Source organism: Streptomyces sp. NPDC025638 (assembly GCF_055558775.1).
Genome location: NZ_JBVHLX010000017.1, coordinates 110,498 through 192,208, shown reverse-complemented (window position 1 = coordinate 192,208; position 81,711 = coordinate 110,498). Strand labels below are relative to the sequence as shown.

Sequence of the window (81,711 nt, the reverse complement as noted above, 5' to 3'; positions counted from 1 at the left end):
CGACGGCGTTCGCCCTCTCCCGCCTCGCCGACCCGGACAACCTGCACCACACCCCCATCGGGGTCTTCCGCTCCGTCGACCGGCCGGTCTACGACGCCGAGATGGCCGACCAGCTGGACACGGCGGTCGAGCAGAACGGCAAGGGAGACCTGGCCGCGCTGCTGGCCGGCGGGGACACCTGGACGGTGGTCGGCTGAGCCGGCCGACGCGCGTTCACGAGGCCCGGGACTGGATTTCCCGGGCCTCGTCGTATGCCCGGCGGGCCTTCTCCACGTCGTCCATCCGGCCCTCGGTCCACAGCGCCAGCGCCCGCACCTGTTCCGCGGCCTCGCGGCCCAGGTCGGTCAGGGAGTAGTCGACGCGGGGCGGGATGACCGGCTTGGCGTCACGATGGACCAGCCCGTCGCGCTCCAGGGTCTGGAGGGTCTGGGTGAGCATCTTCTCGCTGACCCGGCCGATCGCCCGGCGCAGCTCGCTGAAGCGGTACGACCGGTCGAGGAGCTCGATCAGGACCAGGACACCCCAGCGGCTGGTGACGTGCTCCAGGACCATGCGGTGAGGGCACATCGCCTCACCGACCACGTACTTGGACGGCCCGCCTGCGGCCGATGCCCCCTCAGCACTTACTCTCATGCCAGTACCTTACTTCAAAGTGGGTACTTTCATGCAGTTAGTGCACCTCCTAGGGTTAGTGACAGCCGCACCCCACAAGGAGATTGCAGACCATGAGCATCGTCGTCACCGGAGCCACCGGGCACCTCGGCCGCCACGTCGTGGAGCAGCTGCTGGAGAAGGTCCCGGCCGGGCAGATCACGGCCGTCGTGCGCGATGAGGCCAAGGCGGCCGACTTCGCGGCGCGCGGCGTGAAGATCGCCGTCGCGAACTACAACGAGCCCGAGACCTTCGACGGACTCTTCGCGTCCGGCGACAAGGTGCTGCTGATCTCCGGCAACGAGTTCGACAAGGGCCGTGTCCAGCAGCACCAGGTCGTCATCGACGCCGCCAAGGCGGCAGGCGTGGCGCTGCTGGCGTACACCAGCGCCCCCGGCAGCCTGACGGCCGCGCTCGCCGACGACCACCGGGCCACCGAAGAGCTGCTGCTCGCCTCGGGCCTGCCCTACACGCTGCTGCGCAACAGCTGGTACCACGAGAACTACACCGAGAACCTCGCCCCGGTGCTGGAGCACAACGCCGTCGTCGCGGCGGCCGGTGAGGGCCGCGTCTCCTCCGCCTCGCGCGCCGACTACGCGGCCGCCGCCGTCGCCGTGCTCACCGGCGAGGGCCACGAGAACCGGACGTACGAGCTGGGCGGCGACGAGGCCTGGAGCCTGGCCGAGTACGCGGCCGAGCTGAGCCGGCAGACCGGCAGGGAGATCGGCTACAACTCCGTGCCCGCCGAGGCCCTCCAGGGCATCCTCACCGGCGCCGGCATGCCCGAGCCGTTCGCCGTGATCCTGGTCGGCGTGGACGCGTCCATCGCGAAGGGCGAGCTGGTCATCTCCTCCGGCGACCTGTCCCGGCTGATCGGCCGCCCGACCAGCCCGTTCTCCGAGGCCATCACCGCCGCGCTCAAGGGCTGAGACTCCCCCGCCGGGCCCGGGCGCGCCCGCACCCCCCGCTGTCATGACCGTATAGCGATACGGGCATGACAGCAGGGGGTGCGCGGCGTTACCTTTCGTCCAGCGGACAGGACGCGTGGAGTGAGCAGGAGGGGCCCGTGGCCGACATATCGAAGGGCGAGCGGCGGACAGGTCTGCTGAACGGCTTCGCGGCCTATGGGATGTGGGGGCTCGTTCCCCTCTTCTGGCCGCTGCTGAAGCCCGCCGGATCGGTGGAGATCCTCGCCCACCGGATGGTGTGGTCCCTCGCGTTCGTCGCCGTCGCGCTCGTCTTCGTACGGCGCTGGGCCTGGGCCGGGGAGCTGCTGCGGCAGCCGCGCCGGCTGGCCCTGGTCGCGTTGGCGGCAGCGGTGATCACGGTCAACTGGGGTGTGTACATCTGGGCCGTGAACGCCGGTCACGTCGTGGAGGCCTCGCTCGGGTACTTCATCAATCCCCTGGTCACCATCGCCATGGGTGTGCTGCTCCTGAAGGAGCGGCTGCGGCCCGTGCAGTGGGTGGCGGTGGGCGTCGGGTTCGCCGCCGTGCTCGTCCTGACCATCGGGTACGGGCAGCCGCCGTGGATCTCCCTGTGTCTCGCGTTCTCCTTCGCCACGTACGGGCTGGTGAAGAAGAAGGTCAACCTCGGCGGCATCGAGTCGCTGGCCGCCGAGACCGCGATCCAGTTCCTGCCCGCGCTCGGCTATCTGCTGTGGCTCACCGCGCACGGCGACTCCACATTCAGCACCGGCAGCACCGGGCACTCCGCCCTGCTCGCCTCGACGGGAATCGTCACCGCGTTTCCGCTCGTCTGCTTCGGGGCGGCCGCGATCCGCGTGCCGCTGTCCACACTGGGGCTGCTCCAGTACCTGGCCCCCGTCTTCCAGTTCCTGCTCGGCATCCTCTACTTCCACGAGGCCATGCCGCCCGAGCGCTGGGCCGGCTTCGCGCTGGTCTGGCTCGCGCTGTCACTGCTCACCTGGGACGCCCTGCGCACCGCCCGCCGCAGCGCCCGCGCCCTCGCCGAACTCCGGGACAGCCGCATCCCCGCTTCCCGTGAGGAGGACACCCGCGTCGGCTATAAGTGAGCGGCATGACACAGACTCCGGACGCCACACCCGCCCCGCTGCACTGGAAGCTCGTCGTCGACGCCGCCGACCCGCATGCACAGGCCGACTTCTGGGCCGCCGCGCTGCACTACGAGGTCGAGGACAACAGCGCGCTCGTCGAGCGGCTGCTGGAACTCGGCGCGCTGCCGGGTGAGGCCACCGTCGAGTTCCACGGCCGCGCGGCCTTCCGGGACCTGATCGCCGTACGGCACCCCGACGACCCGTACGACAAGGAACGCGGCATCGGGCTGGGGCGGCGGCTGCTGTTCCAGCGCGTCCCCGAGGCCAAGACCGTCAAGAACCGGCTCCATCTCGACCTGCACCCGGGTGAGGGACGGCGGGCCGACGAGGTCGAGCGGCTGAAGAGGCTGGGGGCGCGCGTGCTGCGGGAGGTGCGGGAGCCCTCCGGGGAGTGGGTGGTGATGGCGGACCCGGAGGGGAACGAGTACTGCGTCGCCTAGGCGTTGCCGGGGTGCGCGGCCCTGCGGGCGCGTTCGGTCAGGCGGCCCATGCGGTTGTGCGCGGACTCCAGCTGCTCGATGTCGTCGGCGGCCGGGCCCTCCTCGGCGGTGAGCTCCGTCCACAGCTCGATCAGTTCCCGGCCCAGGCTCAGGCCCTGCTCGGGGTCGCGTACGGCGCGCCAGGCCGCGGCCGCGCTCTGCACGTTGCCGTACGCCCCCTCGGCGTCGCGGGCCTGGCGGCGCCGCCGGGCGAGGTCGAGCGAGAGCCGGAAGGCGCGGAGCGGGTCGCCGGCCAGGTAGGCGATGTAGGCGGTCAGCTCACGCAGGTGGAGCACCTCGAGGTGGTCCGGGCCGAGCAGGGCCGAGGCCTCCGCGACCGTGCGCTGCGCCAGCTCGGCCGCGGAATCGATCCGGCCCGCCTTGACGGCCTCGTTGATCCGCGTCATCGGCTCGGTGAGCAGCGCGGCACCCTCCTCGGTGGTGGTCACGGGACCGTCACCGAGCACCTCTTCGGCCACGGCGTCGAAGCCGCGGGCGGGGGTGGGCTTGGGGTCGGGGTCGGGTTCGGTGACGTAGTCGGGGGCGGGGGGCCTGGCGGCCGGGGATTCCGCGGCCGCCTTCGGCTCTGCGTCCGGCTCGGGTACGGCGATCGGCTCTGGTACGGCGACAGGCTCGGGTAGGGCAACAGGCTCCGGCCCGGCGGCCGGTCCCGGCTCGGTGCTCATGACGGGCGGCGGCCCGAACACCCCGGTCGGCATCTGGACGATCCCGGGGCCCACGGGCTCCCCGCTCGCCGCCGCCTCCGGCACCGCCCGCAGCGGAAACGTCGGCACGGCATCCCGCACCGGCTCATCGACCGACCGCAGCAGATGGGTGGGCTTGTCCGAAGCGACCCGCTTACGCAGCGACGCCACCCGCTCGGGCAGCGGAGCCACTCGCTCGGGCAGCGAAGCGACCCGCTCGGGCAGCGGTGCCACCCGCTCCGCCGGCGGAGCCATCCGCAGCGGTTCCCCCGCGAAACGGCTGGAACCGTCCGCCTCCACCTGGAGCGGGACGACGTAACCGATGCGGGCGTCGTGGACCGAGGCGAGTATGGGGCGGCCGGCCGCGAGGACCAGGCCGTGGAGGTGGTTCAGGACGGCCTGCTGGATCTCCTCGCCGGGCCCCGCCACGACCGGTACGCCGGCGACCGACGCGCCGCCCGTACCCGAAACGCGGACATCCACCGGTTCCGCCGGGAAGGCGGCCCGCTGCTGTTCCCGCTTCTTCTCGCGGCTGAGTCGAGACATCGGTCCCCTCACTCCCCCGGCGTCACGATCCGGTCGTACACCTGCGTACTGTCGAGTGTCTCCTGTCGCTACGGTTCCCACGTCACCGCGATGTCACAGACTCGCACCAGGCGCTGACACGCCATCGGAACAGGAGGAGCGCAAGAATGCAGCCAGGCGGGCAGCAGGGGCCGGAGATCTGGATCCGTGGACCGGTCGCCGTACCGGAGCGGGAGCGGCATCCGGAACCGGACCGGATGTGGGGGACGCCCGCGCACGGACCCTTTGCCGCCCGGCACTTCTCCTGGGTCGGCACGCACGGCGGCGCGGGCACCAGCACGCTCGCGGCGGTGTACGGCGGCCGGGACTGCGGGCGCGACTGGCCCGGGCCGGACGCCCCGCCGTCGGTACTGCTCGTGGCGCGGACCCACGCGACCGGGCTGGCCCGTGCCACGCAAGCCGTCGAAACGTTCCGGCAGGGCGCCGCACCGGCCGGTCTCGACCTGGACGCCGTGGTGCTCGTCGCGGACGCCCCGGGACGGCTGCCGCGCCAACTGGACCGGCAGGTCAAGGTGATCGAGTCGGCCGTCGACGTGTACCGCGTGCCCTGGGTGGACGACTGGCGCCTGGGCGATCTGAGCGGCGGGGCGCCGCGGGGGACCGATGCGCTGGTGCGGTTGACCGGGGCAGCGGGCGGCGGGCGGTAGTCGCGCGGGAGCCCCCTTCCCAAAATACTTGCGCATGCATATGATGCATGCGCTTGTATTGATCGCACGCCGTACGCCGATCCTCCTGGGGGGAACCATGACCCGCCGCTTCCTCTTCGTGCTGGGCAGCGCCCGCGCCGACGGGAACTCCGAGCTGCTGGCCCGCAAGGCCGCCGAGCAGCTGCCCGCCGAGGTGGAGCGGCGGTGGATCAGCCTCGCCGAGCACCCGTTGCCCGACTTCGTGGACCGGCGGCACGACAGCGACCACGTGCGGCCCGCCTCCGGCAGCACCACCGGCCTGTTCCTGGACGCCACGCTCGCGGCCACGGACATCGTGATCGTCTCGCCGCTGTACTGGTACTCGGTGTCCGCCCAGACCAAGCGCTACCTGGACCACTGGTCGGGCTGGCTGCGCACCCCCGGCCTGGACTTCAAGGCGGCCCTCGCCGGGCGCACGCTCTGGGGCGTCACCGCGCTCGCGCACGCGGAGCCGGAGGTGGCCGATCCGCTGGTCGGCCTGCTCAGCAACTCGGCCGCGTATCTGAGGATGCGCTTCGGCGGGGTGCTGCTGGGCAACGGCAGCGCGCCCGGGGACGTACTGCGGGACACGGAGGCGCTGACGCGCGCGAAGACGTTCTTCGCACGGGAGGCGCCACTCGCGCGGTTCCCCTACGAGACGGCCGCCTGAACCCCCTGCGGTGCCGGTACCGGCGCTGGTACCGCTAGGCGCTGATGTCCTTAGTCGTGAACCGCGCCCAGGCCGCCGAGCCGAACACCGCGGCGTACAGGGCCTGCAGGCCCAGGTTCTTGACCAGGTCGTCCCAGTAGACGGGGTCGCGCATCAGGTCGGCGAAGGACAGCCAGTAGTGGGAGAAGAAGTACGGCTGGAGCGAATGCAGTTGGGGTATCTGGTCGAGGATCTGGACGGTGATCAGCAGGCCCACCGTGGTCGCCATCGCCGCGATCCCGCTGTTGGTCAGCGTCGAGATGAACAGGCCGAGGGCCGCGATCCCGGTCAGTGACGCGGCGACGACCAGGGCGATCAGCAGGGCCCGGCCCAGGCCTTCGCCGAAGCCGATCCGGGTGCCGGAGATGGTCGTCAGGTCGCCGAGCGGGAAGAGCAGCGCGCCCACCGCCAGCGCGGAGACCGCGACCACCAGGGTGGCCAGCAGACAGAAGGCCATGGTGGTCGCGTACTTGGTGAGCAGGAGGCGGGTGCGGCCCGCGGGGGCGACCAGGAGGTAGCGCAGGGTGCCCGCGTTGGCCTCGCCCGCGATCGCGTCGCCCGCGACGACGCCGACCGCCATCGGCAGGAAGAACGGGAGTGTCGCCGCCAGTGCGGTGAACACGAGGAACAGGCCGTTGTTGGTGATCTGCGCGATGAAGGCGGGCCCTTCGCCGCCGCCGCGGCCGGCCCGCGCACCGCCCCTCGTCTCGATCTTCACCGCGATCCCGACCAGGATCGGCACTCCCGCCAGCACCCCCAGCAGAGCGAGCGTGCGCCAGCGGCGGAAGGTGGTGAGCAGTTCGCTGCGCAGCAGACCGAAGGTCCACAGCGGATTCGGGGCGCGTACGGCGGTCTTCTCCACCTGCGCCGGCACGAGTTCAGCCTGCGACATCGAAGCCCTCTCCGGTCAGTGCCACGAACGCGTCCTCCAACGAGGCCCGTTCGACCGCGAAGCCCCGCACGCGCACCCCGGCCGTCACCAACGCGGCCGTGAGGTAGGCAAGTTCACCGGACGGCGGCTCTCCGGTCACCCGGTCCTCGGCCATGACGACATCGGCGACCCCCCGCTCCTTCAGCACCCGGGCCGCGTCCTCGGTGTCCGGCGTGGTGACCACCAGCCGGCCGCGCGCGCCCGCCGCCAGGTCCGCCACCGCGCCCTGGGTGATGAGCCTGCCCTGCGCCATGACCGCCGCGTGCGTGCACACCTGCTCGATCTCGTCGAGGAGGTGGGAGGAGAGGAAGACGGTGGTGCCGTCGGAGGCCAGTTCCCTCACCAGGGAACGGATTTCGCGCATGCCCTGGGGGTCGAGCCCATTGGTCGGCTCGTCGAGGACGAGGAGTCTGCGGGGCTGGAGCAGCGCGGCCGCGAGTCCCAGGCGCTGCTTCATGCCCAGGGAGTACGCCTTCGCCTTCTTGGCGGCGGCGGCCGTCAGGCCCACCCGGTCCAGTGCCGCCGCGACGCGGGTGCGCCGGGTGCGCGGGTCGGCAGTCGGGTCGGCGGCGTCGTACCGCAGGAGGTTGTCCCGGCCGGAGAGGAAGCCGTACAGGGCGGGCCCCTCGATGAGCGCGCCGACGTGCGGCAGCACGGCGCGTGCGGACCGGGGCATGGGACGCCCGAGTACCCGCGCCGTGCCGGAGGTGGGCTCTATGAGCCCCATCAGCATGCGGATGGTGGTGGTCTTGCCGGAGCCGTTCGGACCGAGGAAGCCGAAGACGCTGCCCGCCGGGACGGTCAGGTCGAGACCGTCCACGGCGAGCTGTCCGCCGCGGTAGCGCTTGGTGAGGCCGCGGGTTTCGATGACGCACGGTTCCGCGTCCCCCGCGTCGCTCTCCTGCTCCGTGGCGGACGGTTCGTCCATCGGCTCCCTCGATTCGTCGTGCCCGCAGGGTACCTACTTCGCCGTGTTCGCCGCCTGCACCAGGGCGTCCTTGGTCACGGCACCGACGTAGACCTTGCCGTCGTCCGTGATCAGGGCGTTGATCAGGCGGGTGGAGAAGACCGTGCCCTTGCCGAACTTGCCGTGCACCTGGTCGCCGAGCGAGCCGAGGAAGCCGCCCAGGTCGCCGCCGCCGCCGGCGGAGCCGGACGGTACGCCGCCCTTGCTGCCGGTGTCGAAGGTGGCGATGGAGTTCCAGCCCTTGCCGAGGACGTCGAAGCCCTCGTCACCCTTGAAGCCCTCGTGCCCCTTGAAGCCCTCGGCTCCCTTGGTGAAGTCGTCGCCCGGCTTCAGGGAACCCTTCCCGGGCGCCTTCGCTGCCTGGTCCTCCTCGGTGACCTTCGCGCCCTTGGGCGGGGTGAAGTCGAAGGTCGAGGCGGCCGGCTTGGCGAAGCTGACCTGGGTGAAGCCGGCGTCGACGACGGCCGCGCCGCCGCTGTTCGGGGTGAGGGTGAACTTCAGCGGAAGCCCGGTCTTCGCGTCGACGGCGATGCTGATCGCGCCGACGGTGGTGCCGGACTGCTTGGGCTTGACGAGCAGCTTGTAGGCATCCCGTCCGGCCACCTGCACGGTGCCGTCGACGGTCACCGACGTGGTGTCGTCCACCGACTTGAGGGCCTCGTCGGCGAAGTCCTTGGGCGTGGCGGGCGGTTCGCTCCCCTTGTCCTTGCCCTGCTCGTCCGCCTTGCCGTGGTAGACCTCGTTGGACTTGCTGTCGTAGCCCCACACGTCCTTGCCGTTGTGGATGAGGCTGTACTCGGCGGCGCTCTCGATCAGCGAGAGCTTCTGCCGGTCCGGGCCGTCGGCGGCGACGCGCAGGGTGTGCGTGCCGCTGACGAGTTCGGTCAGCTTGGACGTCGGGTCGGCGGACGAACCGTCACCCGACGGGCTCGCGCCGGAGAGCAGACCGCTCTCCAGGCCGCCGAGGTCGGGGAGCCCGAGGTCCGTGCTGACCTTCACCGTGCCGGACAACTGCTGCACGTCCGACTTGGCGATCTTCTCGATGAGCTGCTGCGCGGTGATCTTCGGCAGATCGGGGTCACCGGAGTCGGCGAGCGCCGGGACCAGCCCGATGGTCGCCGCCGCCACCCCCACCACCGCGACCGGTACGACGTACCGGGCGGCCTTGCGACGTCCCGAGCGCAGGTCGTCGACCTGCGTCGCGCCCGTGGTGCCGTCGGATTCGTACGGTGCCATGTGTGCCTTACCTCCGTCGTCGGCGGCGGCTGTCCTCGCACTCTGTCCCACCCTGAGCCGCCATTCTCACCCGAATCGGTGAGGAGTGGTGATTTCCGTGGTTTCCAGTTGACCAAATCGGCCGTGCGGAAGCGTCAGCCCGCGGGCTCAACTCCGTGTACGACTGGGGTATGACACACGGAGGCGGCGCCTCCCCCGACCCGTAGGGGTCGGTCGCGTGGGAGACGCCGCTGTCGGCTCAGTGCGTGCGCACGAACACGTAGTCCGCCTGGTAGGGCACACCGACGATCCTGCCCGGGGTGCAGGAGCCGGCCGGGGCGAGCCCGCCGACGGTGTTCAGCCGCAGGATCTCACCGGTGCCGACGAGCAGTCCGTGGTGCTTGCCGGACCTGGTGGCCTTGAGGTCCAGCTCGGGGATGTTGCCGTCGCCGTTGGGCGTCTTGGCGATCAGGGCGCCCGTGACGGCGCTCCCGTCCGGCGCGGTCCACTGCGGTGTGCCGGAGTTGGGCTTCACGAAGGAGTGCCGGATGTGGCCGCCGAGCCGGGCACTGACGTCACGCTGCCCGAAGGCGTATCCGCCGCCCTCGGCCGCCTTGCACTCGTAGATCTGCTTCCCCTTGACGACGGAGGCCTGGAAGCTGCCGAGAACGTGCCGGAAGTCGGTGGTGGTGGTGACCTTGTGGAGCTGTCCGCGGACGGCTCCGCCCGGGAACTCGGCGGTGTGGAGATTGGCGTAGAAGGAACCGGGGTCCTCGGTGAGCTGCTTGAGCAGGGCGGGGTCGTTCACCTTGACGGTGCCGGTGAGGCTGTGCCGCCCCTGGGGAGCCTTGCCGAGCAGCTTCCCGAAGTCGATCCTGACGCCGCCGTTGGTGCCCTTGGCGCCCTGGTGGATGTGGAGATCGGTGGGCCTGCCGGTGCCGCGCCAGGCCACGGCGACGGACACCTTGTCCCCCTTGACCTCGATGAACTCCAGCGCCGCGCCGTCCTTGTCCCCCACGGCGGGGCCGCCCTCGACCGGCACCTCGTTGGCGCCCCGGAGGCTTGCGGCGAGGATGGTCGTTCCCTTGCCGGTGTGGCTCTCGGTGGCGGCGGCCGGGATCGCCGCGGCGGCGACACCGGCGGACGCGGCGATCGCGACGGCGGTGGCGACGAGGCCCTTGCGGCGCGCGAAGAACGTTCCGTTCATACCCATGATTCGGTTTTCTCCCCGTATGCGGCTGACGCCCCCTGCGTCAGCTTCTGGGCATGGGTACGGAAGGGATCTTAGATTGGACTCAGTCCATAAATGCGACGTGCGTCACACCGCTCGGCGGGAACTACCCGGCCCGGTGCACCACCGCGTCGCACAGTTCGAGCAGGGCGGCCTTGGCGTCGCACTCCGGCAGCGGGGCCAGCGCCGCCCGCGCGTCCTCCGCGTAGCGCACGGTGTCGCGCCGGGCCTGCTCCAGCGCCGGATGGTCACGGAGGGCGGCCAGCGCCTCGGCGTGGCGCGCGTCGTCGGTCAGGTCGGAGTCGAGGAGCTCGCACAGCGCGATGTCCTCGGCCAGCCCCAGCCGCTGCGCCCGCTCACGCAGCCGCAGCACCGGAAGGGTCGGGATGCCCTCACGCAGATCGGTGCCCGGCGTCTTGCCGGACTCGTGCGAGTCGGACGCGATGTCGAGCACGTCGTCCGCCAGCTGGAAGGCGACACCGAGCCGCTCGCCGTACTGGGTGAGCACGTCGACGACCGTCTCGTCGGCCCCCGACATCATCGCCCCGAACCGGCAGGACACCGCCACCAGCGAGCCCGTCTTGCCGCCCAGCACGTCCAGGTAGTGCTCGACCGGGTCCCGGCCGTCCGAGGGCCCCGCGGTCTCCAGGATCTGCCCGGTGACCAGCCGCTCGAACGCGAGGGCCTGGACCCGCACCGCCTCGGGACCGAGGTCGGCGAGGATCTGCGAGGCACGGGCGAACAGGAAGTCACCCGTGAGGACGGCGACCGAGTTGCCCCAGCGGGTGTTCGCGCTCTCGACACCGCGGCGCACCGCGGCCTCGTCCATCACGTCGTCGTGGTACAGCGTCGCGAGGTGCGTCAGCTCGACGACGACGGCCGAGGGCACGACACCCGGCGCGTACGGGTCGCCGAACTGGGCCGCGAGCATCACGAGCAGCGGCCGGAACCGCTTCCCGCCCGCCCTCACCAGGTGCTGGGCGGCCTCCGTGATGAACGGGACCTCACTCTTGGTGGCTTCGAGCAAGCCTTCCTCGACAGCCGCCAATCCGGCCTGGACATCGGCTTCCAGAGCCTGGTCCCGCACGCTCAGCCCGAACGGCCCGACGACGGTCACGTGGGGTCTCCTGTCTGCTGGTGTCTGCTGGCGATTACACGGTTTGTCGATAGGTCGCTGCCATCACTCAAGTCAGCGTATCCGGTCAGGTTTCGATCACCGATAGCGCCCACCGTTACAGCCCAGGCGGTATCGGATCACGACCGGTATGTTTTTAATCAGTTGATAAGGATTGATTTTTATCTACTCATCATGATGTGACACTGTTTGTCCCTATATACCCGCATGTACCCGGTCCGCCGGCACCACGGGTACCACCCATGAACATCCGTACGTCCTCCCCCTACGAGACCACGCACGACGACATCCGCATCCCCCAGCCCGACGGGACACGGCTGCACGCGCGCGTATGGCGGCCCCTGACGGACGAACCCTGACAAGCGGGCCACGGCCACGCCTCCGTCCGGGTCGACGCCCGCGGGCGCGGGAACAGCAGGGGCCGGCCGGCGGACGGGTGTACGGGGCCGGAGGCGGCCGGCACGACCCGTACCACGACACGGTCCTCCGTCCGGTCGAACACCCCCGCGCGACCGCGGCCGGCCGCCCGGCCCGGCAATCGGCTTCCTCCAGGAGACCCTGCGCCGGTGGGACCACTGACCCAGGGACGGCACCCCGCCCGACGGCGCCTCCGCCCCGGCGGACCCCCTGGGCCGGCCGCTCCTGCGCGCGTACGTCCTCGACTCCCGTCCCCCGGCCACGGCCTACGACACCCCCCGGCCCGCCGAGTCGGCGAGCCGCACTGACCCTCACCCCACGTGACGGGCGTCACACACCGGCTCCAGGGCGCTCCCGTTGTCGTGCGGTCCCCGATGCACACCGGCGTCGACGACGGCCGCCTCGTCCCGATCGGGAACGACGCCGACCTGCCGCCCGGCCGGCGGGAGGAGGACGCCCGTTCGGCCCGCTTCGAGTTCGCGGTGCCGGAGGAGACCTGGATGCCGGGGCGGCCCGGGGTGCGCTCAATCCCGTCCGCGCGCCACGGAGGACACGCCTTTCGAGCTGAGCGGCATCGGCCATGCGTTCCCGCCCGGCGCGGGCATCACCTGTGACACGGAACACTTCCCGGTCTTCGACGAAGCCATCTGCACGGGGGGGCGGCGAGGTGGTCTTCGACCGGACGTGGGAGAAGCGCGTCCCGCGGACCCCCGCGAACCCCCTGTGACCTGCATGTCTGATTTGCCTTGAATGTTATTCCGTGAGTTGGGTCACGCCACCTCATGTCGCGCCACATCCACCCAAACACCCGTTTGCCCTTTTCCCGTCGGCCAGTTGAGGCTGTGCAACCGCAAAGGATCAAGTACCCCATACGCCTCAACCCAAGGTCAATTGGTGCGTTCTGTGAATCAGGTACTTGTTCCCGACATGTGCTCTCGCATAGCTTCCGGCCAGTCAGGCGGACGCCGAATCCTGCCGCCGCCGGACGTAACCCATCGACGAACTCATTCGCGTAGGCAGGAGCGGGGGACCCAGGTAGGCCGCCGGACCGGACGACACATGTCGCACGGAACGGCTCGGGGTGAAGTCGCGCAGCCTCAGGGCGGCACGGCCGGGCACCTCCCCGTCCGAACCCGACAGCTCACCTCGCAGGCGACGGAGAGGAAATCCCCCATGGCCGCTGCCGCTCAGCCCCGCCGCACCACCCGCCTCGTCCGCAAGCTCGCCGTCGCCGGCACCGGCGCCGCGGTGCTCGCTCTCCCGCTCATCGGCGCGACCACGGCCTCGGCCGCCCCCGCCACCACGCCCGCCGCGGCCGACACGACCCTGGCCGGCTACCCGAACAACCTCGACGGCTGGATCCGCGAGTCCCTCGCCATCATGAAGGAAAGGCACATTCCGGGCACGTACAACGGCATCTACCGCAACATCATGCGTGAGTCGTCGGGCAACCCGCGGGCCATCAACCTGTGGGACTCCAACGCGGCCAAGGGCATCCCGTCCAAGGGCCTGCTCCAGGTCATCGACCCGACGTTCAACGCGTACCACGTGGTCGGAACGTCGTTCGACATCTACGACCCGGTCGCGAACATCACCGCCGCCTGCAACTACGCGGCCGCGCGGTACGGCTCGATGGACAACGTCTTCGGCGCGTACTGACGGACGCTACGGGGCGCGTGCTGACGGATCTCCCCGCAACGGGAGAGCTAGGCAAAGAGTCTTTCGAGGACGACGGCGATGCCGTCGTCCTCGTTCGACAAGGTGATCTCGTCGGCCACCGCCTTGAGTTCGGGGTGGGCGTTGGCCATCGCCACACCGCGGGCGGCCCAGTCGAACATCGGGATGTCGTTGGGCATGTCCCCGAAGGCGATGGCATGCCGGGCACTCACCCCCAGGTGTTCGGCGGCCAGCGCCAGACCGGTCGCCTTCGTGATACCGCACGGCTGGAGCTCGACGGTCCCCGGCCCGGACATGGTGACCGTCGCCAGCGAACCCACGACGTCACGGGCAGTCGCCGCCAACTCGTCGTCGGACAGGGCGTGATGGCGCAGCAGGACCTTGCTGATGGGTTCGCACCACAGATCGTCGCGCCGCGGGACCCGTACGGCGGGCAGGGTCGGGTGCGGCATCAGATACCCCGGCTCGATGAGCGTGAGCCCGTCCACCCCGTCCTGGTCGACGGCCGCGTACACCTGACCCACCTCGGCCTCGATCTTGCCGAGAGCGGTCTCGGCCAACTCCCGGTCCAGGGTGACCGACCACAGCAGTCGGTCCGCGCCGGCCTCGTACAACTGCGCGCCCTGTCCGCACACCGCGAGCCCCCTGCTGCCGAGTTCATCGAGCAGCGGCCGCACTCTCGGCGCCGGGCGCCCCGTCACCACGAGATGCTGCGCACCGGCCTCCACCGTCCGCGCGAGGGCCGCGCGGGAGCGGTCGGAGAGGGTGTCGTCGCCGCGGAGCAGCGTTCCGTCCAGGTCGGTGGCGACGAGTGAATACGCGGGGGGAGCGGCCATGATCAGAGAATACGGACAACATGCCGCTGCGGCTCACCCCCGTCCCAGCCGTTGTTCTCAACCCCACGGGGTCCGGGCGGAGATGCTGCCACCGCCCGTCGTCAGTGGTGCGCGTTAGGTTGCTGTCACTGCGCCGAGGGAGCTGAGGAAACGGGGGCGGATGTGGTGACGGACCAGCGGGACGTTTTCCGGAGGTATCTGCGCAAGGCGGCGCCCGCCGTTCTCGCGCGCTTCCCCGAGGAGTTGAGGCCCGAGATCTACGCCCTCTCCTTCCGCATCTGGCGCATCGACTACGACGAGCGCCACCCCTATGTGGCCATCGGCTACAACACCGAGACCCAGTACGAGCTGGAGAAGCACCACGGGGACCCCGGCGAGGCCCGCTGGCACTACGCCTGCTGGCTCCTGGACGGCTTCGAGATGCTCGGCAACGTCCCCGAGGACCCGGCCGGCGCACCGCTCTACGTCGAGGAGGTCAAGGAACTCGGCCTCTGGTTCGACGAAGACCGGGACGACGACGAGGGAGACCGGGACGACGACGAGGCGGGCGAGATCGAGGCCAAGCGCGATCTGCTCGGCCTGCATTTCGCCGACGCCTGTATCGATCTCGCCCGCCATCTGCACGAAAGCGGGGAGATCGAGCGGCTCTTCGGCCGTCGGCTGCCCGTCGTCGTCTTCGACATGGACTGCCCCGAGTGGGAGATCGAGGCCACCGAGGCGGCCAACCCCCCGGAGCTGATCGAGGAGTTCCTGGCGTGGCAGCGGGCGGCCGAGGAGGGGTAGCCGCCCGCCCTGCCGTCAACTCCTGCCGTCAACTCCTGCTCTCGGCCCCCGCGTTCAGCCGTGCGCCGCCGCCAGGTGCTTGGCCAGCCGCGGGGAGGCGAACTCGGTGCCGCAGACGAAGCGCATCACCGGGCCGTAGGACCCGGCGGCCGGGAGGCCGGTGAAGTAGAGGCCGGGGACCGAGGAGACAAAGCCGGCGCCGAGCTTCGGGGTGCCGCGGCTGACCGCGAGCCGGGTGCGCAGCTCATGGCCGAGGAAGTCCATGGCCGCGATGTTCACGCGGTAGCCGGTGGCCGCGACGACATGGTCGGCGCTGAGCCCGCGGGTGGCGCCGGCGAGGGTGCGGACCGTGAGGAGCGGGCTGCCGTCGGAGACGTCCGCGCCGACCAGCCGCTCGACCTCCTGGACCTGCACCTTGCCCTCGAAGCGGTCGCGCAGCCACCACGCGCCGAGCGGGCCGAGGACCCGGCGGACCAGATAGTGGCGGGCCTGGGCCGGGAGGTAGCGGTAGGGGTGGGGGTAGTAGCTGAGGGCCCACAGGGACCAGGCCCGGCCGAAGGGGGACTCCGGGCGCAGCTTCGGCTGCTTCCAGGGCGGGGCGCCGAAGGCCACCTTGCCGTGGCCGCGCGCGACCACGCGCACCTGTGCGCCCGCCTCCGCCGCCAGGGCGGCCGTCTCCAGCGCGGACTGGCCGGCGCCTATGACGATCAGCTCCTTGCCCTTGAAGGTGCTCAGGTCGTGGTGCTGTGAGCTGTGGGACACCGGGCCCGTGGGGGTGGGTCCGTCCGCCGCCGCCTTCGCCAGCTCCGCCGGGAGGTGGGCCAGGCCGGACAGCCCGGTCGCGACCACGACCGCGCGGGCCGTGAACAACTCCCCCGAGTCCAGCTTGAGTTCGAAGCCACCGCCCGTACGGCGGTCCACGGAGACCACCCGCACCCGCTCCAGTTCGGGCAGGAGGTTCCGCTGGAACCACTCGCCGTAGGAGATGAAGGTCTCGACCGGGATGAGGTCCTCGTCGGTCACCAGCCGGCGGATGCCCGCCGCGTCGCAGTAGTCGGCGAGGGTGTGGCCCCGCTGCGGGCAGTCGATGCTGGAGGCCGCCGGGGTCGACTTGAGGATCATTCCGGCGGGCATGTGGTCGCGCCAGCTCACCATGGGATCGCCGAAGACGCGCACGGGGATGCCGCGCGCCCGCAGATGGGCGGCGGTGGACAGGCCGAATGGTCCGGCACCGAGGACTGCTACCGGTTGAATCACGAAGTCCCTCCCCAGGACGTCATTTCGTCACTTCGTGGTCCGGTACGGACGGTCGGGACGTGGAACGTCTAGCTGCCCGAACCGGTCGTACTGCCACGGCGGTTGGTGCGCCACAGCTGGTACAGATGCTTCGCGCCCGGTCGCACGAAGCGCGCGAGCATCGTGAAGAAGGGCAGCGGATCGTCACCCGCGAGCCAGGCCAGCTCCGTCCCGCTCGCCCGCGCCGGTGCGTGCGGCGTCGTATAGCCGCTGCGGCGGTAGGCGAGGAGGGCGGGGAGGTCGATGTTCTCCACGATGTACCGGTGGCCGGCGCGCTGTTCCCCCTCCGGAACGGTGCGCCCGGTCAGATTCAGATGCATGGCGCGTACGACGTCCACCCCCGATTCGTTCTCGAAGAGGCGGAACTGGGCGCCCATGCGCGGGTTGAAGTCGAGGAGTTTGTACTGTCCGTCGCGGCGGTCGAAGCGCAGGTCGAGGTCGATGATGCCGCTGAAGCCAATCTGCTTGATGAAACGTGCGGCGAGGTCCGCGAGTTCCGGGTTGTCGACGACATAGGCGTTCGCCGTCATGCCCGCGTGCGGCGGCCATGAGCGGACCTTGACGCCGGTGAACATGGCGAGCGGGGCCGAGTCGGTGTCGAAGCAGGCGTGCACGATCCAGTCCTCGGCCTCCTCCCTCGGCAGGTATTCCTGGAGGATCACTCCGGGGTGCTCACCCCAGTCGCGGGCGAGCGTGAGCAGGCCCTCGCGGGTGGCGATCCGCGTGGTGCCGTTCACGGCGGGCCGTTTGCGCCGTACGAACGCCTCGCGGTTCTTGGCCACCACCGGGAAGCGGGCCTTCTCGGCGAAGTCCACGATCTCGTCGTACGACTGCGGGAAGGACGCCGTCGGGCTGGGGATGCCGTGTTCCATGCACAGTTCGTGCAGGCCCTGCTTGCTGGCCAGGCGGCGCGGCAGGCCGGGGTCGACGGGCGGAAAGAGGAACGTGTCCTTGAGCGCGTCCTGGTGCTCGGCGATCAGGACGGCGGCCTCTTCGTCGGTGGGGACGAGCACGGTGGGGCGGCCGATGCGGGCGCCGATGCGGAGCAGCCCCGCCACGAGGTACTCCGGCTCCTCGGCACCGCTCGTCGGCCAGACGAACGCGCGTTTGAGATACCGGGAGGAGGCCGCGGGGGTGTAGCGGTCCTCGGTGATCGCGTACATGGGGACACCCAGACGGCCCAGGCTGCGGATCGCGCCGACGCCACCGTGGTGCAGCGGGTAGTCGCCGAACTTGACGATCAGGCCCGGCACAGCACGGTCCGCCTCGAAAGGCACGCTGACGGCATTCCTGGCCACGGGTCCCCCCACGCGTCCCCCTACGGACCGGATCGACCCCGTCCGTGTCCCCCAAAGGACGCTAAGCCGGAATTGGCCCCTCCGACAAGGCCTATTCGGACATTGCGAACTCTTTAGACACTGCCGAAGAGGGGCACACCCCCGTAACGTGTGGCGCGACCACATGGAACGTATGGCCATGCACGGCACGGATGAGAGCGAGGCAGAACCCCATGCCCCCCTTCGACGTCCCCGAGGGCGACCCCTTCGGTCCGCACAACCTTCCGTATGGCGTGTTCTCGCCCACCGGCAGCCAGGAGCGGACCGTCGGAGTCCGGCTCGGCGACCACGTACTCGACGCCGGCGCGGCGGCGCACGCCCTCGGTTCCCCGTACGCCTCCCTGCTCGCGCAGCCGACCCTCAACCCGCTGCTGGCCGCCGGCCGCACGGCGTGGTCGGACGTCCGGCGCGCGCTGACGGCATGGGTCACGGTGCCCTCGCACCGCGAGACGATCGAACCGCTGTTCCACCCCCTGTCGTCGGTGACGCTGCATCTGCCCTTCCAGGTCGCCGACTACGTCGACTTCTACGCCTCCGAGAACCACGCCCGGAACGTGGGGCAGATCTTCCGCCCCGACGCCGAGGACTCGCTGACCCCCAACTGGAAGCATCTGCCGATCGGCTACCACGGCCGTTCCGGCACGGTCGTGGTGTCGGGAACGGATGTCGTACGGCCGTCCGGGCAGCGCAAGGGTCCGAACGACCCGGCGCCCGTCTTCGGTCCGTCCGTCCGGCTGGACATCGAGGCCGAGGTCGGCTTCGTGGTGGGCGTGCCGTCGGAGAGGGGCGGGCCGGTGGCGCTGGGCGACTTCCGGGAGCACGTCTTCGGACTGTGCCTGCTGAACGACTGGTCGGCGCGGGACATCCAGGCCTGGGAGTACGTCCCCCTCGGGCCGTTCCTCGGCAAGTCCTTCGCCACGTCGGTGTCGGCGTGGATCACCCCGCTGGAGGCGCTGGACGAGGCACGGGTGGCACCGCCCGAGCGGACGTACCCGCTGCTGCCGTATCTGGACGACTCCACCGAAGCGGTGGAGCCCGGCGGCTACGACCTGCGGATCTCCGTCGCGATCAACGGTCACGTGGTGTCCGAGCCGCCGTTCTCCACCATGTACTGGACCGCCGCGCAGCAGCTGGCGCACATGACGGTGAACGGGGCCTCGCTGCGGACCGGGGACCTGTACGGCTCGGGGACCGTGAGCGGTCCGGTGGAGGGCGAGCGCGGCTCGCTGCTGGAACTGACCTGGAACGGGCGGGACCCGCTCGAACTGCCGGACGGAAAGCGGACGTTCCTGGAGGACGGGGACGTGGTGACGCTGTCGGCGTGGGCCCCGGGCGCGGGCGGGGTCCGGGTGGGCCTGGGCGAGGTCACCGGGCGAGTTGTAGCAAGCAGTTGACACAAGCCCCCTGGGGATCGCATCTTGTACTCACCGCTTGATACAAGCGGTGAGTACAAGACGTGCTTCTTTTCCGGGGGAACTCTCATGACCGAAGTCGATGCCACCGCATCGGCGTCACGCAGGTTCGTCGACCGCTACGCCCGCTGGACGGGCCTGTTGGCGGGGGCGCTCGTGGCGTACTTGCTCATCCCGTTCGACCACGGGGACGGAATCCTGTACGCCATACCGGCGTTCGGGCTGTGCGCGGTGGCCGGGGTACTGGTCGGCGACGCGCTGACGCAGCCGGCCCGCGGTGCCGTGCGCACGGCCGGGCTGGACCCGCGCCGGGTGCGCGACTACGTGCCGCCCCGGATGACCTGGGCGCTGATCGCGATGGCGGTCGTACTGGTGCTGCTGCTGGGCGTGGCCGCCGCGGTGGCCTCGCCGGACGACGTGGGGCGGGCGGGCCGCGCGCTGACGATGACCTGCCGGGGCGGGACCGCGTCGTTCAGCCCCTGGCCCGGACTCCACTACGGCGTGCCGATACTGGCCTGCCTCGGCGTCGCCACCGGCGCCTGCGGCTGGTCCCTGCGGCGGATCGCGACCCGGCCCGGCGACGAGCAGTCCCGCCGCGACCGCAGCCTGGCGATCGTCGCGGCCTGGGGACTGGTGGTCTCGTTCTCCCTGTTCGGGACCACCACGGTGGCGGCGGGCGTGCTGATGGACTCCGGCTGCGGCGCGGCGGTGGGGGTCGTGGCCCGCTGGGTGCTGTGGCCGCTGTCCCTGGTCACCTTCGTGACCGTGGCGCTGATGCTGTCCATGGTCTGCGCGCCCCGGGCGACCTGGCGACGCCGGAGCGAACAGCGGGTGCGCCGGTGAGTGGCGCGGCCGTACGGGTCGACACCAACAGCCCGGTCCCGCCGTACGAGCAGATCCGCGCCCAGCTCGCGGTCCTGATCACCACCGGCCGCCTGCCGGAGGGCGAACGCCTGCCGACGGTACGGCAGTTGGCGGCCGACCTGGGCCTGGCGGCGGGAACGGTGGCCCGCGCCTACCGCGAGCTGGAGTCGGCGTCGCTGATCCGCACCCACCGGGGCGCCGGAACTCGGGTGGCGCCGCTCCCGACCCCGCTCCAACGCCCCGACCCGGCCGAACTCGCCTCGCTGACCAGGAGGTTCATTGCGGAGGCGCGGGCCATGGGGGCGGGCGAGGAGGCGGTTCTGAGCGCTGTGCGAGGGGCGTTGCGGGAGTAGGTGACGGCTGGGCGGCGGCGGGCGGAAGCCCGGGTGCGGCGGCGCGGAAATCCGGGGTGGCGGATAGCCCTCGACTCCTGACTCCGGGGGTCCGTCACCGTCATACTGACGGGGCACAGCACAACCCGGCGTACGACAGCGGTAGCACCGCCGTGTGCCTGTTGCACCACCCGCCGCATCACCGACGTACGGCCGCGCCCTGCGCCGTACGAGCCGCCGTACCACCCCGGCCACCCGCCCCTGTCTCCGACCAGGAACCGGAGCCCCCGGCATGACCGTCTGCCTGCTCCTGCTGAGTGTCGTCGCCCTGTTGGCCGCCGTGCCGGCGCCGCGCGCGCTGACCCGGGCCGTGTGGCCCGAGCGGGAACCCGTGGTCGGGCTGTGGGTGTGGCAGTGCCTGGTCGCCACCGTGCTGCTGTGCTGCCTGGCCGCGCTGGTGCTGGGGACCGCCACCGTCTTCCACACCGTGCGCGACCGGGTCTTCGCACCCGCGCCGCCCGCCGTCACCGCCGCGTACGACCTCTCCGTCGCCCCGGTCTGGGCCGTAGCGCTCACCGTGCTGCTGGCCTGCGGCGCCGCGTGGACGACGGCGATGCTCGCCCGTGAGCTCGCCGACGCACGCAGGCGGCGCGGACTGGCCCGGGCGCACCTGCGCGAACGCGCCCCCGACCTGCCCGCGGGGCTGCCGGCCACGCGCGGGCCCATGCTGGTGCTGGAGGACGAGTACCCGGACGCCTGGTGGATGCCCGGACACCCGCCCCAACTGGTCGTCACCACCGGGGCCCTGCACCGGCTCACCGACCATCAGCTGGACGCCGTCCTGACCCATGAGCGCGGTCACGCCCGCGCCCATCACGACTGGCTGCTGCACCTCTCCACCGCGCTGGCCACCGGCTTCCCGCGCGTCCCGCTCTTCGCCCACTTCTGCGACCAGACCCACCGCCTGGTCGAACTGGCCGCCGACGACACGGCGTCCCGCCGCTGCGGCCACCTCACCACGGCCCTGGCCCTGATCGAGCTGAATCAGCACCGCGGCGTCCTGTCCTGCGCCTCCAGCCACCGTCTGCTGGGCGAGCGCGTCGACCGCCTCCTGGAGCCCCCACCGCGGCTGCTCCGCCGTCAGCGGGCGCTCACGACGACGCTGGCCGCGCTGGTCCCGCTCCTCCCGCTGCTGATCACGTTCGCTCCGGGCCTCACGGCGCTGTCCTGACCCGTCGGGCTATATCCAGTCCTCCGGCTCCGGCTCCATGTCCATCTCGGGCCAGTCGTCGTCCGGGGCGGCGGCGGTCGCCGGTGCGGCCGCGGCCGGGGATGCGGCAGTGGCTGAGGCTTCGGCCGGACCGTCCATGGAGGCCAGCACCCCGAGCACGCCCTCCCCGTACGTCGCCAGCTTCTTCTCCCCCACGCCACTGACCGTGCCCAGCTCGGCCACCGAGCCGGGCCGGCTGCTGACGATCTCCCGGAGCGTGGCGTCGTGGAAGATGACGTACGCCGGAACGCCCTGCTCACGAGCCTGTTCGGCGCGCCAGGCACGCAGGGCCTCGAAGGCGGGGAGCAGGTCGTCGGGCAGCTCGGCCACGGCGGCCTTGGGCTTGCGGTCGCCCCGGCCGGACGAGGACGACGTGGTGCGCGCGGCCGCCGGCTTCTTGGGCTCCTTGCGCAGCGGCACCTCTCGCTCCCGCCGCAGCACCGCTCCGCTCGCCTCGGTGAGGACCAGCGTGCCGTACTCCCCTTCGACCGCAAGCAGCCCCTGAGCCAGCAACTGCCGGACGACGCCCCGCCATTCGCCCTCGGCCAGGTCCTCGCCGATGCCGAACACGGACAGCTGGTCGTGGTCGAACTGGATCACCTTGCCGGTGCGCTTCCCGAGCAGGATGTCCACGATCTGCACGGCGCCGAACTTCTGCCCCCGCTCCCGCTGGAGTCTGACCACCGTCGACAGCACCTTCTGCGCGGCGATCGTGCCGTCCCAGGTCTCCGGAGGAGTGAGGCAGGTGTCGCAGTTGCCGCAGCCCGCGGGTTCGGGGTCCTGGCCGAAGTAGGCGAGCAGCTGGCCGCGACGGCAGCGGGCCGTCTCGCAGAGCGCGAGCATCGAGTCGAGGTGGGCGGCCGCCCGGCGACGGAAGGCCTCGTCGCCCTCGCCGGACTGGATCAGCTTGCGCTGCTGTATGACGTCGTTCAGGCCGTAGGCCATCCAGGCCGTGGAGGGCAGTCCGTCACGGCCCGCACGGCCCGTCTCCTGGTAGTAGCCCTCGATCGACTTGGGCAGGTCGAGGTGGGCGACGAACCGTACGTCCGGCTTGTCGATGCCCATGCCGAAGGCGATGGTCGCCACCACGACCAGGCCGTCCTCGCGCAGGAACCGGGACTGGTGCGCCGCGCGTGTCCCCGCGTCCAGGCCGGCGTGGTAGGGCACCGCCTCCACGCCGTTGCGGCTCAGATACTCGGCGGTCTTCTCCACCGAGTTCCGCGAGAGGCAGTACACGATGCCCGCGTCGCCCGCGTGCTCCTCCCGCAGGAAGGCGAGCAGCTGCTTCTTGGGGTCGGCCTTGGGCACGATGCGGTACTGGATGTTGGGCCGGTCGAAGCTCGCCACGAAGTGGCGTGCCGTCGGGATGTGCAGCCGCTGTGTGATCTCCTCGTGCGTCGCCCGGGTGGCCGTCGCCGTGAGCGCGATCCGCGGGACGTCCGGCCAGCGCTCGCCCAGGACGGACAGGGCCAGATAGTCGGGGCGGAAGTCATGGCCCCACTGGGAGACGCAGTGCGCCTCGTCGATCGCGAACACGGCGACCTTGCCCCGGGACAGCAGGTCCAGGGTGGAGTCCAGGCGCAGCCGCTCGGGCGCCAGGTACAGCAGGTCCAGCTCGCCCGCCAGGAACTCCGCCTCGACCACGCGCCGCTCGTCGAAGTCCTGGGTGGAGTTGATGAACCCGGCGTTCACACCTAGCGCCCGCAGCGCGTCGACCTGGTCCTGCATCAGCGCGATCAGCGGGGAAACCACGACTCCCGTACCCGGTCTGACCAGCGCGGGGATCTGGTAGCACAGCGACTTTCCGCCGCCGGTCGGCATGAGGACGACGGCGTCGCCACCGGCCACCACATGCTCGATGACCGCTTCCTGCTCACCACGGAAGGCCTCGTACCCGAAGACTCGGTGCAGTGTGGCCAGCGCCTCGCTGTCGGTCGCCCCTGGCATCTCGCTGATCCCGCCCGTCCCACCCATCGTCGTGCCCCCCGTACGTCGTCCCTCGACCACTGCAACCACGATAGGGCTCCGCACCGACAGCACCGGAGTTATCCACAGGTTCCGTCCGCTCCGTTGTGTGGTCGCCCGCTGGCACGGGGTGATCGCAGAGCGCGGCAAACGGCCCGGCACCCGTGAGGGGGTGCCGGGCCGCTGCTGTTCCGACCGGGGCTGCTCAGCGCACGAACACGCTCGCCTGGCTCGCCAGGTTCAGGAAGTACTGCGGTGCCACACCGAGGACCAGGGTCACCGCCACGCCCACGCCGATCGCCGCCATGGTCAGCGGGGACGGCACGGCGACCGTCGGCCCCTCCGGCCTCGGCTCGCTGAAGAACATCAGCACGATCACGCGGATGTAGAAGAACGCCGCGATCGCCGAGGAGATCACACCGATCACGACGAGCGGCGCGGCACCGCCCTCCGCCGCCGCCTTGAACACCGCGAACTTACCGGCGAAGCCAGAGGTCAGCGGGATACCGGCGAAGGCCAGCAGGAACACCGCGAACACGGCCGCGACCAGCGGCGAGCGCCGGCCGAGACCGGCCCACTTCGACAGGTGCGTCGCCTCGCCGCCCGCGTCGCGCACCAGCGTGACCACCGCGAACGCGCCGATCGTCACGAAGGAGTACGCGGCCAGGTAGAAGAGGACGGACGAGACGCCGTTCTGCGAGGTCGCGATGACACCCGCGAGGATGAATCCCGCGTGCGCGATCGACGAGTAGGCCAGCAGCCGCTTGATGTCGGTCTGGGTGATCGCGACGATCGCGCCGCCCAGCATGGTCAGAACCGCGATGGCCCACATGACCGGCCGCCAGTCCCAGCGCAGACCGGGCAGGACGACGTACAGCAGCCGCAGCAGGGCGCCGAACGCCGCCACCTTCGTCGCCGCCGCCATGAAGCCGGTCACCGGCGTCGGGGCGCCCTGGTAGACGTCGGGCGTCCACATGTGGAACGGCACCGCGCCCACCTTGAACAGCAGGCCCATCACCACCAGGCCGGTACCGATCAGCAGCAGCGCGTCGTTGCCCATGGTGTTGGCGAGCGCCGGGTCGACATTGGTGACCGTGCCGTCCACGACCTGCGCGATCCTCGCGTACGACACCGAGCCCGCGTAGCCGTACAGCAGCGCGATGCCGAACAGCGTGAACGCCGAGGCGAACGCGCCGAGCAGGAAGTACTTGACCGCGGCCTCCTGCGACATCAGCCGCTTGCGGCGGGCCAGCGCGCACATCAGGTACAGCGGGAGGGAGAAGACCTCCAGGGCCACGAACAGCGTCAGCAGGTCGTTGGCCGAGGGGAACACCAGCATGCCGGCGACGGCGAAGAGGAGGAGCGGGAAGACCTCGGTGGTGGTGAAGCCCGCCTTGACCGCCGCCTGCTCGCTGTCGCTGCCCGGCACGGACGCGGCCTGTGCCGCGAACGAGTCGACCCGGTTGCCGTGCGCCGCCGGGTCCAGGCGCCGTTCGGCGAAGGTGAACAGCGCCACCAGAGCGGCCAGCAGGATCGTGCCCTGCAGGAACAGGGACGGCCCGTCGACCGCGATCGCCCCCATGGCGGCGATGTGCGCCTTGGTCGTGCCGTATCCGTCGGACGCGAGCGCGACGACCGCCGCGAAGGCGGCGCACAGCGCGACGACGGACACGAACACCTGGGCGTAGTACCGGGACTTGCGCGGTACGAACGCCTCGATGAGCACCCCGACGACGGCTGCGCCGACGACGATCAGGGTGGGCGACAATTGCCCATATTCGATCTTCGGCGTCTCGATCTTCGAGATCGGTTCGGCCGCGGTTGTCCACAGGCTGTGGACGGCTGCTGCGCTCACTTGGCCGCCTCCACCTCGGGCTTGGGGTCGGTCTTGTGTACGTCCGACAGGGTCTGCTTGACCGCCGGGTTGACGATGTCCGTGACGGGCTTCGGGTAGACGCCCAGGAAGATCAGCAGCACCACCAGCGGAGCCACGACCAGGAGTTCACGTGCCCTGAGGTCGGGCATCGCGGAGACCGCCGGCTTCACCGGGCCCGTCATCGTCCGCTGGTAGAGGACGAGGGTGTAGAGCGCCGCGAGGACGATGCCGAAGGTGGCGATGATGCCGATCACCGGGTAGCGGGTGAAGGTGCCGACCAGGACCAGGAACTCGCTCACGAACGGCGCCAGCCCCGGCAGGGACAGCGTCGCCAGGCTGCCGATCAGGAACGTGCCGGCGAGCACCGGAGCGACCTTCTGCACGCCGCCGTAGTCGGCGATGAGCCGCGAGCCGCGCCGGGAGATCAGGAATCCGGCGACCAGCATCAGCGCGGCCGTCGAGATCCCGTGGTTGACCATGTAGAGCGTGGCGCCGGACTGGCCCTGGCTGGTCATCGCGAAGATGCCCATGATGATGAAGCCGAAGTGCGAGATCGACGCGTACGCCACCAGCCGCTTGATGTCCCGCTGGCCGACCGCGAGCAGTGCCCCGTAGATGATGCTGATCAGCGCCAGTACGAGGATCGCGGGCGTCGCCCACTTGCTCGCCTCCGGGAACAGCTGGAGGCAGAAGCGGAGCATCGCGAAGGTGCCCACCTTGTCGACGACCGCCGTGATGAGGACGGCGACCGGGGCGGTGGCCTCCTGCATCGCGTTGGGCAGCCAGGTGTGCAGCGGCCACAGGGGCGCCTTCACCGCGAAGGCGAAGAAGAAGCCCAGGAACAGCCAGCGTTCGGTGTTCGTCGCCATGTGCAGCGAGCCGTTGGCCCGCGCCTGCGCGATCTCCGGGAGGCTGAAGTTCCCGGCGACCACGTACAGGCCGATCACCGCGGCCAGCATGATCAGACCGCCGACCAGGTTGTACAGCAGGAACTTCACGGCCGCGTACGACCGCTGCGTCGAGGCCACCTCCTCGCCGTGCTCATGGGCACGGTCCCCGAAGCCGCCGATGAGGAAGTACATCGGGATGAGCATGGCTTCGAAGAAGATGTAGAAGAGGAAGACGTCGGTGGCCTCGAAGGAGATGATCACCATCGCCTCGACGGCCAGGATCAGCGCGAAGAAGCCCTGCGTCGGCCGCCAGCGGCGGCTTCCGGTCTCCATCGGGTCGGCGTCGTACCAGCCCGCGAGGACGATGAACGGGATCAGCAGGGCGGTCAGCGCGACGAGGGCGACCCCGATGCCGTCCACCCCCAGCTCGTACCTGACCCCGAAGTCCTTGATCCAGGCATGGGATTCGGTGAGCTGGTAGCGGGCGCCGTCCGGGTCGAAGCGGACCAGGACGACGATCGCGAGGACGAGGGTGGCGAGCGAGACCAGCAGCGCCAGCCACTTGGCGGCGGTGCGCTGCGCTGCCGGTACGGCCGCCGTGGCGACCGCCCCGACGGCCGGGAGCGCCGCCGTCACTGTCAGCAGAGGAAAGGACATCGGTATCAGACCGCCCTCATCAGCAGGGTCGCGGCGACCAGGAGTGCCGCACCGCCGAACATCGAGACCGCGTAGGACCGCGCGAAGCCGTTCTGGACCTTGCGCAGCCGTCCGGACAGGCCGCCGAAACCGGCCGCCGTGCCGTTGACGACCCCGTCGACCAGGGTGTGGTCGACGTACACCAGGGAGCGGGTGAGGTGCTCACCGCCGCGGACCAGGACGACATGGTTGAAGTCGTCCTGGAGCAGGTCGCGCCGGGCGGCCCGGGTGAGCAGCGAGCCACGCGGGGCGACGGCCGGAACGGGCTTGCGGCCGTACTGCGCGTAGGCGATGCCGGCACCGACGACCAGGCACACCAGGGTGGCGGCGGTGACCGTCATGGCGCTGACCGGCGAGTTCCCCTCGCTGTGTCCGGTGACCGGCTCCAGCCAGTTCAGGAAGCGGTCGCCGAGGTTGAAGTAGAAACCGCCGAAGACCGAGCCGACGGCCAGCACGATCATCGGGATCGTCATGACCTTCGGCGACTCGTGCGGGTGCGGCTCGTGGCCGTTCTCATCGGGCTGCCAGCGCTGCTCGCCGAAGAACGTCATCAGCATCACGCGCGTCATGTAGAACGCGGTGATGGCCGCGCCCAGCAGGGCCACACTGCCCAGGATCCAGCCCTGGGTGCCGCCCTTGGCGAAGGCCGCCTCGATGATCGCGTCCTTGGAGTAGAAGCCGGACAGGAACGGGAAGCCGATGATGGCGAGGTAGCCGAGGCCGAAGGTGACGAAGGTGACCGGCATGTACTTGCGCAGGCCGCCGTACTTCCTCATGTCGACCTCGTCGTTCATGCCGTGCATGACCGAACCGGCGCCGAGGAACAGCCCGGCCTTGAAGAAGCCGTGCGTCACCAGGTGCATGATCGCGAAGACGTAGCCGATGGGGCCGAGGCCCGCGGCCAGCACCATGTAGCCGATCTGCGACATGGTCGAGCCGGCCAGGGCCTTCTTGATGTCGTCCTTCGCGCAACCGACGATCGCACCGAACAGCAGCGTGACCGCGCCGACCACGGTGACCGCGAGCTGCGCGTCGGGGGCTGCGTTGAAGATCGCTGCGGAACGGACGATCAGGTAGACACCCGCGGTCACCATCGTCGCGGCGTGGATGAGGGCCGAGACCGGGGTCGGGCCCTCCATCGCGTCCCCGAGCCAGGACTGCAGCGGCACCTGGGCGGACTTGCCGCAGGCGGCCAGCAGCAGCATCAGGCCGATGGCGGTGAGCTTGCCCTCGGAGGCGTCACCGACGTGGCTGAAGACCGGTCCGAAGGCGAAGGACCCGAACGTCGTGAACATCAGCATGATCGCGATCGACAGGCCCATGTCGCCGACGCGGTTGACCAGGAAGGCCTTCTTCGCGGCCGTCGCGGCACTCGGCTTGTGCTGCCAGAAGCCGATCAGCAGGTACGAGGCGAGACCGACGCCCTCCCAGCCGACGTACAGCAACAGGTAGTTGTCGGCGAGGACGAGCAGCAGCATCGCCGCGAGGAACAGGTTCAGATAGCCGAAGAAGCGGCGGCGCCGCTCGTCGTGCTCCATATACCCGACCGAGTACAGGTGGATCAGCGAGCCCACACCGGTGATCAGCAGGACGAATGTCATCGACAGCTGGTCGAGGCGGAAGGTGACGTCCGCCTGGAAGCTGCCGACGGAGATCCACGTCCACAGGTGCTGGGTGAGCGTGCGGTGCTCGGCGCCCTTGCCCAGCAGATCGGCGAAGAGGATCACGCCGAACGCGAAGGAGGTGAAGGACAGGAGCGTGCCGATCCAGTGGCCGACGGCGTCCAGGCGCCGGCCACCGACCAGCAGGACGGCCGCTCCGAGCAGGGGCGCCGCGATCAGCAGCGCAATCAGGTTCTCCACGATTCAGCGACCCCCTACAGCTTCATCAGGCTGGCGTCGTCGACCGAGGCCGAGTGGCGGGTACGGAACAGCGACACGATGATCGCGAGCCCGACCACGACCTCCGCGGCGGCGACGACCATCGTGAAGAAGGCGATGATCTGGCCGTCGAGATTGCCGTGCATCCGGGAGAAGACGACGAACGCGAGGTTGCAGGCGTTGAGCATCAGCTCGATGCACATGAACACGACGATCGCGTTGCGTCTGATCAGCACGCCCGTGGCGCCGATCGTGAACAACAGGGCGGACAGATAGAGGTAGTTGACGGGGTTCACTTCGACGCCTCCTCGGCCCGCTTGAAGTTCGCCGGCTCGATCTCGGTCCGCTCCAGCCGCTCCTCGGCGCGCTGCTCCAGGGCCCGCAGGTCGTTGAGCGCCTCCACCGACACATCACGGATCTGGCCGCGCTCGCGCAGCGTCTTGCTGACCGTGAGCTCGGAGGGGGTGCCGTCGGGCAGCAGGCCCGCGATGTCCACGGCGTTGTGCCGGGCGTACACACCGGGGGCGGGCAGCGGCGGCACGTTCTTGCCCTCGCGGACGCGCTGCTCGGACAGCTCGCGCTGTGTCTTGGCCCGCTCGGTGCGCTCGCGGTGCGTGAGCACCATGGCGCCGACGGCCGCCGTGATGAGCAGGGCGCCGGTGATTTCGAAGGCGAAGACGTACTTGGTGAAGATCAGGGCCGCGAGGCCCTCCACGTTGCCGTTCGCGTTCGCCTTGCCGGTGCCGTCGAACTCCTTCAGGGAGGCGTTGCCGATGCCCGCGAAGAGCAGGACACCGAAGCCGACCCCACACGCAAGGGCCAGCCAGCGCTGACCCTTGATGGTCTCCTTCAGCGAGTCCGCCGCGGTGACACCGACGAGCATCACCACGAACAGGAAGAGCATCATGATCGCGCCTGTGTAGACGACGATCTGCACGATGCCCAGGAAATAGGCGCCGTTGGCGAGGTAGAACACCGCCAGGACGATCATGGTCCCGGCGAGGCAGAGCGCGCTGTGTACGGCCTTCTTCATGAAGACGGTGCACAGGGCGCCGATCGCGGCGACGCTGCCGAGGACCCAGAACTGGAAGGCCTCTCCGGTGGAGGTGGTGTAGGCGGCGAGCTGCGCGCTCATGTGTCGGCCCCCTGTTCTTCCGGCTGCTCACCCTTGGAGACGGCGACCTGACGCACCGTCCCGGGCGCCGCCTCGGTGACAAGACCCCGGTAGTAGTCCTGCTCGTCCATCCCGGGGAAGATCGCGTGGGGCGTGTCGACCATGTTCTCGTCGAGACCGGCGAGCAGCTGCTCCTTGGTGTAGATGAGGTTGGCGCGGCTGGAGTCCGCCAGCTCGAACTCGTTGGTCATCGTGAGCGCGCGCGTGGGGCACGCCTCGATGCACAGGCCGCACAGGATGCAGCGGGCGTAGTTGATCTGGTAGACGCGGCCGTACCGCTCGCCGGGCGAGTAGCGTTCCTCGTCCGTGTTGTCGGCGCCCTCCACATAGATGGCGTCGGCGGGGCAGGCCCAGGCGCACAGCTCACAGCCGACGCACTTCTCCAGGCCGTCCGGATGGCGGTTGAGCTGGTGCCGTCCGTGGAACCGCGGAGCCGTGGTCTTCTTCTGTTCCGGGTACTGCTCGGTCAGCCGCTTCTTGAACATGGCCTTGAAGGTCACGCCGAAGCCGGCCACGGGGTTCAGGAAACCGGGCTTTGTCTGCCCGGTCTCCTTCGGCTCCTCAGCCATCGGACGCCTCCTTTCCATCCGAAGATCCGTCACTGACAGTGTCCGACCCACCACTGACAATCAGCTCTCGCTCGCGGCGCGGGCGGCGCCGGGGCACCGGCGGCAGCTGCTGTCCGGGCAGCGGCGGTACGGGGAATCCGCCGGCCGCCGGGTCGAACCCGGCCTGCTCCTCGGCGGGTGCCTCGGCCGTCTTCGCCTTCTCGCGGAACATGTCGGCGACGAAGGTCAGAAGCAGCAGGGTCAGGACACCCCCGCCGACGTAGAGCGCGATGTCGGCGAAGTCGTAGTGCTCGTTGCGCAGGGTCCGCACGGTCGCGACGAGCATCAGCCAGGTCACGGAGACCGGGATGAGGACCTTCCAGCCGAGCTTCATCAGCTGGTCGTAGCGGACGCGGGGAAGCGTGCCGCGCAGCCAGATGAAGAAGAAGAGCAGCAGCTGGACCTTGATGACGAACCAGAGCAGCGGCCACCAGCCGTGGTTCGCGCCCTCCCAGAAGCTGCTGATCGGCCAGGGGGCCCGCCAGCCGCCGAGGAAGAGCGTGGTCGACACGGCCGACACCGTCACCATGTTCACGTACTCGGCGAGCATGAACATCGCGAACTTGATGGACGAGTACTCGGTGTTGAAGCCGCCGACCAGGTCGCCCTCGGACTCCGGCATGTCGAAGGGGGCGCGGTTGGTCTCGCCGACCATCGTGATGATGTAGAGGACGAAGGAGACCGGCAGCAGCACGATGTACCAGCGGTTCTGCTGCTGTTCGACGATCGTCGACGTCGACATCGACCCCGAGTAGAGGAACACGGAGGCGAACGCGGCGCCCATGGCGATCTCGTACGAGATCATCTGCGCGCAGGAGCGGAGGCCGCCGAGCAGCGGATAGGTGGATCCGGAACTCCAACCCGCCAGCACGATGCCGTAGATGCCGACCGAGGCGACCGCGAGGATGTAGAGCATCGCGATCGGCAGGTCGGTGAGCTGCATCGTGGTGCGCGTACCGAAGATCGAGATCTCGTTGTCGGCCGGTCCGAAGGGGATCACCGCGATCGCCATGAAGGCCGGGATGGCCGCGACGATCGGCGCAAGGACGTAGACCACCTTGTCCGCGCGCTTGACGATGAGGTCTTCCTTGAGCATCAGCTTGATGCCGTCGGCGAGCGACTGGAGCATGCCCCAGGGGCCGTGCCGGTTGGGGCCGATGCGCAGCTGCATCCAGGCGACGACCTTGCGCTCCCAGACGATGGAGAACAGCACGGTCACCATCAGGAAGGCGAAGCAGAAGACAGCCTTGACGACGACCAGCCACCAGGGGTCGCGGCCGAACATCGAGAGGTCTTCAGCGGCGAGGTACGGGCTCATGCCTCCACCTCCTCGGGGGCCTCACCGGCGGTGGCCGCCGGGCCGATGCGGACGAGGGCGCCGGGCAGCGCCCCGGTGTCGGAGGCGACGCCCCCACCCGCGGAGTTCAGCGGGAGCCAGACCACGCGGTCGGGCATCTGAGTGATCTGCAGCGGGAGTTCGACCGCACCCGAAAGTCCGGTCACGACCAGGACGTCGCCGTCCGCGACACCCGCCTCGGCGGCCGTCGCCGCCGACAGGCGCGCGCGTGCCGCGTGCCGGGTGCCGGCGAGCGCCTCGTCGCCCTCCTGGAGGGCGCCCTGGTCGAGCAGCAGCCGGTGCCCGGCGAGCACGGCCTCTCCGGCGGCCGGACGCGGCAGCGCGACTCCCGTCTCCAGCGGGTCCGAGGCCCGCGGTCCGTCCCAGGCGCCGAGCCGGTCCAGCTCCGCGCGCGCGGTGCGCAGGTCCGGCAGCCCCAGGTGGACGTCCATGGCGTCGGCCAGCATCTGCAGGACACGCGCGTCGGTCGGCGACAGCCGTTTGGTCATCTGCTCGGGCTTGAGCGCGGCCTCGAAGAAGCGGGCCCGGCCCTCCCAGTTGAGGAAGGTGCCCGCCTTCTCGGCGACCGCGGCGACCGGGAACACGACGTCGGCGAGCTCGGTGACCTCGCCGGGCCGCAGCTCCAGCGACACGACGAAGCCGACCTCGGACAGGGCCTCACGCGCGCGTGCCGGATCGGGCAGGTCGGCGACCTCCACACCGGCGACCAGCAGCGCCTGGAGCTCTCCGCTCGCGGCGGCGTCGATGATCCGGTCGGTGTCCCGGCCGTAGCGGAGCGGGAGTTCGGCGACTCCCCAGGCCGCGGCGACCTCCTCACGCGCGCGGGGGTCGGTGGCCGGACGTCCGCCCGGCAGCAGCGACGGCAGCGCGCCCGCCTCGATCGCGCCGCGCTCCCCGGCCCGGCGCGGGATCCACACCAGCTGGGCGCCGGTCGCGGCAGCGGCCCGTACGGCGGCGGTGAGGCCACCGGCGACCGCGGCCAGCCGCTCACCGACGACGATCACCGAGCCCGCGGCGCGCAGCGCCTCGGCCGCCTTCGTCCCCGGCTCCTCCAGGCCGACCCCGCTCGCGAGCGCGTCCAGCCACTCGGTCTCGGTGCCGGGAGCGGCCGGCAGCAGCGTGCCGCCCGCCTTCTCCAGGCCCCGGGTGGCGTGCGTGGCCAGCGAGAACACCTTCTGCTTGTGCTTCCGCCACGCCTTGCGCAGCCGCAGGAAGACGCCGGGCGCCTCCTCCTCGGACTCGAACCCGACCAGCAGGACGGCGGGTGCCTTCTCCAGGGAGGTGTACGTGACGCCCGTACCGTCGAGGTCGCGGCCGTGTCCGGCGACGCGGGCGGCCAGGAAGTCGGCCTCCTCGCCGCTGTGCACGCGCGCGCGGAAGTCGATGTCGTTCGTGTCGAGGGCCACGCGCGCGAACTTGCTGTAGGCGTAGGCGTCCTCGACGGTCAGCCGCCCGCCGGCCAGGACACCGGTCCTGCCGCGCGAGGCCAGCAGCCCCTGCGCGGCGATCTGCAGCGCCTCCGGCCAGGACGCCGGTTCGAGCTCACCCTCGGCGTTGCGCACCAGGGGTGTGTCCAGCCGGTCCTTGAGGTGCGCGTACCGGAACGCGAAGCGTCCCTTGTCGCACATCCACTCCTCGTTGACCTCGGGGTCGTTGGCGGCGAGCCGCCGCATGACCTTGCCGCGCCGGTGGTCGGTGCGGGTGGCGCAGCCGCCGGAGCAGTGCTCGCACACGGAGGGCGAGGAGACGAGGTCGAAGGGGCGGGAGCGGAAGCGATACGCCGCCGACGTCAGCGCGCCGACCGGGCAGATCTGGATGGTGTTCCCGGAGAAGTACGACTCGAAGGGGTCGCCCTCGCCGGTGCCGACCTGCTGCAGCGCGCCCCGCTCCAGCAGCTCGATCATCGGGTCGCCCGCGATCTGGTTGGAGAACCGGGTGCAGCGGGCGCACAGCACGCACCGCTCGCGGTCGAGCAGCACCTGGGTGGAGATCGGGACGGGCTTCTCGTACGTCCGCTTGCGGCCGTCGAAGCGGGACTCGGCGTTGCCGTGCGACATCGCCTGGTTCTGCAGCGGGCACTCGCCGCCCTTGTCGCAGACCGGGCAGTCCAGCGGGTGGTTGATGAGGAGGAACTCCATCACACCGTGCTGCGCCTTCTCGGCGACCGGCGAGGTGAGCTGAGTCCTCACCACCATCCCGTCCGTACATGTGATCGTGCACGACGCCATGGGCTTGCGCTGGCCCTCGACCTCGACGATGCACTGGCGGCAGGCGCCGACCGGGTCGAGGAGGGGGTGGTCGCAGAACCGGGGGACCTCGACGCCGAGCTGCTCGGCGGCCCGGATGACCAGGGTGCCCTTGGGCACGCTGATCTCCATGCCGTCGATCGTCAGCGTGACGAGGTCCTGCGGCGGGACCGCCGCCTCTCCCCCTCCCGTGGGAGTGCTGGTGGTCACGGTCATGCGTTCACCTCCGGGCGGTCGGCCCAGGCCGTCGACTTTGCCGGGTCGAAGGGGCAGCCCCGGCCCGTGATGTGCTGCTCGTACTCCTCGCGGAAGTACTTGAGCGAGGAGAAGATCGGCGAGGCGGCACCGTCGCCGAGGGCGCAGAAGGCCTTGCCGTTGATGTTGTCGGCGATGTCGTAGAGCTTGTCGAGGTCGGTCATGGCGCCCTTGCCGGCCTCGATGTCACGCATCAACTGGACGAGCCAGTACGTGCCTTCGCGGCAGGGTGTGCACTTGCCGCAGGACTCGTGGGCGTAGAACTCGGTCCAGCGGGTCACGGCGCGCACGACGCAGGTGGTCTCGTCGAAGCACTGCAGGGCCTTTGTGCCGAGCATGGAACCCGCGGCGCCCACTCCTTCGTAATCGAGCGGGACGTCGAGGTGCTCCTCGGTGAACATCGGCGTCGAGGAGCCGCCCGGAGTCCAGAACTTGAGGTGGTGCCCGGGGCGCATCCCGCCACTCATCTCCAGGAGTTGGCGGAGCGTGATGCCGAGCGGCGCCTCGTATTGGCCGGGGCTGGCGACGTGGCCGCTGAGCGAGTAGAGCGTGAAGCCGGGCGACTTCTCGCTGCCCATCGACCTGAACCATTCCTTGCCGTTTTTCAGGATGGCGGGAACCGACGCGATGGACTCGACGTTGTTCACAACAGTCGGGCACGCATAGAGGCCCTCGACGGCAGGGAAGGGGGGACGGAGCCGCGGTTGACCACGGCGGCCTTCGAGCGAGTCGAGCAGTGCGGTCTCCTCACCGCAGATGTACGCGCCGGCGCCGGCGTGCACGGTGAGCTGGAGATTCAGTCCGCTGCCCAGGATGTTCTCGCCGAGGTAGCCCGCCTCGTAGGCCTCGCGCACGGCCTCGTGCAACCGCCGCAGAATGGGGACGACTTCACCCCGCAGATAGATGAAGGCATGCGACGACCTGATGGCATAGCACGCGATCACAATGCCCTCGATGAGGCTGTGCGGGTTCGCGAAGAGGAGCGGGATGTCTTTGCAGGTCCCGGGCTCCGATTCGTCGGCGTTGACAACTAGATAGTGCGGTTTTCCATCACCCTGCGGAATGAACTGCCATTTCATTCCGGTCGGGAATCCCGCGCCGCCGCGCCCGCGCAGACCGGAGTCCTTGACGTACGCGATCAGGTCGTCCGGCGACATGGCGAGCGCCTTGCGCAGTCCCTCGTACCCTTCGTGCCTCCGGTAGACGTCCAGCGTCCAGGACCTGTCCTCGTCCCAGAAGGCCGACAGCACGGGTGCGAGCAGCTTCTCGGGGCTGGTGTCCTTGAGATCGGCTGCCACGGTCATCACTCCCCCTCCTCGGCGGTAGGCCCTGCCGGGTGGTCCGGGTCGGCGGCCGATGTGTCCTGCGGCTCGTCGTGCGGTCCGCCGTCCCGCGGATGCACCACCCGCGCGGGTGCGGTCTCTCCCTTTGCCAGGCGAAGGCCCACCAGCGAAGCGGGGCCGGCGCTGCCGCTCTCCTCGACGGCCCCGGGCCGCTCGTCGGGGAAGCCGGCCAGTATGCGGGAGGTCTCCTTGAAGGTGCACAGGCGCGCCCCGCGCGTGGGCTCGACGGGGCGTCCCTCGCGGAGGTCGTCGACCAGTTGCCGTGCGCTCGCGGGGGTCTGGTTGTCGAAGAACTCCCAGTTGACCATCACGACCGGCGCGAAGTCGCAGGCCGCGTTGCACTCGATGTGCTCCAGGGTGACCTTGCCGTCGTCGGTGGTCTCGCCGTTGCCGAGGCCCAGGTGGTCCTGGAGGGACTCGAAGATCGCGTCGCCGCCCATCACCGCGCACAGCGTGTTGGTGCAGACGCCGACCTGGTAGTCGCCGCCCGGCCTGCGCCGGTACATGGTGTAGAAGGTGGCGACCGCGGTGACCTCAGCCGTGGTCAGGTCCAGCATGTTCGCGCAGAACTGCATCCCGGTGCGCGTGATATGGCCCTCCTCCGACTGCACGAGGTGCAGCAACGGCAGGAGCGCTGACCGGGAGTCGGGGTAACGCGCGATGACCTCGCGCGCGTCCGCCTCCAGCCGGGCTCGGACGTCGTCCGGGTAGTCGGGTGCGGGCAGCTCGGGCATGCCCAGGCTGACGCCCCGCTCCGAAGAACTCGTGCTCACCGGTCGACGCCTCCCATCACGGGGTCGATGGATGCGACGGCGACGATGACGTCGGCGACCTGGCCGCCTTCGCACATGGCCGCCATGGCCTGCAGGTTGGTGAAGGACGGGTCCCGGAAGTGGACCCGGTAGGGGCGGGTGCCACCGTCGGACACGACGTGCACCCCGAGCTCGCCCTTGGGCGACTCGACTGCCGCGTACGCCTGTCCCGGCGGTACGCGGAAGCCCTCGGTGACCAGCTTGAAGTGGTGGATCAGGGCCTCCATGGAGGTGCCCATGATCTTCTTGATGTGGTCGAGGGAGTTGCCCAGTCCGTCCGGTCCCAGGGCGAGCTGGGCGGGCCAGGCGATCTTCTTGTCGGCGACCATGACCGGTCCGGGCTGCAGCCGGTCCAGACACTGCTCGACGATGTGGAGCGACTGGCGCATCTCCTCCAGGCGGATCAGGAAGCGTCCGTAGGAGTCGCAGGAGTCCGCGGTCGGGACCTCGAAGTCGTAGGTCTCGTAGCCGCAGTAGGGCTGGGTCTTGCGCAGGTCGTGCGGCAGGCCGGTGGAGCGCAGGATCGGGCCGGTGGCGCCGAGGGCCATGCAGCCGGCCAGGTCGAGGTAGCCGATGTCCTGCATGCGGGCCTTGAAGATGGGGTTCCCGGTGGCGAGCTTGTCGTACTCCGGGAGGTTCTTCTTCATCTTCTTCACGAACTCGCGGATGTGGTCCACCGCGCCGGGCGGCAGGTCCTGGGCGAGTCCGCCGGGCCGGATGTACGCGTGGTTCATGCGCAGGCCCGTGACCAGCTCGTAGATGTCGAGAATCATTTCACGATCACGGAATCCGTAGATCATGATCGTGGTGGCGCCGAGCTCCATGCCGCCGGTGGCGATGCACACCAGGTGGGAGGACAACCGGTTCAGCTCCATCAGGAGCACCCGGATGATCTTGGCGCGCTCGGTGATGGCGTCCTCGATGCCGAGGAGCTTCTCGACGGCGAGACAGTAGGCGGTCTCGTTGAAGAAGGACGTCAGGTAGTCCATGCGCGTCACGAACGTGGTGCCCTGAGTCCATGTGCGGAATTCGAGGTTCTTCTCGATGCCCGTGTGGAGATAGCCGATGCCGCAGCGGGCCTCGGTGACCGTCTCGCCCTCGATCTCCAGGATGAGTCGAAGCACTCCATGGGTGGACGGGTGCTGGGGACCCATGTTGACGACGATGCGCTCGTCGTCGGCGCGGGCCGCGGACTGGACGATCTCGTCCCAGTCGCCACCGGTGACCGTATATACGGTGCCCTCGGTGGTCTCGCGCGCCGAGGCGGCCGAGGCTGCGGATGCTGACTGCGTGCTCACGAGTACGACCTCCGCTGGTCCGGAGCCGGGATCTGGGCGCCCTTGTACTCGACGGGGATGCCGCCGAGGGGGTAGTCCTTGCGCTGCGGATGGCCCTGCCAGTCGTCCGGCATCATGATCCGCGTCAGGGCCGGGTGACCGTCGAAGACGATCCCGAAGAAGTCGTAGGTCTCGCGCTCGTGCCAGTCGTTGGTCGGGTACACGGAGACCAGGGACGGGATGTGCGGGTCGCCGTCCGGGGCGCTGACCTCCAGGCGGACCAGCCGGTTGTGGGTGATCGAGCGCAGGTGGTAGACGGCGTGCAGCTCGCGGCCCTTGTCGTGCGGGTAGTGGACGCCGCTGACGCCGGTGCAGAGCTCGAAGCGCAGGGCCGGGTCGTCGCGCAGGGTCTGGGCGACCCGGACGAGGTGCTCGCGATCGATGTGGAAGGTGAGCTCGCCGCGGTCGACGACCGTCTTCTCGATGGCGTTCTCGGGGAGGAGTCCCTGTTCCTCCAGGGCGCCCTCCAGTTCGTCGGCGACCTCGTCGAACCAGCCGCCGTAGGGGCGGTTCGCGGGTCCCGGGAGCCGGACCGAGCGGACGAGACCGCCGTATCCGGAGGTGTCGCCGCCGTTGTTGGCGCCGAACATGCCGCGCTGGACGCGGATCTCCTCGCCGCCCTGGCCGCGCTGGCCGGGGAGGTTGTCGGCGGCGAGGTCCTTGTCGGGGTTCACGCCGTTGGAAGCACCGCTGGTGCCGTTCGCGTCGCTCACCGCAGCAGCCCCTTCATCTCGATCGTGGGCAGCGCCTTGAGCGCGGCCTCCTCCGCCTCGCGGGCCGCTTCCTGGGCATTCACACCGAGCTTGGAGGACTGGATCTTCTGGTGGAGCTTGAGGATCGCGTCCATCAGCATCTCGGGCCGGGGCGGGCAGCCGGGCAGATAGATGTCGACCGGGACGATGTGGTCGACGCCCTGGACGATCGCGTAGTTGTTGAACATGCCGCCCGAGGAGGCGCAGACGCCCATGGAGATCACCCACTTCGGGTTGGGCATCTGGTCGTAGACCTGCCTCAGCACCGGCGCCATCTTCTGGCTCACCCGGCCCGCGACGATCATCAGGTCCGCCTGCCGCGGTGAACCGCGGAAGACCTCCATGCCGAAGCGTGCCAGGTCGTAGCGGCCGGCGCCGGTCGTCATCATCTCGATGGCGCAGCAGGCCAGGCCGAACGTGGCGGGGAAGACGGACGCCTTGCGCACCCAGCCCGCGGCCTGCTCGACGGTGGTCAGCAGGAAGCCGCTCGGCAGCTTTTCTTCGAGTCCCATGTCGTTAGGCCCCTCAGTCCCATTCCAGGCCGCCGCGCCGCCATACGTACGCGTAGGCGACGAAGACGGTGAGCACGAAGAGCAACATCTCCACGAGCCCGAAAACACCCAGGGCGTCGAAGGTGACGGCCCAGGGGTAAAGGAAGACGATCTCGATGTCGAAGACGATGAAGAGCATCGCCGTCAGGTAGTACTTGATCGGGAAACGCCCGCCGCCGGCCGGCGTGGGGGTCGGCTCGATACCGCACTCGTACGCCTCGAGCTTGGCGCGGTTGTACCGCTTCGGACCGATCAGCGTGGCCATGACCACGGAGAAGATCGCAAAGCCTGCCCCGAGGGCTCCCAGTACGAGGATGGGCGCATACGCGTTCACCGCTCCTCGCTCCTCTCAGTCGGCACTGACTGCTGGCGGGTTGCCATGGGCCCACTTCCGCCCCACCGGTCCCCCGAACCCCGCTCACCCCGGACGAAGATCGAGAACATGTGAAGCAGGTCACAAGCCCAACTGCCTCGCATCCTATGCCCGCGACTCTGTGATCTGCGACACGGGGTATTACCGAACCTTTGTGATCTCTGCCACCTGACGAACGATCATGAAGTCGGATGAGCGGTGATCTTCGCACGAGAAGCGTTCAGGCGTTCACCAAAAGTGACATTTTCGCTCGTCGTCGCAGGCCGGAGGGGTCGTCTCAATATCAAGAGGCTTCTCTTGCATGCAAATTCGTGTTGGACATGGCGTCCTGCTAGTGGGGTCCGTTCACACATCAGGGGGCCGCCCGGGGTGCGATGTGGACGCGTGCACGGATTCACGAGCCCGACGCGACCGATCCACGCGCGGGACGCCACCCCTTCGGTAACCGTTCCGTGACCTCCGCCACATTCATGAGAGCGGCCTGAGAACCGGGCTTGGCCACCGACCCCATGCGGTGGTAGGTGCAGGGCAATTCGGACGTAATAACGAAACGACATGATCACGGGCTTGATCACGGTAGTCCGCAATGTCCGTTACGGCGTCAATAAAGAACGGCGCGCCCGGGGTTCACGGTCTCGATTGAACAACTGTGGCGCAGCACACGTTTCTTGAAGATATGAAGGAGCCCCTGGTACCCGTTGTTCTCATGTCCCACACCGCTCACATACGCAGCCACCGGAAGCCCCGCAGCCGCAGCGCGTCGACGATCGCGATGCGGGCCGGAGTTGCCGGTGGCGTCCTCAGCCTGGCCGCTGCCGGCGCGTCGGCGTCGGCCTACGCCGACGAGCCTGTGACGCAGACGCTCGAACTGCCCGCCCTGACGGCCGACATGGCCACCCAGGTCGCCCAGTCCGCGGACGCCACTCAGCAGGCCGCCGCGAACTACCAGCTGCAGGCCGAGCGTGACGCGGCCGCCGCAAATGCCGCAAAGCAGGCCAAGGCGGATCTCGCCGAGGCGAAGCAGAAGGCGGAGGCCAAGAAGAAGGCCGCCGAGGCCGCCCGCAAGGCCGCCGCCGCGCGCGCCAGCCGCACCGCCGAGCGGACCACTCTCAGCGCCACCAGCACGAACTCCAGCACGTCCACGGCCACCGGTTCGGCCGCGGCCGTCGTCTCCTTCGTGAAGGCGCAGATCGGCAAGTCCTACGTCCTGGGCGCCACCGGCCCCAGCGCCTACGACTGCTCCGGTCTCGTGCAGGCCGCCTTCAAGCAGGTCGGCATCAGCCTGCCGCGTGTCTCGCAGTCCCAGTCGACCGCCGGCACCCAGGTCTCGCTGAGCAACCTGCAGCCGGGCGACATCCTCTACTGGGGCGGCGCGGGCAGCGCGTACCACGTGGCGGTGTACGTCGGCGACGGCATGTTCGTCGGCGCGCAGAACCCGTCCACCGGCATCGTGGAGAAGCCGCTGTCGTACGACCCGCCGACCGGCGCGGTGCGGGTGCTCTAGGAGCACACCGCCACAGCACGCCGTATTCACGTGAAGGGCCGCAGCCGCTCGGGGGCAGCGGCCCTTCGCGTGCACCCCAGGTCGAAGGTGTTGGGCAGGCCCAGCCGGTGGCGCAGCTCGTCGACCCGTTTCAGGGGCTCCAGCTCCGGCGGACGGAACAGGTCCCACACACGGCACCGCTCCATGCCTGAATTGTCCGTATCGAGCAGTGCGTTGACGGTTCGTCGCGCGGACTCGTCGGCGCCCTCCATCGTGGCCAGGTCGACGTCCGTACGGACGTAGTCGCCCGCGAGGAAGAAGTTCGGCACCTTCGTGCGGGCCGAGGGGCGGTTGTGGAGGGTGCCCGTGGGGTGGATGAGGAACTGCTCGCGGTTGCGCGGCTCGGGGCCTCCCAGGCCCGTCACGGCCGGGTCCATGAACCAGCCGAGCCGGTCCCCGTCGGTGAGGGTCGTCCTGCCGGGGTCGTTCAGTCCGTCCTTCAGCTGAGCCCAGAGTTCGGCGACGATCTCCTCCTTGGTGCTCCCCCGAGCTCTTTGAGCAGGGAGGTACCCCCACGCGGGCCGTCTTGCCGTAGAGGATGCCGGGTTTGTCCGACTCGGAGATGATCGTGGACAGGCATTCATGGGCCTGCCCGTCCCCGTAGTCGCGCGTAAAGTCCCGTCCGTCCCAGAACTGGGACTGGCCGATGCCGGTGACCCCCCGGGGTGAGTCGAGGCAGTTGATGTGCCCGTGCACGACGGGTGTGGGCGTGCGCAGATAGAACATCACGCCAGTCATCCAGTCCGACTTCAGCGCGTCGCACCGCCCGAACTGCGGGTCGGCAGCGCGCAGGGCCGGGCCCCAGGTCGCGCGGGCGTGTTCGACGGGCATCGCCGAGACGTAGTGGTCGACGGTGACCGTGCGCTCCGCGCCGCCGCCGCGGGGCGTGACACGCACGCCGGTCACCGGGCCGCTCTCGTGGACCACCTCCCGGACCTCCGTGCCGAGCACGAACTCGACGCCGAGGGAGCGCAGATACCTCTTCCAGGGGTTGATCCAGGCCTCGCTGGTCGGGGCATTGAGGACGCGGTCGACGTCGGCGTCGCCGTCCATGCCCCGGCCGGGCAGGCCCCACAGCAGCAGGGCCTCGATGGTGACGCGGCCGACCATGGGGGCACCTGATACTCGGTGCTCATCTCCCCGGCCCGGATGAAGTCCCACCACGACGTCTTCTCCCACTGGTCCTCGCGGCGGGCGTCACAGCTGGTGAGGTGGACCAGCAGCCGGTCGGCGAAGTAGGCGGCCTCGTGGGCGGGCAGCCGGGTGCCGAGGTCGAGGGCGGACAGGATCTGGTCGCGCAGCCATGCCGGGGTGATGTCGCCGGGTGCGGGCGGGGTGGTGACCCGGCGCAGGGGAAAGTGCAGATCCGGGCGGCCGGATGCGCGGGCGAACCGGGCCTCGGTGCCGCTGCGGAGGTTGTCGTGGACGCCGTTCGCGTTGCCGGGGAAGGGGATGCGGCGCATGGTGTCCGGCAGGTTCCGGTAGAAGCCGGGAAGAAGCGGAAGCCGTGCTCTGCGGGGAGCGGTCTGCGGCCGCCCGAGGCCGTGCCGGGGACGTCCATGGAGCGGGCCTTGCCGCCGAGGGCGTCGTAGTACTCGTAGACGGTGACGGCGTAGCCACGTTCGGCGAGTTCGTGGGCGGCACTGAGGCCGGAGACGCCGCCGCCGAGGACGGCGACCCGTTTCCCGGACGGCGCGGCGGCGGCGCCGGCGGCGGGCCCTAAGACGGTGGCACCGACCGCTCCCCGGCGACCGTCGCCCCGGCGGCGGACAGAAGCGTCTGCGGGAGTGTCCGGCGTTCTCCTGGGGCTGTTGCGCGTGTTCTGTTGTCATGAGAACCGGAGGGTAGGCAGGGCCCGGGAAGCCGGAACCCCGTTCCCCCGCCACCCACAGCATCCTCACAATCACAAGGAGACACACTCATGCCGAGCGTTTTCGTACAGGGCAGGCCCGTCGAGGCGTACCCCCCGCTCGCGCCCGAGGCCCGGCGCGGATCGGTGCGCCGGATCACCGAGGTGGGCGAGGAGGTCCTGCACAAGCCCTGCCGGGACGTCACCGAGTTCGGGCCCGACCTCGCCGCACTCATCGACGACATGTTCCTGACGATGTACATCGCCGACGGAGCGGGGCTCGCGGCGAACCAGGTCGGAGTGGATCTGCGGCTGTTCGTGTACGACTGCCCCGACGACGACGGAGTCCGACATGTCGGGCACATCGTCAACCCCGTCCTCGACCCGCCGGACCGGGCCGGACGGCGGCTGCTCGACGAGGGCGAGGGGTGCCTGTCGGTGCCCGGCGCCGTGATGGACGTACCCCGCCCGGACCGGGCTGTCGTACGCGGGCAGGACCGGGACGGCCGACCGCTCGTCATCGAGGGGACGGGGTACTTCGCGCGCTGTCTCGCGCACGAGGCCGACCACCTCGACGGTCAGGTGTATCTGGACCGGCTCTCCGAGCGGGAGCGCAAGGAGGCGCTGCGGCAGGTGGCGGACCGGCGGGAAGAGGTCTTCGCCCGCCGGGCCGCCAACATCGAGGCCCTGAGCGGCAGCTGGGCCGGGCCTTCCGGGCGGCAGTAGCGACAGATGGGTCAGGCCTTCGGGGCCACCTTGCTCAGCCCGTTGATGATCCGGTCCATCGCGTCGCCGCCCGTCGGGTCGGTGAGGTTGGCCAGGAGCTTGAGGGTGAACTTCATCAGGAGCGGGTGGGTCAGGCCGCGCTGGGTCGCGATCTGCATGACCTTCGGGTTGCCGATGAGCTTCACGAAGGCGCGGCCCAGCGTGTAGTAGCCGCCGTAGGTGTCCTTCAGGACGCGCGGGTAGCGCTGCAGGGCCAGTTCGCGCTGGCCCGGCGTCGCCCGCGCGTGCGCCTGGACGATGACGTCGGCGGCGAGCTGGCCGGACTCCATGGCGTAGGCGATGCCCTCGCCGTTGAAGGGGTTCACCAGGCCGCCGGCGTCGCCGACGAGCAGCAGGCCCTTGGTGTAGTGCGGCTGGCGGTTGAAGGCCATCGGCAGGGCGGCGCCGCGGATCGGGCCGGTCATGTTCTCCGGGGTGTAGCCCCAGTCCTCCGGCATGGACGCGCACCAGGCTTTAAGGACCTCGCGCCAGTCCAGTTCCTTGAAGGAGTCGGAGGTGTTCAGCACGCCGAGGCCGACGTTGGAGGTGCCGTCGCCCATGCCGAAGATCCAGCCGTAGCCCGGCAGCAGGCGGTCCTGGGGGCCACGGCGGTCCCACAGTTCCAGCCAGGACTCCAGGTAGTCGTCCTCGTGGCGCGGGGAGGTGAAGTACGTACGCACCGCGACGCCCATCGGGCGGTCCTCGCGGCGGTGCAGGCCCATCGCCAGGGACAGCCGGGTGGAGTTGCCGTCGGCGGCCACCACCAGGGGCGCGTGGAAGGTGACTTCCCGCTTCTCCTCGCCGAGCTTGGCCGTCACACCGGTGATGCGGCCGGTGCGCTCGTCGACGATCGGGCCGGAGACGTTGCAGCGCTCGTGCAGACGCGCCCCCGCCTTCTGGGCGTTACGGGCCAGCTGCTCGTCGAAGTCGTCGCGCTTGCGGACGAGTCCGTAGTTCGGATAGGAGGCGAGATCCGGCCAGTCGAGCTGGAGCCGGGAGCCGCCGCCGATGATCCGCAGGCCCTTGTTGCGCAGCCAGCCGGCCTCCTCGGAGAGGTCGATGCCCATCGACACCAGCTGTTTGACGGCCCGCGGGGTGAGTCCGTCGCCGCACACCTTCTCGCGCGGGAACTCGGTCTTCTCCAGCAGGAGTACGTCGAGGCCGGCCCGGGCGAGGTGATACGCGGTCGTGGAGCCGGCTGGCCCCGCGCCCACGACGATCACATCGGCGGAGTTGCCGGAGAGGGGCTCGGTCACGGCGGGATCTCCCCAAGGTTCGAAATCTGCGTGCCGACCGGCACCGGACATGGGCAGTCTATTCAGCACGATTGATCACCGGCCGAAGGGATGCCCCGTGAACCGAGCTCTCCCCGCAGTGCGGCTGCGCGTGCCCACCCACGAGGACGCGTTCGCCTGGCACCGGATCTTCGCCGACCCGGACGTCATGGAGTTCCACGGCGGCAGGGCCGCGGAGCTGTCCGTCTACGAGGAGCTCACCGCCCGCCAGCGGCGGCACGACGCCGAGCGCGGCTTCTGCCTGTGGACCATGCTCGACGAGTCGGGCGAGGTCATCGGCTTCACGGGCGCCCAGCCCTGGGAGCGGGAGTGGGGGCCGACGGGCGAGACCGAGATCGGCTGGCGGCTCGGGCGGGCGCACTGGGGCAGGGGATATGTCACCGCGGCCGCGCAGGAGACCCTGGAGCGGCTGCGGGCGGCCGGGGTGCCGGGCGTCGTAGCGATGGTCGACGCCCGCAACGAGCGCTCGATCGCGGTCACCCGACGGCTGGGCATGCGCCACGCGGAGACCTTCGTGACGCCCGGCGTACGGCGCGAGGGGCACTGCTACCGACTGGACTTGTGACTCAGGGTAGTCAGCTGTCACAGAAAGACACCAAACGCTTCCGATCGGGGACGCGTCGGAGTTACCCTTCCCATGTCGCTGGGGGTGACATCTGTGCGCATAACACCCAAAACACCCGAAGTGCGCGTTCCACGGCTCGTCGGTCTCATGGCCGTGGACGCGCGCGAGACGGCCCGCGTGTGGGGCCTGTCGCTCAACGCGCCGGACCGGCCGGACTTCCACCACACCGTCGTCGACTACGTCGTCCGCCAGTACCCGCAGCCGGGTGCCGAGGTGCCGAGGGACTCGATGGTCTATGTGTGGTTCGACTTCGGTGAGGGCGACGGCGGCGGAGGCGTGCGCGAGCCGCGCATTCCGAGACCGCCCTCCGGCGGGATGCAGCGCCGGCTCGACGAGCCCGGGGACGCGTTCGAGGTGATCAGCTCTCCTTGAAGCCCCGGTGCAGGGCCACCACACCGCCGGTGAGGTTCCGGTACGCCACCTTCGACCAGCCCGCCTTGCGCAGCCGCTCGGCCAGCGCGGGCTGGTCGGGCCAGGCGCGGATGGACTCGGCGAGGTAGACGTAGGCGTCCGGGTTGGAGGAGACGGCCCGCGCGACCGGCGGCAGGGCCCTCATCAGGTACTCGGTGTAGACGGTCCGGAAGGGCGCCCACGTCGGGTGCGAGAACTCGCAGATCACGACCCGCCCGCCCGGCCGGGTCACCCGGTACATCTCGCGCAGCGCGGCATCCGTGTCCTGCACATTGCGCAGCCCGAAGGAGATCGTCACCGCGTCGAAGGTGTCGTCCTTGAACGGCAGCCTCGTCGCGTCCCCGGCCGTGAAGGGCAGCCAGGGGTTGCGCCGCTTGCCGACCTGGAGCATGCCGAGGGAGAAGTCGCAGGGGACGACGTAGGCGCCGGTCTGGGCGAAGGGCAGCGACGAGGTGGCCGTACCCGCCGCCAGGTCCAGCACCTTCTGTGCGGGGCGCGCGTCGACCGCTCTCGCGACCTCCTTGCGCCATCGCCGGTCCTGGCCGAGGGACAGCACGTCGTTCGTGAGGTCGTACCGTTCCGCCACGTTGTCGAACATCGAGGCGACTTCGTGCGGCTGCTTGTCCAGGGATGCGCGGGTCACCCGACCATTGTGGCAGCAGGGGGTACGACGTCATGGCAGCGGCCTCGGCATCTTCCGCACCGCCGCGTGCCTTCGGGCAGAGGTTCTCCGGCCGAACCCGGTCACCGGCCGCGGTACACCAGCCGCCCGCCGATCACGGTCGCCACACAGGTTCCGGCGCCGCGCCGGACCAGTTCGGCGCGGTCCGCGACATCGAACACGGCGAATCGGGCCGGACCGCCCGGCACCAGCCCCGGCAGCAGGATCAGCGGGGTGGGGGACAGCGCCGCCGGGCCCGGCAGCCGGTCCGGCCGCTGTCCGACCGCGAGCCCGGCCCTGCGCACCGCGTCGACCACGGCCCGCGACCGCAGCTCCCCGGCCAGCGCCACCGTGCCGTGCGCCAGCATCCGCTGGATCCCGCGCCGCGCGCTCGCGCCGAGGCGGGCGGGGTCGGTACGGAAGATCTCCCGCGCCCGCTCGCCGCCGATGGGCTCCGTCCCGAGGGCATCGGCCTCGCGCGGGTCGGGATGGTACGTGCCCTCGAGAAGCTCCGGGCCGTACGGGTTCAGCAGTCCCGGCGTCAGGATGCCGGGCCAGCGCCGCACCCGCGCCCGCGGGTGGGCGGCGGCCAGTTCCTCGTACCGGCCGACGGCGGCGACGGAGGCGCCGTCGACCAGAACCGCCGTCTCGGGCGAATGCTCGGCGACGTGAAGTGTCAGCACGGAACCCCTGGTTGGCTCTGGTCGGCCCTGGTCGGCTCGGCCCCGGTCGGCTCTGGTCGGCTCTGGTCGGCTCAGTTGGACGCGAGCAGCTTCAGCTCGGGGTGGGCCGTCCCGCCCTCGATCGCCGTCGACGAGATGTGCGACATCACGCGCTCGTCGACCGGGTCGTTCGCCGGGTCGTCGTGCACGACGAGGTGCTCGTACGTCGTCGAGCGCTGCGCCGGGACACGCCCCGCCTTGCGGATCAGGTCGATGATCTCCAGGCGGTTGGAGCGGTGCTTGGCGCCGGCCGAGGAGACGACGTTCTCCTCCAGCATGATCGAGCCGAGGTCGTCGGCGCCGTAGTGCAGGGACAGCTGGCCGACCTCCTTGCCCGTGGTCAGCCAGGAGCCCTGGATGTGCCGGACGTTGTCCAGGAAGAGGCGGGCGATCGCGATCATCCGCAGGTACTCGAAGAGCGTGGCCTGGGTGCGGCCCTTCAGATGGTTGTTCTCGGGCTGGTAGGTGTACGGGATGAAGGCGCGGAAGCCGCCCGTGCGGTCCTGTACGTCCCGGATCATCCGCAGGTGCTCGATGCGCTCGGCGTTGGTCTCGCCGGTGCCCATGAGCATCGTCGACGTGGACTCCACACCCAGCCCGTGCGCGATCTCCATGATCTCCAGCCAGCGCTCGCCGCTCTCCTTGAGCGGGGCGATGGCCTTGCGCGGCCGCTCGGGCAGCAACTCGGCGCCGGCGCCCGCGAAGGAGTCCAGACCGGCCTGGTGGATCCGGGTGATGGCATCCTCGACCGACACCTTCGAGATCCGGGCCATGTGCTCGACCTCGCTCGCCCCCAGGCTGTGGATGACGAGCTGCGGGAACTCCTTCTTGATGGCGGCGAAGTGCTTCTCGTAGTACTCGACGCCGTAGTCCGGGTGGTGCCCGCCCTGGAACATGATCTGCGTGCCGCCCAGCTCCACGGTCTCCGCGCAGCGGCGCAGGATGTCGTCGAGGTCGCGGGTCCAGCCCTTGGCCGTGTCCTTGGGGGCGGCGTAGAAGGCGCAGAACTTGCACGCGGTGACGCACACGTTCGTGTAGTTGATGTTGCGCTCGATGATGTACGTCGCGATGTGCTCGGTGCCCGCGTAGTTGCGGCGGCGCACGGCGTCGGCGGCGGCACCCAGCGCGTGCAGCGGGGCGTCGCGGTAGAGGACGAGCGCCTCCTCGGGGGTGATCCGTCCACCGGCCGCGGCACGGTCGAGCACGGCTGTGACATCAAAAGACGTGAGGTCGGCCTTCTCGGTCACCGGGACGTCCCTTTCGTCAAGGGTTGTGGACGGACCCGGCCAGCCTACGCCAGGGCTCCGGCCCGGCCGACGTCAGGCCGCGTACGCCCCGGTCAGGAGTCCCGCGTACGCGCCCGCGATCAGGAACGGCCCGAACGGTATGGCCGTCTTGCGCCCCGCCCGCCGCGCGACGACGAGGGCACCGCCGTACAGCGCGCCGAACAGGAAGCCGGCGAAGGTGCCGAGCATGACGGTCGGCCAGCCGTACCACCCCAGTACGGCGCCCGTCCCCAGCGCCAGCTTCACATCGCCGAAGCCCATGCCGCCGGGGTTGATGAGGAACAGCACGAAGTAGCCGCCGCCGAGCGCCAGGGCGCCGTACAGCGCGGTGAACCAGTCACCGGCGTGCTCGGGCAGCAGTGTCACCAGGCCGAGGAGTGCGAGCGCGGCTCCCGCGAGCGGCAGCGTCAGCGCGTCCGGCAGCCGCTGCACCCGGAAGTCCACGACCGCGAGCAGCACCCCGACGGGCGCGAGCAGCAGCCAGACGCCGAGTTCGGGCCGGGTGCCGGTGGTGGCGGCGAGCACGGCGCAGACGAGGGCGGTGGCCGTGGCGAGCACAGGGGCGCCGGGGCCGTACGAGGACTCGGCGCACTCCGGGCACCGGCCGCGGCCGATCCACCCCCGCACCGGATGCCCGCCCGGACACAGCGTCCGCCACTCCTCCCCCTGCGGAGCGGAGAAGCGGTAGGCCGCCCGGGGCAGCACCACCCCCGCCACCGCACCCCACAGCGCGGCGGCGGCGATCAGCGCGAGGTCGCTCATCCCGCCGCGGCGGCGCCGTCGCGCCAGGTCGGCAGCAGCTCGTCGAGGAGCGCCTCCGTGCGCGGCGGCAGACCGCGGGCGCCGCCGCGGCCGAGGAGATCGACGGCGAGGGTGCGGAGGCGGGCGGTGTCGCCGGTGGCGTGGGTGGCGCGCAGCAGTTCGTTCCACAGGCGCTCGTCGTCCGGGGCCGAGTTCAGCGCCGCGTTCAGCGCCTCGATCGCCTTCTCCGCGCGGTCCTTCTCCAGGTGGAACGCGGACAGGGCGAGGCCGGTGTCGGCGACCAGCAGCGGGAGTTGGGCGTCGACGATCTCGTGGGTGAGCCAGCGGTAGCGGCCTTCGGGCCGGTCGGCGAGCAGCGGTCCGCGGACCAGGACCAGCGCGTCGGTGAGCAGCCGTCCGCGTACGGCGCGGCTGTCGACTCCCTTGCCCTGGGTGGCCTCGTGGTACAGGGAGCGCAGCACGTCCAGGTCGGAGACGACCGACTTGGCGAGCGTGAGCCGCCCCGTCGTGTCGACGCCGAGCCGGGGCGTGCCGTCCGGGTCGGTGCCGAGCCAGGTGCGCAGCCGCTCGATGAGCGCGTCCCGTACGTCCTCGGTGACCCCGCGCGGCCACAGCGCGGAGGCAAGCACGCGCGGGTGCACGCCCTCGCGGTGCAGAAGCAGCAGGGCGAGCGCCTCGTGCAGCAGGGCGCTGCGCTCCCCGTCCGGGGTGTCGAGGCCGATGATCTCGTACGGCCCGACGAGGCGCGCGTACACCGCGGGCCGCCCCTGCTCGCTGATGTCGACGAGGAACGGCGGGGTGGTGGCCGGGCCGTCCGGGTCGCGCTCGGGGTCGGCCTCGACGAACAGCTCGACGACCGCGCGCTGCTGAACGGCCGGCAGGAGCTGTGCGTCGAGCTCCAGGCCGAGCAGCGGGGCGAGCAGCTTGCCCTCGGGCGTGACCTCCATCTCCCAGGCGGCGCCGGGCAGATCGCCGGTCTCGGTGCCGACGAGGTAGCCGATGCCGAGCCGGCCGGCGTCGGCGGCGAGTTCGGCGAGCTTGACGGCGTCCTCGGCGGAGGGCTGGGCGGCGAGCAGGACGAGGTGCGGGGCCCAACGGGTGTGCTGGGCGGGCCCGGAGCGGCCGGTGAGCACGGAGTCGTGGCCGGCGGCACCGAGGGCGCCGCGCCGCTGCCGGGTCTCGGCCTCCATCGTCTCGATGAGCGCCTCGATGCCGTCGAGGTGGCGCAGCCGGTTGGGGGCGAGCGCGGTGAGGTCCTCGCCGAAGCCGACGAGGGTGATGGTCATCCGGTCCGACCAGCCGTTGGTGGCGAGTTCGGCGGCGACGGAGGCGAACACGGCAGCCCGGTCGGCCTCGCGGCCGCTCAGCGAGACGATGCCGGGCACGGCCTCCAGGTTGAGCAGCAGCCGCGAGTCGTCCATGGTGCCGAGGCTGACGAGACCCGGGTACGGCGCCGCGGTGTCGACGTCCTCGTACCTCTCGGCGTCCGCGCGCGCCAGCATCCAGAACGTCTGGTCCTGCCCGAGCTGCCAGGGCGCCGGCGGCTTTCCGGCCGGCTGGGCGAGTTGGAGGTGCAGATCGCCGTTGCTGAGCCAGGCGGCGTAGACGACGGGCAGCGCGCGCGACTCGGCGGCGAGGGAGGCGGCAAGGCCCCGCAGCGAACGGTCCAGGAGCCGTACGCCCTCGGGGTCGGCCCCGACGAGCAGCGCGTCGTGGACGTCCTGGGCGTCCCCGGTCGGCGTCGGCGGCTCCATGCCGCGCCGCCCGCCGACGGCCCCCAGCGCCGACTGCCACATCGCCTGCCGGCGCCGCCGGCCGAGGGCGCCGAGCAGGCCGGCGGCGAGGAGGGGGGCGCCGACGAGGGCTTCGGGCAGACCGAAGGAATGGCTTCCGGAGTGGCTTCCGGAGCCGCTGTCGGCGGCGGGGGTGACGTGCTGCTGTTCCTGCTCCCCGGCCGGGGCGGGCCGCTGCTGGGGAATGGACACGTGGGAGCCGCCGGAGGCACCGGAACCGCCACCGCTCGCGTGCTGCCCCTGCTCCTGCTCCTTGGCGTGATCCCCGGTCTTGGCGTAGTCGTGGATCTGCTGCCGCACCTCGTGGGAGACGTGGGCGTCGGGGTTCTCGACGAGTTCGCCGCCGTGCGCGTCGCCCGGCATCTCCATGATCCAGCCGGGACGGATGAGGCTGGCCTCGGACAGACGCGAACCGTCGGGCTGGATCCGGTCCTTGTTGAGCTCGTAGATCTCCTTGTACCGGCGGCCGTCGCCGAGGTGCCGCTGGGCTATCTCCCACAGGGAGTCATGGTGACGGCCCTCGGGCGGCTGGATCCGGTAGTACTTCGTGTCGCCGTGCTTGGCCGTGCCGCCCCCGGCGTCGGCGTGGGCGGCGGCGTGGGTGGCCTGCTCGGCGAGGGCGGCCGCCGTACCGGCGGCCTGCTCCTGCTGCTGCGCGAAGAGGCCCGGGGTCTGCTGGGCGGCGGCGACCGTGCCCTTCTGGTTGCCCTCCAGGCTGTGCCCGAGCTGCGACAGCCCCGGCGTGAGGCTGGCCGCGGTGGCACCGACGAGCAGCAGCGCGGCGACGAGCTGCCGCGCGAGCAGCTGGCTGGGGCCCGCGCCGGGGACCCGCCCCGGGATCCCCACGCCGGACAGCGCGGCCTTGACCTCCACCAGCACGCAGGCCGTGAACTGGGCCCAGGCGAGCCACACGATCACGGTGAGGACGTGCAGGAAGGTCGTGACGGTGATCTCCTGCTGCAACCAGTCGAGGCTGGGCGCGCCATGAGGCAGCGGCCAGCCGACTGTCACGGCGAGGGCGCCGGGCACGCCGATGACCAGCACGAGCAGGGCGATGAACGCGAACAACGCCTTGACGAAGTCCCCGAACGAACGCCGGCGCACGCGCACCGGCTGCGGTGTCCGGTTCCGCGGCCCCGCGGGGCTTCCCGTCGAGCTTGATGTGCTGCGTCGCGCCATGGCGGGTGTCCTGGGTCGTGTGTGGGAGGAGTTGGTTCGGGGGGTGGGTCGAGCCTACAGAGATCCTATTGAGTGGGACTGACAGCGTCGAAGAGACGGCGGGAGACCGAAGGACCGATCACCACCGATTTCCCCACCCATGTCCAATAGATGCACTTCCGTCGGAAGTTGACCTCGCAACGACCGTGCACCACCCCTTCACATACCCCGCACAATCCCCCACGACCACTCAAGTCACTGTCATACGCCCCTGATAGCTTCGTTCCCAGCTGCACACACGCCGAACTCCGGGGGAGACTCAACCGTGGCCCGCCGCATCCTGACCCTGACCACCCTGACGACCACCGCGGCCCTGCTGCTGACCGCCTGCGGCGGAGGCGGCGGCGACAAGTCGGACGACATCAAGGGCGCGGACACGGGGTCGAAGAACCCGTCGGCCTCCGCCTCGGCGTCGTCTTCGGCGTCCTCCGGCGTCAAGCGCCCGGCGATCACGCTGCCGAGCAGTTTCCAGCTCACGTTCGAGAACTGGACCAGCAGCGATCCGGTGAAGCAGGCGGTGCTCAACGACGCGAAGGAAGAACTCCGGGCGGGCTATGCGGCGATCATCGCCGACAACCCCGACAGCGAGGCCGTCGCCTTCTACGACACCGCGGGCGTTGTCCAGCAGACCAAGACGTGGATCAAGTCGTACACGGACAAGAACCTCACCGTCATCGGCAAACTGCCCGCCTTCGGCGCCAAGGTCAGCGTGGCCAAGACCGGTGCGGGGGCGTCGCTCAGCTACTGCACGGACGAGAGCAAGGCGTCCACCAGGAACCGCAAGACCGGCAAGGTCGAGGGGAATCCGGCAGGCACGAACCCCTACGTGCTCTACACGGTCTCCCTGGCGAAGAGCACGCAGGGCGTGTGGCAGAACGCGTCCGTCCACTCCGAGCGAGGCGGGTGCTCCAAGTGAGGGCGCGATACCGGGCGACGCCCGTGATCGCCGGGTCGCTCGTCGTGACCCTGCTGGGTTCGGCGCCCGCCGACGCGTTCGGAGGCGCGGGCACCAACACGCGAGGCAATAGCAACGGCAACGAACTGACCGCCTCCGCCCGGTACTCACGCATCAAGGTCACTCAACAGAGCGGTCCCACCGGTGGCAAGCAGGGCACGGTCTCGTCGACGGACGTGAACTGGAAGCCGCCGCAGTGCTGGTACGAACCCGTCTTCTCCCCGGCGCAGCTGAAGGACTTCGCCGAGAAGGACGGCGACGGCGGCCTGCGCGACGGGTGGTACGGATCGAGTCTCTGGACCGACCACTTCAGGGACGAGAAGGACGCGATCAGCACCTTCAGCACCCCTAACACCGTGAAGGGCTACAAGAACTACAACCTCGGCAAGGACGGCTACTTCTGGCGCGGAGTGGCCCCGGACCTCAACGCCGTGGACGACACCTCGCTGTGCAGCCGGCTCATGTTCTGGGTCGACGCCGGCAAGATCCCCGACGTGCCGAACGCCCCCACGCCGAAGACCCTCGCCGAGTACGCCTACAACAAGATCAAGGTCCCCAGTACCTCGATCGAGCTGAAGCCGACGGCCAAGTCCACCGTCAACCTCCCGACCTGGGCGTGGCTGGACAAGGGCACCTTCAAGGAGGTCAAGGTCCGCGCGGAACTCCCCGACACCGGCCTGTGGGCGGAGACGACGGCGAAGCCCGTGGCTCTCCACCTCGACCCCGGCACATCGGACGCCGAGACCTACCCCGCCTCCGGCAACTGCACCATCAACGACGACGGCTCGATCGGCACGCCGTACGCCAAGGGCGACGCCGACAAAACGCCCCCGTGCGGAATCACCTACCTCCACGCCTCCAACGGCACCCCCTACCATTTGAAGGCCAGCATCACCTGGCAGATCACCTGGCAGGGCTCCGACGGCAGCGGCGGCGACCTGCCCGACGGCACGTTCGAGACGACGCAGGACATGAACGTCCAGGAGATCCAGTCGGTCAACCGCTGACCCGGCCAGTTGCGCGACGTCACACCGTCAACGTCCCCGCGATGTCGTCCCCCATCCGCTCCGCCGGCTCGTCCAGGATCGGTTCCGTCCAGGACAGGGTCAGGGTGATCGCCGTGCGCATGCCCTTCGGGCGGACCCCGTAGAAGAGGGAGCGGATCACCGGACGGGGGCCCAGCAGGCGCTTCTTCTCGCCGATGAAGTTCTGGCGGATGCGGACCGCGTCCCCGAGCGGGAGGCGTACCTCGCGGACGTCCGGGTCGCCGAGGTCCCGTACCGTCATGTGCTCGGTCAGCCAGGACAGGGACACGTCGGGGACCGTGTCGTCGGGGTGGATGGCGTCCAGTTCCATGATGGCGGCCACCGCGTTGTGGCCGCTGACGTACCAGCCGAAGGCCGCGAGGGGTGTGCGGGTGCGGCTGTCGGTCGCCGCGCGCTTCAGGTCCCGGGTCAGGGCGCGGATGTCGGCCTTCTCGCCGTCGCGTGTGTATCGCTCGGCCAGTTCCTGCGCCTGGTACTTGGACCAGTAGTCCAGGTCCATGGCCGATTCGTCGGTGTCGGTGACCGGGAAGGGCACCCAGTCCTCCGAGCACTCCAGACCGAGGTTCGAGAGGTCGTCGTCCGTCATGGGGGTCGTCACTCCGTCCAGGTCAGCGAGGCCGCGATCGCGTCGAAGAGTTCTGCCATCGCGTCCGCGATCGGCTCCAGCGGCGTCGAGAAGGTGAGCAGCAGGAACGCCGCCGTGCCGGGGACGGGGACGTGGTACTCCAGCGAGAGCGAGTTGTGGGCCCGCTGCGGGTCCTCCTCGCCCGGTTGGCGGAGCAGCCTGCGGATCCGGACCGCCTGGCCCGAGGGCAGTTCCTCGATGGTCACCGTTCCCCCGTCCGCCGTGGACAGCGTTTCCGCCAGCGTCTCCAGCGGCAGTGGCGCGGGGTGCCGGAGCGGCGCGAGCGTGACGAGGAGGGAGGCGGGGATGGTGAACGGGCCGATCTCCTGGAGGCTGAGATACAGCTCGATGCCACCCGAGCGGTGTGCCTTCGCGACTCGGCGCCGCAGGTCCTTGCGGAAGTCCTCCTTGAGGTGCGGCGCGTTGTCGATGCCCTGGAACTGGCGCTCCACCAGCGCGTCGACCGCCTTGTCCCGCTGCTCGGGCGGGTCGAGGAGGATCCGGAACCAGCCGTCCGGGAGGAGCAGACGGTAGTCGGCCGGGGGTGCGGTCTCCTGGAGTCCTGTCATGCGGCTTGCTCCGTGAGGGGGCGGTCCGGGGCCGGATCCGCCGGTCGGTCCAGCCGGAAGCGGCTGTGCAGTTGGTGGGCCAGGTAGGGGATCGCCTGGAGTACGGCGCCGAGCGCGCCCAGGGCGATCACGGCCGGGGCCGCGGCGGGGTGCGTGTCCTGCATCCGCATGCCCCATGCGATCGAGAAGTACGAGGCCAGGGCCATGACCGCGGTGGACGAGACACCGGCGACGGTGCCGGCGAAGCGGGACTCGCGCCGTGCGGCCCGCGGGGAGGCGAGCAGCGGGTCGGCACCGAGCGCCGGGTGCTTGGGCCAGGCGGCCTTGCCGCTCAGCTCCCGCTCGGTCGCCCGCAGACCGGCGGCCCCGGCCGCCCTGCGCAGCCGCGCCCACCCATCCGCCCCGGATGTACCGGCCGTACCGCCGAACCATGCGCCCCACGGCAGTACGGCCCGCAACTCCTCCCCCGGCCCACGCAGTTCGGCACCCACCGGCGTACCGGTCCGGTCCCGTACGAGGACGAGGGTCGTCAGGGCGTGCGGGCCGGTCAGCGGCAGCCAGTACTCCTGACCGCCGACATACCGCAGGACGAGATCACGGTCCTGCACCCGCAGTTCGGTGTCCCGCCGGAACCGTACGGTCGCCCCCAGCCCGTCCGCGGGGGCCGGCCGCACTCGCTCCCGTACGACGGGGTCGTACCGCCGAAGGCGCATACGGGTCCGGAGCCGAAGGGCCAGCCGTGCGACCGGGGCCACGAAGGCGGCGACGGCGGAGGGCACCACGAGCCAGGGGGACAGCGAGCCGGAGAAGACGATGACCGTGAACGCGGTGAACCACACGCCCCCGGCCGCCAGCCGCGTCCCCCAGTACCAGGCGGGAAAGTCGCCGCCCCGGGCCAGCCGTGCGCTTCCCCGCCGCCGTTTGCCCTTCGCCACCCTCGGGTCGTCCGCGCTCCTCACCACGTGCAGCGGGATGCCCGCCGCCTTGCAAAGCGCCGACACTCCGGTGCGGCTGAGCAGTTGGTCCCCCTGCACGGACCGCTTCGGCAGCGCGGGCGACTCGGGGAGCCAGTCCTCGATGTCGAACCAGCCCCTCAACGCACCGCTGTCGTCCTGGAGTTGGACCTCGCCCCAGGAGCCGGTGACCGGCGGACCCATGCGCTCCCGGTCCGCTCCGGGCACGTCGACGAAGACGGCACGGGTGATGCCGCCGGCGCCGGCCGGGAGCCGCAGCGAGCGTCGCCGTGTGTGCAGCACGAGATCGGTGCCGTCCAGGTGGAGACGGGAGGTGTGGCACAGTTCGAGGCCGGGTCCTCGCCCGGCCGCCGGTCTGAGAGCGGGCTCGGGAATCATCCCGTGACCCTGTCGTAGAGGGACGTCACCGTGCCGTAGGCGCCCTCGGCGCCGGCCGTGACGCCCGCGAACGTCGAGCCCGCCCAGACGTTGGTGTGCGCACTGAAGTTGCTCAGCGCCCCGCTGACCTCGGGCAGCTTCAGCGCGGCCGGAGCGATGCCGTCGAGGTTCGCGGCGGTCCGGGCCAGTTCGGGGTCCAGGGTGCCCAGCGAGCGGGGCGCGGCCATCCCCTTCAGCCCCTCGCTCCAGCCCTGCTTGGAGAAGGCGCTGCCGATCGACTTCACGCCGTCGACGGTGTCCCGGTACATGGAGACCGGGCTGAAGCCCTCCTTCAGGTTGCCCCAGGTGGGGAACCTCCCCTTCGGCATGGTGCGCATCGCCTCCGCCGCGGCCTTCCCCCGGATCGCGCCCTGGGCCCCGCGGTTGGCCAGGTTCCAGGCCTTGTTCGACTTCATGCCGGAGGCGACGGCATTGCGGAACAGGCCGCTGCGCGCGAACGCCTTGCCGCCCGCGGCCGCGCCCCTGGCTCCCGACATCGCCGCCCGGCCGATACCGAAGGTCGCGACGCCCACGGCGTCCAGGATGACCGACTTCCAGCTTCCCTCCCCGCCCAGGGCGAGCACCAGGTCGGTGGCGAGGGCGACGACGCTGGCGAGCAGGGCGACCGCGTTGGCGACGGCGGCGATGGCCTGTCCGATGACGGGGATCCAGCCGAGCGCCAAAGCGGCGACGCCCGCCCACAGGGCGATGCGCCCGGCCCACTTGGAGATCTGCGTCAGCCAACCCGCGTTCTCATGGACCCAGTTCTTGAACTTGTCCGTCCAGCCGTCCTTGAGCCCGTCGCCCTCGATGACGTCGTGTATGGCGTCGGCGGCCAGCTCGGCGGCGCGGTCGCGGACCCCCTTGGCGGCTTCGAGGGCGTCCTTCGCGGCCGACAGCGCCGAGGAGGCGTGCTCCTTCTGCTTCGTGAACTTCTTGCTGTCCGGGTCGTCCTCGGGCGTGCCATGGGGCTGACCGTCCAGGGAGCGCTGGGCGGAGGAGAGGTCGTCGTGGGCGGTCTCGGCGTCGTGCAGCGCCTTGTCCGCCATCTGCTGTGCGCGGTGCAGTTCCGAGGCGTACTCGTTGCTGCACACCCCGTCCCGGACCTGGGTGCCGAGGGCGTCGGCCGCCTCGTCGTACCGCTTGAACGCCCTGCGCAGCTTGTCGCCCGCGCCGTCGGCGGAGCTGCGGAACTCGGTGGCCGTCTTGCCCTTCCAGTTCTCCACCGACGCCAGCGCCTTGATCTCGCGGGCCTCCTTCTCGATGGCCTCGGCGGTCCTGCGCAACTGGCGGCCGAGCGCGGCTACTTCCTCAGGGTCGCCGGGCACCGGATCGGACGCCTCGCCGAGCACGGCCCAGCGGTCGGCGGCGGGGCGGGCGCTCACTTCTTCGCCCCCTTCGTCCCCTTCGCCTGCTTGCCGTCCTTGTCGGCCTTCCTGAGGGCCTCGGCGAGTTCGTGGTCGAGCTTTTCGTACGAGTCCGCGGCGGTCTTGGTGATCCCGGCGAGCTTCTCCAGCTCCTCGGTGAGTTTGCCGCGGTGGATCTTCCAGTTGCTGCCGAACTTCTCGAAGGCGTCCAGTACCCTCTGCGAGCCGATCTCCCCGACGCCGTACCCCTCGGCGGGGTTGGCCCGATCCGCGAAGGTGTCGCGGATGCCCGCCAGCGCCCTGGAACACTCCCTGATCCGGTCGATGTCCGCCTGCTGATCACTCACGCGTACGCTCCCCCTCCCGCACCACGGCCCCCGGCGCGCACACCGGGCACAGACCGGCCAGCCTGCCCCTGACGGGTAAGGGCGCGAGGCCTCAAGGTATGAAGATGGTAAGAATCGATGGACGGGTCAGGGTTCATGCCTCCCGCAGGACGGCCAGGGCGAACGCCAGCCGCCGGTCGAGCCAACTGGCGTGCGGGCGATACACCTTGCCGTCCTCAAGGTGTTCGCACGTCAGGACCACGGGCTGTTCGTCGCCCTCCGCGCGCCAGGTCACCGGACGGGACCGGTGCGAGCCCGTGCGGGCGTCGCCGTCCGCCCCCAGGCTGAAGACGGAGTCGACCACGCTGCCCACCACCGCGCCGCCGCCGCGGACCACGCTCTCCTTGCCTCGCGTCGCGATCTCCTTCGCGCTGCCCCTCGCCCAGTGGTAGCGGGCCACGACGTCCGGGTGACCGGGCTGCTGGAGCCACCAGCCGTGCTCGACGGTGCGCCTTGCGGGCGCAGTCCGGTGGACGAGGCCCAGTTCCGCACCCCCGGCATCGGCCACCCGGTAGCGGGCACCCGCCTTCTCCGGCGTGAGCGTGCAGACCGGTTCCGTCGGCCGTGTGGCGTCGTACAGCTCGTACGAGGGAGTCTCGCTCCCGGTGCCGGAGACGAGCACCGACGGGGCGTGGTACCGGACACCGTCGTGCGTCGACGGCACCCGTATCGCCCGTGGCCCGGTCAGCGGCTTACGGGTCAGCGTGCCGGGCCGCAGCACCTCGCCCACCGTGAAACTGCCCGCCCGGTCCCAGGGGACGGGCGGGACCTCCGGCTCGCTCTTCCGGCGCCCGGACACGCCGGCTCAGCCGACCTCGTTGCGGGCCACGGACCGGCCGTGCACGGCCACGTTCCCGCCGTAGAACATGCCGGTGAACACCGGCTCGTACGTCAACTGCACCTCGACCTCCACCTCCTGGGCGTCGGCCGCCACACAGTGGGTCGCGGCGATGTCGGCGCCGGACATGTCCATCTCGCGGGCGAACGCCTTCACCCGGGCATCGCAGTTCTGGAAGTTGATCGGCGCGGCGCCGCCCTGGTTGTCGTACAGGGCCTCCTTGTCGATGTCCTGGGCGGCGTAACGGGCGGCCTGTTCCGCGATGTCGGCGGCCCGTTCGCGCTTGGAGATCGAGAGACCGCCGTCGATGACGAAGGCGGACAGGGAGAGGAAGACCAGCGCGAAGATGATCACCGCGCCGGCGCCGGAGCCCCGGTCGTCCAGCCGGGCACGACGGGTGGACCACCAGGTCCGACAGGTCCGCCAGGTCCGTTCGAGATCCGTCACGCCGACCTCCGGTACGGGTCCAGCGACGAGGAGAAACTGGCGGACAGGTGCGTGGGCACGTTCAGGCCCAGCATCGCCAGACCGCGCACCTCGCAGCTCACCTCGACCGTGAAGAACGGGTCCACGTCCGGGTCGAAGCCCGCGCTCTTCTGCACGACGGACACCGGTCCGGAGCAGACGTCCGCGAGGTCCGCCTCGGCGGCCTTGCGGGCCTCCGCCATCGCCGTGCCGTGGTCCTTCTGAATCGAGCCCGCGCGGGCCGCGTCACGCGCGGCGCCGTCCAGCGCGCCCCGGCCGTCGACCAGTTGGCCGAAGGCCACCAGGACCAGGATGAACATGATCATCACCGGGGCGAGAATCACGACCTCGACGGTCGACAGGCCCCGGTCCCGGCCGTCCTCCGTGATACTCCCGTGCACGGACGTCATACGACTCCACACGGACGTCATACGACCGCGCACGAAGGCGAAGCAGCCCATCTAGTTCGCCCCCTGGTCCTTCACGAACCGCTCCACCGGCCCCGACGACTGCGCGTGCACCGTCAGGTCGAGCCCCGGGAACACCGTCGGCACCCGCGCCGAGATCTCCACGCCCACCGTGTTCTGCTCCGGCTGGAGCATCGTCACGTCCGGCGACAGCACCAATTGCGGGCCCAGCTGGCGGATGTAGTCGTCGATCACGCCCCGCGCCTCGCCCCGCCACGCGCCCGGCTGGTCGTGGGCCGTGGCACGGGCCTTGCGGGCGCCCGCCTGGGCCGCCGCCTGGGCCACATGGTCGGCGAAGAAGTACAGGGCGAACTGGACCGTCGCGAAGATCATGAAGAAGAGGACGGGAGTGAGCAGCACGAACTCGATCGCGGTCATGCCGGACTCACCGGCCTCGCCGCGCGCGGCCCGCGCGCGGCTGCGCGCCCATCTGCCCACGCCCACAAACAACCCCGTCATCCCCGTCGTGTCCAACCCGCGATCAGCAGGTCTTGCTCGCGCTCGCGCCCTTGATGCAGTCGCCGACCTTGTTGGCACCGTCGCTCAGCGCGGCGTTGATGATCGCTGCCACCACGCCGACGATCGCCACGACGACCGCGGAGATGATGACCCACTCCACCGCGGAGGCGCCGCGGTCCAGTTCGCCGGAGCGTGCGCGCTGCATCCGGCCCTGCAGGAAGGTGACCAGGAAGTCCACGGCCGGGATCCCCGTACCGAAGTTCCGTCCGTTCATGATGAGTTGTCCTCTCGAAACGATTCGCGGTTGTGGATGGGGCTCAGACCTGGAACACCCGCATCGCCGCCGGGAAGATCAGGAACACCAGGAAGCCGGCGCACAGCAGCAGCTGGGCCACCAGCATCGACTGCGACTTCTCGCCCGCGCTGCCCTCGATCTCGGACAGCTCGCGGTGACGCATGGTCTCGGCACGGGAGGCGAGCGACTCGCGGACCTTGGCGCCGTCGTCAGCGACGAGGGCCAGGGAGGCCGACAGGTCCTTCAGCTCCTCGACGCCCAGCTCCTCGCCCAGCGCGCCGAGCGCCTGCCACTGGCTGATGCCGGTGATCCGGGCGTCGGCGAGGGCGTTGCGGATGCGCTGGGTCGCCCAGCCGTCGGAGACCTCGGCGGCGGCCATCAGGGCCTCGGGCAGACCGCGGCCGCCCGCCAGGCTCATCGACACCAGGTCCAGATACGCCCCGATCACCCGCCGCAGGTCACGCCGCTTCTCGGCCGCGTCGCGCCGTACCTCCAGATCGGGCAGGAAGAAGAAGAGCCCCCCGCACAACAGGGCCAGCCAGACCGGGACGACCGGGCTGGAGCCGAAGCCCAGCGTCCAGACCACGGCGAACAGGAACGGCCCGAAGAACAGTCCCGCCGTGGCCAGCAGCACCTTCGTCGCCAGGAACTTCTCCCAGCTGCGGTCCAGGACCGCCAGGTCCGCGCGCAGCGAGCGCTGCTCCCAGCCCTGCTGGAGGTAGAAGTCGGCGACACGGTCACCGATTTCGGCCCTGAGCGAGCCGAGGCGTCCCTTGTCCTTCGTCTGCCGTGCGGACTCGTACGCGGCTCCGCGGGCCCGCATCGCGTCGATCCGGGCGACCTGGGCGACCGCGCTGCGCTTGGCCGGCATGAGGGCGCGGATGAGGGCATAGACGCCCAGTCCGAGGACCACGCCGACGACGATCGGCATCGTGAGGTTCACCGGCGTATCCCTTCCTCCGGCTGTGACGGCTGTGACGACTGGGACGGTTGCGCCGGCTGAGTCGGTTGCAGGGGCTGCTGCTGAACGGGCGTGCGCGGCCGTACGAACTGCACCGCCGACTCGTCCCGCACCAGGAACCGCTCCGGGGTCTCGATGGTCGACAGCTTGCGCAGCCACCAGAAGCCGAGCGAGAACAGGGCGCAGACGACGGCGAGGACGAGTTGGCCGACCGCCGTCCCGTACGGCTTCACGAAGTCGCGGTTGAAGACGGCGAGGCCGAGGACGAACGCGACCGACACGGCGACGACGATCTGCACCGAGCGCCGGGTGGAGGCCCGCTGGGCCATCACGCGCTGACGCATGTCGACTTCCTCGCGCGCCGACTTGGCCAGCGCGCCGAGGACTTGGCGCAGACCGGGGCCGCGCAGGCGCGCGTTGAGGATCAGGGCCGCCACGATGATGTCCGCGGACGCGTCGTTGATCTCGTCGGCGAGGTGCTGGAGCGCGTCGGGCAGCGGGGTGCGGGCGCGCAGCCTGTCGACGAGGGCGTCGAGGTGCGGGCGGAGGATGGGGGCGGAGGCGCGGGCGGAGGCCGGGATGGCCTGCTCCAGGCCGACGGCGCCCGCGATGGTGTCGCGCAGGGACTCCGTCCAGGAGGCGAGGGCCTCCACGCGGCGCATGGCGGCCCGTTCCTCGGCGGCGCCGCCGAACAGGCGGTCCCAGAAGAAGACGAGGACACCGGCCGCGATGCCGGCCACCGCCCAGCGGGTGAGCAGCAGTACGGCGAGCCCGATGAGGGCGGCGAGCGAGCCGCGCTGACCGGCGAACCGGATGAGCTCGGCGGCCCGTTCGTTGGCCTTCTGCTTCTCGTGCTCGGGCTTGGCGGGCAGTCCGCGTACGGCGATCATCAGCAGCGCGAGCCCGCCGCCGACGGCGATTCCGCTGCCGATCGAGTACAGGACCTCGGTGGAGAAGAGGCCGCCCAGGGAGCCGAGCGAGCCGAGAGCCTCGTAGGCGGGCGCTGAGTACGTCATCCCGGTCACCCCCACGCCCCGTGCGGCTGGTAGCCGTAGGCCATCAGGTCCTCCAGGCAGGCTATGGGCGCGTGCGGTACGACCCGTCCGTCGGGGGCCTCCGCGAACACCTCGCTGGACAGCACACGTCCGTCGACGCCGTTGACCTCGCGGACGGAGGTCACCATGCGCTGGAGGCGGCCGCCCGTCTGGTAGTTGTTGCGCCGCTGGATGAAGACGACGAAGTTGACCGCGCCCGCGATCAGCATCTGGCTGGCCTCGATGGGCAGCCGCTCGGAGGCCTGCAACGCGTATGTGGAAATACGGTTGAAGACCTCGCTGGAGCTGTTGGCGTGGATCGTGGACAGCGAGCCGTCGTTGCCCTGCGACATCGCGTTGAGCATGGTCACGATCTCGTCGCCCAGAACCTCACCGACGATGACGCGGGACGGGTTCATACGCAGGGAACGGCGGACCAGTTCGGCCATGGCGATGGCGCCCTGGCCCTCGGAGTTGGGCAGCCGTTCCTCGAAGGCGACGACGTTCGGGTGCAGGTCGTTAAAGGTGTCGAGGCCGAGCTCCAGCGCCCGCTCGACGGTGATCAGGCGCTCGTGCGGCGGGATCTCGTTGGCGAGGGCGCGCAGCAGCGTCGTCTTGCCGGCGTTGGTGGCGCCCGCGATCATGATGTTCTTGCGGGCGCGGACCGCGCAGGCCATGAAGTGCGCGACCTCGGGCGTCAGCGTCCCGTTGCCGACGAGGTCGGAGATGAAGACCTTACCCATGCGCGCGCGACGGATGGACAGCGCGGGGCGCCGGGCCACGTCCATGACGGCCGAGAGCCGGGAGCCGTCGGGCAGCCGCAGGTCGAGCTGGGGGTTGGCGGAGTCGAAGGGACGCGACGAGAGACCCGAGTAGGCGCCGAGTACCTGGATGAGCTCGATCAGCTCCTCGTCGGTCTCGGCGACCGGGTCCCCCTTCACCTCCCGCCCGTCGGAGTATCCGACGAAGACCTGGTCGCAGCCGTTGATGTCGATGTTCTCGACGTCGGGGTTGTCCAGCAGGGGCTGGAGCCGGCCCACTCCGAAGAGCGCGGCGTGGACGGCGGCCGCGTACTGCTCCTCGGTCTCCGCGTCGAGAGGGGTACGGCCCGCGTTGATCTCGGTGCGGGCGTACTCCTCCAGGATCTGGGCGATGACCGCGCGGGCGTACTGCCGCTCGTCCTCGGCGGACATCGGCGCGACGCCGCCCACCTGGTCGAGGCGGCGCTGCTCGGCGATGCGGTCGCCGGCCTCCTGCCGGAACCGCTTGACCAACTGGTGGTCGACAGCGGTCATCGGCCGGCTCCCGCGTGGCCCTGCTGAGCGGGTACGGCCCAGGCGGCGCCGTACTGCTGATGGAGGTCCGCGGTGACCTTGCGGGCCGAGCGGATGAGCAGGGACTTGTCGAGACGGCCGCGCTTGCGGCCGGCCAACTGGTCGGCGCCGGTGAGGTCGTCGGCGATGGTGCCGACGACCCGGGCGCCCGTCTGGGCGTGCACCAGCATGTCGTTGACCTGGTTGACAAGCTTGGCGGAGCTGCTCGGGTCGGCGATCAGGACGACGCCGATGAGCGGGGTGGCCAGAGCCGCGGCACCGCGGGGACCGCCGTGCAGCTTGGTGGAGAGGGCGGCGGCCCGGTCCCGGACCCGAGCGAGGGCCTCGGGCTCGGTGCGCGAGACGAGCAGCACGAGGGCGGCGTGCGGGAACAGTTCGACGGCCGGGGTGTCCCCGCTGATCCGCCCGCAGTCGGCGATGACGTCGGCGGGCGCGTTCGGGGAGTCGGCGAGGGAGGCGAAGGCATGGCCGAGGGTGGGCCAGAGCCCGGCGAGCCCGGTGGCCTGCTCGGCGATGCCGAGCCCGACGAGCACTTCGAGACCGCCGCTCAACGGCTGTACGTGGTCCCACAACTGATCGGGAACCAGTCCGCGCCGGGCGGTCGCGGCTATGGACAGCATGCCGGTGTTCGGGTTGAGCGGCCCGCCGTGCGCGGCGGCGCTGCGGTAGACCAGGTCGCCGCCCGCCGGGTCGGTCTCGGCGAGCAGGACGCGACGCGGCCAGACCGCCGCGAGGGCGACGGCCGCGGTGGTGACGCCGGGGGAACCCTTGTCGGCGGCGATTGCAATGAGCGCCATGGGGTGGGTGCCGCCTTCTAGTTGCCGTTGCCGGGAACGTGCACGATGGCCACGGCGCCGGCGGACGCGGCACGCGCGACGGCGGCGGCGTCGGTCCGGTCGACGAGCAGGGTGACCGAGAGGTTGCCGGTGCTCACGGTGGCGTCGCTGTTGTTGGCGACCTTCTCGACCTTGGCGGTGTCGACGATGGCACCGCCGCCGGAGGTGGTGGAGCCCGCGCCGGAGCCGGTCTTGTCGGAACTGGAGCTGCTGGTGTCGACGTTGTAGACGGCCACGACGTCACCGGACTTGATGTCGGCCGGGTACTGGCCCTCCTTGAGGGCGACACCCACGGCGGCCTTGCCGGCGGGCAGGGAGCTGCCCTCGGCGAACATCTGCCCCATGACAACCGTGTCCGGGTAGATCGTGGACTTGGCCTTGAGGGTCTTGAGGGTGGCCAGCTGGGACCACTTGACGTAGTTGATGCTGTCGTCGGCGGCGACCATCACGGAGGTCACGTTGTCACCGACGGACTCCCCGGCCTCGATCTGCTTCGTCACCTTGACGACCTCGATCCGGTCACCGGCGCGCAGCACGAGCGTGGTCGCACCGAGCGCACCGAGCAGGATCAACAGGACGGCCAGAGCGGCAAGTGCCGGTTTACGCTCGCGAGGCGGAGTGGGAAGCCGGTCACCGACCGACGGCTGAGCCGGAGCGGCGGAACGACCGGCGCCCGCCCCCGTACGCTCTTGGATCTTCACGCAACCGCTCCCCGTACACCCAAGAAAATGTCTGCCAAGTTTCCTGTAAAAGCGGACACTTCACCCCCGAACGCCCGCACATGAGAACACGGGACACACTGGACGCACCGCCCGACCTGGCCGGATACCCAGCACTGGGGTGAGTGTCAAGCGATCGCACCGTATCAGTCGTGCATACGCCCCTCAAGGCGCGTTCGGACTCCTTGACCTCACAACGATCGCCGTTACCCTCTGCAACTGAGCGTGCATATAGGCCGGTTGGGCAACGGTCCCTGGTGGAGCGCCGGTCTGTGCGGCCGCGAAGCCGGTACCGCCTCCGGAGCCGGGGGTCGCCGGCCCCTTCCTCACAGGGCGCACATGATGCCCGCACGATTCGCTCACGCGGGCTTGAACCACCCATGCCATGATCTTTACTCGCGGCTGGCGAGACGCAGCACTTGGGGAGCGGCAAGAACGATGACGAGCGCACCGACACCGGCCGGGCTCCTCCCCCTCAACAGCACGACGCTCGCCTCCGACCCGCGGGTGCTGACGGCGGCCCGGGAACTGGGCGCGCGCCACGGGGTCGACTACACGGACGACGCGGCAGTGACCGCGCTGCTTGCCGAGCGTCGCCGCGCCATGGAGTCAGCCCAGCGCGGCCCGCTCGCCTGGCTGGGCGGCCTGGCCCTGACGGCCGGCGCGCTCCTCCCCTTCCTCTCCTCCGCACTGCCCGACCGGGCGGCGGAGGGGGCTCTTCTCGTCTCGGGCCCTCTCCTGTTGATCGCCGTGGCGGCGTTCGCCCAGGTCCGAATCCGCTGGAAGCGGGAACTGACCCATCCGGCGCTTGCCGGCTACCGCGAGGTGCTGGGCGTGGCGCGGGCCCATGGGCTGGCGCCGGCCTATGTGCCGGCGTGGCTGGAGGGACGGAGGCAGGACGGGTCCGGTAAGGGGGCGGCACCCATCCCTTCGTACGAGGCGGTTGAGCCGTACCAGCTTCAACCGAATCAGCCGTACGAGCGGGTGCGGAAGACGGAGGAGATTCCACCGACCGAGGAAGAGGCCACACAGCCGCACCCTCCCGTGGACGAGCCGTCCGCCCCCACGCCGCCGCCCATCCCCATCAAGCCCCCGGCGGTCATCTCGTACGAGATGTTCGCCGACCAGGGCGGCTGGCACGACGAGGCCAGTTGCCTGCTGCTCCTGGTCGGCGGGGCGGGTGCGCTCTGGGCGGCAACCTCGGACGCTCCGATCGGCTACGGCGCCCTTGCCCTGGTCCCGGTCGCCGTGCTGGTCTGGCTGGCCGGAGCACGCGAGTTCAACGAGAAGGAACGCCTCAAGGCCGAGGCGCTGGCGTACGTCGAGGAGATCGCGGCGGCACAGGCGGCCGGGGCGCAGGTACCCGAACTGTCCCCCGCGCTGAAGAAGTTGCTGGACGAGCGGTCCTGATAAGCGTCGTTCTCGACAAGCGTCGTTCGCGACAAGAAATCACGAAAGCATCCCGCGCCGGCCAAGAGCGCGCAAAGACAGCACCAGTGGCCTCCCAAGCAACACCCAACCCTTGCCCTCGCCCTTCCATCACTGCGTATTGGCCGTCTTAAGATCGCAGCGGCGACCCCTCCTCCCGGGCCCTGTGCATCCGCCTTCCGTGCGACAGGCAAAACCTTCGCTCACGTGACGCCATAACGCGATGAAGCAACCGAGCGACCCGCCCCGGGGACACGCCCCCACGCATCCGCCGAGCAGCCGGAAACGGAACGCACGTGAGTGATCTACGAATCGAAGACACGATCTTCGAGGACCTCAAAAGGACGTTCTCGACGATCTCCGACCGCATGGACACCGCCCGGCGCACCCTGCGCCACACGGACGGCTCGGTCGTCGGCGCCCCCAAACTCGTGGACGAGGTGCACGACTTCGCCGACGACTGGGGCTACGGCATCAAGCAGCTGGGCAAGCACACCCAGAACGCGGTCAAGATGATCAACAAGATCGGCTCGACCTTCGACAAGCTGGACCTGGAACTGGCCGAGTCCCTCAGGTCGGCGAGAGCCTCGAAGTCCGGCAGGCCGGGCAAGTCCGGCGCGGCGAAAGGGCACTGAGCGAACCATGGGACGCCCTTCCTTCCCCCACATAGGCTGGGACCCGACCCCCGGTGACGTGGAGCAGACCCGCGAGCTGGCGAAGAAGCTCGGCGGCCTGGCGGGCGAACTGGGCACGGCCGTACAGGAACTGGAGCGGATCGAGTGCGGCGCCTGGAAGGGCAAGACCGCCGTCGCCTTCAGCGAGCACATCTCGACCGATGTCACGCCCCTCATCAAGAAGAGCTACGAGTCCTTCCACAAGGCCTCCCGCGCCCTGCACCGCTGGGCCGGTGAACTGGCCGGCTTCCAGGACGAGGCCGACCGGCTGGAGAAGGAGGCCGGCGACAAACTCGACGCCAAGGCGAAGGCCCAGGCCAAGGCCGACGAGAAGGGCGACGGCAAGGGCAGCGACGACCTCGCCAAGGCCTCGGGCCAGGTGGACGCTGTCATCAGCAAGGTCCACGACCTCGAAGACCGCTACAGGAAGGCCGCCGGCCATGCCGGGAAGGACCTCGACAAGGCGGGGGACATCGCGCCGGACGAGCCCGGATTCTGGGACAAGCTGGGGCATGGGATCGCGGATGCGTGGGATGCGACCGGTGACTGGTTCAAGGAGCACGCCGACCTCATCAAGACCGTCGGCGACCTCCTGAGCCTGGCGAGCGGCATCCTGGGCATGCTGGCCATCATCACCGCCCCCTTCGAACCGCTGGGCGCGATCTTCGCCGCCGGCGCGATGATCACGAGCGGCGCGGCGCTGCTGACGCACCTGGTGGCCAAAGCGGCCGGGGCGGATGTCGGCTGGACGGAGATCACCTTCGACGCGCTCGGCGTCCTCCCGGGGGTGAAGGGCCTCACCGGCAGCGCCGAACTGGCCAAGGGCGCCAACGCGGTCGCTCGGGCCGCGGAACTCGGCGAGGGGTATCGAGGGGTGACCGGCATCGGTAAGACGTTCGTGCTCTTCGGCCCGCTCAAGGCCGCTCCCATGGTGAAACTGGGCGAAGGAGGCAGCAGGCTGACCCTGGCGGTGGAGAGCGGTCTCCAGAACTTCCGCAAGGGACAGTTGCTCGGCACCCAGGGCATCAACGCCGTCGCCTCGAAGCTGCCGTTCGTCAAGAGCGCCGAAGCCATCGCGCCGATGGGCAGGGCGGGCCGGGCCCTCGACGCCGCGCTCAAGGGCGGCCTCGACGCCTTCAAGGTGCACACCATCGCGACGGGCGACTTCGGGGGCTGATGCAAAACATGTCCAGCACCGAAACGTCGCGGGTCCTGACCGTACAGAGCGCCTCTTTGCCGCCCATGTCCTTCCGTCTGCCGCACGGCATCCACGCCATCGAGGTGTCGCTGGACGCGCAGGAGCGCGCCGAGGCCGCACGGCGTCTGGTCCAGGACATCTACCCCCGCGGCGAAGAGCCGTTGTGGGGCACCATGGGCACCCTGTACAGCGCCGTGGCGGACGAGATGCTGTCGGACGGGGTCGCCTTTTTCGGCATCGGCCTGTACGAGATCGAGGGCGGCGGAGGTGTCGCCCACTGTTCGCTCACCATTGCGGTCTACGAGACGGGGGACACCGACCCCGACATCGTCGCCCAGGGAGTCAGGGCCGCGCTGCTGGGTGATCCGCTGTGCGAGGTGTCATGGCTGGACCTGCCGTGCGGTCCCGCGGTCTCGGCGATCACGTTCCGCAGGCTTCTGGTGGACGGTGCGTACACGAAGTCCGGGGCGGACACGGAGTTGGTCATGGGCCAGATCCAGGTTCACATCCCGTTCCCGACGGGCCCGTACACCGCGGTCGTCACCCTCGACACCGCGTCCGTGGAACAGTGGGACGAGTTCTCGCATGCCATCGCGGGGATCGTGGGCTCGGTGGAGTTCCCCTCGGACCCCGACACCGGTGCCCCGCCCGGCCGGCCGGAATGAATCCCCCCATGGAGAAATGACGTACTGATGGACTGGTATCCCAGCGCGGACGAAGACCTGTTGCTCCGGACCTCGGTGAGGTTCGCGACCGGCCTGTCGGCCGCGGTCGCGGGATCCCGGTGGTTCCGGGACCCCGAGCGCCATGACATCCAGGGCGAACTCTCCGGGTGGCCCCCGGGCCCGTCGTACACCCTCCACACCACCGGCGACCGCGCCGTACGACGCACGGGCCGTGCACTGGCGTTCGGGATCCCTTTCCTGGCAAACCTCGTGGCGAACATCGGAGGAGCCGCGGGCACCCCCTTCGGCAGCGTGCCCGCCACCGGCAAGCCGGAGGAACGCGACAACGAGGTCGACGACTTCCCCGTCATGTGGGCCGCGGAGGGCACCCTCGCCCGCACCGTCCCCTGGCAGCTCGACCCCGCCCGCCGCCCCGAGGGCTACACCACCGACCTCGTCCTCACCAGCCGCCGTCTGCTGTTCCTGGGCACCCGGACCGGCACGCTGGAAAAGGCCGACGTGCTCGCCGAATTCGGTCGGGACTCCATCGCCGGGGCGCGGCAGATGACGTACAGCGAGGTCGAGGCGGACGTACGCCTGACCTTCACCGACGAGTCCTGGGTCCGCCTGTTCGCCGGCAACCCGGACGGCGCGAAGCGCCTGGCCCAGCTTCTGTCCGGCGCCGTCCGCACCATCCCCGAGAGCGAACTCTCCCCCGGCCAGCGCCACCGCGTGTCCCGCTTCATGGCCGAACTCCCGGCCGCCGCCCAGCCTCCGACCTTCACCCGCCTCCCGAGCGGAATTGTCCTGGTCGAGGCCCGAGTCCCGTCGAAGGCGGACAAGGACGCGCACGACACCCACGCGATCCTGATGGGCCGGGACGGAGAGGCGGCGAGGGCGCGGCCGGGCGACCTGTAACGTGTTGCGTCATCCGTTGTACTCCCCGTCCCAGCGGCTCTGTCGCAGCGCACCCCAGGTGCCCATGAACACGGCAAGAGCCATCAGGGTTACGAGGAACTCTCCGTAGGACGTCCCGCCCGGCCTCTCCGTCGGACTCGCGACACCCTTGGGGTCGTACCGGACATGCAGAACGTCGCCTTCAGACACCCCTGCCCCACAGCCGTCGCTCTCCGACAGCAGAGGAGATGCCTTCCGCGTCTCCCGCCCCTCACGGATCCGCAGCGTGCAGCGGTCGGTCCTGCCTTTCCTCTTGTGCACGACCAAGGCATCGGTCCACTTGCCGCGATCCGCCAAAGCGGCCTGCTTGCCAGCCTGCGTACCAATCACGCCCAGCATCACTCCCGCAATCACGGCTGCGACGAGTTGCCACGCCGGCTTCCGTTTGCGATGCGGGATCCGACGCAGGGCCAGCAATGGAACCAAAGCAGTCGCGAGGGACAGGACAATGCAGGAGGCGAGGAGCGCCACCCCTCGGAAAGGAGCCGGCAGAGGCACCACGGGAGCAAGCCAGGCCAGGCCCGCTGAGCCGACGGCGCACGCCAGACTGAAGAGCAGCCATCCGACCAGCCGCGTCCGCCACCACGGCCCCTGGTCGCATCTCACGACAGCGGACTCGGGCGCGCTCCGACTCACCCCACCATCCCCCGTTCGGCGCCGCCATTACCATCACTTTACCCATCGCTTGCGACTATCGGCGTCGCATCCGATAACTCCCGCGAACTCCGCGACGATTCAGCCCAGCCCCGCGTTTTGCGCAACCGCCTCGGTCGACACACCCCACGTGGACACGATCAGGACACGACTGCAAGGGGGTTTGATCCGATAAGCGGTGCAATCACCCATACCCTGAAGGCAGTACAGCCTGGCGAAACCACGAACCCCACGGATACCGTCAGTGTTCTTGACAACCTTCATGTCTCACGGGGAGCCCACTGTGAAGCGCCGTTCTTTGCCCGTTGCTCTCGCGCTCGTCGCGTCAGCGACCCTCCTACTGACCGCGTGCGGTGGCAACGACGACAGCTCGAAGGGCAACGACAAGATCGCCGGGGCCGACACCGGCGACACCAAGACGTCGGCCGCGCCGAGCACGAACGCCTCCGGCTCGGCAGCACGTCCGAAGGTCACGTTGCCCAGCGACGTCACCAACACCTTCGAGAGCTGGAAGACCGGCGACGCCACGAAGGACGCCGTTCTGACGGACGCCTCGCAGCGCATCAACGCGCTGGACTACGCCATCACCCAGGGCAATGCGGACGAGCCGGTGCTGGGCTTCTACTACAAGGGAGACGCCCTCGTCGGCGCCGCCCAGTGGGTCAAGGGCTTCGTGGACGCGAAGAAGTCCATGACGGGCGCGACCCGTTACTTCGATCCCAGGGTCGACGTGTACTCCAAGAGCAAGGCGACGCTCACCTATTGCTCATTCGAGGGCAAGGCGTACCTCAAGGACCGGAAGACCGGAAAGGCCGAGATCACTCCGGTCACCAGCAAGTCGTACCTGCTCTACACCACCCGCCTGGAAAAAAGCGCCAAGGGCGTGTGGCAGACTGCCGTGCTGCACTCCGAGAGGGGGAACGCCACGTGCACATCGTGACCTCCCGGCGCTACCGACTGATCGCGGCCAGCATCGCCGTCAGCTGTGTCCTCCTGGCCTCGCCCGCGTACGCCGACGTCGACCCGGGCGGCGGCAACGAGGGGGGCGGCACGAAGCAGGAGGGCACGCGAAGCGGCCACACGCTCGAGTCCCGGATCACGTTCAGCGGGACGACCAAGGTCAACGGCAAGACCTCGGGATCCCTCGCCCCCGTCGGGAACTGGACCCCACCCGCCTGCTGGTACGAGCCCTACTCCGCCGACGAGTTCGCGAAGGCCACCGAAGACGGCTACGACCTCGTCGCCAACGATCCCGATCAACCCAGTTACGCCAAGAACGCCGTCGCCCAGTTCCGCGACTACTACAAAGACGGTGAGTACAAGGACTACAACAAGGACAAGGCAGGCGAGGGTAGTTGGTGGGTGGCCACCCGGGACCCCGACCGCTGGCTTACCGAAGAGGCACAGAAGTGCGACAGGCAACCCTTCTGGGTCAAGAACGGTAACCCCCCGAATGTGCAGAACGCGGTCACGCCGGAAGTCCTCGCCGAGTTGGCGTACAACCGGGTCAAGGTCCCGGACACCGAGGTCAGTCTGGCTCCCGCGAACGTCACCAAGGTCAACCTCGCCACCTGGGCATGGCTCGACAAGGCCGAGTTCAAACCCGTCTCCGTCACCGCCCGACTCAACGCGGCGGGCGTCAACATCCAGGCGACCACCACCGCCAAGCCTGTCTCCCTGAAGCTCGAACCTGGCACGTCGGACGCCGAGATCTTCCCTGCCTCCGGCGAGTGCGCGATCAACGACGACGGTTCGATCGGCGAGCCCTACGCCAAGGGCAAGGCCGACCAGGACCCGCCCTGCGGCATCAGGTACCTGCGCTCCTCCGGTGACGGCACCTTCAAGATGAAGGCCACGATCACCTGGCAGATCAACTGGACGGGAACCGGCGGCGCCGGTGGGGATCTGCCCGACGGGACCTTCGGGGCCACGCAGGCGGTCACCGTGCAAGAGATTCAAGCGGTCAACCGGTAGCGACAACGGATCAAGAGCGAATCACCCTCGGGGCCTGACAAGCCCTGACATCCGAGCGGGGCTTACCCGGCCGTTGCCCTACGAGCGGCAGCGGCCGGGAACGCAGAACACGGACGGCACCAAGCCCTCAAGGTGAAGCTCAGTCTGACGCGACGCACCTCGACGCCCTCACAAAGACCTCACACCCGTTTCGCCCCGATTGGCGCGTCAATCTCCCGTCTTACGAGACCAGTTCCGCCTGGCAGAACCAGGGAGCCCACCGCTAACGTCAATGGCCTTGACGGAACTTTTGTCCCACGGGGAGTCGATCATGATGCGCTCTTTGCCTGCTGTTGCCGCCTGCCGCCCAGGCCGGGCACTGGAAGGTTGAGCGCCCCGCCATGGCAGACGACTCGGACCTGATCGTCAACGTTGATCTACTCGTCGAGACTGAATCCCGACTCAAGGGCATCCAGAAGGAGCTCAAGAGCCTCAACCAGCAGAAAGACGACATGCGCCCCCACTGGGGTAGCGGGGAAATCGCCGACAGGATGGACGATTTCGTGGACAACTGGGACGACTACCGGACCAAGATGCTGGAGAGCATCAAAACGGTCGGAGAACTGGTCAAGTCCACCATCGATGGCTTCACGGGCTTGGATGCCCAGCTCGCGGATGAGCTGCGGAAGGCGAGGAAGAACAAGAAGTGAGCGCAACATCCAAGCCACGTCCCCGTGATTGGCATCCGCTCGCCGATTCCGACCCTGTGCCGGGCGATCCGGAGGAGATCCGCGATGAGGTGAAGCACATGATCTCGGTCGCGGAGAACCTCCGAGCACAGGCCAAGTTGCTTCGCGGAATCAAGAGCGACAACGAACTCAAAGGGAAGTACGCCGGCAAGCTGCGCGACGAGTCGGAAGTCCTGGAAAAGCACCTGCGCGAAGTCGCCGAGCGCTACGAACACGTCCATGGCCACCTCACCAACTGGGCAAATGAGCTTGAGGACTTTCAGTCCGATGCGGACAGGGTGCTGGCCAACGCCAAGAAGGAGCAGGAGGAGCTGGAGGCCGATAAGGCCAAGAAGAAGTCCGGCGACAGCAGCAGCCCGCATCCTTCAGAAAGCGGGACGGAAGGCGACCCCCTGCGGAAGTTTCGCGAACAGCTGGATCGCATTACGGGAGACCGTGATGACCGCGCAGCTCACTATGCGCGCAAGATCGGGGAACAGCTGGGTGATGTCATCAAGGACAGCACATGGGACAACTTCAAGGGCTGGTTCCACGATCACGCGAAGGTGATCAAGATCGTCCTTGACGCCGCGGGCTGGGTGGCGACCATCGCGGGCATCATCGCCATCTGGATTCCCGTACTGAACTTGATCGTTCTGGGCATTGCCATCGCGACCATCCTGACGCGATCCATGCTGGTTGCGTCAGGCGATGCATCATGGACAGACCTGGCCTTCGATGTCGGCGGGCTACTTCTGATGGGGGTTGGCCGCGGTGGTCTCGCCGCGCTGAAGGGCGCCAACAGGGTTACGAGCACCGCTGCCCAGACCACCCGAACGGCGGGGCTCAAAGCGGGTCTCAGGTCGCACAAGGGGATGCTGAACGATCTGAGCAAAGCCATGGCCGGGGCCCAGGACGACGTATCCCGGAAATTCTTCTCGGATCTGCGGAACTACACCCTGAAGAAGATCTCCAGGGACACTGGCCTGGTCGCCAAGGGGCCAACACAGGTATCCACCATGTCCAAGTGGCTGCACTTGGGTGACGACGAGGCGGCAGGGCTGTTCGGCCAGCTCCGCGCGAACAAGGGCGCCTTCCCGGGCGCCGTGACCGGCGGGGCCTCCGGGCTCGGACACGCAGGTTACGCGGCGTCGATGGCCGCCGCATACGGGGGCATGGGAGTCGACGTCGCCGACAAGGCGCTCAGCCAGAGCGATTTCATCGGCTGGCTGGACGAGGAACACCTGGTTCCCGGAGACAAGCCGTACAACGAGGGTTACAACGACTGGAAGGGCAGCGGCTGGATGCCCGCCCCGGATACTCACTGGTGAACACGAGCGCATAAGTCGGGAGTACCGAGGAATGCGGCAGAAAAGCAGGAGAAATGTCTGAGTCTCTCAAAGAGCAGTTGGGTAGCGGCGCAAACTTCAGGGTGCGTATCACCATCATCACCGCTCTGGTGTCCGTCGTCCCGTTGATCGCGATCTCACTCGCGATTTCCAACTCTGGTCGTCATGTGCTGTTCTGGATCTATTGGGCTCTCCTGTCCGGCTGCCTGCTCCATCTGTTGTGGGTCTTGGTAAAGAACCCCACTCCCAGCAAGCGTCCGCCGCTGCTGACGCGTGACCTCGCCATGGGGTGGGCCATTCTCCTGCCCAGTCTGATCAGTTCCTTCTGGCCGGGAATCGTTGGAGCTCCTCTGTTCACCGTGTTGGTTGGCGCGACCTGGGTCGCAGAAAAGGTGCGGAACCGCAGTGTCACTTCCTGAGAGTTCGATGGCATCCATCCGTGTGCCCACAGGATTCAATGTGGTGCCGCCACCAGGATGGGATGCCGTTCCCCTCCAGAGCGGGACGAATGAGGCGATCCAAAAGATCGTGAGGAAGGCTGTTTCTCAGCTCCCTCCCGGGTTCCCGAAGGACGACATCCCCAAGGCTCGGATTCAGCTCACCAAAGAACTGAAGGAAACCGTCCGGCAGGCACGGAAATCCCACGGCCTGACGCTCTATCTCCCCGTCGAGCGTATCCACGGAGTGATTATCCCGGCTTCATTCGTAGCCTCAGAACCGATCGGGACGCCCGTGGGGACACCGACGGTGAACGTCGATCACGAGGCCGTGCTGGCAGAACTCGCACGTGACGCCGAGGACGCGTCGACTCGAGAACTCGACGGAACGACAGCGCTGCGTACCCTCCAAAAGCATCCCGCCGCTCCGGACAAGGGCGTCGAGGTACCGTCCTGGTGGGTGCAGTACGTCGTGCCGATTCCGCATAGTCAACCCGCCCAGTGGCTGACGTTCTCGTTCAGCACGTTGATCGCCGCCGACATGGACATCGAGTTCACAGAGACCCTGGTCGAGCTGTTCGACGCCGTGATGACCACCTTCCGCTGGAGCTACACATGATGATCGTCGAAACCGACTCCGATCCGGCACTTTGGTTTCACATGCCGCTGAACGGCACCAAGTCGGAGTTCGCGCAGTGGCTGGACTTGCAACTCGAGGCAAGTGAACTGCTGCACCAGCGCAGGCTGACGTGGCGCGAGAAGCGCCAGATGAAGAAGTTTCTGGAAGGCTCAGCGGCGATGCTGCGCAACCGGGTCGAAGCCGACCAGGCTTTCCTGTTCGGTCCAATGCCACCTCAGGCCGCGCCGCTGGTTCTCTTCACCAAGCAGTTCGCCTGCGATGAGGAGCACAGCGCCCTGCACTTGAGCATGCTGGCGGAGCCCGATCCCACAACGGCCGCCGGCAGCGAGCGTGTCGAGACCGTCCCCTTCGTCTCGCCCCATTTCGGCGAGGGTTTGCGCTGTCTACGGAGTTGGACGGCCCCGGACGGCGGCCTGATGCTCTCCGTCTCCTACGCCTGGAACGACCGGACGCGCGACATCGATCTACTCCTCAAGGGTCACTACGACGATCCTGCCCTTCTCGAAGCATCCTTCGACGCCATCGATGACTTCGCCCGGAGCCTTCGGCTCAGCGACGCGGTATGAATGGCCGGAGCCGCCTGAGACATAGCCTTCGCTCGGAATACACTTCCCGGGCGCGTTCCACGCGGCAAATCAGCGGCGCACCGCGCTTCGCCGAGAGCGCACCCACCGCATGCTGCGATCCCGGACCCTTCTCGTACCCGGAACCTCGCCAGGTTGTCCTGCCACGACTCTCGCCCACAAATGCCGGTGCGGCGAGCTCAAGAGCCCGCCGCACCGTCAAACATCCCCGAGCCAGGCCCTACTTGCTCTTGGCCGCCTTAGCCAGCTCGTCATCGATCTGCTCGAACTTGTCGGCCGCGTTCGTGAGGTAGTCCCCCATGCCGTCCAGGCCGTCGAGCGTGTCCTTCGTGCCGCGGACGAACTCGTCGAAGTTCTCGTCGAACGCCTTCGACGAACTCTTCGTGACGTAGCCGGACTCGACCAGGTTGGCGATGTACTTGCGGAGGCCGTCGAGCTTCTCGTGGAGCTTTTCCTTCTCCTTCACGACATGCTTGGCTGCGTCACGCATGTCCTGGTATGTGACATCAAGGTCCTTGGCCATGAAGCCGCTCCCTCTTCAAAACGCCGCAGGGCCAACCCCCGTGGCTCCCTGTTCGCGGACGCGACAAGTGGGTCGCATGGTTCCACCGGTGTGATCGTCCGCTCTTGCGGCAGCAGCTTACGGCCGTTGCATGTGTCGTTGCCATCGGGAACCGTTACAGGTCTCCCCGTTGCCCCGTGGCAACAGGGAGCGGATATCGTCGCCTTCACTGTGACCTGCGTGGCGAAAGCGGCCACAGGGGCTTGGGGAGGACAAGCGTGCGCCTGACTCTGACCGTCGTCGACCCGTTCGGCGGGGGCTCCGCCGACGTCGTCCTCGATGCCGATCCCGAGTCCACCGTCGGGGACATCGCCCAGGAACTGGCCCAGCAGGTGGGGCAGAGCGGGGCGCAGGTCATTCCCATCGGGCAGCACGGGCTGGCCCCCGCGGGCGGGGCGCCGCTCGTGTATGTCGACGGGTACGCCGTCGATCCGAGCGCGACCGTGGTCGGGTCGCCGCTGCGGGAAGGGGCCGTGGTCAGCCTCCAGGACCCCGCCGGGTGCCTGCCCGGTGAGCCCACCGGTCTTGTCGAACTGCGCGTCGTCGGCGGGCCCGTGGCCGGGTTCGTGCACCGGCTCGGGGTCGGCCGGTACGACATCGGCAGCGGGCCGGCGTCGTACATCCGGATCGAGGACCCCGAACTCGACGCGCGCGCCCTCACGTTGTCAGTTGCAACGGACGGCACCTGTCGTGTCAGCGTGCACCAGGACAAGGAGGGCGTCACCCTCGACGGCGAGGAGATCGAGAAGGTTGAGAGAGGTGAGGCCAGCGAGAAGGGGGGCAAGGGCTCCTGGGCCTGGCCCCTCGGCGGTCAGATCGCCCTCGGCAACACCTTGCTGGAGCTGAGCCGTTACAGCCCGCCCAACGCCGCCCTCAAGTGGTCCGACGACGGGGTCGGGCTCGACTACAACCGGCCGCCGCGGTTGCGCCCGCCGGACCGGCAGACCAAGTTCCGGCTGCCCAGCCCGCCACGGGAGTACGAAGCACGGCCGCTGCCCTGGCTGATGGCGCTCACGCCCCTCGTGGGGTCCGTGGTGTCCGTGCTCATCTTTCATCGGTGGTACTACCTGATCATGGCGGGGCTCAGTCCCATCATGCTGTTCGCCAACTACTTCATGGACAAGAAGCACGGGCGCAAGTCCCATGCCAAGCAGCTCAAGGAGTACAAGGAGCAGAAGGAGCGGATCGAGAAGGACGCTCAGGACGCCCTGACCACCGAGCGGTTGGACCGGCGCAATGCCGTGCCCGATCCGGCTGCCGTTCTTTCGCTCGGCACCGGGCCTCGGACTCGGCTTTGGGAGCGGCGGCGTACGGATCGCGATCATCTGGTGGTGCGGGTCGGGACCGGGCGGCTTCCCTCCGAGGTCGTGCTCGACGACCCGGAGCAGGACGACCACCGGCGGCAGGTGACCTGGAACATCGAGGACGCGCCCGTCTCCCTCTCCCTGCGCTCCCTCGGTGTCATCGGCATGGCGGGGCCCGGAGACTCCGCCCGGGCCCTCGGGCGGTGGGCCGTCGCCCAGACCGCCGCGCTGCACAGTCCCATGGACGTCCAGTTCTATGTGCTGAGCGAGAACAGCGCGCAGAGCAGCTGGGACTGGGTGCGCTGGCTGCCGCACGCCCGCCCGGCCGGCGGTCAGGACGTCAACGTTCTCATCGGTACCGACGCCGAGACCGTCGGCGCCCGTATCGGCGAGCTCACGCAGATCCTCGACGCGCGTAAGAAGGCCGCCGAGCAGAACCGGGGGCAGGGGGCCGGTTTCAGCGATCCGGACATCGTCGTCGTATGGGACGGGTCGCGGCGGCTGCGCTCGCTGCCGGGTGTCGTACGGCTGCTTCGCGAGGGGCCGGCCGTCGCGATGTACGCCATCTGCCTCGACGCGGAGGAGCGGTTCCTGCCGGGTGAGTGTCAGGCGTTCGTCGTGGCCGAGCCGAAGGCCGAGGAGTACGACGCCCAGAGCGACGCCGGCCGGCCCGCGGCCCAGCAGCAGGTCGCCGGGGGCTTTCCGTCCTTCCAGGCCTGGCATGCCACCAGTAGTCCGGAGGGCGAACGGACCGAGCAGTCGCAGGAGTTGCGGCTGCGCGTCGAGGAGGCCGGTGCTGAGCGCATCAAGGACGTGCGGCCCGACTTCGTGTCCGCGGCATGGGCGCTGCGGCTCGCCCGGTCGTTGTCCGCCCTGCGTGACATCAGCGGGGAGACCGAGGACTCGGCCCTGCCGGGTGCCAGCCGGCTGCTGGACGTGCTTCAGCTGGAGCCGCCGACCAGCGATGCGATCGTCGCGCGGTGGCGGATGGGCGGGCAGTCCACGCTCGCGGTGATCGGTGAGTCGTACGACGGTGCGTTCGGCATCGACATGCGCAAGGACGGGCCGCACGGTCTGATCGCCGGTACGACGGGTTCCGGTAAGTCGGAGCTGCTGCAGACCATCGTGGCGTCGCTGGCCGTGGCCAACACGCCGGAGAACATGACCTTCGTGCTCGTCGACTACAAGGGCGGCTCGGCGTTCAAGGACTGTGTGAAGCTGCCGCACACCGTCGGCATGGTCACCGACCTCGACGCGCACCTCGTCGAACGCGCCCTGGAGTCGCTGGGCGCCGAGCTGAAGCGGCGCGAGCACATCCTGGCCGCCGCCGACGCCAAGGACATCGAGGACTATCAGGATCTCGTGCGCAGGGATCCCTCGCATGCGCCCGTGCCCCGACTGCTCATCGTCATCGACGAGTTCGCGTCCATGGTGCGCGATCTGCCCGACTTCGTGACCGGTCTGGTCAACATCGCCCAGCGGGGTCGTTCGCTGGGCATCCATCTGCTGCTCGCCACCCAGCGGCCCAGCGGTGTCGTCTCCCCCGAGATCCGCGCCAACACCAACCTTCGTATCGCCCTGCGTGTGACGGATGGCGGTGAGTCGAGCGACGTCATCGACTCGCCGGAGGCCGGGCACATCTCCAAGAACACGCCCGGTCGGGCGTATGTGCGCCTCGGTCATGCGTCCCTGGTGCCCTTCCAGTCGGGGCGGGTCGGTGGTCGCAGGCCCGGTGCCGCCGACCCCACCGCCCTCGCCCCCTGGGTGGGCGAGCTGGCCTGGGCGGATCTGGGCCGGGCCGCGCTGGTCAAACCGAAGGCGCAGGCGCGGGAGGACGAGGAGATCACCGATCTGAAGGTGCTCGTCGACGCCGTACGCGACGCCAACGGGAGCCTCGGCATCCCGGCCCAGCACAGCCCGTGGCTGCCCGCCCTCGCCGAGACGCTGCTGCTGGACGAGGTCGAGGTCCCGGTCGCGTCCCTCGCCCCGGGCAAGCTGCCGCCCGCGCCGTACGGTGTGGAGGACCTGCCGGCCGACCAGGCGCGCCGCCCGGTCGTGGTCGACTTCGCGACGTTCGGGCATCTGATGATCGGCGGTGCGCCGCGCAGCGGCCGCTCGCAGGTGCTGCGGACCATCGCAGGCTCCCTCGCCCGCACCCACTCCTGCGCCGACGTCCACCTCTACGGCATCGACTGCGGCAACGGCGCCCTGAA

Annotated in this window: 78 protein-coding genes, 3 pseudogenes and 1 riboswitch (1 of these 82 running past the window's edge); of the genes and pseudogenes, 32 read left to right on the top strand and 49 right to left on the bottom strand. The window is 69.7% G+C overall.

The window, feature by feature from the left end; translation table 11 throughout:
* Positions 1-197: pseudogene (locus ACZ4EG_RS36485) on the top strand (2-oxoacid:ferredoxin oxidoreductase subunit beta); the annotation flags it as partial.
* 16 nt (positions 198-213) lie between these two features.
* On the opposite strand, the gene ACZ4EG_RS36480 reads toward ACZ4EG_RS36485, so the two are convergent.
* Positions 214-633 (bottom strand): winged helix-turn-helix transcriptional regulator, encoded by a 420-nt coding sequence (locus ACZ4EG_RS36480; RefSeq protein WP_467793636.1) that lies wholly within the window; start codon positions 631-633, stop codon positions 214-216.
* Between the two features lie 92 nt (positions 634-725).
* Between ACZ4EG_RS36480 and ACZ4EG_RS36475 the strand changes: the two genes are divergently transcribed.
* The 3 genes from ACZ4EG_RS36475 to ACZ4EG_RS36465 all read left to right on the top strand — a co-directional run bounded on the left by ACZ4EG_RS36475 (position 726) and on the right by ACZ4EG_RS36465 (position 3,168).
* Positions 726-1,580, top strand: a complete 855-nt coding sequence (locus ACZ4EG_RS36475; RefSeq protein ID WP_467793635.1) for an SDR family oxidoreductase — start codon at positions 726-728, stop codon at positions 1,578-1,580.
* Positions 1,581-1,717: 137 nt separating this feature from the next.
* Complete coding sequence (gene rarD / locus ACZ4EG_RS36470; RefSeq protein ID WP_467793634.1) at positions 1,718-2,686, top strand: EamA family transporter RarD; 969 nt, start codon at positions 1,718-1,720, stop codon at positions 2,684-2,686.
* Between the two features lie 5 nt (positions 2,687-2,691).
* On the top strand, positions 2,692-3,168 hold the full coding sequence (locus tag ACZ4EG_RS36465) for a VOC family protein (RefSeq protein ID WP_363299862.1): 477 nt from the start codon (positions 2,692-2,694) through the stop codon (positions 3,166-3,168).
* Here the strand turns inward: ACZ4EG_RS36465 and ACZ4EG_RS36460 are convergent.
* Positions 3,165-4,457: a tetratricopeptide repeat protein gene (locus tag ACZ4EG_RS36460; protein ID WP_467793633.1), complete on the bottom strand. Its 1,293-nt coding sequence runs from the start codon at positions 4,455-4,457 to the stop codon at positions 3,165-3,167. The two genes, ACZ4EG_RS36465 and ACZ4EG_RS36460, sit on opposite strands and share 4 nt — an antisense overlap.
* Before the next feature lie 146 nt (positions 4,458-4,603).
* On the opposite strand from ACZ4EG_RS36460, the gene ACZ4EG_RS36455 reads away from it, so the two are divergent.
* Together ACZ4EG_RS36455 and ACZ4EG_RS36450 are read left to right on the top strand one after the other, a co-directional pair.
* Complete coding sequence (locus ACZ4EG_RS36455; RefSeq protein WP_467793632.1) at positions 4,604-5,143, top strand: DUF6668 family protein; 540 nt, start codon at positions 4,604-4,606, stop codon at positions 5,141-5,143.
* Positions 5,144-5,240: 97 nt separating this feature from the next.
* Positions 5,241-5,831, top strand: coding sequence for a flavodoxin family protein (locus tag ACZ4EG_RS36450; protein WP_467793631.1), 591 nt, complete (start codon positions 5,241-5,243; stop codon positions 5,829-5,831).
* Positions 5,832-5,865: 34 nt separating this feature from the next.
* Here ACZ4EG_RS36450 and ACZ4EG_RS36445 read toward each other — a convergent pair whose 3' ends face one another.
* The 5 genes from ACZ4EG_RS36445 to ACZ4EG_RS36425 form a co-directional block, all read right to left on the bottom strand.
* The gene (locus ACZ4EG_RS36445; RefSeq protein ID WP_467793630.1) at positions 5,866-6,762 is read right to left on the bottom strand and encodes an ABC transporter permease; all 897 of its coding nucleotides are present in this window, start codon (positions 6,760-6,762) and stop codon (positions 5,866-5,868) included.
* The gene (locus ACZ4EG_RS36440; RefSeq protein ID WP_467793629.1) at positions 6,749-7,729 is read right to left on the bottom strand and encodes an ABC transporter ATP-binding protein; all 981 of its coding nucleotides are present in this window, start codon (positions 7,727-7,729) and stop codon (positions 6,749-6,751) included. The genes ACZ4EG_RS36445 and ACZ4EG_RS36440 overlap by 14 nt, the downstream gene beginning before the upstream one ends.
* 33 nt (positions 7,730-7,762) lie before the next feature.
* On the bottom strand, positions 7,763-9,004 hold the full coding sequence (locus ACZ4EG_RS36435; RefSeq protein ID WP_467793628.1) for a LolA family protein: 1,242 nt from the start codon (positions 9,002-9,004) through the stop codon (positions 7,763-7,765).
* 238 nt (positions 9,005-9,242) lie between these two features.
* Positions 9,243-10,196 carry a CHRD domain-containing protein gene (locus ACZ4EG_RS36430; protein ID WP_467793627.1) on the bottom strand — a complete coding sequence of 318 codons (954 nt, stop codon included), beginning with the start codon at positions 10,194-10,196 and terminating at the stop codon, positions 9,243-9,245.
* 124 nt (positions 10,197-10,320) lie between these two features.
* Entirely contained in the window at positions 10,321-11,331 is a 1,011-nt protein-coding gene (locus ACZ4EG_RS36425; protein WP_467793626.1) for a polyprenyl synthetase family protein, read from the bottom strand.
* Between the two features lie 260 nt (positions 11,332-11,591).
* On the opposite strand from ACZ4EG_RS36425, the pseudogene ACZ4EG_RS36420 reads away from it, so the two are divergent.
* Positions 11,592-12,194, top strand: a pseudogene (locus ACZ4EG_RS36420) (hypothetical protein); the annotation flags it as partial.
* A 558-nt stretch (positions 12,195-12,752) separates the two neighbouring features.
* A riboswitch (cyclic di-AMP (ydaO/yuaA leader) is annotated at positions 12,753-12,936 on the top strand.
* 3 nt (positions 12,937-12,939) lie between these two features.
* Positions 12,940-13,425 carry a transglycosylase SLT domain-containing protein gene (locus tag ACZ4EG_RS36415; RefSeq protein WP_453560219.1) on the top strand — a complete coding sequence of 162 codons (486 nt, stop codon included), beginning with the start codon at positions 12,940-12,942 and terminating at the stop codon, positions 13,423-13,425.
* Positions 13,426-13,472: 47 nt separating this feature from the next.
* Here ACZ4EG_RS36415 and ACZ4EG_RS36410 read toward each other — a convergent pair whose 3' ends face one another.
* Positions 13,473-14,279, bottom strand: a complete 807-nt coding sequence (locus ACZ4EG_RS36410) for an HAD family hydrolase (RefSeq protein WP_467793625.1) — start codon at positions 14,277-14,279, stop codon at positions 13,473-13,475.
* A 165-nt stretch (positions 14,280-14,444) separates the two neighbouring features.
* Here ACZ4EG_RS36410 and ACZ4EG_RS36405 point away from each other — a divergent pair, with 165 nt between their 5' ends.
* A complete protein-coding gene (locus tag ACZ4EG_RS36405) occupies positions 14,445-15,062 on the top strand; it encodes a hypothetical protein (RefSeq protein WP_467793624.1) in 618 nt (205 codons plus the stop codon).
* 54 nt (positions 15,063-15,116) lie between these two features.
* On the opposite strand, the gene ACZ4EG_RS36400 is transcribed toward ACZ4EG_RS36405, so the two are convergent.
* Together ACZ4EG_RS36400 and ACZ4EG_RS36395 are read right to left on the bottom strand one after the other, a co-directional pair.
* Positions 15,117-16,319: an FAD-dependent oxidoreductase gene (locus ACZ4EG_RS36400; RefSeq protein WP_467793623.1), complete on the bottom strand. Its 1,203-nt coding sequence runs from the start codon at positions 16,317-16,319 to the stop codon at positions 15,117-15,119.
* Between the two features lie 68 nt (positions 16,320-16,387).
* Positions 16,388-17,635, bottom strand: coding sequence for a carboxylate--amine ligase (locus ACZ4EG_RS36395; protein ID WP_467793622.1), 1,248 nt, complete (start codon positions 17,633-17,635; stop codon positions 16,388-16,390).
* Positions 17,636-17,868: 233 nt separating this feature from the next.
* Here ACZ4EG_RS36395 and fahA point away from each other — a divergent pair, with 233 nt between their 5' ends.
* From fahA to ACZ4EG_RS36375, 4 genes are all read left to right on the top strand, one after another.
* Positions 17,869-19,089: a fumarylacetoacetase gene (fahA, locus tag ACZ4EG_RS36390; protein ID WP_467793621.1), complete on the top strand. Its 1,221-nt coding sequence runs from the start codon at positions 17,869-17,871 to the stop codon at positions 19,087-19,089.
* An 87-nt stretch (positions 19,090-19,176) separates the two neighbouring features.
* Positions 19,177-19,950: a hypothetical protein gene (locus ACZ4EG_RS36385; RefSeq protein WP_467793620.1), complete on the top strand. Its 774-nt coding sequence runs from the start codon at positions 19,177-19,179 to the stop codon at positions 19,948-19,950.
* Entirely contained in the window at positions 19,947-20,324 is a 378-nt protein-coding gene (locus ACZ4EG_RS36380; protein ID WP_467793619.1) for a GntR family transcriptional regulator, read from the top strand. Before ACZ4EG_RS36385 ends, ACZ4EG_RS36380 begins: the two co-directional genes overlap by 4 nt.
* A gap of 271 nt (positions 20,325-20,595) precedes the next feature.
* Positions 20,596-21,534: a M56 family metallopeptidase gene (locus ACZ4EG_RS36375; protein WP_453560200.1), complete on the top strand. Its 939-nt coding sequence runs from the start codon at positions 20,596-20,598 to the stop codon at positions 21,532-21,534.
* 9 nt (positions 21,535-21,543) lie between these two features.
* Here ACZ4EG_RS36375 and recQ read toward each other — a convergent pair whose 3' ends face one another.
* From recQ to ACZ4EG_RS36300, 15 genes are all read right to left on the bottom strand, one after another.
* Positions 21,544-23,547, bottom strand: coding sequence for a DNA helicase RecQ (gene recQ / locus ACZ4EG_RS36370; RefSeq protein ID WP_467793642.1), 2,004 nt, complete (start codon positions 23,545-23,547; stop codon positions 21,544-21,546).
* Positions 23,548-23,743: 196 nt separating this feature from the next.
* Positions 23,744-25,393 carry an NADH-quinone oxidoreductase subunit NuoN gene (gene nuoN, locus ACZ4EG_RS36365; RefSeq protein ID WP_390732785.1) on the bottom strand — a complete coding sequence of 550 codons (1,650 nt, stop codon included), beginning with the start codon at positions 25,391-25,393 and terminating at the stop codon, positions 23,744-23,746.
* Positions 25,390-26,961, bottom strand: a complete 1,572-nt coding sequence (locus ACZ4EG_RS36360) for an NADH-quinone oxidoreductase subunit M (protein ID WP_467793618.1) — start codon at positions 26,959-26,961, stop codon at positions 25,390-25,392. Before ACZ4EG_RS36360 ends, nuoN begins: the two co-directional genes overlap by 4 nt.
* A 5-nt stretch (positions 26,962-26,966) precedes the next feature.
* Entirely contained in the window at positions 26,967-28,862 is a 1,896-nt protein-coding gene (gene nuoL / locus ACZ4EG_RS36355) for an NADH-quinone oxidoreductase subunit L (RefSeq protein ID WP_453560194.1), read from the bottom strand.
* 14 nt (positions 28,863-28,876) lie between these two features.
* Positions 28,877-29,176 (bottom strand): NADH-quinone oxidoreductase subunit NuoK, encoded by a 300-nt coding sequence (gene nuoK / locus ACZ4EG_RS36350; RefSeq protein ID WP_066995480.1) that lies wholly within the window; start codon positions 29,174-29,176, stop codon positions 28,877-28,879.
* Positions 29,173-30,015: an NADH-quinone oxidoreductase subunit J gene (locus ACZ4EG_RS36345; RefSeq protein WP_453560191.1), complete on the bottom strand. Its 843-nt coding sequence runs from the start codon at positions 30,013-30,015 to the stop codon at positions 29,173-29,175. The genes nuoK and ACZ4EG_RS36345 overlap by 4 nt, the downstream gene beginning before the upstream one ends.
* Complete coding sequence (gene nuoI, locus ACZ4EG_RS36340) at positions 30,012-30,623, bottom strand: NADH-quinone oxidoreductase subunit NuoI (protein ID WP_453560189.1); 612 nt, start codon at positions 30,621-30,623, stop codon at positions 30,012-30,014. Before nuoI ends, ACZ4EG_RS36345 begins: the two co-directional genes overlap by 4 nt.
* Positions 30,616-31,980, bottom strand: a complete 1,365-nt coding sequence (gene nuoH, locus ACZ4EG_RS36335) for an NADH-quinone oxidoreductase subunit NuoH (protein ID WP_390711565.1) — start codon at positions 31,978-31,980, stop codon at positions 30,616-30,618. Before nuoH ends, nuoI begins: the two co-directional genes overlap by 8 nt.
* Positions 31,977-34,481 (bottom strand): NADH-quinone oxidoreductase subunit G, encoded by a 2,505-nt coding sequence (locus ACZ4EG_RS36330; RefSeq protein WP_467793617.1) that lies wholly within the window; start codon positions 34,479-34,481, stop codon positions 31,977-31,979. Before ACZ4EG_RS36330 ends, nuoH begins: the two co-directional genes overlap by 4 nt.
* A complete protein-coding gene (gene nuoF / locus ACZ4EG_RS36325) occupies positions 34,478-35,827 on the bottom strand; it encodes an NADH-quinone oxidoreductase subunit NuoF (protein ID WP_453560182.1) in 1,350 nt (449 codons plus the stop codon). The genes ACZ4EG_RS36330 and nuoF overlap by 4 nt, the downstream gene beginning before the upstream one ends.
* Positions 35,824-36,636 (bottom strand): NADH-quinone oxidoreductase subunit NuoE, encoded by an 813-nt coding sequence (gene nuoE, locus ACZ4EG_RS36320; RefSeq protein WP_467793616.1) that lies wholly within the window; start codon positions 36,634-36,636, stop codon positions 35,824-35,826. Before nuoE ends, nuoF begins: the two co-directional genes overlap by 4 nt.
* Positions 36,633-37,973, bottom strand: coding sequence for an NADH-quinone oxidoreductase subunit D (locus ACZ4EG_RS36315; RefSeq protein WP_453560178.1), 1,341 nt, complete (start codon positions 37,971-37,973; stop codon positions 36,633-36,635). Before ACZ4EG_RS36315 ends, nuoE begins: the two co-directional genes overlap by 4 nt.
* Positions 37,970-38,725, bottom strand: coding sequence for an NADH-quinone oxidoreductase subunit C (locus tag ACZ4EG_RS36310; RefSeq protein WP_453560176.1), 756 nt, complete (start codon positions 38,723-38,725; stop codon positions 37,970-37,972). The genes ACZ4EG_RS36315 and ACZ4EG_RS36310 overlap by 4 nt, the downstream gene beginning before the upstream one ends.
* Positions 38,722-39,276, bottom strand: a complete 555-nt coding sequence (locus ACZ4EG_RS36305) for a NuoB/complex I 20 kDa subunit family protein (RefSeq protein ID WP_361466338.1) — start codon at positions 39,274-39,276, stop codon at positions 38,722-38,724. Before ACZ4EG_RS36305 ends, ACZ4EG_RS36310 begins: the two co-directional genes overlap by 4 nt.
* Positions 39,277-39,289: 13 nt before the next feature.
* Entirely contained in the window at positions 39,290-39,649 is a 360-nt protein-coding gene (locus tag ACZ4EG_RS36300) for an NADH-quinone oxidoreductase subunit A (protein WP_007383963.1), read from the bottom strand.
* Positions 39,650-40,394: 745 nt separating this feature from the next.
* Here ACZ4EG_RS36300 and ACZ4EG_RS36295 point away from each other — a divergent pair.
* Positions 40,395-41,192 carry a C40 family peptidase gene (locus tag ACZ4EG_RS36295; RefSeq protein WP_453560172.1) on the top strand — a complete coding sequence of 266 codons (798 nt, stop codon included), beginning with the start codon at positions 40,395-40,397 and terminating at the stop codon, positions 41,190-41,192.
* Positions 41,193-41,218: 26 nt separating this feature from the next.
* On the opposite strand, the pseudogene ACZ4EG_RS36290 reads toward ACZ4EG_RS36295, so the two are convergent.
* Positions 41,219-43,063, bottom strand: a pseudogene (locus ACZ4EG_RS36290) (hydroxysqualene dehydroxylase).
* An 89-nt stretch (positions 43,064-43,152) separates the two neighbouring features.
* On the opposite strand from ACZ4EG_RS36290, the gene def reads away from it, so the two are divergent.
* Positions 43,153-43,806: a peptide deformylase gene (gene def / locus ACZ4EG_RS36285; protein WP_453560165.1), complete on the top strand. Its 654-nt coding sequence runs from the start codon at positions 43,153-43,155 to the stop codon at positions 43,804-43,806.
* A gap of 11 nt (positions 43,807-43,817) precedes the next feature.
* Here the strand turns inward: def and ACZ4EG_RS36280 are convergent, their stop codons facing one another.
* Positions 43,818-45,152: a geranylgeranyl reductase family protein gene (locus ACZ4EG_RS36280; RefSeq protein WP_453560163.1), complete on the bottom strand. Its 1,335-nt coding sequence runs from the start codon at positions 45,150-45,152 to the stop codon at positions 43,818-43,820.
* A 46-nt stretch (positions 45,153-45,198) separates the two neighbouring features.
* Here ACZ4EG_RS36280 and ACZ4EG_RS36275 point away from each other — a divergent pair, with 46 nt between their 5' ends.
* The gene (locus tag ACZ4EG_RS36275; protein ID WP_453560161.1) at positions 45,199-45,705 is read left to right on the top strand and encodes a GNAT family N-acetyltransferase; all 507 of its coding nucleotides are present in this window, start codon (positions 45,199-45,201) and stop codon (positions 45,703-45,705) included.
* A 120-nt stretch (positions 45,706-45,825) separates the two neighbouring features.
* Positions 45,826-46,137: a PASTA domain-containing protein gene (locus ACZ4EG_RS36270; protein ID WP_467793615.1), complete on the top strand. Its 312-nt coding sequence runs from the start codon at positions 45,826-45,828 to the stop codon at positions 46,135-46,137.
* Here the strand turns inward: ACZ4EG_RS36270 and ACZ4EG_RS36265 are convergent.
* The 5 genes from ACZ4EG_RS36265 to ACZ4EG_RS36245 all read right to left on the bottom strand — a co-directional run bounded on the left by ACZ4EG_RS36265 (position 46,124) and on the right by ACZ4EG_RS36245 (position 52,579).
* Entirely contained in the window at positions 46,124-46,819 is a 696-nt protein-coding gene (locus ACZ4EG_RS36265) for a demethylmenaquinone methyltransferase (protein ID WP_453560158.1), read from the bottom strand. The genes ACZ4EG_RS36270 and ACZ4EG_RS36265 overlap by 14 nt on opposite strands.
* Positions 46,820-46,920: 101 nt before the next feature.
* A complete protein-coding gene (locus ACZ4EG_RS36260; protein WP_453560155.1) occupies positions 46,921-47,520 on the bottom strand; it encodes an imidazolonepropionase-like domain-containing protein in 600 nt (199 codons plus the stop codon).
* Positions 47,521-47,591: 71 nt separating this feature from the next.
* Entirely contained in the window at positions 47,592-48,806 is a 1,215-nt protein-coding gene (mqnC, locus tag ACZ4EG_RS36255; protein WP_467793614.1) for a cyclic dehypoxanthinyl futalosine synthase, read from the bottom strand.
* 72 nt (positions 48,807-48,878) lie between these two features.
* Positions 48,879-49,607, bottom strand: coding sequence for a prepilin peptidase (locus tag ACZ4EG_RS36250; RefSeq protein ID WP_453560152.1), 729 nt, complete (start codon positions 49,605-49,607; stop codon positions 48,879-48,881).
* Entirely contained in the window at positions 49,604-52,579 is a 2,976-nt protein-coding gene (locus tag ACZ4EG_RS36245; protein WP_467793613.1) for a BTAD domain-containing putative transcriptional regulator, read from the bottom strand. Before ACZ4EG_RS36245 ends, ACZ4EG_RS36250 begins: the two co-directional genes overlap by 4 nt.
* A gap of 304 nt (positions 52,580-52,883) precedes the next feature.
* Here ACZ4EG_RS36245 and ACZ4EG_RS36240 point away from each other — a divergent pair, with 304 nt between their 5' ends.
* The gene (locus tag ACZ4EG_RS36240) at positions 52,884-53,534 is read left to right on the top strand and encodes a hypothetical protein (protein WP_467793612.1); all 651 of its coding nucleotides are present in this window, start codon (positions 52,884-52,886) and stop codon (positions 53,532-53,534) included.
* Positions 53,531-54,580 (top strand): hypothetical protein, encoded by a 1,050-nt coding sequence (locus ACZ4EG_RS36235; protein ID WP_467793611.1) that lies wholly within the window; start codon positions 53,531-53,533, stop codon positions 54,578-54,580. Before ACZ4EG_RS36240 ends, ACZ4EG_RS36235 begins: the two co-directional genes overlap by 4 nt.
* Positions 54,581-54,599: 19 nt before the next feature.
* Here ACZ4EG_RS36235 and ACZ4EG_RS36230 read toward each other — a convergent pair whose 3' ends face one another.
* The 15 genes from ACZ4EG_RS36230 to ACZ4EG_RS36160 form a co-directional block, all read right to left on the bottom strand.
* The gene (locus ACZ4EG_RS36230; RefSeq protein ID WP_453560139.1) at positions 54,600-55,205 is read right to left on the bottom strand and encodes a hypothetical protein; all 606 of its coding nucleotides are present in this window, start codon (positions 55,203-55,205) and stop codon (positions 54,600-54,602) included.
* An 8-nt stretch (positions 55,206-55,213) separates the two neighbouring features.
* A complete protein-coding gene (locus tag ACZ4EG_RS36225; RefSeq protein ID WP_467793610.1) occupies positions 55,214-55,813 on the bottom strand; it encodes a hypothetical protein in 600 nt (199 codons plus the stop codon).
* A complete protein-coding gene (locus ACZ4EG_RS36220; RefSeq protein ID WP_467793609.1) occupies positions 55,810-57,165 on the bottom strand; it encodes a hypothetical protein in 1,356 nt (451 codons plus the stop codon). Before ACZ4EG_RS36220 ends, ACZ4EG_RS36225 begins: the two co-directional genes overlap by 4 nt.
* Positions 57,162-58,589, bottom strand: coding sequence for a putative T7SS-secreted protein (locus ACZ4EG_RS36215; protein WP_467793608.1), 1,428 nt, complete (start codon positions 58,587-58,589; stop codon positions 57,162-57,164). The genes ACZ4EG_RS36220 and ACZ4EG_RS36215 overlap by 4 nt, the downstream gene beginning before the upstream one ends.
* Positions 58,586-58,918 carry a hypothetical protein gene (locus ACZ4EG_RS36210; RefSeq protein WP_467793607.1) on the bottom strand — a complete coding sequence of 111 codons (333 nt, stop codon included), beginning with the start codon at positions 58,916-58,918 and terminating at the stop codon, positions 58,586-58,588. The genes ACZ4EG_RS36215 and ACZ4EG_RS36210 overlap by 4 nt, the downstream gene beginning before the upstream one ends.
* 133 nt (positions 58,919-59,051) lie before the next feature.
* Positions 59,052-59,756 (bottom strand): hypothetical protein, encoded by a 705-nt coding sequence (locus ACZ4EG_RS36205; RefSeq protein WP_467793606.1) that lies wholly within the window; start codon positions 59,754-59,756, stop codon positions 59,052-59,054.
* Positions 59,757-59,762: 6 nt separating this feature from the next.
* Positions 59,763-60,242 carry a TadE/TadG family type IV pilus assembly protein gene (locus ACZ4EG_RS36200; protein WP_467793605.1) on the bottom strand — a complete coding sequence of 160 codons (480 nt, stop codon included), beginning with the start codon at positions 60,240-60,242 and terminating at the stop codon, positions 59,763-59,765.
* Positions 60,239-60,670, bottom strand: coding sequence for a TadE/TadG family type IV pilus assembly protein (locus tag ACZ4EG_RS36195; RefSeq protein ID WP_467793604.1), 432 nt, complete (start codon positions 60,668-60,670; stop codon positions 60,239-60,241). The genes ACZ4EG_RS36200 and ACZ4EG_RS36195 overlap by 4 nt, the downstream gene beginning before the upstream one ends.
* A 51-nt stretch (positions 60,671-60,721) precedes the next feature.
* Complete coding sequence (locus ACZ4EG_RS36190) at positions 60,722-61,186, bottom strand: TadE family protein (RefSeq protein ID WP_467793603.1); 465 nt, start codon at positions 61,184-61,186, stop codon at positions 60,722-60,724.
* Between the two features lie 22 nt (positions 61,187-61,208).
* Complete coding sequence (locus ACZ4EG_RS36185; protein WP_363299817.1) at positions 61,209-61,460, bottom strand: hypothetical protein; 252 nt, start codon at positions 61,458-61,460, stop codon at positions 61,209-61,211.
* A 43-nt stretch (positions 61,461-61,503) separates the two neighbouring features.
* Positions 61,504-62,424: a type II secretion system F family protein gene (locus ACZ4EG_RS36180; protein ID WP_467793602.1), complete on the bottom strand. Its 921-nt coding sequence runs from the start codon at positions 62,422-62,424 to the stop codon at positions 61,504-61,506.
* A complete protein-coding gene (locus tag ACZ4EG_RS36175) occupies positions 62,421-63,458 on the bottom strand; it encodes a type II secretion system F family protein (protein WP_467793601.1) in 1,038 nt (345 codons plus the stop codon). Before ACZ4EG_RS36175 ends, ACZ4EG_RS36180 begins: the two co-directional genes overlap by 4 nt.
* A 5-nt stretch (positions 63,459-63,463) precedes the next feature.
* Positions 63,464-64,771, bottom strand: coding sequence for a CpaF family protein (locus tag ACZ4EG_RS36170; protein ID WP_453560113.1), 1,308 nt, complete (start codon positions 64,769-64,771; stop codon positions 63,464-63,466).
* Positions 64,768-65,607, bottom strand: coding sequence for a hypothetical protein (locus ACZ4EG_RS36165; protein WP_453560110.1), 840 nt, complete (start codon positions 65,605-65,607; stop codon positions 64,768-64,770). The genes ACZ4EG_RS36170 and ACZ4EG_RS36165 overlap by 4 nt, the downstream gene beginning before the upstream one ends.
* A gap of 17 nt (positions 65,608-65,624) precedes the next feature.
* Positions 65,625-66,347: a hypothetical protein gene (locus ACZ4EG_RS36160; RefSeq protein WP_467793600.1), complete on the bottom strand. Its 723-nt coding sequence runs from the start codon at positions 66,345-66,347 to the stop codon at positions 65,625-65,627.
* Between the two features lie 456 nt (positions 66,348-66,803).
* Here ACZ4EG_RS36160 and ACZ4EG_RS36155 point away from each other — a divergent pair, with 456 nt between their 5' ends.
* The 5 genes from ACZ4EG_RS36155 to ACZ4EG_RS36135 all read left to right on the top strand — a co-directional run bounded on the left by ACZ4EG_RS36155 (position 66,804) and on the right by ACZ4EG_RS36135 (position 71,248).
* Complete coding sequence (locus ACZ4EG_RS36155; RefSeq protein WP_467793599.1) at positions 66,804-67,775, top strand: hypothetical protein; 972 nt, start codon at positions 66,804-66,806, stop codon at positions 67,773-67,775.
* A 314-nt stretch (positions 67,776-68,089) separates the two neighbouring features.
* Entirely contained in the window at positions 68,090-68,428 is a 339-nt protein-coding gene (locus ACZ4EG_RS36150; RefSeq protein ID WP_453560103.1) for a hypothetical protein, read from the top strand.
* Between the two features lie 7 nt (positions 68,429-68,435).
* Positions 68,436-69,644, top strand: coding sequence for an enoyl-CoA hydratase/isomerase family protein (locus tag ACZ4EG_RS36145; RefSeq protein ID WP_467793598.1), 1,209 nt, complete (start codon positions 68,436-68,438; stop codon positions 69,642-69,644).
* A gap of 8 nt (positions 69,645-69,652) precedes the next feature.
* On the top strand, positions 69,653-70,330 hold the full coding sequence (locus ACZ4EG_RS36140; protein WP_467793597.1) for a hypothetical protein: 678 nt from the start codon (positions 69,653-69,655) through the stop codon (positions 70,328-70,330).
* Between the two features lie 27 nt (positions 70,331-70,357).
* A complete protein-coding gene (locus ACZ4EG_RS36135; protein WP_467793596.1) occupies positions 70,358-71,248 on the top strand; it encodes a hypothetical protein in 891 nt (296 codons plus the stop codon).
* Between the two features lie 9 nt (positions 71,249-71,257).
* Here the strand turns inward: ACZ4EG_RS36135 and ACZ4EG_RS36130 are convergent, their stop codons facing one another.
* Positions 71,258-71,758: a hypothetical protein gene (locus tag ACZ4EG_RS36130; protein ID WP_467793595.1), complete on the bottom strand. Its 501-nt coding sequence runs from the start codon at positions 71,756-71,758 to the stop codon at positions 71,258-71,260.
* A 466-nt stretch (positions 71,759-72,224) separates the two neighbouring features.
* Here ACZ4EG_RS36130 and ACZ4EG_RS36125 point away from each other — a divergent pair, with 466 nt between their 5' ends.
* The 7 genes from ACZ4EG_RS36125 to ACZ4EG_RS36095 all read left to right on the top strand — a co-directional run bounded on the left by ACZ4EG_RS36125 (position 72,225) and on the right by ACZ4EG_RS36095 (position 77,614).
* Complete coding sequence (locus ACZ4EG_RS36125; protein WP_467793594.1) at positions 72,225-72,881, top strand: hypothetical protein; 657 nt, start codon at positions 72,225-72,227, stop codon at positions 72,879-72,881.
* A complete protein-coding gene (locus ACZ4EG_RS36120) occupies positions 72,869-73,915 on the top strand; it encodes a hypothetical protein (RefSeq protein ID WP_467793593.1) in 1,047 nt (348 codons plus the stop codon). The genes ACZ4EG_RS36125 and ACZ4EG_RS36120 overlap by 13 nt, the downstream gene beginning before the upstream one ends.
* Before the next feature lie 380 nt (positions 73,916-74,295).
* Entirely contained in the window at positions 74,296-74,604 is a 309-nt protein-coding gene (locus tag ACZ4EG_RS36115; protein WP_453560084.1) for a WXG100 family type VII secretion target, read from the top strand.
* Positions 74,601-75,953: a putative T7SS-secreted protein gene (locus ACZ4EG_RS36110; RefSeq protein ID WP_453560081.1), complete on the top strand. Its 1,353-nt coding sequence runs from the start codon at positions 74,601-74,603 to the stop codon at positions 75,951-75,953. The genes ACZ4EG_RS36115 and ACZ4EG_RS36110 overlap by 4 nt, the downstream gene beginning before the upstream one ends.
* Before the next feature lie 53 nt (positions 75,954-76,006).
* Entirely contained in the window at positions 76,007-76,390 is a 384-nt protein-coding gene (locus ACZ4EG_RS36105) for a hypothetical protein (RefSeq protein ID WP_467793592.1), read from the top strand.
* 7 nt (positions 76,391-76,397) lie between these two features.
* Positions 76,398-77,027 carry a hypothetical protein gene (locus ACZ4EG_RS36100; RefSeq protein WP_467793591.1) on the top strand — a complete coding sequence of 210 codons (630 nt, stop codon included), beginning with the start codon at positions 76,398-76,400 and terminating at the stop codon, positions 77,025-77,027.
* Positions 77,024-77,614 (top strand): hypothetical protein, encoded by a 591-nt coding sequence (locus ACZ4EG_RS36095; RefSeq protein ID WP_467793590.1) that lies wholly within the window; start codon positions 77,024-77,026, stop codon positions 77,612-77,614. The genes ACZ4EG_RS36100 and ACZ4EG_RS36095 overlap by 4 nt, the downstream gene beginning before the upstream one ends.
* A gap of 238 nt (positions 77,615-77,852) precedes the next feature.
* On the opposite strand, the gene ACZ4EG_RS36090 is transcribed toward ACZ4EG_RS36095, so the two are convergent.
* Positions 77,853-78,155: a WXG100 family type VII secretion target gene (locus ACZ4EG_RS36090; protein ID WP_235459416.1), complete on the bottom strand. Its 303-nt coding sequence runs from the start codon at positions 78,153-78,155 to the stop codon at positions 77,853-77,855.
* A gap of 257 nt (positions 78,156-78,412) precedes the next feature.
* Here ACZ4EG_RS36090 and ACZ4EG_RS36085 point away from each other — a divergent pair, with 257 nt between their 5' ends.
* Positions 78,413-81,711, top strand: partial view of an FtsK/SpoIIIE domain-containing protein gene (locus ACZ4EG_RS36085; protein WP_467793589.1) — the 5' portion only. The gene runs 1,303 nt beyond the window's last position; 3,299 of the gene's 4,602 nt are visible here — the first part of the coding sequence; the start codon lies at positions 78,413-78,415; its stop codon lies beyond the right edge, outside the window.

Excerpts from the sequence above, each read along its gene's own strand:
- ACZ4EG_RS36170 (WP_453560113.1), bottom strand. The coding sequence starts at position 64,771 with ATGACCGCTGTCGACCACCAGTTGGTCAAGCGGTTCCGGCAGGAGGCC.
- ACZ4EG_RS36375 (WP_453560200.1), top strand. The coding sequence starts at position 20,596 with ATGACCGTCTGCCTGCTCCTGCTGAGTGTCGTCGCCCTGTTGGCCGCC.
- ACZ4EG_RS36480 (WP_467793636.1), bottom strand. The coding sequence starts at position 633 with ATGAGAGTAAGTGCTGAGGGGGCATCGGCCGCAGGCGGGCCGTCCAAG.
- ACZ4EG_RS36410 (WP_467793625.1), bottom strand. The coding sequence starts at position 14,279 with ATGGCCGCTCCCCCCGCGTATTCACTCGTCGCCACCGACCTGGACGGA.
- ACZ4EG_RS36135 (WP_467793596.1), top strand. The coding sequence starts at position 70,358 with ATGGACTGGTATCCCAGCGCGGACGAAGACCTGTTGCTCCGGACCTCG.
- ACZ4EG_RS36360 (WP_467793618.1), bottom strand. The coding sequence starts at position 26,961 with ATGTCCTTTCCTCTGCTGACAGTGACGGCGGCGCTCCCGGCCGTCGGG.
- ACZ4EG_RS36090 (WP_235459416.1), bottom strand. The coding sequence starts at position 78,155 with ATGGCCAAGGACCTTGATGTCACATACCAGGACATGCGTGACGCAGCC.
- ACZ4EG_RS36185 (WP_363299817.1), bottom strand. The coding sequence starts at position 61,460 with ATGAACGGACGGAACTTCGGTACGGGGATCCCGGCCGTGGACTTCCTG.
- ACZ4EG_RS36450 (WP_467793631.1), top strand. The coding sequence starts at position 5,241 with ATGACCCGCCGCTTCCTCTTCGTGCTGGGCAGCGCCCGCGCCGACGGG.
- ACZ4EG_RS36280 (WP_453560163.1), bottom strand. The coding sequence starts at position 45,152 with ATGTCCGGTGCCGGTCGGCACGCAGATTTCGAACCTTGGGGAGATCCC.
- ACZ4EG_RS36245 (WP_467793613.1), bottom strand. The coding sequence starts at position 52,579 with ATGGCGCGACGCAGCACATCAAGCTCGACGGGAAGCCCCGCGGGGCCG.
- recQ (WP_467793642.1), bottom strand. The coding sequence starts at position 23,547 with ATGGGTGGGACGGGCGGGATCAGCGAGATGCCAGGGGCGACCGACAGC.
- ACZ4EG_RS36250 (WP_453560152.1), bottom strand. The coding sequence starts at position 49,607 with ATGAGCGACCTCGCGCTGATCGCCGCCGCCGCGCTGTGGGGTGCGGTG.
- ACZ4EG_RS36100 (WP_467793591.1), top strand. The coding sequence starts at position 76,398 with ATGGCATCCATCCGTGTGCCCACAGGATTCAATGTGGTGCCGCCACCA.
- ACZ4EG_RS36190 (WP_467793603.1), bottom strand. The coding sequence starts at position 61,186 with ATGACGGGGTTGTTTGTGGGCGTGGGCAGATGGGCGCGCAGCCGCGCG.
- ACZ4EG_RS36475 (WP_467793635.1), top strand. The coding sequence starts at position 726 with ATGAGCATCGTCGTCACCGGAGCCACCGGGCACCTCGGCCGCCACGTC.
- ACZ4EG_RS36165 (WP_453560110.1), bottom strand. The coding sequence starts at position 65,607 with ATGGCGCTCATTGCAATCGCCGCCGACAAGGGTTCCCCCGGCGTCACC.
- ACZ4EG_RS36095 (WP_467793590.1), top strand. The coding sequence starts at position 77,024 with ATGATGATCGTCGAAACCGACTCCGATCCGGCACTTTGGTTTCACATG.
- ACZ4EG_RS36430 (WP_467793627.1), bottom strand. The coding sequence starts at position 10,196 with ATGGGTATGAACGGAACGTTCTTCGCGCGCCGCAAGGGCCTCGTCGCC.
- ACZ4EG_RS36435 (WP_467793628.1), bottom strand. The coding sequence starts at position 9,004 with ATGGCACCGTACGAATCCGACGGCACCACGGGCGCGACGCAGGTCGAC.
- ACZ4EG_RS36115 (WP_453560084.1), top strand. The coding sequence starts at position 74,296 with ATGGCAGACGACTCGGACCTGATCGTCAACGTTGATCTACTCGTCGAG.
- ACZ4EG_RS36440 (WP_467793629.1), bottom strand. The coding sequence starts at position 7,729 with ATGGACGAACCGTCCGCCACGGAGCAGGAGAGCGACGCGGGGGACGCG.
- ACZ4EG_RS36295 (WP_453560172.1), top strand. The coding sequence starts at position 40,395 with ATGTCCCACACCGCTCACATACGCAGCCACCGGAAGCCCCGCAGCCGC.
- ACZ4EG_RS36345 (WP_453560191.1), bottom strand. The coding sequence starts at position 30,015 with ATGAGCGCGCAGCTCGCCGCCTACACCACCTCCACCGGAGAGGCCTTC.
- ACZ4EG_RS36230 (WP_453560139.1), bottom strand. The coding sequence starts at position 55,205 with ATGACGGACGACGACCTCTCGAACCTCGGTCTGGAGTGCTCGGAGGAC.
- ACZ4EG_RS36220 (WP_467793609.1), bottom strand. The coding sequence starts at position 57,165 with ATGATTCCCGAGCCCGCTCTCAGACCGGCGGCCGGGCGAGGACCCGGC.
- ACZ4EG_RS36305 (WP_361466338.1), bottom strand. The coding sequence starts at position 39,276 with ATGGGACTCGAAGAAAAGCTGCCGAGCGGCTTCCTGCTGACCACCGTC.
- fahA (WP_467793621.1), top strand. The coding sequence starts at position 17,869 with ATGCCCCCCTTCGACGTCCCCGAGGGCGACCCCTTCGGTCCGCACAAC.
- ACZ4EG_RS36465 (WP_363299862.1), top strand. The coding sequence starts at position 2,692 with ATGACACAGACTCCGGACGCCACACCCGCCCCGCTGCACTGGAAGCTC.
- ACZ4EG_RS36460 (WP_467793633.1), bottom strand. The coding sequence starts at position 4,457 with ATGTCTCGACTCAGCCGCGAGAAGAAGCGGGAACAGCAGCGGGCCGCC.
- ACZ4EG_RS36140 (WP_467793597.1), top strand. The coding sequence starts at position 69,653 with ATGTCCAGCACCGAAACGTCGCGGGTCCTGACCGTACAGAGCGCCTCT.
- ACZ4EG_RS36445 (WP_467793630.1), bottom strand. The coding sequence starts at position 6,762 with ATGTCGCAGGCTGAACTCGTGCCGGCGCAGGTGGAGAAGACCGCCGTA.
- ACZ4EG_RS36195 (WP_467793604.1), bottom strand. The coding sequence starts at position 60,670 with ATGACGTCCGTGCACGGGAGTATCACGGAGGACGGCCGGGACCGGGGC.
- ACZ4EG_RS36155 (WP_467793599.1), top strand. The coding sequence starts at position 66,804 with ATGACGAGCGCACCGACACCGGCCGGGCTCCTCCCCCTCAACAGCACG.
- ACZ4EG_RS36225 (WP_467793610.1), bottom strand. The coding sequence starts at position 55,813 with ATGACAGGACTCCAGGAGACCGCACCCCCGGCCGACTACCGTCTGCTC.
- ACZ4EG_RS36145 (WP_467793598.1), top strand. The coding sequence starts at position 68,436 with ATGGGACGCCCTTCCTTCCCCCACATAGGCTGGGACCCGACCCCCGGT.
- nuoH (WP_390711565.1), bottom strand. The coding sequence starts at position 31,980 with ATGAGCCCGTACCTCGCCGCTGAAGACCTCTCGATGTTCGGCCGCGAC.
- ACZ4EG_RS36385 (WP_467793620.1), top strand. The coding sequence starts at position 19,177 with ATGACCGAAGTCGATGCCACCGCATCGGCGTCACGCAGGTTCGTCGAC.
- def (WP_453560165.1), top strand. The coding sequence starts at position 43,153 with ATGCCGAGCGTTTTCGTACAGGGCAGGCCCGTCGAGGCGTACCCCCCG.
- ACZ4EG_RS36415 (WP_453560219.1), top strand. The coding sequence starts at position 12,940 with ATGGCCGCTGCCGCTCAGCCCCGCCGCACCACCCGCCTCGTCCGCAAG.
- ACZ4EG_RS36455 (WP_467793632.1), top strand. The coding sequence starts at position 4,604 with ATGCAGCCAGGCGGGCAGCAGGGGCCGGAGATCTGGATCCGTGGACCG.
- nuoI (WP_453560189.1), bottom strand. The coding sequence starts at position 30,623 with ATGGCTGAGGAGCCGAAGGAGACCGGGCAGACAAAGCCCGGTTTCCTG.
- ACZ4EG_RS36330 (WP_467793617.1), bottom strand. The coding sequence starts at position 34,481 with ATGACCGTGACCACCAGCACTCCCACGGGAGGGGGAGAGGCGGCGGTC.
- ACZ4EG_RS36175 (WP_467793601.1), bottom strand. The coding sequence starts at position 63,458 with ATGACGTACTCAGCGCCCGCCTACGAGGCTCTCGGCTCGCTCGGCTCC.
- ACZ4EG_RS36105 (WP_467793592.1), top strand. The coding sequence starts at position 76,007 with ATGTCTGAGTCTCTCAAAGAGCAGTTGGGTAGCGGCGCAAACTTCAGG.